Origin of the sequence: Catenulispora sp. GAS73 (assembly GCF_041262085.1) — a bacterium.
Classification (GTDB): Bacteria; Actinomycetota; Actinomycetes; order Streptomycetales; family Catenulisporaceae; genus Catenulispora.
The window spans coordinates 1-111,834 of sequence record NZ_JBGCCM010000039.1 but is presented as its reverse complement, the minus strand read 5'-3'; the positions used below and the strand labels follow the sequence as shown (position 1 = coordinate 111,834).

Genomic DNA, 111,834 nt, shown 5'->3' with positions numbered 1-111,834 from the left:
CCATTACCCGGCCGAACCACCCACACATAAGTCAGAGGCGCCTAAAAAGCTCCTAAAACCCACCAACAAACCGCACCCACCACACCCCGGCCACCAACACCCACACATCAAGCAGGGGCGCCATATTTCCTGACAGATGTGGGCACCAGCCACGGCGAGGTGGTGTCGGCGCCCTGGAAGTACGCGAAGTCGCGATCGAGGCTCGTGCCCGCGCCGTTGGGTACGGCCCGACGATGACGGCGCCGCCGATGCCCGCGACGACCGAGCGCGGTGCGACCGCGCCGAGCCGGATCGCGGCCCGCGGTGTGGTACGGCGTCGGCCACGGTAGGCCGTGCCGTTTCTCCCCATCGGGACCGCGAGCTGCGCGTGGTGTTGCGCGATGTCGGCGGGCCCGGGGCCGAACCAGGCCGAGGCGTGGGCGCCGGGACGCGTTTGACACCGAACCCGGTGGACATGGTGCGAGGCCATCGCGACCGGGAGGTAGGGAGTATGCGAATCCTGACAGGGACCGCCGGATGGGCCGACGCGAGTCTGATACGAAGCGGCTGGTACCCGCCGGGGACGAGGACCGCGGCGGGCCGGCTGCGCTACTACGCCGGCCAGTTCCGCCTCGTCGAGGCTGACGCGCCGTACTATGCGCTGCCGAGCGCGGCGACGGTGACCGGGTGGATCGACGCGGTGCCCGACGGTTTCACCATGGACGTCAAGGCGTACTCGCTGCTCACCGGCCACCGGACCCGCGTCGCGACCCTGCCCGCCGATCTCAGGACCCGCATACGCGGCCCCTGGCTGACCGCGTCGTCGGCCCCGGGCGAACTCGTCACGGAACTCTGGCGCCGATTCCACCAGACGTTCGGGCCGTTGCGGGAAGCCGGAATCCTCGGACTCGTGCTCCTGCAGTTTCCCACGAGCTGTCGGGCGGACCCCGCCGGCTTGTCGTCGGTCCACGCAGCGCTGCGGCACTGTGGATCCCTGCCGGCGGCCGTGGAGTTCCGGCACGCCTCGTGGCTGGCGCCGGAGCAGCGCGAACGGACATGGCAGCTGCTGCGCGACCACGGCGCCGCCTATGTGTGTGCTGACATGTCCCAGTCGCATCCCGGCGCAGTGCCTCCGCTGCTCGCGGTCACCGCCAACCGAGCGGTCATCCGCCTGCACGGCCACAGCGCCGCCTGGTCGCGAGGCGGCAAGGAGGAGCGCTACCGCTACGAATACTCAGCCTCCGAGCTGGCCGCCTGGGCCGAGCGCAGCCGCCGTCTCGGCGAGACCGCCGAGGAGGTCCACGTCGTGGTGAACACGTGCTGCGCGGGCATCGCCCAGCGGGCCGCGGCGACGCTGCGCGATCAGCTCGACCCGGCGGAGGCGGTGTCGGGAGGGCTGCCGAAGCCGGAGGTGACGGAGTGAGCTTGGTCAGCAGGTGGTTCCGATGACGAAGACACGCCAGACTTGGCCGGTGTGGTTCGGGCTTCCGGGTTGCCACCGGTCACGATCCACGGGCCGCGCTCACAGATCCCCGGCCTCGACCCGTACTCCGTACTCCGCACGCCGCGTGGCCGACGCCCGAACTCGGCTTACTGCAGCGGGGGCCCGACATGCTCCGTGTCGTACTTGACTGTGAGCGCCTCGACGCGCGGGTCATTGTCATCGATGACCCCGCCGTTCTCCTGAGCGAGGGCGGCGATCTCGTAGAACAGCCCGTCCGGGCCGGCGGGCGCGAACATGACCAGGAACCTCGCCCGCTCGCGTCCAACCACCAGGGGCGCGTGGACCGTTCCGCGCGGCACCATGACGAGCGTGCCCGGCGTGGCGCTTACCCGCTGGTCGCCGACCTGGAAGTCCATCTGGCCCTGGAGGACATAGAAAAGCTCCTCGCTGCTGTGATGGATATGAACAGGCGGGCCGAAGCCAGGCTCCGCCGTCCCCTCCATCACGGCGATGGAGCCTGAGCCCTGATCGGCGGCGACCTTCCCCATCAGATTGGGGATCATCACGCCGTCACCGGGGATCGGCCGACCCTCGTCGGCGGGCAGGACGATCGCCCCATTAGGCAGGTAGCTCATGAGGTCTTCCCTTCTGGGTAAAAACGCCGGGTGATGTGGCCTCTCTGGGTCTGGGCGGCAGGACGAGTCGCCGGCCCGGACCCAGAGGAGATCTTCAGTGGACTTCCGCGCCGAGGGCGAGGTTGAAGCCGGCGCCGTTTCGCGCCAGACCCATCAGCAGGATGCCGGTCCATTCGAGGACCGAGGCCATCTGGAGTCCGCCCGCGTCGAGGGGCCGCAAGCCGATGCTCTGCAGAAACGCGGCGACTTGTGCCTTCGCCTCGGTGCTGTCGCCTGCGAGGAACGCGTCGAGCGGTGTGTCTTGAGCGAGGACGTGGCCGAAGATCGTGTTCAGCGCTTTCACGACGGACGTGTCCTCGGGAGCGGCAGCGGCGATCTCCTGGGCCGCCGAGTTGCCCGGGGTGGTCGCGAGTCCGCTGGCGTCGGCGTTGAACGGATTGGAGATGTCGACGAGGATCTTGCCGGCGAGTGGCTCACCGTAGTTCGCGACCGCGGAAACCGTGTCGGTGTAGGGGATGGCCACGATGACGATGTCACCGAGCGGTGTCGCGCCGAATGGTGCGGCGGTGGCTCCGTTGCCGATCTGGTCGGCCAGTGCCTGAGCTTTGGCGGTGTCGCGGCTGATGATCTCGATGGTGTGACCGTGCTGGGCCGCTCGGGTGCCGATGGCGGTGGCCATGTTGCCCGAGCCGAGGATGCTGATGGTGGTCATGGTGCGTGTTCCTCCGTCGTGTCTGTGTATGAGTCTGTGTCTGAGTCGGTCGGCCGTTATGTGCGCCCCCGGGCGACGTGATCGCGTACGGCGGGGATCGTCTCGGCGGCGAAGCGTTGGAGTGTGTCCGGGTCGTCGCTGGCCAGGATGAAGATGCTGACACCGTCCTCGATGGTCATCCGGGCTAGTTCTTCCGCGGTCTGCTGGCCCGGGAAGATGTTGAGCAGACGGGTGATGTCGCGGGGGTCGCGGCCCGCGGCTCGTGCGGCGTCGTCGATGATGGCGTTTCCTTCGGGCAGGCCGCCGGGTTCCATGGCGGGCAGCGACGGCAGCCAGCCGTCGGCCTTGCGTCCGACCAGGTCCTGCATTTTCGGCTTCTGGGCGCCGAGCCAGATCGGGATTTTGTGTGCGGGGGCGGGGCCGCGCTCGGCGCCGCGGACCTGGTAGAACTCGCCCTCGACGTCGAGGGTCCCGGGCCCGTCGGCGTCCCAGGTCCCGCGGATCACGTCGATTGCCTCGCCCAGGGCCGTCACGCCCTGTATGGGGGTGAGCCGCCGTCCGCCGGCGGCTTGCACGGCGTCCCAGAAGAAGCCGGCGCCGAGCCCGAGGCTCGTTCGTCCACCGGAGAGCAGGTCGAGGCTGGCGCTCGCGCGGGCGAGCACGGCCGGGGGCTGGCGCAGCGGCAGGTTCAGCACGTTGCCTGCCAGGCCGATGCGCTCGGTCCGCGCGGCCACCCAGCTCAGCAGAGTCCAGGTGTCGAGGAAGTCGGCCTTGTAGGGATGATCCTGGAAGGTGACGAAGTCGAAACCGAGCCGCTCACTGAGCTGCGCCAATTCGACTGGACGGTGCGCTGGGGAGTTGGAGGGTGAGATGAACGTGGCGAAACGCAGAGGATGACCATAGTCAGGCATCGGTGTCTCCTTCAGCAGCGGCGAACTCGCTTGGCGTCAGATCTGGCTGAACCCGCCGTCGACGACCAGGTTCGCGCCGGTGACGAAGCTGGCGTCCGCCGAGGCGAGAAACAGTGCGGCGGACGCGATCTCCTCGCTGGTCCCGAGCCGTCCCAGCGGTATGGCGGAGGTGATCTGCTCCCGGAATTCGGGGCCGACGGTGCTGAAGAGCGCGGTGTCGATCGAGCCGGGACTGACGACGTTGACCCGGATGCCGCGGTCCTTCAGCTCGGCGGCCCAGGTGCGCGCGAGTGAGCGAACGGCCGCCTTGCTCGCCGAGTACACCCCGGCGCCGGGGATGCCCTTGGTCGCGCTGGTCGTGCCGTTCAGGATGATCGACGCGCCGTCGCTCATCAACGGCAGCAGGTACTGAACGGTGAACACAGTGCCTCGGAAGTTGACCCCCACGAGCGCGTCGAACGCATCTGGGGTGATGCTGCCCAGCGGGTCGGACACCGAGCCGAGGCCGGCGCTGGCGAACAGGACGTCGACTCGCCCTTGCTGCTCTCGCACGGTCTCGGCCAAGTGGGCCAGGTCGTGCAGACTTCCCGAGTCCGCCTGCACACCCGTCACGTCGTGGCCGATGGCGGCGACCGCCTCGTCCAGTCTGGCCTTGTCTCGTCCGGTGATGAACACGTGGGCGCCTTCGGCGACGAACAACCTGGCCGTCGCCAACGCCATCCCGGACGTCGCTCCAGTGATCACTGCGACCTTGCCATCCAGTTTGGGCATGGTGACCGTTACCTTTCTGTCGGCCGCCGGGCCGCCCGGTGTGCGAGGCCACCGTCTTCGAGGCATCCGCGGCCGGTCCTGGCAGAACTCTGCGAACGAGGCTGATTTCCCCTTCCGCAACTACATACCCACCGTAGCAGATGCGTGCGCGCGCATCTAGATGGGAGGGCATCCGGTCCTGAGGTATGCTGCCTGGTGTGAAGGCACCCGTGTCGCAGCCGCAGATCATTTCCCCGGACCAGGTCAACGGCTGGTTTGCCCTACTCTTCACGCACGCCACGGTCACCGGGCGGATCGACGCTGTGCTGACGGAGCAGCACAAGATCTCCTTCAGTTCCGTCGAGATCCTGTGCTGGCTCCTGGACACCGAGCCGCAGTCGGTCCGAGCCCTGGCCGGCAAACTTGTGAGCGTCAGCCCCACCAGGGCATCACGGCTGGTCCAGGACCTCATCGACGCGGGACACCTGCAGCGCAACGCCGATCAGGGCGACGGACGGGTATCGCTGATCAGCTTCACCGAGAGCGGACGGCGATTCGCCGAGACGATCAAGCGAACGTTCGAAGGAGCAGTGAAGAAATACTTTGTCGATCCCCTCGATGACGATGACATCGCCGCCATCACCCGGATTTGGGCCAAGCTCGAAAAGCAGTAGGCGGCATCTGGGGAACCGCGACTTGACCTGATCGCTGTACGTCTCCCGGTGGCCGCGTCCGTGGTCCGGCTGCCGGCCGTGTGCCTGGACCTGTCACTGGACGTGGTGGCCGATGGCGCCTACCACGGCAAAGCCCTGCGACACCTACCGGAAACGATCACATTCGCTGATGGGTTCCGGTCGAACCTGTCGGGGCTTCGTCATCGAGGGATGTCGATCAGGACGCGGCCTCGTCCGCCTGCGTCGATGCGGTCGTGGGCTTTGGAGATGTCGGCCAGGGGGTAGCGGTCTCCGATGTCGACAGTGAGGGCGCCGACCGCGGCTGCGGCGGTGAGGTCGCGGGCCGCCTGGCGCTTGGCCTCGGCGGGGAAGTCGTCGCTGCCGAGCAGGCGCAGGGTGACGTTGTTGAACAGCAGGGTCCAGAACGGGATCTCGGTACGGTCGGCGCGGGTGGCGTAGGCGGCGATGGTCGCGCCGTTCGCGGCGACGGCGTCATCGAGGTCTGCGTTGTCGGACAGGGCGACTTCGATGATCCGGTCCACGCCGTTCGGCGCATGGGAGCGGATGGCTGCGGCCGGGTCGCTGCTGTCGAGGGCCACGGCATGGGAGATGACCGTGTCATCGATGCGGTGCGATTCCTCGCTGCGGCGCACGGTACCGATGACAGTGGCGCCGCCCCAGCGGGCGAGCTGTGCGGCCAGTGAGCCGACTCCGCCGAGAACTCCGTTGACCAGGACGAGTCTGCCGTCGACGGGGCCGTCGGCGAACACGGTGCGGTGGGCGGTGATGCCGGGGATCCCCAGGCTCGCGCCCAGGTCGTTGCTCACATGGTCGGGAAGCGGGACGGCGAGGTCGCCGGGGACGACGGTGTACTGGGCGGCGGTACCGAAGGCTCGGTAGGACTGGGCACCGTAGACCCAGACGCGCTGCCCGACCCGGCGGGCGTCCACCCCGTCGCCGACCGCGTCGATGACGCCGGCGGCGTCGCTGTGCGGGATCACCCGCGGATAAGGCATCGCCGACCCGGTCCAGCCCCGACGCTTCTTGGTGTCGCCGGGGTTCACTCCGGAGACGGCGACGCGGACGCGGACCTCGCCGGGGCCGGGTGCGGGGTCGGGAAGTTCGCTGACCTGGAGCACATCGGCAGCCGAACCTTGCTGGTCGTACCAGGCGGCTAGCATGTCGTTCCTCGCTGTTCGGGGGTGCGGCTAGACGGTTGCCCGGCGGTGGTCGGGGTGTCGTCGTCGCCGAGGGCTTCGTGCAGCCAGGCCCGTTCGGCGCGGCTGGTGGCGCGGGCGGTGATCATCATCCCGCGCCGGTAGGGATCGGCGACCTGCTCGGCACGCAGCGGCGTGTCGCCGTCGTAGAAGAAGCTGGCCGGCGCCTCCAGGAACGCCAGGCGGCGGCGCAGCACGGCGTGCCGTTCGGCGACGTCGGGCAGCAGCGACAGGAACGCCAGGATCGTGAACCAGCGGGCGAAGTCGGTGATCTCGTGCTCGGCCGGTTTACGAAGCCGCCGCACCATGTCCTGGCGTCCGGCGTCGGTCAGCGAGAGCACGTACCGGCCACTGCCCCCTTCAGGGGCCGGCGTGCGTTCGATCAGTCCAGCCTTGGTCAGCCGGTTGAGCGCCGGATAGAGGGTGCCGTCGCTGACTGGACGGCTGTAGCCGGTCAGCCGCGAGATACGTTGGCGCAGCTCGTGACCGGGTAGTTGGGCTTCGGCGAGGAATCCGAGGATCGCGAGTTCAAGCACCCTTCAAGGATGCCACATCGATTCGATGTTCGCATCGAATCGATGTGAGGTTTGGCCGAGTGGGCCGCAGCACCTCGTGCCAGACAGTCCACGTCGGCTCAGGCCGGCCCCGAGTTCGCATCAAGCACAGGACGGCGTGGGTCAAGGCCGTGCCGCGGGATCCGACACAACCCGGCGAAACACTGTTCGCAGACGTGGACCGTGCCTGCGCAGCAGGGCGCGGAGCAGGATGAGGTTCAACGGAGCGGTGGCGAGCAGTGCGCACGCCCCGTCGAGCGCCGTCAGCGGATGGCCGCCGCCGAGTCCGTCGGCGAGTTCCCGCATCGAAAGCGCGTACACGTGAAAGACCACCGGGATTCCGTAGCACGCGAACAGGCTCAGCGTCACCGTGCTGCCCACGAGGACGAACCAGGCGTAGCACGTGACCGATCGGCGTTCGGCGGCCGGGATGGACAGGCGCGGATCCTCGCGCCCGGCGCTCCCCGCTCGGCGCAGGCGTCGCGCGGCGACGTAGCCCAGATACGCGGTGGCGTCGTCGAACAATCGCTTGCAGCCCAACAGATCCTGGACCACGAAATAGACGTCGGTGCGCATGTAGAGCTCGAATTGCAGGAGCACGCTCACGACGCCGTTGACGCTGACCGCTTCGAGCACGCGCCCGGCCGGAGAAGCCGGTCCCGCCGCGCCGGCCCCGGCTGCCGCGCACCCGGCGATGAGCAGGTCACAGGCGATGCCTGCCGCGTAGACCTTGACGCGGGCGCGGCGCGGCGCCATCCACAGCCCGGGAACGGCGGTCTGCGCGACGAGGAACGCGAGCCGTGTGCCCCAGCCGAGCCAGGCGTCCACGTCGGCGGCGCGCGCTGCAGCGAGGTGGCAGAACTCGTGCAGAGCGACCATGCTCATCCCGATAGCCGCGATCAACAGTAGGTTGACACCCTGGTCGTGGACGACGAAGAAGTCCGCGGGCCCGGGCAGCGCGTGCGACGCCGCCGCGTAGCAGAACCCGGCGACCGTCACGACCAGCACCGTCAGCCACGCGGGCGCGCTGACCAGCCACCGGACGTGGCCCGCCCGCAGCCGGCGCAGACTCGGCGCCCGGGGCTCGCCGCCGTCGAGCTCGATGCCGTCGACACCCGCGACGAACCCCAGCTCGATCAGGCTTCGGCAGAAGTCGAGGGCGTCGACGTCGCTCCCGTGTGCGGCGTCGGCGGCCTGCTTGGCCTCGCCGACGGTGCGGCCTTGACGGAGCGCGTCGATGAGGGTGACCGCCACGTCGGGAAGGGCGACGAAGTCACCCGTGTCCGAGCGCCCGACGATCCAGTCTTCTCCGTCGCGCCGCGAGGCGAGCGGATGCAGCGACAGCCGGCTGCCGCTGCCGAGGGCCGGACCCGGCTCGACCGTTTCTTCGACCGCTTCTTCGACCGTCATCGGCCCAGCAGCGCGCCGCAGCGTACCGCGCAGTCCGCCTGCGGTTCGGCTTCCAGGTAGTAGTACTGCTCGTAGTCGGTGAGGAAGCGGCACAGCTCCCGGCCCGCCGTCTGCACTTCGAGCCCGGCCAGCAGCCTGATGGTTTCCATGACCAGGTAGTAACCCGAGATCTGCGCGGACGGGGCGAGCACGGCCTGGTGCGTCGCCGGCGCGCCGACGAAGGCGGGGAACTCCGGGCTCCTGCCGTCGATCCGCTGCTTCGCCGCTGTCGTGGCGCGCAGGCAGGAATGGCACGCCGTCTTCCCCGGAATGAAGGCGGCGGTGGAGAACTTGGGCCCGTTGTAGTGTGCGCACAGCCAGGGGACCGCGTGCCCGAAGGCGAACTCGTCCATCCATTCCCTGATGATCACCTGCGGCGTGTCCGCGCACAGGACCACGACGTCGGCGCCCGCGCACTCGCGCGCCAGCGACTGCGGACCGTCGAGCAACGCGTCGGCGCCGGTGATCTCGATGTCGCTGTTGAGCGAGCGCAGGCGCTTGACCGCGGCGTCGACCTTGGCGACACCGATGTCCTGCTCCGTGTAGAGCACCTGACGGTTGAGGTTGGACAGCTCGACCGTGTCGTGGTCCACACAGTGCAGGCGTCCGATGCCGGAGGCGGCCAGGCCCGTCGCGACGGCCGACCCCACGCCGCCCAGCCCCAGGACGACCACCTTGGCCGCCTTGAGCCCGGCCTGCAGGCCATATCCGGTGCTCTCCGGGCGGAAGTCGACGGAGGAGAGAAAGGCCGCACCGCGGCTGTGCCGGTCCAGGTCGCGGTCGGTCAGCTCCGGCGGGACCGGCGCGCCGGTGTCGAACAGCCAGCCGGATCGGAGGAAATAGTCCAGGATCTCGCCGAGCTGCGGGGCCGTGACGTCGGTGCGCGATGCGAGGACTTCGTCGACGATCTGGGCCCGGTCCCTGGTGCCGTCGAGCAGTCCGCACAGTTCCCACAGGGCACCGGACTCCTCGCGCAGCTCAGTGGCCCGGCCGGGCAGGTTGGGCCCGATCCAGACCGCGCCGTCCGGGCGCAGCTCCGGCTCGTGGCCGAACTTGAATGCCAACCCCATGGTTACTCCAGTCCTCGCTGCTCGGTGCGGCAGACGGAAGGTCTCGGCCGCCCCAGGGGCGGTCGAGACCTCGTTGGACGGCCGCCGTTATCAGTTCGGCATCGCCGGAAGATTCGTGCTACGCGTGGTCGTCTCCTGCTTGTCCAGCAGACGGATCTTGATCTTCTCCATCAGGTCACCTCTTCTCGTGGATCACGGCGGCCGGACGGCCCCCGTGATCGCCAAGCCTGGCCACCGCCGCTCGGACTTCGCTCACACATCGCTCACAGCACGGTGGACCGCCGTCATGCCGACCGCGATAATCGCACCGCGGTGATCGCACGGCGGAGCGGAGTGGACGACGATGGGGCTGGAATTCGGGGTGCTGGGCCCGGTGCGGGCCTGGGAGGACGGGGTGCCGCTGGCCGTCCCGGCAGGCAAGCAGCGTCTGCTGCTCGCGGTGCTGCTGGCCCGGGCGAACCGGCCGGTGCCCGCCGGGACGATCGTGCAGACGCTGTGGCCGGGCGACGCCCCGCCGACCAGCCGCGGCAGTCTGCACAACCACGTGATGCGGCTGCGCCGCACGCTCGGCGCGACGGCGGCGGAACGGGTGCGGACCAGTGGCGACGCCTACCTGTTCGAGGCGGCCGAATCAGAGCTCGACCACCTGCGGTTCACGGCGCTGCTGGAGCGTGCCGAGCTGGCATCCGCGCGCGCGGACCGGGCCGAGGCACGCGACCTGCTGCAGGAAGCACTGTCCCGGTGGCGGGGACAGGCTTTCGAGGACTTGGCGACGGAGGGCTGGCTGGCTGACGAGGCCGCCCGGCTGGAGGAGTTGCGCTGGTTGGCGACGGAGAGCTGGATCGACGCGGAGCAGCGGCTGGGCGGGCATACGCGGGTCGTCGCGGATCTGCGGGCCCTGACTCAGACCCATCCGCTGCGCGAACGGTTCCACGCGCAGCTGATGCTCTCACTGCACGCGACCGGTCAGACCGCCGCGGCGCTCAAGGTCTACCAGCAGGCGCGCACGGCGCTGGTGGAGGAGTTGGGCATCGAGCCCGGCGAGGCGCTGCGAGCCGCGCACCGCAGTGTTCTGTCGAGCCGCGAAACCGACCGGGACGGCGACGGCGACACCGGGCGCGACACCGGGCGCGACACCGGGCGCGACACCGGGCCGGGCGGCGGGCGGGGGAGCGGGCGGGGCGGCGCGGCCGGCCAGGAAGTCCCGGACCCGCGAGCCCGAGCCGTCCCCCGGACGCTGCCGGCCGGGATCGGCGATTTCACCGGGCGCGAGGAGCAGGTGGCCCGGCTGCTCGCGCTGGTACCGGACGAGCAGGCCCTGCGACAGACCGACGCCGTCGTCATCTCCTCCATCGGCGGCATGGGCGGGATCGGCAAGACCACCCTCGCCGTGCACGTCGCCCACCTGGTGCGGGAGCGGTTCCCGGACGGTCAGCTGTTCGCGGACCTGCGCGGCATGTCCCGGGACCGGCTCGATCCGCACGACGTGCTCGGTGCCTTCCTGCGCCGCCTCGGCTACGGCGCCGAGGAGGTGCCCGCGGACACCGACGAGCGCGCCGCCTTGTACCGAAGCGCGCTCGCGGACCGCAGGGCCCTGATACTGCTCGACAACGCCCGGGATGTCGCCCAGGTCAGGCCGCTGATTCCGGGCGGTGCCGGAAACCTGGTGCTGCTGACCGTGCGACGCCGGCTGGTCGGCGTGGACGGCGCGGTCCACCTGGACCTCGACGTGCTGGACGAGGCCGGCGCGCACGAGTTGTTCGTCCGCATCGTCGGCGCCGACCGGGTGGCGGCCGAGCCGGAGGCGGTGCGCGAGGTGCTGGCCGTCTGCGCGGGGCTGCCGTTGGCGGTGCGGCTGGCCGGGGTGCGACTGGTGTCTCGCCCGAACTGGCGGGTGGGCGACCTGGCGGAGCGGCTGCGCTCGGCCGAGAGCCGGCTCGACGGCTTCGAGCTGGGCGACCGGGGCCTGCGCGCGGCGTTCGAGAGCGGATACGAGGACCTGGTGGCCGGCGAGTCCGGCGGTGGCTCCGGTGACGGCTCCAGCGACGGCTCCCGTGACGGCTCCGGGCCGCCGCCGACCGCCCGTGCCTTCTGCCTGCTCGGGCTGTGGACCGGCACCGACCTCGGCCTGCCGGCGGCGGCGGCGCTGCTCGGCCTGCCGGCCGGCGCCGCCGAGCGCCTGCTGGAACGCCTCGTCGATCTCAACCTCGTCCAGTCGGCGCGGCCGGGCCGCTACGGCCTGCACGACCTGCTGCGGGTGTACGCGGCCGAGCTCGCCGCCCGGGAGTTGTCCCCGGGCGAGTCGCGAGCGGCCCTGAGTCGGCTGCTGACCTGGTACGCGAAGGCGGCCGACGCCGCGGACGGCATGCTCGCCCCGGACCGGACCCGCCAGCTGATCGAGTCCGTGGCCGGTCTGCCGCCCTTCTTCACCCCCGCCGACCCGGCCGAGGCCGTCGCGTGGTGCCAGCAGGAGCAGGCGAACCTGGTCAGCGCCGTCCGCCTGGCCCGGGACCGCGGTCTGACGACCTTGGCGCGCCAACTGCCGATGGCGCTGTGGACGTTCCTCCAACGGCAGCGGGACATGAAGACCTGGATATCCGTCCTCGATATCGCCCTCGACGTCACGGTCGCCGAAGGCGACCACGTCCAGGAGGCGGCCGTGCGCAACAATCTCGCGATCGCCCTCATCGAGGACGGCCGCCCGGCCTCCGCCCTGGAACACCTCGAAGCCAGCGCACGCATCCGGCGGGAGCACGGCGACCTCGCACGGGCCTACACCACACTCGTGAACCTCGGCATCGCGGCGATGGAGGCCGGCGAGCCCGAGCGCGCCCTGGCCTCCCTGCGCGAGTCGCTGGACCTGTGCGAGCAGACCGGAAACCGCGACGGCGCCGCCGTCGCGCACACGAACATCGGCGAGGTCCTGCGGCGGCTCGGCCGCCCGCGCGAAGCCCTCGCCGAAAGCCTTCTGGCGCGAGGGCTCTACCTCGAACGCGACGCCGACGATCCGCGGCTCGCCGAGGTGCTGATCACTCTCTGCGACACGCACCTGCTGCTCGGGGACGTCGCCACCGCCCGCACCGAGATCGAGGAGGCCGTACGCGTCACCGTGGCGGCCTGCCGTCCGCACGTCCAGGCCCGCGCGCTGCGGCAGTACGGGCATGCGCTTCTCGCCGGCGCGGACCCCGACGGTGCGCGCGCCGCCTGGTCCGAGGCCGCGGACATCTTCACCGAGCTCGACCCGCCCGCCGCCCAGGAGATCAGGCTGCTGATCGAGGGGATCGAGGGGATCGAGGGGCTGACCGAGCGGGCCGCCGGCTGAGCCGGGCGTCGACTTTCGGCGCGGATCATGTCACCGGACACTGATGCCGGCCTGCGCTCGCATGAGACGGGCGGTGGCCCGCTTCCGGCCACCGCCCTCTCAATACCCGCCGCTACTCGCTCTGCCAAGCAAACGTGGCCTCGTCGAACTCCCGCGCCGCCAGGTCCTCGCGCCGGATGAGCCGGTACAGGCGCGACCAGGAAGCTCGCGGTCGTCCAGTACTGGGGCGAGGCGAGCAACGTCAAAGCCCGCACCGACTACCAGCGCGCCCGTGCTGAGAAGTTCGCCGAAGCCGTGGCGAACGGGACGGACCGCTGGACCGCCGCCGGCGACGCCCTGATGCCGGTACTCGCTGCCCACCCCGTCGAGGTCGACAAGCCGCAGCACCACCGCACGCACTTCGGCGTCACGTCTTAAGACGAGTTCGGCAGATGTCCTTGTCGCGGGGCGGGAGGCGGTCGAGGCGCCTCCATCGTCGCCGCGCTGGAGGTCACCACCAGCAGACCCTGATTGAGACCATCCGGCGCAACAACGCCGCGACCTTCACTGCCTTCCTGGACCGCCCTTGGGCGGAGTGCGGTACAGGGCGCAGATGTCCCGGGATGCCGGCGGCCGCGGCGACCACCGCGACGCGCACCAGGTCGTCGTAACGGCGCGGCCGGCCTGAGCGGGCGGCGTCCTTCGGCCCCCCAGCCCGTGCTCGGCGAACCGTCCGCGCCACTTGCGGACCGATCGTTCCGACAAACGAGGTGGTCCCGTTGAGCCAGATCAACGACGCGTTCCAACGCATGATGTCCGGTGCCGCGCGCTTTCGGATGGTCCTCACACCGCAGTGACGCTGAAGACGCTGTGAATCAAGCCTGGCTTGAGCACAAGCGTGTGCGGGATCATCGGGTTGTGCCCCTCTCCTCCGGTGCCGCAGTCGCGACTTGCACGGTGCCTTCGGGAGGCTCACTACGTCGGCAGTTCGCTCCCGGCCTGTTCGCTGACCATGTAGCGTGCGTACCAGTCCGGCCAGTCCGGGTCCTCCGCGCCCGTACGCGCCTCGTGTTCGCCGTGTGCGGCGGCGGCTCGGCGCAGTGCAGCGGCCAGGTCCGGGGCTGAGGAGAACGCGGTTACCGACGGGTCCAGGCGTCCGGGCAACCGGGTCGTGATCTCCTGCAGGAGCCAGCCGTTCCCGTCCGGGTCGCTGAACGACAGGAACGAGCCGTAGCTGCTGCGCTTCGGATCCGGGCCGGACACCCGGGCATCGGTACCGCCGTGGTGGAAGACGCCGCCCGCATCGTGGAACACCCCGCTGGGCTCGGCCCCGCCCCGCTTGAGCTCGTCGTGCGCCGCTTGGATGTCGTCGACGATCAGGTGCAGGCCCTGCGCGGTGCCCGGCGTCTGCGCGGTGACGGACGTGCCGAAGATGACCGACGCCGGCGAGCCGGGCGGGGTCACCTGCACCACCCGGAAGGAGTCGTCGGTGCTGACGTCGGCGTCCAGCCGCCAGCCCAATCCCGTGTAGAAGTCCTTGGCCCGGTCCACGTCCGTGACCGGTAGCACGATGACTTCCAGTTTCATGTCCATCACGTGTGCTCCTCCCGTCTGTAGCCCAGCCTGGTACGAGGCGCCGCCGACCGCATCCGGAAGCGTTCGGGCGGCGGTGGAGCCAGCCGGGACGTAATGTGGAGGAACTGGTCGAATGAGCGCGACGAAGAAGGTTGTCATCGTCACCGGTGCCTCGCAGGGCATCGGTGCGGCTGTCGCAGACGCGTACCGCGAACGGGGCTCACCGGCGGACACGGCGGACACGGCGGACACGTACTGTGTGCTTCCACGTCGCTGGTCGACCGCGCCAACGCGCGCATCCCGCGGCACTCGCCTCGCTGACCAAGGGCGGACTCGTCGCGGTCACCAGGGAACTGGCCATCGAATACGCGGCGCGCGGCATCCGCGCGAACGCCGTCGCGCTCGGCGTCATCCGCACCCCGTTGAACCCCGACGACCCGGGCGGCGAACTCGCCGCACTGCACCCTTTGGGTCGAATGGGTGAGATCGACGACGTCGTCGAAGCGATCATGTATCTGGAGCAGGCCTCGTTCGTCACCGGCGAGATCCTCCACGTCGACGGCGGGCAGAGCGCAGGTTTCTGATACACCCCGGACGCGATTCGTGACAGGCTCATAGGGAGGATCCATGGATGACAGCCCGAACGGCGACGCGACAAGCGCCCAGGGAAGCTGCTGACTCGGTTGGGATCGCGCGGCGTTTCCAGGGTGACCGTCGGCTTGTCGTCGGTCGGACCGCCACCGGTGTTGATGACGAAGCCGACTAGGGACGAAGGACTCTGATCTGCTCGTTCATGGTGAGGTGCCCAAGAGCGGTGGGCGTTAGCGGGGTTCGGCACCCGTGGCCGCGCCGAAAAACAGTACCCTGTGACCGATGCGCCAGAGGCGGCCCGGGGAGGGCCGCCGGGGAGGTGATGCGCGATGGCTACGCAGGATCCGTCTACCGAGGTCCCGGCCGTGGTGCTCTCGGCCGCACAGCGTGTGAACATCGGCGAGTTCCGTCGGGCCTTCGTCAGGGTCAAGAAGGCCAGGTTCAAGCCGGACACGGTCGAGTTCACCTTGTATGAGTTCGCCGAGGGCATCGTCTTCCAGTCCGCGACCGAGCCGGAGCGGGCCAGCGCGTTCGCGTGGCGGGGCGCGGTCCGCGTCTACCTGGCCGGGCTCGTGATCAGCGGAGGTGGGAAACACACTCTCACTTACAGCTACAGCATGGAGATGGAGGGCGGCGGCTCCTTGAAAGTGGGCGGGAAGGTGGAGTTGAGGGGCAAGTACCAGCTCACAGGGCGCGGAAAGCCACCGGACTCGGAACAGGAACTCTACGTGCGGCTGAGCGAGAGCCAGCAGCGGGTCTCGCAGCGCCTGCTGCCGCTCGCGCGAGCCGCGCTGGCGGACGGCAAGAAGGTGCTGTTCGACAAGGTGAAGGTGGGCAACACCGGGCTGTACACCGAGGACGGCCTCATCCCCTGGTCCGCCATAACGTCGGTCAAAGTGGCCGACGGCCACGTAACGGTCAGGGTGGAGGGCCGCGGCCGGCTGCGGCCCGCCCTGAACCTGTCGATGTACGAGCTGCCGAACAGCCCCCTGTTCATGACTCTCGTCAACGACATGATGCAGGCGCGATAACCGGATGGGCCCGGCGCAGGACCGCCACCTCGTGCCGCAGCACGAGCAGCTCGACATCCTTGGCCGCGCTGCTGCGCCCCAACAGCACCAGTCAGGACGCTATCCGGCAGAACAGTAGGTAGACCAGACGCACAGACACGAGCATTACCATCCCGTACCCAGCGCCGCCAGCGTGCAGTATTCACGCAGGTGAGACCCTATAGCAGGGTTCTTGAACCACGCATGTCACACAGCATGAACACTCGTTATGTGGAAAGGCTCGTTCGGCCGTGTGCACGTCGATGCCCGCCGCGTGCCATGCGGTTGCCAGCTCAGCTGTGTCCTCGACGGACAAGTATGCCGAGCCGGGGTGGTGCTCCCGGCTCAGCACGCCCAGGTGGATTCGGTGCCGTGCGCGGTGGCGCTGATATCAGCCTCGCGCGAGACCATGCCCGCCCCCGCATGCCCGCCCCTGCCTCAACCGCGTCCCCGCGCCGCGTCCCGGATCCGGCCTTCGCGGCCGGAGATGCCCTGCACCAGTTGGCGGCCCGCCGCGAAGCGCATGAGGACACACACCCACGTGCGCCACGGCCTGTACGCCTCGGTCAGGCGGGCGATGTCCGCCGCGGTCGGCTGGTCGCCCAGATGGTGCAGTGCCCCCAGGACGGCGTCGGACATCGGTTCTGTGGGCCAGACGTCGGTGACGCTGCAGGTGCGCATGTAGATGCCCTGTGACCAGAAGGCGCCGATGCCCGGGATCGCGCGGGCGGCCGGGATCGCCTGTTCGCCGAGGGACAGGAGGTGTTCGACGTCCAGTAGGGGGGTGGTCAGGGCGGTCTCCGCCATGCGGCGGGCGCGGTCCACCTTGACTGCCGCTACCCCGGGGATGCTCTCCAGGGTGCGCATCTTCTCCGGGCCGGGGATGGCGCCGACGGTTACGCCGTCGATGGTGAAGGTTGCGCCGTGTGCCGCCATGAGCCGGCCCTTCAGGGCCGCGACGGTGTTCTGGTTCACGCGCTGGCTCATGATTGCCCAGTAGGCCAGTTCGTAGGGCGAGGGGAAGTTGACCGGCCGCAGTCCCGGTAGGGCGGCCATGAGGCGGCCCACCTCGGGGTCGCGCTCGCCTACTTCGGGGTAGCCGGTGGCGTCGTGGTCCAGGGAGAAGATGCGCGCTACCTGGCCGGCGACGCGGTCGATGGCCGGCTCGGCGTCCGTCCAGCCGGCGAGTTCGCCGTGGACTTCGTCGTCCCGGTACTGCAGGTGTACCGCGACCGGGGTGTAGGTCTTGTCCGCGATGAAGGCCATGGCCACGCCTCGTTCGGTGCGTGCGGACTGGTTGCGCATCGAGGGCCAGCTGGTCGCGAAGTCCGAGCACAGGTCCCAGGAGAACGGGCCCTGCGGGCGGATGCGGAACGCGGTGGGGGAGTCGACGCTGACGGACATGGAAACCCTTCTTCGGATGGTGCGCTCCGGCCGGGGGAGGGGCCCGGCCGGAGGTCTGATGACGGCCAGCCGGCCGGCTCGCCGCCGCGGCGCGGGTCGGGGCGGATATGCCCCGACACGGGGGAATCAGTCCTGGAACTCCGGGATCACCTTCTCGGCGAACAGTTCCAGGCTGCGCAGGACCTCGTCGATGGGCAGGCCGCCCTGCTGGCCGGTCATGAACAGCGCGACCCACTCCAGGTCCGGGATGTTGTTCACGACCTTCTCCAGGCCCCGCTTGACGTCGTCGGGGTTGCCCAGCAGCGCCACCGGGCCCAGGCCCGAGTGGTCGTCGGGGTCCGGGACGGCGTTCGGGTCCTCGTCGTGGTCCAGGAAGCCGAAGGAGCCGAAGAAGGTGGCGAAGTCGGTGAACATGGACGGCCCGAAGACCTCCACCGCCTTCTCGCGGGTGTCCGCGACGCCGATGATCTTCAGCAGCCCGGTGTGCTCGCCCACCTTGTAGTTCCGGCCGAACTTGGCCGACTCGGCCTGGTACAGCTCGGCCTTGGCCCGGTGGTCGGCCGGGTCCGGGGTGAACATCCACGGCACCATGTCCTCGGCCGCGCAGCGCATGATGGACCGGTCGGACAGGGTGAACGGCTGCCACATCTCCGGGTACGGGTCCTGATACGGGCGCGGGATCACGCAGACCCGCTTGACCACGTCGTTCTCGTCCAGTTCGTCCAGGGCGCCGAAGTCGCGCGTCCACTCCACGGCCGGCCAGTTCTCGATCCCGCCGAACGGGAACGGGATGGAGTAGCCGCCCAGGATGTCGCTCTGGTAGCGCACCGTGGTCTCGGTCCAGCACATCTTCATGATCTTCAGGATCTCGCCGAAGACCTCGAAGTTGCGGTCGTCGGTGCTGCCGCCGTCGCCGTTGGTGGCCCCGGTCTGCCAGCGTTGGCCCAGCACGTTGGCCCAGCGGTTCTGGTAGCCGCGCGCCAGTCCCAGCCGCAGGCGCCCGCGGGTGAACTGGTCCAGCAGGGCCACGTCCTCGGCGGCGCGCACCGGGTCCCAGGCCGGCAGCACCAGGCCCAGCGGGGCCAGCAGGATGCGTTCGGTGCGGGCCGCCAGGTCCGTCAGGATCATCAATGGGTTGACGGAGGCCTCATAGCCCTCGGAGTGGAAGTGGTGCTCGCTGAACATGATCGCGTCGAAGCCGGTCTGGTCGGCCTGCACCGCTATCCGCCGGATCTCGTCCAGCATCGCCTGGTAGGAGTCGGTGTCGCGGCCGATCGGCCGTTTGGCCTTCGCGTTGTCCTCGTCCATGCAGCCCGAGCCCGGGATCTGCGGATTGAGGAAGAGCGAGAACTTCATTGCATCCCCTGTCAGTCGCCATGTGTGAGCCGGATTCGCCCAAGCCGGACGCTTCTGTGCCTCCGAGCAGCGACATTAGGCCCGGCCGCCGGGCGGCACAGGTGCTTCGACCTGGCGGGCATCCGCCATGTCCGGTGTGCGCCGCATCGGCCCGGCTGGTGCCGGTGTTCGGCATTCGCGGCGAGATGGCGCCATGGCGGGCCCGCGCCATCCGGAGTCGTTGAAGGTGCCCCTGGACAGCCCGAACCATGGGTGTGTCCGCGAAGGATCCGAGGAAGGGAGGACTCCGCGATGCGCACCCAGGAGTTCGACGCGGCGCCGGAGATCGTACAGGCCGAGGTGATGCTGTTCGGGATCGTCAAGTACTCCCTGTGGCAGTTCCTGAGGGTCATGCGGCCGGCGGCGAAGCTCACCGGCAAGAACCTGAAGAACGCCCCCGGCTTCATCCAGATCAAGTCCTGGATGCCCAAGCCGCTGACCGTGATCTCGATCAGCTTCTGGCACAGCGCCGAGGCGCTGCAGGCCTACGCCTCAGGCGAGGAGCACCGGGCGATCCAGTCCTGGGCCCGGGCCGGGAACGTCAAGGCCGCCTCCTTCCGCGTGTTCGACGCCCAGAGCCACGGCTACACGCTCGGCGAATGGCTGTCGCAGCCGGCGCAGGAGCGTTCGGAGGCGTCCGTCTGACGGACCCGACCTGACCGGCAAGACCCGACGAACCAGACGAAAGAAAGGTCACTGCGTTGACCACTCCCCCCTCGTACGCCGTGCAGGTGGAGGACCTGCGCAAGAGCTACGACGAAGACACCGAGGTGCTGCGTGGCCTGTCGCTGCAGGTGGAGCCGGGCGAGATCTACGGCTTCCTCGGGCCCAACGGCGCCGGCAAGTCCACGTGCCTGCGCATCTTGTGCGCCCTGCTCAAGCCGACCTCCGGCCGGGCCCTGGTGGCCGGGCACGACGTCGTGGCGCGGCCCTTCGAGGTCCGCGCCCGCATCGGCGCCTCGCTGCAGAACTCCTCGCTGGACCCGCTTTTGACCCCGGTGGAGTTCCTCACGCTGCAGGCCCGGCTGTACGGGCTGTCCAAGGCCGAGGCGGCCCGGCGGGTGGCCGAGGTCGAGGACATCCTGGACCTCGGCGAGGCCGCCGGCCGCCGGATCGGCACCTACTCCGGCGGCATGATGCGCCGCGTCGACATCGCCGCGGCCCTGATCGCCCGGCCCGAGGTGGTGTTCCTGGACGAGCCCACCACCGGGCTGGACCCCGACAGCCGCACCCGCGTGTGGCGCAAGGTCCGGGAACTCAACCGCGAGCACGGCATCACCTTCTTCCTGACCACGCAGTACCTGGAGGAGGCCGACCAGCTCGCGCAGCGGGTCGGGATCCTCAACGAGGGCCGGCTGGCCGCGGAGGACACCCCGAGCGCGCTGAAGAGTTCGCTCGGCACCGACCTCATCATCGTGCGGACCCACGGCCCGGCCGAGGACGCCGGTCCCGGCTCGGCGCCCGAGGCGCTGCGCCGGCTGGCCGGGGTCACCGGCGTGGCCGCGGCCGGCGACCGGATCACCGTGCAGGTCGAGTCCGGCGCCGAGTGGATCGGCCCGGTGGCCGTGGCGCTGGCCCAGCACGGCACCGCCGTCGCGGACATCGCGCTGCGCACCCCCACCCTTGACGACGTCTTCTTCCGGGTCACCGGAAGCCGGTTCGAGCAGGAGGCACTCACCTCATGACCGCCCTGGTCTCCCTCCCGGACGCCGCCGGCGCCACCGGGACGCCCGCCGCCGGCCGCGCCCTGCGCCCGACCCGCGGCGCAGAGCTCTGGCTGGTCGCGGCCCGGGCTGTGAAGGTCGCGCTGCGCAACCCCGAGGCCGTGATCCCGAACCTGTTCATCGGCCTGTTCTTCTTCGCGGTGAACGTCGGGTCGATGCAGCACACCATCGCCAGGACCGCGCACATCGACGCCAAGGCCTTCGAGCTGCCGGTGGCCATCATGTTCGCGGTCACCGGCACCTCCCGGGCCACCCAGGCCGTGGTGGACATCGCGAACGGCTACTTCGACCGCCTGCTGATGACACCGATCCGCCGGACCTCCCTGCTGTTCGGCATGCTGCTGGCCGACTTCCTGATCGCCCTGGGCCTGGCCGTGTGCGTGAGCGGGCTGGCCGTCGCCCTCGGTGTGCGGTTTGCCTCCGGCGTCGGCGGGTTCCTGGTGTTCCTGGTGTTCGCCTCAGCCTGGTCGACGGCCTACTCCGGCTTCGTCTACGCGCTGGCCTTCGCCAGCGGCAGCCCGGAGACGGTGAACTCGGCGGGCTTCATGATCTTCTTTCCGTTCGCGTTCCTGACCACCGCGTTCCTGCCGCGCGATCTGCTGGCCGGCTGGATGTCCTCGATCGCCGAGTACAACCCGGTCACCTACTTCCTGTCCGCACTGCGCTCCCTGATCGTCCAGGGCTGGCACACCAGCACCCTGCTGGGCGGGCTGGCCGCGATCCTCGGCGTCGGCGTGGTCGGGTTCCTGCTGGCGCTCAAGACGCTGGCCGGCCGGATCGCCAAGGGCTGAAGGGCGCGCTCATGGATCTGGAGCTCAAGGGGCGCCGTGCCCTGGTCACCGGGGGCACCCGAGGGATAGGCGCCGCGGTCACCCTCGCGTTGGCCGCCGCCGGTGCGCAGGTCGCGGCCGTGCATCGCAATCCACTGACCGAGCCGGCCGTGGCGGCCCGCTTCGAGGAGGCCGGGGATGTCGTCCTGATGCGGGGCGACGTCAGCAGGCAGCGGGACGCCGAGCTGATCGCGGCCGGCTGCGCCGAGCGGTTCGGCGGCCTGGACATCCTGGTGAACAACGCCGGGGTCATCGGCCACCGGCTGCTGGGCGACCTGGACCTGGCCGAGTGGCGCCGGGTGCTGGACACCAACCTGACCGGGATGTACCTGGTCACGCGCGCCGCGGCGGAGATCCTCGCCGACGGGGGCTCGATCGTCAACGTCGGCTCGGCGGTGGCCACCGTCGGCATGGCGGCCGGCAGCCACTACACCGCGGCCAAGGCCGGGGTGATCGGGCTGACCCGGTCGCTGGCCAAGGAGTTCGGGCCGCGCGGCGTCCGGGTCAACACCGTGACTCCGGGGATCATCGACACCGACCAGGCCGCCGGCCTCACCGCCGAGCAGCGCGTGCACTACGCGGGCCTGGCGAGCCTGAACCGGCTCGGCTCGGCCGCCGAGGTGGCCGACGTGGTGCTGTTCCTGGCCAGCGATCTGGCCCGGTTCGTCTCCGGAGTGACGCTCACCGTGGACGGAGGGATCTGAGATGAGTACCGACACGACATCCGGCGTACGGCCGGACGGGGAATCCGGCTGGCCGGGCGCGGCCGATCCGGGATACGTGCAGCTGCCGGCCGACGGCTTCACCACGGCGCTGGTGATGGACGTCCCCGACGGCCACAGCGCGGAGTTCGAGCAGGCCTGGGAGCAGGCCGCCGGCCAGGTCGCCGATCTGGACGGCAACATCCACCAGGTGCTGCTGCGGCCCACGCACCTGCCGCACACCTACGTCGTCATCAGCAAGTGGCGCGACGAGCAGACCTTCCACGAGTTCGAACGCAGCCGGTCGCAGGACGAGCTGACCGCGACGCTGCGCCGGCTGCGGGAAGGGATCGTCATGTCGACGCCGATCATGGTCCGCCGCATAGAGGGGAGGAAGCCGTGACCACCACCATCAGGGTCATGGTCCACGCGAAAGTGCCGGACCGGGACTTCACCGCGTTCGAGACCGAGTACAAGAAGGTGACCGACCGGGTCAAGGGCACGCCGGGGCACATCCGCGACGAGCTGCTGCGGGCCACCGACGCGTCCGACTCGATCATCCTGCTCTCGGAGTGGGAGAGCCGCGAGAAGTTCCTGGCCTGGGAGGACGCGCCGATCCACCGCCAGACGACCGGGGGCCTGCGGCCCTACTGGAGCGGCGGGATAGCGCGGATCATCTATGAGGTGACCCCCGGTGCCTGAGCCGTACTTCACCGTGGTGCGCGGCCGTCTCGACCCGTTCGAGACGGCCGCGGTGACGGTGGTGCTGGCCGCTCTGGCCCGCCGGAGCCGGTCCGGCCCGCCGTCCGCCTCCGGCGCGTCCGGAGCCGGCGGACCGTGGCGCCCGTCGTCCGCCGGCTATGAGCCGCCGTCTTCCTGGCGGGGGCGGCGATGAGAAGGGTCCTGATAAGCAACCGCGGCGAGATCGCCGTGCGGGTGATCCGGGCCTGCCGGGACGCCGGGCTGACCTCGATCGCGGTCTACGCCGAGCCCGACCTGGACGCCCTGCACGTGCGGCTCGCCGACGAGGCGCACGCCCTCGGCGGCCGCGGTCCCGGCGAGAGCTACCTGGACATCGGCAAGATCCTCGCGGTCGCCAAGGCCGCCGGGGCGGACGCGGTCCACCCCGGATACGGGTTCCTGGCCGAGAACCACGAGTTCGCGTGCGCGACCATCGACGCCGGGCTGACCTGGATCGGACCGCCGCCGCGGGCGATCGTCCGGCTCGGCGACAAGGTCGCCGCCCGCCGGATCGCCCAGGAGGTCGGGGCGCCGATGCTGGCCGGCACCTCCGAGCCGGTCGCCGACGCCGCCGAGGTGGTGGCCTTCGCCCGCGAGCACGGGCTGCCGATCGTCATCAAGGCCGCGCACGGCGGCGGCGGTCGCGGCATGCGCGTGGTCCGCGAGTTGGCGGACGTCGAGGAGGCGTACGGCGCGGCGGTCCGGGAGGCCGTCGCCTCGTTCGGCCGCGGGGAGTGCTTCGTCGAGCGTTACCTGGACCGGGCCCGTCATGTGGAGACCCAGTGCCTGGCCGACGTCCAGGGCAACGTGGTCGTGGTCTCCACCCGGGACTGCTCGCTGCAACGGCGGCACCAGAAACTCGTGGAAGAGGCGCCGGCGCCGTTCCTGAGCCCGGACCAGCGGGACTCGCTGTACGAGGCTTCGAAGAAGATCCTGCGGCACGCCGGATATGTCGGCGCCGGGACCTGTGAGTTCCTGGTCGGCCAGGCCGGCGAGATCTCCTTTCTGGAAGTCAACACCCGGCTTCAGGTCGAGCATCCGGTCAGCGAGGAGGTGACCGGCCTGGACCTGGTTCTGGAACAGTTCCGGATCGCCGACGGCGAGGAGTTGGGCTACGACGATCCGCCGGCCGCCGGGCACTCGCTGGAGTTCCGGATCAACGCCGAGGACCCGGGGCGGGGATTCCTGCCCACGCCCGGGACCGTGACCGCCTGGCGGACCCCGTCCGGCCCCGGCGTGCGGCTCGACGCCGGCTACACCCAGGGCATGACGGTGCCGCCGGTCTTCGACTCACTGCTGGCCAAGCTGATCGTCACCGGCCGGACCCGGGCCGAGGCGCTGCGCCGGGCCCGCCGGGCCCTGGCGGAGTTCGACGTCGGCGGGATGCCGACCGTCCTGCCGTTCCACCGTGCCGTCGTGGAGGATCCGGCGTTCGCGCCGCGGGATCCCGACGAGCCGTTCACCGTACACACCCGCTGGATCGAGAACGAGTTCAGCGGAGTGCCGCCGGCGCCGCAGCCCGCTTCGTCGCCGGAGCCGGAGCCGGCCGAGGGCCGTGAGCCGCTCACGGTCGAGGTGTCCGGCCGCCGGATCGAAGTGGTGGTGCCCGCGTCCCTGCTCGCTCCGGTGGGCGTGGGCGCCGGTGTCGGCGTGAACGGGAACGCCGCCAGACGGCGGGGTACGCCCGCCTCCCGCCATCGTGGCGGGGCGGTCGTGGGACCGGCCGGCGACGCGCTGGTCAGCCAGATGGCCGGCACGGTGGTGAAGGTGTGCGTCGCCGACGGGGAGCAGGTGTCCGCCGGCCAGACCGTGGTGGTCCTGGAAGCCATGAAGATGGAACAGCCCCTCGACGCGCATCAAGACGGCGTCATATCAGGGCTTTCTCTGAAAGTCGGCGACGCGATTTCCTCCGGTGCCTCGGTGTGCGAGATCAAAGCGCGATGATGCCCTCCTGGCGGCGATTCGCCATGGCTTTCAGTCGCCGCCGGGAATCATTGCCGGGAACCCTCGGAAAGGTGAATCCTGAATTCAGGAAAGAATGCCGGCTCACAACGGAAAGGGTGACGACAATGGCCGATTTCGCCGCGGTGACCTGGAGCGTGCGTCCCGGTACGGAGGGCGAAGTGCAGCAGTTGTTCCGGGATTCCGGACGGCCCAGCCACGACGTCCTGGACGCCGAGGGAAACCAGGTGGGCAAGCTGTTGTCCACCGTGGTCTTCATGCACGGCAACCGGGTGGTCCGGGTCCTGGAGTACGAGGGCTCGCTGCCGGACGTCATGCGCCACATGGCCCAGCAGCCCGAGCTGCAGGAGCTGGAGAAGAAGCTCGACGACTACCTGGAGGTGAAGCGGGACACGTCGAGCCCTGAGAAGTTCCGCGAGTACTTCCTGAGCTGCATCATGACCAACGTCATCCACCGGACGCGCGACGATGTCGACGCCTGAGACGCCGGACCCGGGCGCCAGGGTGGCGCTGGTCGTCGGCGGGTACGGCGGCATCGGCAGCGTGGTGAGCCGGAAGCTGGCCGAGGGCGGCCTGCGCGTCGCGCTGGCCGGCCGGTCCGCCGAGAAGGCCGGGAAGTTCGCCGCCGAGCTGGCCGGGGCGGGCCTGGACGCCCACGGCTACGAGGTCGACCTGGCCGACGCGGACTCCGTGCCGGCTCTGGTGACCGCGGTGGCGGCGGACCTGGGCGGCGTGGACGTCCTGGTGAACCTGGCGGCCAGCCCCCTGATGGGGCCGGCCGAGAAGATCACCGAGGCGGACTGGAACCGCACCCTGGAGATCAACCTGACCGGCGCCTTCCGGCTCTCCCAGGCCGTCGGGCGGCACTTCATCGCCACCGGCCGGCCCGGCCGGATCATCCACTTCTCCTCCACCCGCGGCGCGTTCGGCGCCCCGATCGGCTTCGCGGCCTACGGCGCCAGCAAGGCCGGCGTCGACCTGCTGGTCAAGCAGCTGGCGACGGAATGGGCGAGCCACGGCATCACCGTCAACGCCATCGCGCCGGGCTTCGTCCCGACCGGCCTGACGCCCGAGGCCGAGGCCAACGCGGGGTTCCTGAAGATGATGAAGGCCCGCATCCCGCTGGGCCGCTTCGCCCGGCCGGAGGAGGTCGCCTCCGCGGTGTCCTTCCTGGCCAGCCCGGGTGCCTCGTTCGTCACCGGCCAGATCATCTACGTCGACGGCGGCGTGACCGCCAGCTCCTGAAAGGGGTCTCATTCCCATGAGCAGCGATCAACGGGTCGCCTTCGTCGGCCTGGGCGGCATGGGCGGGGGCATGGCCCACCGTCTGCGCGAGGCCGGAGTGCGGCTGGTCGTGCAGAACCGCACCGCGGCCAAGACCATCCCGCTGGTGGACGCCGGTGCGATCGCGGCCGGCACCCCGGCCGGCGCCGCCGCGGACGCCGACGTGGTCTTCGTCAGCGTCGCCGACGAGGAGGCGCTGGACGAGGTGATCTTCGGTCCGCACGGCGTGGCCGCCGGCCTGCGTCCGGGCGGCTACCTGGTGGACACCTCGACCGCCTCCCCGACCTACTCCATCGCGGCGGCCGAGCGGCTCGCCGAGCGGGGGATCCGGTTCGTCGAGGCGCGGATCCTGGGCAACCCGCTGCACGCCCGCAGCGGCGAGCTGCGGATCTTCGCGGCCGGCCGGGACCAGGACGTGGAGGCGGTGCGGCCGCTGCTGGAGATCATCGGCCAGGAGATCCGCAACCTCGGGCCGATCGGCGCCGCCTCGACGTTCAAGCTCGCCTTCAACGTCCTGCTGGGCGCGCAGCTGGCGGCCATCTCCGAGGCGGTGGGCCTGGCCGAGCGCGCGGGCCTGTCGCGCGAGGTGATGCTGCAGACCATCGGCACCAGCGGGCTGGCCTCGCCGGTGCTGGCCTTCCGGTGCGCGCTGGCCCTGAAGGGCCGGTTCGACCCGCCGGCGTTCCGCACCCGGCTGATGCACAAGGACCTGCGCCTGGCGCTGTCCGACGCGCGCAGCCCGATGCCGGTCATCGCCCGGGCCGCGGAGTACTTCGACGCCGCGCTGGAGCGCGGCCTGGGAGAGCTCGACGCGGCGATCGTGCTGGCCCGGGCCGAGCCCGCGGTCCAGGCCGGAGCCGCGCGATGAGCCGGCCGCAGGTGGGGGTCACCCACAACTCGGTCGTCATCGCCGCGCCCCTGCCGCTGGTCTGGGAGATCTCCAACGACCTGTGCCGGTGGACCGAGCTGTTCGACGAGTACCAGAACGTGGAGATCCTCTCCCGGCAGCAGGACACCGTGCGGTTCCGGCTGACGATGCACCCGGACGAGAACGGGACCGTCTGGTCCTGGGTCTCCGAGCGCACGCCGGACCCCGGCACGTTCACGGTCGAGGCCAGCCGGGTGGAGCCGGGCCCCTTCGAGTACATGCGCATCCTGTGGTCCTACCGCACGGTCGAGGCCGGCACCGAGATGACCTGGACCCAGAAGTTCCACATGCGCCCGGACGCGCCGGTGGACGACGCGGCGATGACCGATCGGATCAACACCAACACGCCCATCCAGATGCAACGGTTCAAGGCCGCGATCGAGCACGCGGCCGCCCTCGTCTAAGGAGCGAGACCATGATCACCTCTCTTCGTCGGATCCTCACCTCCGAGGTGGACGGCTCCCAGTGGAGCTTCGACGTCCTGGACGGACGTCCCTACGTCGTGGTGTTCGGCAACATGAAGTGCGCCGAGGACGTCACCCAGATCATCGCCGCCCTGCAGAGCGCCCCGGAGACCGTGGACCTGGACATCGTCCAGGTGGCGCACGTCAGCGGGCTTCCCAAGCCGCTGCAGAAGCTGGCCACCCGGTCGCTGCGCAAGGCCAAGGAGAAGCAGGTCGCCGAGCGCGCGGCCCTGCGCGCCCGCCTGGGCCTGGCCGCCGAGGACGGGGAGAAGCTGCGCTTCGCCCTGGACTGGACCGCCCAGCTCACCGAGCCGGCCGAGTTCACCCACCACCAGAAGGAGGCGGTGACCCTGCTGGTCGACGCCGACGGCACGGTGGCCTCCCGGCTGGAGGGTCCCGAGGTCGGCGCGCGGGTCCGGGCCTGGTACGCCTCTCACGTCAGCGCCTGAGCGCCGGAGCCTCGCCATGTCCGTCGCCACGCGTATCGCAGAGTCCGCCGCCCCGCCCGCCGGGGCCGCCACCGCCGAGGTCGACCCGCGTGCGCTGCGCCAGGCGTGCGGGCAGTTCCTCACCGGGGTCACCGTGGTCACCAGCACCGACGGCGAGTACCCGTTCGGGATGACCGCGAACTCCTTCACCTCGGTGTCGCTGGACCCGCCGATGGTCCTGTTCTGCCCGCACAAGGACGCCAAGATCAGGGAGCTGATCGACCAGTCCGGCTGCTTCGCGATCAACGTCCTGTCCGAGGACCAGGCCGAGCTGTCGCGGCGCTTCACCCACCGGGTGACGGTCTGCTTCGGCGACATCCCGACCCGGATCGGCGTCAGCGGCGCCCCGTTGCTGGACGACGCGCTGACCTATCTGGACTGCCGGGTGGTCCGGGAGATCGCCGCCGGCGACCACACGATCGTGCTCGGGGAGGTGCTGGACGTCGGCCGGACCGAGCCCGGCGCCCGCCCGCTGGCCTTCTTCCGCGGCCAGTACGTCGGCCTGGCCTGAGCCGGGCCCTGCAGGGGGAGTGAACTCGATGACCGCCAAGTCAGTGAACGCGGCGAACCCAGATAACACAGTGAACCCAGATAACACAGTGAACTGCGATGTCGTCATCCTCGGCTCCGGCCTGGCCGGGTCGACGCTGGCCGCCGTCCTGGCCAGGGCCGGGCTCTCGGTGGTGCTGGTCGACGCGGCGAGCCATCCGCGCTTCGCGGTCGGCGAGTCGACCATCCCGCCGCTGATGGCGTGGCTCAAGCTGCTCGCCGTCCGCTACCAGGTCCCGGAGATCAATGCCCTGACCAGCGTGGACAAGTCCACCGAGCAGATCGGCACCTCCTTCGGCGTCAAGCGGCACTTCGGCTTCATGCTGCACCGTCCCGGGCAGGAGCCGGACCCGCGCGAGTCGAACCAGTACGTCATCCCGGACATGCTCACCAGCGCCAGCCACCTGTTCCGGCAGGACTGCGACTACTACATGTTCCAGGTGGCGGCCCAGTACGGCGTCCAGACCCGGCAGAACTGGCGGGCCCGCGATGTCGACCTCGACGACGACGGCGTCACCGTGGTCGGCCACTCCGGGGAGGTGCTGCGGGGCCGCTACCTGGTCGACGCCAGCGGCTTCCGCTCGCCGCTGGCCGAGAAGCTGGACCTGCGCGAGCAGCCGGCCCGGTTCAAGCACCACTCCCGGTCGATGTTCACGCACATGGTCGGCGTCAGGCCCTTCGACGACGTCAGCTGGCACCCGGCCGACCAGCGCCCCAAGGCGCGCTGGCACGAGGGCACCATGCACCACCTGTTCGAGCGCGGCTGGTTCTGGATCATCCCGTTCGACAACTACGGGCCCTCCCGCAACCGCCTGTGCAGCGTCGGCGTGACGCTGGACGAGCGGCTCTATCCGAAGAACCCTGATCTGACCCCGGAGCAGGAGTTCTATTCCCTGCTGGAGCAGTACCCGGCCGTGGCCCGGCAGTTCGAGGGCGCGGCCAAGGCGCGGGAGTGGGTCAGCACCGACCGGCTCCAGTACTCCTCGCGGCAGACCGTCGGCCCGCGCTGGTGCCTGATGTCGCACGCGGCCGGCTTCATCGACCCGTTGTACAGCCGGGGCCTGTGCAACACCTTCGAGCTGCTGAACTCCCTGGCCTGGCGGCTCATCGCGGCCTGCCGGGACGACGACTTCTCCGCCGAGCGCTTCGAGTTCGTGGAGAAGCTCGAACAGGGGCTGCTGGACTACAACGACGACCTGGTCAACTGCTCCTTCATCAGCTTCTCGCACTTCCGGCTCTGGGACGCGGTCTTCCGGGTCTGGGGCCTGATCACCACCCCGAACACCATGCGCATCACCACCGCGCTGGGCCACTACAACCTGCACGACCGCGACGAGTCCTACCTGCTGAAGCTGGAGGACTCCCCGTACACGGGCATGTTCTGGCCGGACAGCCCGCACCTGCAGAAGATCCTCGACGTCATGGTCGAGGTCTGCGAGAAGTACGAGATCGGCGAGCTCTCCGGCGACGAGGCGGCCGACCGGCTGTTCTCGACCGTCGCCGCCTCACCGGTCACCACGCCGTTCGGCTGGGACGACCCGGCCAAGCGGTTCATCTACCCCGGGCCCCGCGACATGATCAAGTATCTGCGCTGGGCCGCCACCTCCGATGTGCCGGAGCTGCGCACCCTGGGCCGCGAGACGGTCCGCGGCATGGTCAGCTCGGCCCTGAAGCGGAAGAAGTTCCTGTAATGTCCCAGCCCGACATGCTCGCCGCGACGGTGCTCGCGGACGTGTCCCTGATCCTCATCGCGGGCTCGGCACTCGGCGCCGCCGCGCGGCGTGTCGGGCAGCCGCGGGTGGTCGGCGAGATCCTGGCCGGTATCGCGCTCGGGCCCAGCGTGCTGGGCCTGCTGCCCGGCCACTGGAGCGACCGCCTGTTCCCGGCCGACGCCCGGCCGATCCTGAACGCCATCGCCCAGCTGGGCCTGGCGCTGTTCATGTTCACCATCGGCTGGGAGTTCGACCTGGAGCAGATGCGGCACCGCGCCACCCGCTTCACCGCGGGCCTGGTGTCGGTGGGCTCGGTCGGGGTCGCCTTCGGCTCCGGCGTGGCGCTGGCCGCGGGGCTGTACGCGGCGCACTCCACCGTGCACGGACACCACATCGCCTTCACCCCGTTCGCGCTCTTCCTCGGCACCGCGATGTCGATCACCGCGTTCCCGGTGTTGGCCCGGGTGCTGCGCGATCGCGGGTGGGTCGGCAGCCGGGTCGGCACGCTGTCGCTGGCCAGCGCGGCCGTCGACGACATCCTGGCCTGGTGCACGCTGGCCGTGGTGGCCGCGCTGGCCGGCTCGCACGACACCTGGCAGTTCGCGCGGATGGCGGCCTGGACCGCGGTGTTCGTGGCCGTGATGGCCCTGGTGGTCCGGCCGGCGCTGCGGCTGCTGGTCTGCCGCACCGTCCGCGACCAGGCCCAGTACCAGCTCTTCGTGCTGCTCGCGGCCGGCATCTTCCTGTCCGGCTACGCCACGACCTGGATCGGGATCCACGCCATCTTCGGGGCGTTCGCGTTCGGCATGGCGATGCCCCGCAAGCCCGAGGCCGATCTGGACGAGCAGCTGCACAAGCCGCTGGAGCTGACCGGCTCGCTGCTGCTGCCGGTGTTCTTCATCGTCACCGGGCTCGGCGTGGACGTCAGGTCCCTGTCGGGACGCGGCGTCCTGGAGCTGGCGGCGGTGGTCGCCGTCGCGGTGGCCGGCAAGCTGGCCGGCACCCTGGCCGCGGCGCGCGTGCTGAACCTGCCGTGGCGCCAGAGCGCGGCCCTGGGCCTGCTGATGAACATGCGCGGGCTGACCGAGCTGATCATCCTGAACGTCGGAGTCAGCCTGGGCGTCCTGGACACCTCGATCTTCACGGCGATGGTGCTCATGGCGCTGACGACCACCGCCATGGCCGTGCCCCTGCTCAAGGGGTTCCGGATCGAGACGGCGGCCGCATCCGACCCCGAACCCGCCCTCGCGCGACCGCGGGCGGCGGCGTTGACGCACTGAACATTCCCTCCGAAGTCCCACAGGGAGGTGGGTCCCATGACCATGACCATCGAGGCGCCCCTGACCGTAGGCCGCGCCCGACCGGTGGCTTCCGGACGGCTGCCGGCCGTCCACCCGTTCTCGCTGCACCACGCCGCCACGCTGCTGCGCCGCTTCCCGGGCAGCCGCGGCGACGTCGAGGTCGACAGCTCGGAGCGGGGCGAGGCGCTCTACACGGCGCTCGCGATCGACCGGCGGCGCTTCGGCCTGCGGGTGTTCCCCGATCCCGTGGGCGTCGGCTACGAGGTGTACGGCGACCAGATGCCGGGCTCCGGCGACCACGAGGAGATCCGCTGGGCGATCGACCGCTGGCTGAGCCTGTCCGACGACCTGACCGGGTTCTACCGGCTGGCGGGTAGGGGCGATCCCCGTTTCGCGGCCGTCGTGGAGGCGGCGCGCGGGCTGCACCGGGTCTGCTACCCGACCCTGGCCGAGGCCGTGGTCTCGCATGTCCTGGCCGCCGACGCCGAGTGGCCGGCGGTGCTGCGGATGAAGCGCCGACTGGTCGCCGAGTACGGCGGCACGGTCGTCTTCAACGGCCACGCGGTCACGACGTTCCCGGAGTTCGCCGACCTGCTTCACATCGAGACGCGGGAGTTCGCCGAGCTTCTCGACGACGGATGCCGCGCCGGTGTTCTGGTCTCGGCGCTGCACGCCATGGTGGCCCTCGGTCCCGAGTGGCTGCGTACCGTCCCCTATGACGAGGCCGAGGAAGCGCTGCTCCGGGTGCGCGGAATCGGCAAGCGCCTCTGCGAGGGCATCCTTGAAGACGGGTTGGGCCGGATGGAAGGGTTGCGTTCCGGAGCCGCCGCGCATCCGGTCGTCGCCAGGTGGTACGGCCGCGGCGCCCGGGACGCGATCCGCGCCTACTACGGCCGGCACATCGGCTACTGGGGCTACTACCTCGTGAACTGTGCGAGCTGAGGCATGACCATCTTGGACCAGGACCTTGACATCCTCGCCGAGGCCCGGCGCCAGGTCCTCGACGAGGGCGCGGGGCTGACCGAGGAGCAGGTGCTGCGGGTGCTGCGGCTCCCCGACGAGGCGTTGCCGGAGCTGCTGCAGCTGGCGCACGAGGTCCGTGAGAAGTGGTGCGGCCCGGAGGTCGAGGTCGAGGGCATCGTCTCCCTCAAGACCGGCGGCTGCCCCGAGGACTGCCACTTCTGCTCCCAGTCCGGCCTGTTCCCCTCCCCGGTCCGCGCGGCCTGGCTGAACATTCCGGAGTTGGTCGAGGCGGCCAAGCAGACCGCGGCCACCGGCGCCACGGAGTTCTGCATCGTCGCGGCCGTCCGCGGCCCCGACGCGCGCCTGATGAAGCAGATGCGCGAGGGCGTGAAGGCGATCCAGGACGCGGTCGACATCCAGGTCGCGGCGTCCCTGGGCATGCTGACCCAGGAGCAGGTCGACGACCTGGCCGACATGGGCGTGCACCGCTACAACCACAACCTGGAGACGGCCCGCTCCCACTTCCCCAACGTGGTCACCACCCACACCTGGCAGGAGCGCTGGGACACCCTGACCATGGTCCGCCAGGCCGGCATGGAAGTCTGCTGCGGCGGCATCGTCGGCATGGGCGAAACCCTGGAGCAGCGCGCCGAGTTCGCCGCCCAGCTGGCCGCCCTGACCCCCGACGAGGTCCCGCTGAACTTCCTCAACCCCCGCCCCGGCACCCCCTTCGGCGACATGGAACCGCTGAGCGCGCAGGAGGCGCTGAAAACCATCGCGGCCTTCCGCCTGGCACTGCCGCGCACCATCCTGCGCTACGCCGGCGGCCGCGAGATCACCCTCGGCGACCTCGGCACCGAACAGGGACTGCTGGGCGGCATCAACGCCGTCATCGTCGGCAACTACCTCACGACGCTCGGGCGCTCGCCCGAGGAGGATCTGACACTGCTGGCGAGGCTGAAAATGCCGATCAAGGATATGTCAAGAATTGTCTGAACGGCTCGGGTTCGCAGACAGCTCCCCATCAATGATGGCGGGAACTGATGTGCTGAAACGCTTTGCGTTGATAAAGTCCGAGGCTTGACGAGTCGTCATGCCGGACGGTGGGCTTCCGTCACGGGGGAGGCCGGGTGGAGCCGATCTGCGCCCTCGCGCTGAAAGCGCGGTCGCCGAACGGTTCCCGGTCTGTGATCGGCGAGTCGCCCGGCTGGTTCCGCGCAGGTGGGTGTGAGGGGGCGCTCCATTGGTGTGGCAATCATCGGATCACGCGGTCGCGCTTTATCGTCTGGCTTGTGCCGACCCGGCGTGGACCGAGGAAGACGTCGGCGAACGGTTAGGCATGAGCCGCGAGGAGACGCGGGCGGCGACCGACGCGCTGGCCGCCCTCGGCCTGTTCTCCCCGTGGGAGGCCACGCCCAGCGGGTATCTGGCCGTCGACCCCGGCGCGGCGTGCGCGCGCCTGCTGGCCACCCAGGACGAGCAGATCGAGGGCTACCGCAAGCACCTGGCCTCGACCAGCCAGGCCCTGCGGCATCTGGTGGCCGACTTCCTGGGTCTGGAGGCGGTCCGGCGCGAATCGGTCTCCATCGAGGTGCTGAACACCCGCGAGCAGCTGGACGCGGCGCTCAACAACCTGACGCTGTTGGTGCGCCGGGAGACCTACGCCCTGCACCCGGCGCCGGTCCCGCCCCAGGACTCCTTCACCCGGAGCCTGAAGCGGATGGAGACGCTGCTCGCCCGCGGGGTGCGCAGCCGGACCATCTACCTGGAGCGTTTCGCCTCCATCCCCTATGTCGCCGAGTACTTCAAAGCCTCCGCGGAGCTCGGCGCCGAGATCCGGCTGCTGCCGCATCTGCCGTTGCGGATGCTGATCTACGACGACACGACCGCGATGCTGCCCATCGACCCGGTCGACAGCTTCGCCGGCGCCCTGCTCATCAAGGATCCGGCACTGGTCACGTCGCTGTCGGCGTTCTTCGAGCACTGCTGGATCGACGCCACGCCGCTGCACGCGGTCTCCGCCGGGCCCGAGGGCGCCGCCGTGTTCGTCTGCACCCCGCAGCAGGCGACCGCGCTGCGCATGATGGCCTCGGGCCTGAAGGACGAGGTGATCGCGCGGCGGCTGGGCATCTCGCCGCGCACCCTGAGCCGGCTCGTCGCCGAGGTGATGGAACGCCTCGAAGTCGGCTCGCGCTTCGAGGCCGGGGTCAAACTCGCCCACCTGGGCTGGTTCCACCGCCCGGCCGCCGATCCCTACTCCGGGGAACCCTGCCCCGACCAGGCCGGCAGCCGCGAACTGCCGCCCGCGGCGATGAACGCCGAACCCGAGCCCGGAAGCGGCCGGTGAGCGCCCCGGCGGCGCCCCCGGGCGGATAAGCCCCCGATAAGCCCCCCGGCACCGGCAGGGCCGGTCCTGCTCGGCAGGACCGGCCCTGCCGGCGTGCCCGCATTCATGAATGCCCGGCGCCGGGGATTTCCCGTAGATGCCTGTTGGCGTCGACATGACATGACGTGCGCACGACAGCCCATCGCATTGACCGGTACCCGCCGGATATCCGAACATGGATTTCATCGGGCGATGGCCCGAATCGCCGGGTAATCCGGATCGCTGAATCATGGAAACCTCGAAACGGCCCGTGACGGGATATCCGTTTCACGGCTGTCCAAAAAATCCTGTGAGCGATGGGGGAAAGCGATGAAGCACGCTCGGAACGGAATCTGCACCGCCCTGATCGCCATCGGGACGGCGTTCGTCGTCTCCGGCGCCGGCGGGCCGTCGGCCGCGCGTCACGGCGCCGCGAGCACGGCCGACAACGACTGGCCGACCGTGGTCCTGGCCAACGACTGGCCGACCGGCGTGAGCAGGCCGGCCAACGACTGGCCGACCGGCGTGAGCGGGCCGGCCGACCACCGGCCGACCGGCGTGAGCGCGCCGGGCAACGACTGGCCCACGCGCTGAGGGCGCTGAACGGCCCGGAAGTCACCAGGGGCGATAGGTCGGGACAGCCGATGACGGTGGGAGAGGGACGATGACGCGGTTCGTGGAGGGATTCGCCTGCGACGACGACGCGACGTTGTACGGCTGGGTCCCCGGCCTGGAATCCCTCGCGCCGTATCCGCAGCGGGACGCCTCGATGCACGAGTTCCTGCTCGGCCCCTACGCCCGGGTCCCGACGTACTACATGGCGGCCGCCCGGCTGGTCGGCGGCACCATCCTGGACCTGGGCTGCGGCGACGGCCGGCTGGCCGTGCGGCTGGCCCGCGAGGGCTTCGCGGTGGTCGGCGTCGACAAGGACGCCGCGATGCTGCACCGGTTGCAGGCCCGGCGCGAACGGCTGCCCTGGGCCATCCGCTGGCGGATCGCGGCCCACCGCGCCGACTTCACCGAGGACGACCTGGCCGGCAGCGGCCGGTTCGCCATGGTGCTGCTGGCCGGGGCCACGTTGGCCGCGGTCCCGCCGCACAGCCGCGCGGCGTTTCTCAAGGGCCTGCGATCGGTCCTGGAACCGGGCGGCTGCCTGGCCTTCGACCACTGCGAACACGATCCGGTCCGGCTGGCGCTGGAACCGGTCCGCAAGTTCAACCTCACCATCGACCGCCGCAACGGTCTGAGCTCGCTGATGTCGGTCACTCAGAGGTTCGCCGACGGGATCGAGCAGATCACCTACGACAGCTCGGTGCTCGGCAGCGACGGGAAAGTGCGGCGGCAGCGCTCGACGACCGCGAAATACGTGATCTCCGACAACGAACTGCGCAGCGCTCTGTCCGCCGCCGGCTGGAGTGTGGAAAGAAATCTCAGGACATCGGTGGCGACAGGCGTCGACAACCGATTCACGGTCTGCTGGCCGCGTGATTGACGAACGCGGCCGCACCCCTAGGAGGGAAACCGCAATGAGTGAACTTCGGGTGGCGTTCATCGGGCTGGGCGGAATGGGCAGCGGGATCGCCATGCGCCTGCTCGACGCCGACGTCCCGCTGACCGTCTACAACCGGACCCGGGCCAAGGCCGTTCCGCTCGGCGACGCCGGCGCGGCCGTCGCCGACACCCCGGCCAAGGCCGCCGCGGCAGCCGACATCGTGCTGCTCAGCCTGGCCGACGAGGACGCCCTGGAAGAGGTCGTCTTCGGACCCGACGGCGTGGCCGCCGGCCTGCGTCCGGGCGGCTACGTCCTGGACACCTCCACCGCCTCCCCGGCCTTCTCCCGCGCGATGGCCACCCGGCTGGCCGCGCAGGAGGTCCGCTTCGTCGAGGCCCGCCTGCTCGGCAACCCGTTGCACGCCCGCGGCGGAGAGCTGCGGGTGTTCACCGCCGGCGACGAGGCCGACGTGGCCACCGTGCGCCCGCTGCTGGAGGTCGTCGGCCAGGAGGTCCGCAACCTCGGCCCGGTCGGCGCCGCCGCGACCTTCAAGCTGGCCTTCAACGTCCTGCTCGGCGCGCAGCTGGCCGCGATGTCCGAGGCCGTCACCTACGCCCAGCAGGCCGGCCTGTCGCGGGAGATCGTGCTGCACGCCATCGGCAACAGCGGCCTGAGCTCGCCGGTCCTGGCCTTCCGCTGCGGCCTGGCGCTGCAGCGCCGGTTCGACCCGCCGGCCTTCCGCACCCGGCTGATGTACAAGGACCTGCGCCTGGCGCTGGAGGACACCGAGCACCCGATGCCGGTCATCGAGAGCGCGATGGCCTACTTCGGCGACGCCGTGGCCGCCGGCTGGGGCGACCTGGACAGCGCCGTGGTGCTGTCCGAGCCCGCGACCGTGGAGGCCGCCGGGCACCCGGCCGAGCACCCGGTCAAGCAGCAGGCCGAGGTCGGCTGATGGCGGGCCAGACCAGCCAGACGCTGATCGTCGCGCGGATGAGCGCCGAGCACGCCGAGCGCGTCGCCGGGATCTTCGCCGAGTCCGACGCCGGAGACCTTCCCGGGATGCTCGGGGTGCGCCGACGCTCCTTGTTCCGCTTCCACGACGTCTACGTGCACCTCATCGAGTCCGACCAGGACGTGCGCCCCGGCCTGGAGCAGGTCCGCGGCGGCCCGCTGTTCCAGGACGTGAACAGCAAGCTGGCGCCGTTCGTCCTGCCCTATGACCCGGCCACCTGGGCCGGGCCGCAGGACGCGATGGCCGAGCGCTTCTACCACTGGCGGGCCCGATGACCGTGACAGAGGGCGTCGCGATCCGCCCCGGGCCGCAGCCGCCCCGGCCGGCCCCCCACTCCACGCCCCGGATGCAGACCACCGCCGAGCAGCTCTCGGCGATGGAGTCGCTGCACCGCATGGCCCGGTCCGGGGACCCCAGGGCGACCGCGGCGCAGCACGCCAAGGGCAAGCTGACCAACCGCGAGCGTCTGGAGCGGCTGCTGGACCCCGGCTCGTTTCACGAGCTGGAGACCCTGCGCCGGCACCAGGCGACGGGATTCGGCATGGAGGCGCGCCGCCCGCACGGCGACGGCGTGGTCGTCGGCTGGGGTGCGATCGAGGGCCGCAAGGTGTTCGTCTACGCCCACGACTTCCGCGTCTTCGGCGGGGCGCTGGGCGCCGCGCACGCCGAGAAGATCCAGAAGATCATGGATCTGGCCGAGTCCACCGGCGCCCCGCTGATCGGGCTCAACGACGGTGCCGGCGCGCGGATCCAGGAGGGCGTCACGGCGCTGGCCGGATACGGCGGCATCTTCCGCCGCAACGTCCGGGCCTCGGGGGTGATCCCGCAGATCAGCGTGATGCTGGGGCCCTGTGCCGGCGGCGCCTCCTACTCGCCGGCGCTGACCGACTTCGTCTTCATGGTCCGCGGCAGCTCCTACATGTTCCTGACCGGGCCGGACGTGGTGCAGGCGGTCACCGGCGAGCAGATCTCGCAGGAGGACCTCGGCGGCGCGGTCGCGCACGGGACCCGCAGCGGGGTCGCGGGCTTCGTGTACCCCGATGAGGAATCGTGCCTGGACGACGTCCGGTACCTGGTGACGCTGCTGCCGTCGAACAACCGGGAGCAGCCTCCGGCGCTGCCCGCCGACGACCCGGCGGACCGCCGGTGCGACCGGCTGACCGAGATCGTCCCGGCGGAGCCCAACCGGCCCTACGACATGCGCGCGGTGATCGGCGAGATCGTCGACGGCGGGGACTTCCTGGAGGTCCACGAGGCCTTCGCGCCCAACATCGTCTGCGCCCTGGCGCGGATCGCCGGCGAGGTCGTCGGGATCGTGGCCAACCAGCCGCAGGTGCTGGCCGGGGCGCTGGACATCGCGGCGTCGGAGAAGGCCGCGCGGTTCGTGCGCACCTGCGACGCCTTCAACATCCCGCTGGTCACCCTGGTCGACGTGCCGGGCTTCCTGCCGGGCGTGGACCAGGAGCACAACGGGGTCATCCGGCACGGCGCGAAGCTTCTGTACGCGTACTGCGAGGCCACCGTGCCCCGGGTGCAGGTGATCCTGCGCAAGGCCTACGGCGGCGCGTACATCGTCATGGACTCGCGGTCGATCGGCTGCGACATGTCGTTCGCCTGGCCCGGCAACGAGATCGCGGTGATGGGCGCCGAGGGCGCCGCGAACGTCATCTTCCGCAAGGAACTCGCCGCCGCCCCGGATCCGCAGACCCTGCGCGGCTGGCTCGTCGCCGACTACACCGACCAGCTCATGCACCCGTATTACGCGGCCGAGCGCGGGCTGGTCGACGAGGTGATCGATCCCCGGGACACCCGCAGGGCGATCGCCGAGAGCCTGCAGGTCCTGCGGTCCAAGTCAGTCCATCTGCCGCAGCGCAAGCACGGTGTCACGCCGCTGTAGGCCCCGCATCGCGGGGCGGAAGGAGCTTCCCATGCCCAGGACCAAGGTCGCCGTCGGCGACGTCCAGTCCAACATCCGCCGCGGCGGCGACGTCCGGACCCTGCTCTCGCCGGCCACGGTGGGCGCCACGACCGGGTTCATGGGCGTGGCGACGATCCGGCCCGGCGAGGCCGTCACCGAGCACTACCACCCCTATTCCGACGAGTTCGTGTACCTGGTGCGCGGCGCCCTGACCGTACGGCTGGACGGCGAGCCGGTGACCCTGGCGGCCGGCGAGTCGCTGCTGGTGGACCGGAACGTCCGCCACCGGCTGGAGAACCACGGCACCGAGGAGGTCTTCATCGTCTTCCACCTGTGCCCGCTGGCGCCCCGGCCGGACCTGGGGCACGTCGACACCGAGCCGCTGCCGAACCCGGAGGCGCCGCACGGCACCGGGCTGAAGGACCGGCCGTGACCGCCGGGCCCGGCCGCCGGGTGGCCCTGACCGGCGTCGGGGTCGTCGCCCCCGGCGGCGTGGGGACCAAGGCGTTCTGGGAGAGCATCACCGCGGGCCGCACGGCGACCCGGCCGATCAGCTTGTTCGACGCCTCCGACTTCCGGTCGCGCATCGCCGCCGAGGTCGACTTCGATCCGGCAGGGCTCGGGCTCGGACCGCGCGAGATCGCCCGGATGGACCGGGCCGGCCAGTTCGCGGTCGTCGCGGCGCGGGAGGCACTGGCGGACGCGGGCCTGACCCCGGGGGCCGGCGCGACCGCCCCGCCGGAGCGGATCGGGGTGGCCATCGGCAGCGCCGTGGGCAACACCACCGCCCTGGAGCGGGAGTTCGTGGTGGTCAGCGACCGCGGCCGGGAGTGGCTGGTGGACCCGGCGTACGCGGTGCCGCACCTGTACCGCCACCTGGTGCCCTCCACGCTGGCCGCCGAGGTGGCCTGGACCGCCGGCGCCGAGGGGCCGGTCGCGGTGGTCTCCACCGGCTGCACCTCGGGCCTGGACGCGGTCGGATACGCGGCGCGCCTGATCGAGGAGGGATCGGCCGACGTGGTCGTCGCCGGCGCCACGGAGGCGCCGATCTCGCCGATCTCCGTGGCCTGCTTCGACGCGATCAAGGCCACCTCGACCAACAACGGCGACCCCGAGCACGCCAGCCGGCCCTTCGACCGGGACCGCGACGGCTTCGTGATCGGCGAGGGCGCGGCGGTGTTCGTGCTGGAATCCCTGGAGCACGCCCGCGCCCGCGGCGCCGAGGTCTACTGCGAGGTCGCCGGATACGCCAGCCGGTCCAACGCCTACCACATGACCGGTCTGCGCCCGGACGGCGCCGAGATGGCCGAGGCGATCACCGCGGCGCTCCAGCACGCCCGGCTCGCCCCCGAGACCGTCGGCTACGTCAACGCCCACGGCTCGGGCACCAAGCAGAACGACCGGCACGAGACCGCCGCGGTCAAACGCTCGCTCGGCGCGCACGCGTATCAGACCCCGATGAGCTCGATCAAGTCCATGGTCGGGCACTCGCTCGGCGCGATCGGCTCGATCGAGGTCGCCGCGTGCGCGCTGACGATCCGGCACGGCCTGATCCCGCCGACGGCGAACCTGCACACCCCCGATCCCGACTGTGACCTGGACTACGTCCCGCTGGTCGCCCGAGAGCAGGACGTCGACGTGGTGCTCTCGGTCGGCAGCGGCTTCGGCGGCTTCCAGTCCGCGGTGGTCCTGGCCAAGAGCGAGGTGCGTTCATGAACGTTCTGACACCCGCACGGCTCGCCGGCCCGGCGGCGTCCGGTGCGGACGGAGCCGTCGGGCCGGCCGGCGTCGCGCCGGTGGTCACCGGGATCGGCGTCGTGGCGCCCACCGGCGCCACGACCGAGGAGTACTGGGCCGCGACCCGGGCCGGTGTCAGCGGCCTGCGCCGCATCGACCGCTTCGACGCGGACCGGTACCCGGTCCGAGCCGCCGGGCTCGTGGCCGGCTTCGACGTGAAGTCCCGCGTGCCCGGCCGGCTGGTGCCGGCCACCGACCGCTGGACCCAGTTGGCGCTCGGGGCCGCGCAGGCGGCGCTCGACGACGCCGGAGTGGACCCGGCCGAGCAGGATCCGTTCGAGATGTCGGTGGTCACCGCCAGCTCCTCGGGCGGCAACGAGTTCGGACAGAGGGAGATCGCCCGGCTGTGGAGCAGCGGGCCGGAGTACGTCAGCGCCTATCAGTCGATCGCGTGGTTCTACGCGGCGACCACCGGCCAGCTCGGCATCCGGCACGGGATGAAGGGGCCGTGCGGCGTCGTGGTGTCCGAGCAGGCCTCCGGCCTGGACGCGATCGGCCAGGCCCGGCGCGAGATGCGCCTGGGGGTGCGGATCGCGGTCACCGGCGGCACCGAGGCGCCGATCGGTCCGTACGCGCTGACCTGCCAGATCGCCTCCGGACTGCTCAGCGGCACCGGCTCGTATCGGCCCTTCGACACCCGCGCCGACGGCTACCTGCCGGGCGAGGGCGGCGCGATCCTCGTGCTCGAACACCCCGACCGGGCGCCCGACGGGGGCTACGGCGTCGTGGCCGGATACGCCGCCGGCTTCGACCCCGCGCCCGGCTCCGGCCGCCCTCCGGCGCTGCGCCGGACCATCGAGGCCGCACTGGCCGACGCCGGGCTGCGGCCGGACGAGGTGGACGTGGTGTTCGCCGACGGAGCCGGGATCGCCGAGCGGGACCGGGCCGAGGCCCGGGCGCTGGAAGCCGTCTTCGGCGCCGGCGGCGTGCCGGTGACCGTGCCGAAGACGACGACCGGCCGGCTCTACGCCGGCGGGGCGTCGCTGGACGTCGCCACGGCGCTGCTGGCCCTGCGCGACCAGACGATCCCGCCCACCATGGGGGTCCGGCCCGATCCGGAGCTCCACCTCGACCTGGTCTGCGCCGCCGAACGGCCCGCCACCCTGCGGACCGCTCTGGTCCTCGCCCGCGGCCACGACGGGTTCACCTCGGCGCTGGTTCTCCGGCGGACCGCGGGCCGCACACCAGGACAGACCCCGGGACAGACACCCGGACGGAACCGAAAGGAGCACGATGATGCGTGAGCTCACGCTGGACGGCCTTCGTACCATGATGCGGTCGTGCGCGGGGGTGGACGAGTTGGTCGACCTGGACTCCGACATCGCCGACCTGAGCTTCGAGGACCTCGGCTACGACTCGCTGGCCCTGCTGGAGATCCAGTCCCGGATCCAGCAGACCTGCGGCGTCAAGGTCCCCGACGACGCCCTGGAACACATGCTGAACCCTGCCGGCACCATCGCCTGGGTCAACAGCCTGATCCTCGCCGCAGCGGCGTAGGGGGGACCGATGACCACCGGCTCCCTGCTGGTCGGGGCCAAGCTGGCGCAGACCAGCGTGCCCCTGATCCGCCACGCCGCGCGCATCGCGCACGGCGACCCGATCACGATCGTCCACGTCCGGGTCCCGCCGCAAGGCTTCACGGGCTGCGACACCTGGTCCGTCACGGGCCTGCGCATGTGGCAGGACGAGTGCGAAAGCGAGATCCGCACGGCCGCCCTGATCATCCTCGACGACTACCCCGGCCCCTGGCGCGTGATGGTCCGCCACGGCGACCCCGCCCGCGAACTCACCGCCCAGGCCGAACAAGAGCGCGCCCGCGCGCTGATCCTCGGCGACTCCGGCAACCGCCGCCGCTTCCGGGGCAAGCCCCTGGCCACCAAGATCAAGTCGCTCACCCCGCGCGAGGTCGTGGTGATCCCCGACCTGTCGACCGTGGCTGAGGGCCCCTTCGCCGATCTGTGGACCGAGCCCAGCGAGCGGCGCTGACCGGCGGCGGTGTCGAACCTGCGGACATGGTGTGGATGTGGCACGGACATGTCGCAGGCGAAGGCGGGAGGCCCGGTTCCGAAAGGGAATCGGGCCTCTCACCTACGAGGACTGACATAACCGTCGCCCCCAGATCTCTGGACCTGGGCTTCGTTCTCGTTCGGGTTGCCAGCGGTAGTGGTTCGACTGGCTCAGGGGAGAATCTGTACCGGGCAGCGCTCGCGCGGTCGAGGTACTCACGGCGTTCCTGGAGACACGCGCCGCGCAGCGCCAGGCCATTTGCGACGCGACACGGCTGCGTACCCAGCGCCGCTGGCGTGCAGTATTCACGCAGGTGAGACCCTATAGCAGGATTTTTGAACCACGCACCCGACGCCGCCGCCCGTGGGTCTCCGAGCCCGAGTCGGCCGGGAGCGCTCAGCTTCCGGCCGGGAAGTTCCCCCAGACCACGGAGGTATGGCCGGCCACGGTGGTCTCGACGCGGAAGGTGTCTTTGCTCGCGTCCCGCATGCCGGTCTTGTGGTTGTACTGGGCGGCGAAGACCTGCTGTACTGCCGGGACCGTCCGGCCGGGCTTGAGGGTCCAGCGGTAGACCAGGAACCCGTCGGCCGGCGCCACGCTGACGGTGAAGTCGTCGGCTGGCGCCGTGCGCCACTCGCCTGTGTGTTGTACGCCGTCGGTCTGCGCGATCCGTATCTCTACCGTCAGTGTGGTCAGCGGCTGCGCCACGTCGATCGTCAGATCGTTCTCAGCCCAGTAGATGATGCTGTGCGGGCCGATGGTTCCGCGGGCCGCGATCGGGCCGTCCGCGGTCTTGGCGGTGGTGGTCGGCTGCCTCGAAGGGGTCGGGGACGTTGGCGCCGGCGGCTTGGCAGTCGACGTGCGGGGCGACGGCGTGGCGCTGGCGGTGTCGCCGGTCGGCGCGACGACGGCGGGAGTCGTGGGCTGCGGCGCCCGTTGCTGCATCACGGCTGCGACAGCGAGACCGCCGAGACCGGTGACGCCCACCACCGTGAGCGTGGCGAGCGAGACCTTGAGCCAGGAGGTCTGCTTCCGCCTGCGGAACGACCGGGCCCGATCGGCCCCGTCAGACAGGGCCATCCCCCGCTGGATCCGGACCAGCATCGCGTCCCGGTCCGGCTGGTGGGCCTCAGCGGTCTCCCGCAGGCGCCTGCGAAGATCGTCCACCGAATCCCTCCTCTGCCAGTTCGCCGGTCGCGCCGGTGCCGAGTAGCCGTCTGAGCTCAGCCATTCCCTTCGATGTCTGGCTCTTCACCGTACCGACAGACGTGCCGAGCGCCTGCGCCGTGTCCTTCTCCGACAGGTCGAAGGCGTGCCGGAGAACCACGCAGGCTCGCTTACGGAAGGGCAACTGCGCCAGCGCCGCCCGGACGTCCAGCCCGGCGGCCACGTCCCGCTCGTCCGTCCGCTCCGAACGGCCCGCTCCCAGCAGCGCGATCCGGCTCCGCTCACGGATCGTCCGGCGAACGCGATTGCGTGCCAGATTCGCCACCACGCCGCGAGCATAGGCGACGGGGTGATCCGCCCGTCGCAGCCGGTCCCACCGATGCCAGAGCGCGAGCAGGGCGTCCGCCGCGAGGTCGTCGGCCGCGTCCGCGTCGCCGGTCAGCAGAAAGGCCAGACGGCTCAGTTCTGCGTAGTGGCGCTCGAAGAAGTCGTGGAACTCCGCCGAGGCATTGTCAACGACCATCTCCGCGGACAGGCCTCTCAGTGGGTCAGTGAAGCTTCAACTACTTGCGGGCGGGCAGCTTAGCAGGAGCAGGTTTCCGCCCTTGGCGAACGGGATGCCCGTTCGGGCGGTCGAAACGTCTGTTCCGCTGTACTCGTGCCTCTCGCAGAGCTTGGATCATCCCGGGTCGGCGAGTCGCCGACCCGGGATGATTGCCGCCCCGCGGAGATCAGCCCCAGGGCTGGTCGACGATCCAGCTCGTGTCGTCGGCCCAGAAGTTGGTGCTGTCCCAGGTGTTGGTGCCGCCGTTGCTTGCTATGTAGGCGGTGTAGGCGTAGTGGCGGATGTACTTGGCCGGATAGTTGACGGACTGTAGGGAGTAGCCGGTGCCGCTGTTTCCCGGTTGCGGGCAGAACGTGGCGTCGGCGGCGAACAGGGTGGTGCCGTCGTTGGGATTGAGGTAGAGCTCGAACGAGGAGTGCCTGAGGTAGCTGCCGGACGAGTTGGCCGATTCGAACGACACGCAGCTGCTGTTGGCCAGGCCGGCACGGACGATCCAGGTGGCGTCGGCTTTGTCGGTGGCCGAGCTGGAGGAGTTGACGGCGGAGATGACGGCTTTGGTGTCGGCGTCATCGTGGCGCAGGTAGTCCGCGGTGCAGCAGGATGTGGTGGCCTGCAGGGAGATCCTCGTGCCCGGTGTGAAGGGACTGGCGGTGCCGGTGGCATATCCGGCCGCTGCGATGTTGGCCTGGACCGCGGCGTCGGTGGCGTCCGAGGGGTAGCCCTTGACCATCGCGCCCTCGTAGAAGGTGCCGGCGCTGTCGTTGTGGTTGGTCTGGCAGCAGTCGCCGCCGCTGCCGAGGATGATGGCACCCTGTTTGCGCATCGGGTTGTATCCGCTCGGCAGTGAGCCGCTGTAGAGCTTCGTCAGGCTCCCGGACTGGGCGTTGGCGCCTTGCAGTGCCATCTGGGTGGTGCCGTTGTTCTTGAGCATCGCGGTGACGAAGTGGCTGGTCTCGGCGACCTGATGGGGATTCCACGCCGTGCTGCCGCCGGTGAACAGGCCGTTTTCCAGGTCGGCCTGCACCCACGGTCCGGTGCCGCCGCAACCGCCGAACCAGCATGACGTGCTGAAGTTGATCGCGTCCATGGCGCCGTTGCCGTCGGCGCGGTGGTCGGTCTCGGTGTTGCCGTAGTCGAAGCAGCAGCCGCCGTTGGCGTGGGTGCCGCTGGTGACCATGTACTCGCCCTCCGGTGAGCTGCCGGTCGGCACGCCCGCGGTGGAGCTGTAGGCGAAGTAGCTGTTGCCGGGGTTGATGTAGAGCGCGTAGGCCTTGTGACCACCGACGGTCAACGATTCGGTGGTCGCGGTGGCCGCCGCGTCGACGCCGCCTGTCCCGCCGGGCCCCTGGTAAACCAGGGTGCTCCCGTTGCCGGTCTGGTCGTAGACGCGGGTGATCGTGCACGCGGTGCCCGCGCAGAACGAGTCCTGTGCCGCGGCGTCGGCCACGCCTCCGGCGGACAGGACCCCGACGTTCTGCAACGCGCCGTCCGAGGTCCGCTGCACCTGGTAGAGCGGGCCGTCGTAGGAGCCGAACAGCGCGCGGGTGGTGCTGTGCGCCGCGACGCACGGCGTGCCGCCGGAGGCGTAGATGTCGCACGGACCGGTGACGGCGGCGTGCGAAACGGAGGCTGCTTCGACGGCGAGGCCGACAGCCAGCATCAGCACTGTGGCCGCGGTCAGTAACGTTCGCCTGACTCGGTCCAGGCGTGATCTCAGAACCATGCGTGCGCTCCTTCTCAGAGGGATGAGATTCGGTGCATCGAACGGATGGCGGTGCGTGTTACCGGTAACACTCCTGTGCCGCAAGGACCTGGGATGGTCCGAACGGGGATGGGTGCGAGATTGCCGCGACGCCCACTATCACCGTCCGGTGATGTTGCGTCAAGGTTTCCGGCAGACGCCTCACCTCAAGCCACACCCTCCGATTTCTAACCCGCCGGTCGCGTTCCCACCGCGACAGCGGGGCTGGTGGTATTGCGATCTGGTGACTGTGGTGGATGACGGCGAGGTGTTGCGGGTCGACGACATGTGGATCGACGTGATCGTCGGCCCGCCCGATCACCGCTATCGACTGCTGGACCTCGACGACTACGGGCAGGCCACGAGCGACGGCCGCCTGAGCCCGTCCGCCGCCGATGGGCTGACGCGGGTCCAGCGGTTCCTCGATCGGCGGCTGAACCGGCGTCACGAGGTCCAGCCGCAGGCCCGCTGAAGTCGTCGGTCACCGGCCGAAGTCCCTGGCGGGATACTCTCTGCTCAGAGCCATACGGGAGGGGTGGATGAGCCAGGCGGCTGGTCGTGGGCCCGATGCGCCGACGCTGGAGTCGGTGGCGGCGCGTGCGGGTGTTTCGCGGGCCACGGTCTCGCGGGTGGTCAACGGTTCGTCGGTGGTGTCGTTGGGGGTGCGTCGGGCGGTCGAGGCGGCCATTGCCGAACTCGGGTACCGGCCCAATCGTGCCGCGCGTTCGCTGGCTACCCGCCGCGCCGGCTCGGTGGCGCTGATCGTCAGCGAGCCTGAGGAGTTGGTGCTGGCTGATCCGTTTCTGAGCTCGATGATCTGGGCGGTCGGGCGGGCGTTGGCCGGGTCGGACTTCGAGATGGTGCTGAAGATGGTCGGCAATGATGCTGAGCGTGCGGGGCTGGATCGCTTCCTGGACGGCGGCACTGTCGACGGTGTCATTCTGGTGTCCTTCCACGACGATCACCCGCCGGTGCGGTCCGTCGCGCAGGCGCGGTTCCCGGCCGTGGTGCTGGGCCGGTCTCTGGCGGCGCGGGATATGGCCTACGTCGACGCGGACAATGCTGGTGGCGCGGCTCGGGCCGTCCGCCATTTGGCGGCCGGCGGTCGCCGTCGGATCGCGACGATCGCCGGCCCCCAGAAGATGGCAGCCGGCTTCGACCGCCTCGACGGCGTCCGGCGGGAGCTCCAGGGCCCGCCTCTGGTGGCTTTCGGCGACTTCACGCTGCAGCGGGGCCAGGCGGCGATGGACGAGTTGCTCGGCCGCGCGCCGGACCTGGACGCCGTCTTCGCCGCCAGCGATCTGATGGCGCTGGGGGCGATCCGGGCGCTGCACGCCTCGGGCCGGGCCGTTCCGGACGACGTCGCCGTGATCGGGTTCGACGACGCGCCGCCGGCGAGGCTGGCCGACCCGTCGCTGACGACGATGCGCCAGCCGCTGAAGGACATGGCCCGGGCGCTGGTCGACGGCCTGCTGACACAGATCGGCGGCGGCGTGGCCGGATCGCCGGTGATGCTGTCCCCGGAGCTGGTGATCCGAGACTCGGCGTGATCAGGCGGCGAACGCCGACTCGGGGGGTGTCAGCAGGCTGTCGCTTCGCCGAGAAGCGAGTTCGCTGTGCGCCGTCGCTCTCGGCGGACACCCGGAGCGACCGGGTGGGGAACACCGAAGGGCGTGGCAGGCTTCTGAAACCCGCCGTCCCACGCGACGGCAGTCGGGAGTTGACACATCGAACCTCAAACGTTCGAACAGATTCCGATCGACCCGAGAACCCCGGCCGCTGCGCATCCCACGCGTACGATGGTCTGTGTGGCCGACCTGGGTCCTGGAGTCGTGCGGTTGTCCCGTCGGGCGCGGTGGGCGGGCCTGGCGGTGTTCACGGTCTTCATCGTGTTCGCCCTCGTGGCGCGGCTGGGGCGTGATCCGATACTCACGCTTGTCGGGGTGCTCGTCGCCTTTCTCGGCGGTGTTCCGTTCTTCCTGAGGGATGCTCGGCGGCTTCTCGCGTACGCGGGTGTGGCGCTCGGGGGAGTGGCGTTGCTCGCCACGGCTGATCCGCGCGATGTCGGCTGGTTCGCGGTCTCCGTGCTCGGGGCGTGGTGTGTGTTGGCCGGCGGGACGTTGGCGGGCGTCGTCCTGTGGGTCGCCGGCGTCGTCCTTTTCGCTGCGGAGTGGGCCGCCGACGTTCACGATCCGGGGTGGGGCGCCTGGACCGCGGGGCTGTCGTTCACCGTGCTCGCGGCGATGCTCGTGCGGCATCAGATAGTGCTGCTTGAGCGGCTGCGGGAGGCGCAGGCCGATCTGGCTGAGCGGTCCCGGGCCGAAGAGCGGGACCGGATCGCGCATGAGCTGCACGACGTGATCGCCCACAGCCTCACGGTGTCGCTGCTGCACGTCGCGAGTGCGCGGCTCTCGGTGGAGCACGATCCGCCGGACGCCGCGCGGGCGCTGGCCGAGGCGGAGCGGCTGGGGCGGCAGAGCCTGGCCGAGGTGCGGATAGTGATGGGCTTGCCGCATTCGGCCGACGGGGTGGCCGCGCCCGTGCCGAACATCGCCGACCTGCCCCGGCTGGTCGAGCAGGTTCGTGACGCCGGGGTCGACGTCTGCCTGACCGTGCACGGCGACATCAGTGTCCTGCCGGCCACCACCGGTGTCACCGTCTACCGGATCGTGCAGGAGGCCTTGACCAACGCCGCGCGGCACGCGCCGCGGATGCCGGTCGCCGTCGGCGTGTCGCTGAACTCTGAGACGCTGCGGGTGCGGGTCGACAGCGCCGGTGCTCCCGGCAACGGATTGGGCAGGGGGCTGCTGACGATGCGGGAGCGCGCGCACGCGGTCGGCGGGACGTGCACCGCCGGCCCGGGTGGCGGCGGCTGGCTCGTCGAGGCGTCCCTGCCGCTCACGACGCTGGACGCGCCGTGATCAGGGTCCTGCTCGTGGACGATCAGGACCTCGTCCGCGCGGGCCTGCGCGGAATTCTGCGCGAGCGGTTCGGCTTCCAGATCGTCGCCGAGTGCGAGGACGGGACCGGTGTGCTGGCCGCGGTGCGGGCCTGTGCGCCGGATGTCGTCGTGATGGACGTCCGGATGCCGGTCCTCGGCGGCATCGCGGCGACCGCTCAGCTGCGGGCCGCCGAGCCGGGGACGCCGGTCCTGGCCCTGACCACGTTCAACGACGACGAGGCCCTGGCCGGAATGCTCCGGGCCGGTGCCGCGGGCTTCGTCCTCAAGCACGTGGCCGCCGAAGAGCTGCAGCGCGCGGTGCGCGTGGTCGCCCAGGGCGGGGCCTGGCTCGACCCGGCGGTGACCGCGCACGTCCTGGAGGTCTATCGTGACGCTCCCGCGCGCGTACCGGAGGGCTCCGCCGAACTCGACCGGCTCACCGGCCGGGAGCGTGACGTCCTGAGGCTGATCGCGCGCGGGCACACCAACGCCGAGATCGCCGCCGATCTCGGCGTCGGCGAGGGAACGGTCAAGACGCACGTCAACCACATCTTCACGAAGCTGAACCTGCGGGACCGGGCAGCCGCGATCATCTTCGCGTTCGATCACCGGCTGGCGGACGATCGGACCTGAGACCCGCCGCCCGCCGCCCGCCGCCTCTACCCACGGGTGGAGGCGGACTTCCATCTCCGGCTTGACGCAATCGCCGCCGAGATCGCGAAGTATGTCCAGAGTGAACCAGTGGCGAGTAGGAAAGCGTGCCCGGGCCGGTTTCGCCTACCCAACCGCCCTTGGCTATCCGAATGTCCCGCGGATCTCGGGCTCTTCTTCTGTTCGCCTGCGGTCCGCGGGCGCTTCGTCAGGTGCTTCCCCAGGTGCTTCGTCGTCCGTCGTCCCATCATCGGCTCTCGGCGGAGCATCCCCTGCGTCCGCGACGCGGCACCAGCCCGCCGATCTGCCGAGGATCGCATGGGGCTGGGTCTCCTCCGCGATGGCCGCTCTCGCGGTGCTCCTCACAGCCCTCAGCTTCGGGTACGGCTTCGAGCGCGATGAACTGTACTTCCGTACTCTGCGTCCGGCCTGGGGCTATGTGGACACCCCGCCCCTGACCCCGCTTCTCGCGCGCCTGGCCGGGCACGTGTCCGGCAGCCCCTGGGCCATGCGGGTGCCGGCGACCGTCTTCGCGGTCGGCTCGGTGCTCGTGGTCGTCCTGATCACCCGCGAGCTCGGCGGCGGCCGCGGTGCCCAGGCCCTGTGTGCCTGGAGCTACGCCTTCGCGGCCACGCCCCTGCTCATGGGGCACGTCCTGCTCACGTCCTCGCTGGACCTGGTGGTCTGGCCGCTGGTCTGCCTGTTCGTGATCAGGGCGCTGATGCGTGAGGAACCGCGGTGGTGGCCGGCGGTCGGAGCGGTCATCGGCGTCAGCACCTACAACAAGCTTCTGGTCTCCCTGCTGATCGTGGCGCTCGCCCTGGGGATGCTGATCACGGGACCGCGGCGCGCGCTGGCCACCCGCTGGCTGGCGATCGGGGCGGGGGTGGCGCTGATCATCGCGGTGCCCAACCTCATCTATCAGGCGACGCACTCCTGGCCCCAGCTGACGATGAGCCGCGCGTTGAGCAAGCACAACGCCGGCAGCGTCCGGATCCTGATGTGGCCCTACTTGTTCCTGCTGCTGGGGCCGCCCCTGGTGCCGGTGTGGGTTGCGGGCCTGGTGACGCTGCGGCGTCGCCAGGTTTGGCGCGCTGTGCGGTTCCTGCCGACGGCCTTCGTGGTCCTGCTGCTGGAGACGTTCGCCGGCGGCGGTCAGCTCTACTACCCCGTCGGACTGCTCGTGGTGGTCTTCGCGGCCGGTTGCGTCCCCACCGCTGAGTTCCTCGCGCGGTCCACGGCGTGGCGACGTACCGCCTGGGTCGCGTTCTGCGTGAACGGCGCCGTGTCCAGCGTGATCGCGCTGCCGCTGATCCCGCTGTCCGTGCTGCACGACACCCCGGTGCCGTCGATCAACCAACTGGCGAAGGACCAGGTCGGATGGCCGGACTACGTGGCGCAGACCGCGGCTGTCTACGCCACCATTCCGGCGTCCGAGGCGGCGCACTCGGTCATCATCACCAGCAACTACGGAGAGGCCGGCGCGATCCTGAACTTCGGCGGCGCCTACGGCCTGCCGCGCCCCTACAGCGGCCACGTCGAGCTCTATTTCGACCGCCGCCCGCCTCAGGACACGACGACCGCGGTCATCGTCGGCGGCCAACTCGACCACGTCAGCACGTACTTCGCCGAATGCACAGTCGTCGCCCACCTGCACAACCGCTATGGCGTCGACAACGAGGAGCGTGGCCAGCCGGTCGCGATCTGCCGCAAGCCCGTCGCGGACTGGGCGACGCTCTGGCCGGCCTTTCAGCACTACGACTGATGGCCTGCGAGAGGGCGAGGAGGGTGGCCGCAATCGGCGCTCGCGCCTTCGGTGCCGTCACTGATCTCCGACAGACGCCGACTCACCTCCGGCGGCAACACGACGTCCAACGACAGCAGGTTCATCTCCAGATGGACCGGGTCCGCGGAGCCCGGAACCGGCACGATGTCCTCGCCGCGCGACAGCAGCCAGGCCAGAGCCAGGCGGCTGACCCCGATGTCCAGTTCGGCCGCCAGGCTTCTCAATGTTCTGAGCAGCGGCGATCGTTCCGGCTGCGCTTCGGTGACCCGTCCGGTGAGCAGGCCGCTGCCGAGCGGCCGGCAGGCGACCACACCGATCCCCAGCTCGCGCGCCAGCGGTAGCAGGTCGTCCTCGACCTGGCGCGCGGCCAGTGAGTACTCGGTGGCCAGCGCCGTGACGGGATGGACGGTGTGCGCGCGGACCAGGTCCGGGCCGGTGGGGTCGAACAGGCCCAGGTAACGGATCTTCCCCGCTTGGACAAGCCCGGCCAGCACCCCGATCTGCTCTTCGAGCGGGGTGGCGGGAGCCGGGACCGCTTCTGGCGCGTGCAGGAAATAGAGGTCGATGTGATCCATGGCCAAATGGCGCAGGGTGTTTTCGCATTCCCGCACCAGGGCTTGCGCGCTCGTCGGTCCCGGCCGGGTGTGAGCCGCTATCAGCGCGTCGGCACGCCGAGCGCCCACTGACCGGCCGACCCGCTGCAATCCCTCGCCCCCGGCGGAGGGGTCGGCGACGTCGAACAGCGTGACTCCCTCGTCCAAGGCCCGGTTGACCACCGCCGCGATCTCGCAGGTATTGTCCCCGGAGCCGAAAGACACGCAGCCCAGACCCAGTCTGGACGTGGTGGGACCCGCCGTTCCCAACCGCACACGGTGCATTGCCGAGCCTTCCAGCCGTCTGGACCTTTGCGGCTTCCACTTTGGGTTACGCGCTGGTAACCTGACAACCCCTCACGTTGTGTAGCGGCGTCTCCATAGAAGCAGAACCTGTTCTAGTGGGACGGCTCATTGCCGGCGGCGGTTCAAAGCTCGGCAGCGCACCCCTTCTGCGGGATCACTGCGGCTACAACTTTCGATACCGCGTCCGACTCCTTCGGCTCCCCAGGCGTGACCTGTGTTCAGATCCGGTGTAGTGCGCCCGAGCGGTCACTAGCGTCATATCTGAATTAGGGCACTTCTGGAAGGAGCACGGTTGTGCACGCCATCAGAAGCTCGCAGCGCTACCAGCCCTTCGTCCCGCTCGTCGTTCCGGACCGCGAGTGGCCCGACCGGGTCCTGACCGGCGCGCCGCGCTGGCTGTCGACCGATCTGCGTGACGGGAACCAGGCGCTGGCCACCCCGATGTCCCCGGCCCGCAAGCTCGCGATGTTCGAGCTTCTGGTCGAGATGGGCTACCGGGAGATCGAGGTCGGATTCCCGGTCGCCTCGCAGGACGACCACGACTTCGTCCGGCTGCTCATCGAACAGGACCTGATCCCCGACGACGTCCGGATCTCGGTGTTGGTGCCGGCCCGCGACGAACTGATCCGGCGGACGGTCGAGGTACTGGACGGGGCCGCGTCCGCCACCGTGAACGTCTACAACGCGACGGCCCCCTTGTTCCGCGAACTCGTCTACGGAATGGACCGGGACGAGTGCCGCAGCCTGGCGGTGCAAGGCGTCCGGTGGATGATGAAGTACGCCGAGCGGAGCTCGGGCGGCGGCCGGATCGGTCTGGAGTACTCGCTGGAGGCGTTCAACGAGACCGAGCACGAGTTCGCGCTGGAGGTCTGCGAAGCCGTCATGGCGGTCTGGCAGCCCGAGGCGGACCGCGAGATCATCCTCAACGTCGCCTCGACGGTCGAGCGCTCGCTGCCGCACGTCTTCGCCGACCAGATCGAGTGGCTGGACCGTCATCTGTCCCATCGGGAGAGCGTCTGCCTGTCCGTCCACCCGCACAACGATCGCGGGACCGGTGTGGCGGCAGCGGAACTCGCGATGCTGGCCGGTGCGCAGCGTGTCGAGGGGTGTCTGTTCGGCGGCGGGGAGCGGGCCGGAAACGTCTGCCTGGTGACCCTCGGTCTGAATCTGCTGACCCACGGCGTGGACCCCGGAATCGACTTCTCCGACCTCGGGAACGTTCGGCGCGTCGTCGAGGACTGCAGCCAGTTGCCCGTGCCGATTCGCCATCCCTATGCGGGCGAACTGGTGTTCACTGCCTTTTCCGGTGCGCACCAGGACGCCATCAAGAAGGGCTTCGACGCTTTGGACCGCGAGGCGGCGCTCAACGGGACCGATCCCGGGGAGTTGCCCTGGCGGATTCCCTACCTGCCCATGGATCCCCGGGACGTGGGTCGCGACTACGAGGCGGTCGTCCGGATCAACAGCCAGTCCGGGAAGGGCGGCGTCGCCTACATCATGGCCACGTGGCACGGACTGCGGCTGCCGCGGGGACTGCAGATCGAGTTCGCGCGGATCGTGCAGGAATCCGCCGAAGCCGCCGGATGTGAGATGACCCCGGATCGGCTCAAGGCGCTGTTCGAGCACGAATACGTGATGAGCGCCGACGGGTGCGCACCGCTTGCTCCGTTCGAGGCTGCCGGGCCTGCCGAGCCGGTACCGATCGCCGTCCGTCTGTACGTCGAGGATTCGACCGCCGACGGCCTGGACACGGCCCTGGCGCGATGGGGCGTCGAGGTATGCGAGGTCGTCCGGACCGGAGCAGTCGAGGGCGGGCCGGAATGCGAAGGCTCGGTCACGGTCTACGCCGAGTACTCCGGGAGCGGCGCGCCGCTGTGGGGCGTCGGGACCGGACCCGACCTGGTCGGTGCCGCACTGGCCGCGGTCCGCGTCGTCCGCCGACGGGGTGCGGGAGCGCCGATCGCCCCCGATGCCGCGGTGCCGGCGTGATGGCCCTGGTCGAACGGCAGGAGCAGCTGGACCTGCTGGACACGTTGCTGCGCGAGGCGTCGGCCGGCAGCGGACGGGCCGCGGTGGTCTGCGGCCCCGTCGGGACCGGGAAGAGCGCGTTGGTCGACGTCTTCGCCGAACGGGCTCAGCAGGCAGGCGCCTCAGTTCTCTCAGCGGTCTGTTCCGCGGAGGAGTCGGTTCTGCGGTGGGGTGTGCTGCGGCAGCTGATGCGCGGGGTGGATCTGGTGAGCGAGGCAGCCGGTCGTCTCGCGCGGTCGGCCTCGGCCGTCGGCGTCGCGCAGACCTGGCTCGCCGAAGAGGTCTGCCGCGCTCTGCTCGACGTCGCCGAGGACACCACGCTGGTCCTGATCCTGGACGACGCCCAGTGCGCCGACCCGGCGTCGGCGCAGTGCTTGTCGGCGCTGGCCCGGCGGGCTCGGAACTCCCGTCTCCTGATTCTCATCGCCGAGCCCGGTCCGCCCGATCCGCCGTCCGAGCTTCAGCTGGAGCTGATGCGGCGGCCCTCCACACACGTGATCCCGGTCGGCCCGCTCAGCGTGCGCGGGGTTCGGGCGCTGGCCGCGACCGTTCCGAACGCCGCAGATCCGGACGGACTCCACGAGCTCAGCGGTGGCAATCCGTTGCTCGTCACCGCCTTGCTCCGGGCCGAGGGCTACGGCAGCGCCGTTCTCGGATGTCTGCGGCGTGGTGATGCCGGTATGCGCGACGTCGCGGCCGGCTTGGCCGTACTGGGTACCACGCGCTGGATCGATCGCCTCCTGGACCGGGACGTGATGGAGACCGGGGCGGCACTGCGGGCTCTGGAACAGGCCGGAGTACTGCACGACGGCTGGTTCCGTGACGATTCGGCGCGGGAAGCCCTCCTGGTCGATCTCGGTTCCGAACAGCGCGTCCACCTGCACAGTCGCGCCGCGGATGTGACGTTCGAGGAAGGGGCCCCGCCAAACGTTGTCGCCGAACATCTGCTGGCGGCGCGCCGTACGCCTGGAGCGTGGGCTGTGCCGGTCCTGGAGTCGGCCGCCGGTTCGGCGCTCGCCGAGGGAAGCACCGAGCTGGCCATCGACCTGCTGAAGCTCGCCTGTCTGGCCTGTGAGGACCAGACGCGGTTGGCCGGGATCCGAACCACGTTGCTGCGCGCGCGGTGGCGGATCGACCCGAGTGCTCCGGCGCCGCACATGGCAGAGCTCACTGACGCCCTCCACCGCGGACACCTGCGGGGCAGCGACGCGTTGGTGCTGACCAAGGCCCTGCTGTGGCACGGCCGGTTCGACACGGCTCGCGAGGTCCTGACCAGTCTGCGGGAGTCCGACGCCCTCGCCGATCCGGACGCCTTGGCCGAGCTGCGCGATATCTACCCGTGGCTGCGGTGTTCCTACACTCCGATCCTGGATCATGTCCCCTCGCCGGGCGACCGGTTGCCGGCTTCCTTGGAACTCGACCCGGGGCGTCGGTGGAAGGCCGCGACGGCACTGGACAGTGTCCTGAGTCGGGGGCCTTCCGAGCCTGTCGTCGCGGAGGCGGAACGGCTCCTGCGCGGTGCGCGCCTGGACGAGATGGGGATGGACACCGTCGAATCGGCGCTGCTGGCCCTCACCTACAGCGAGTGCGCCGATCGTGCCGCACCTTGGTGCGACGGGCTGATCGAGGACGCCACGAACCGCCAGGCGCCGAGCCGGCACGCGCGGTTGCGCACGATCCGCGCCGAGATCAGCTTTCGCCAGGGCGACCTGCTCGTCGCCGAGCGTCACGCCCGATACGCGTTGGACGCCGTCGCGGATGCGGGTTGGGGTGTCACGGTCGGCGGGCTGCTGGCGAACCTGCTGCTCCCGCTCTTGGCGATGGGCCGGGATGACGAGGCGGAGGAGGAACTGGGGAGGGCGGTTCCGCAGGGGATGCTGCAAAGCCGCTATGGCCTGAACTACCTCCAGGCCCGCGGGCGATGCCGGTTGCGGGCGGGGAGCGTGGAATCAGCGGTGCAGGACTTCCAGCTGTGCGGCGACTTGATGACGCGCTGGAACATGGACAGCGCCGGGTTGATCGCGTGGCGCCTGGACCTCGCCGAAGCCAGGCTGGCGATGGGGGATCGGGATGAGGCACGCCGACTGTTGCAGGAACAGCTGAAGCGGTGCGGTCGGACGCTGCGGCGCACGCGGGGGATCACGATGCGGATGCTCGCGGCGACCGTTGACGGGCGGCGCCGGCTGACGCTGCTCCATCAGGCCGCGGATGTGCTGGAGTCCGTCGGCGACCGGTACGAGCTGGCCAGAGCCCTGACAGAGCTGACGGCGGCTTACATCACCCTCGGCGAGCCGCGCCGTGCCTCGGTGATCGGCCGGCGGGCCTGGGGCTTGGCGAAGACCTGCCACGCGCTGCCGCTGATCCGGCGACTGGCGGTCGACGTCGGGCCGGATCTGGAACCCGGGCCCGGGCCCGAGGCCGAGGACGGCTCGCCCGGTTCGGGGGTGCCGTCGCTGACGGAGGCCGAGCGGCGAGTGGTGCAGCTCGCCGGGGCGGCGTACACGAACGCTGAGATCGCCAAGCGGCTGTATGTCACGGTGTCCACGGTCGAGCAGCATCTGACCAGGGCCTATCGCAAACTCAACGTGACGAACCGGGCGGACCTGTCGTCGGTGTTGCAGTCGGTGTGAGGACGATCGGGGTGAGGATCACGCCGTCGGTGACCGCCCCGGTGACCAGGGCGCCGGCGAAGTCGAGGAAGGTGCGTATCAGTGTGAACCACGCCTTGTAGACGGACTCCTTGGCGCTGAAGAGCAGCCGGTCCCAGAAAGTCTCCGGGCGGCTGAGCGCGAAGCCCGCGATCCGCGCCATCCTGCTTTCCGTCAGGACCGGCCGTGCGACCGTTTGGCGGGAAGCAGCCCGCAGTCGACCGCGCGGTTCACGGCGTCCAGTCGTGACACCGCGCCCAGCTTCACGAAGATGTTCCGCAGGTGCCGCTTCACCGTCGGCACCGTGATGTCCAGCCGCTTCGCGATCTGGCTGTTGCTCATCGCCGCGGCCACCAGCCGCAGCAGCTCCAGCTCCCGGCTGGACAGCGGGTCCTGGCCGACCGGGCGGTGCATCAGGGACAGCCCTTCCCGGGAGACCGCCAGCACGATGCGCTCGTCGTCGCCGACGACGCTGCGCAGCGCGCCCACCAGTTCCTGGCGGTTGACGCTCTTCAGCAGGTAGCCGCGGCTGCCCGCGCCGATGAGCCGGCGGAGCACTTCCGGGCCGTCGTACATGCTCAGGATGATGACGCGGGTCGAGGGGGACAGCTGGCCGATGGCCACGACCGTGTCCAGCGCCTCCATGCCCGGCATCTCCACGTCCAGCAACACGACGTCCGGCTGGTTCCGTACCGCCTGCGCCACGGCCTCGTCGCCGGTGGCGGCCTCGCCGACGACCGCTATGTCGTCGTGCGCCTCCAGGATCTCGCGGACGCCGTCGCGGAACAGGGCGTGGTCGTCGGCGATGACGACGGTCGTCACCGGTGTCCGCCCGCCGGTCGGTCGAGGTGGGCCGGCCTCACCCGGCGCGGTCATCGGGCCGGCCCTTCAGCGGCACCCGGAACTCCACCAGCGTGCCGATGCCCAGCCTGGTGTTCACCCGCACGGCGCCGTCCAACAGCTCGGCGCGCTCGACCATCGACTTCAGCCCGACGCCGTGGCGTCCGGCCGGGACCCGCCCGGCGTCGAAGCCACACCCGTCGTCCTCGACCAGCGCCCGCAGAGTGTCGGGGGTTATCTCGATGTCGACGGCGATCACCGAGGCCGAGGCGTAGCGGAGCGCGTTGGCCACGGCTTCGCGGACGATCAGCAGCGTCTCGTCGAGGACCGTGGTCGGTGCCCACGCCTCGTCGCCGTTCACCACCAGGTCGATCTCGACGCCTTCGACGCTCGCGCTGTTCAGGTACGCGCGCAGCGCCTTTTCGAGGTTCTGGACCGGGTCAGGGGCGTGCAGGTCGGAGGCGACGGTGCGCAGGTTCCCCATCGACTCCTGGATGGCACGCTGCGCCGCTTCCACCTTCGCGTTGGCCTTCGTCGGCTGGCTGGTGCGGTACATCTCGTAGAGTTCGAGCTGCCGGTGTGCCACGCTGACGGTGTTGCCGACTCGGTCGTGAAGGTCGCGAGCTATGCGCCGGCGTTCGGCGACCTGGGCTCTGCGGACTTGTTGCAGGAGAAACCCCGTATAGCTGGAGACTGATTCGCGCACCCGAAGGTTCAGGCTCTCCTCAAGGGCCAGTGTCACCAGGACGTACTGGTTGAGCGATTCCGGGCCGGGTTCGATGAGCTGCGCCATGGCCGACAGAGCGGTTTGGAAGAAGGCTGAGGCGGCCTCCAGCGATTCCTTCGGATGGACTCCGTCGCGGGCCCTGGTCACCCCGATGCCCCGGGCGATCAGCCGGTAGTCGTCGGCCACGTGGACGCGGCCCCGGCGCAGGCTGGACACCACGTCGGAGATGATCTGCCCGGCATTGGCCAAAGACTGCTCAAGCGCGTGGGCGTCTCCGGCCACGCTGTTGCCCAAGGAGGCCAGGCGCTCGGCGTAGGTGCTCAGGATCTGTTCCCTGGCCGACTCGATCAGTCGCGCCGCAACCTCGCCCGGGCTGAGCGATGGGCGGCTCTCCTCCCCCATCTTCTCTCCCCGTTATTCACATGAATCAGGCTTGTGTGCGAGCTGTTCGTCACGACCCCGATTCGACGTATCAGAACACGATGAAGGTGCAGACGGAGCGTACCAGCGTTCAGATCTCGCCGGGGTGCTCAGTGCGGCAGACCCCAGATGGTAGCTGCCAACACGATATGCGTCACATGTTGCGTCCACATGAACGCGCGGTAAGGCGATCGCATCCGTCGGCGGTCTCTGGACGTCGGCGAGACGAAGCTCAGACGGCCGACGACGACGGCCCCGATGAGGACCACCCCGGCGCTCCAGACCAGAGGCGCCGACGAGATCCGGGCCGCGCCGCCGAACGACAGGGCCACCACGGCCGCCACCGCGGCGAGCAGCCGACGGGCCGAGCGTTCCCCGACCACGATCGGGAGCGTGCGCCGGCCGGCGATCCGGTCGCCCTCGACGTCGGACAGGTCCTTGGCGATCCCGCCGACGCCGCCCATCCACAGCGACATCGAGACCGCGAAGATCGCGAACGGGGCGCTGATCCCGTGCCCGACGGCCGCGCACCCGCCCAGATAGGTGATCAGGCCCAGAGCGATGCCGCCGAGGGTGCAGCTGATGTAAGTGTTCTTCAGTGGAAACGGCGGACCGGAGTAGCCGTAACCGACGAGCAGGAACAGCGTCGCGCAGAGCCCTTCGGTGAAGCCGAACGACCACGCGCACCCCAGAGCCGCGCAGGCGAGCACGGCCACGACCCGGCTCGCGTACCGCACCGACAGCCGTCCCGACGCGATGGGCCGGGTAGAGCCGTTCGCGATGTCCTCCCGGCGGTCGGCGATCCCGTTGAAGACGTAGATCGCGATCGTCGAGCAACTCCACCCGGCGGCGGCCAGGGCGATCCGTCCGGGGTGGGCCAGGTGCCCGGGGTCGACGAGCAGCGCGCCGGCGAGGAACCGCATCACGAAGACGGCCTGGACCACGGGCCGGGCCTCCGACCAGCAAGCCGCCAGGGGACGTACGTCCATGGTTCTCCCTCTCCGCCGGCTCGGCGGCGGCCGGCCCCGCGGCCGGGCAGCCGTGACTTCGCCGGTCATGGTCAGGCGTGATCCGACGCCGCGCCAAGGGGGGCTGGGGTGTGGTGTGGGGTCGGGGTGTGTCGTGTAGGGGTTCCAGGCTCGATCGCGCGACTCTTACATTCGAGGCGGCCAGCGAAACACAGGTGCGAATGAGCGCTGACCTTGCCGTCCGTTGCCCAACGGGGAGAGGCATGTAAGGAGGGGGACAGCAAATGACGACCGTATTCGGTGCCGACCCGGGTTTCCCCGAGACAATTTCCGTTTTCGTTCCCGCGCAAAGTGCGAAGCCTGTTCACGAAGCTCACGAGAATCACGACGCCCACGAAGAGCGTCTTGTGGCTGTTTACCGATATGCCGTGGATACCGGCGGCATCACGTCCGCCGCGCTCGCCGCGGCCGAGCTCGACATGTCCGCGGGCCAGGCCGAGGAGGCGATCGCGAGTCTGCGGGGCCGTCGCCTGCTCGCGGTCGATCCGGGAGCCGACGGCCTGCTGGTGGCCGTCGATCCCGAGATCGCGGCTCTGCTCCTGGTATCGCCGATGGAGCAAGAGATCTACCGCCGCAAGGAACTCATAGCCCAGATCCAGGAGCGCACCGAGTCCTTCCGCCGGGACTACGCGCGCAAGGCCCGGCCGGCCGCCGAGCCCGCGCCCGTCGAGCGCGTCGCCGACCCCGTCGCGGTCCGTGGATTCCTCAAGCTCGCCGCGGCCTCCTGCGCCGCCGAGATCCTGGTGCTGCAGTCCGGCGACTGGGACGCCGAGGAGTTCGACGACGTCCTGCGGGTCTGCGCGCAGCAGGCCGCGCGCGGCGTCGCGGTCCGTGTCATCTGCCGTCACCGGCACCGCGCCGAACTGCTCACGCGCCGCAAACTCAGGGACCTGACGGAGCTCGGCGCGCAGGTGCGCACGGTCAGCCACGTTCCGCGCGCGGCCGTCGTCTTCGACGGGGCGCAGGCGGTGCTGCTGGACGGCGCCTCGCCCGAGCCCGGTGCGTCCTGCGTGCGGGTGGACGTCGTGGTGCGCTTCCTGCTGGACGTCTTCGAGTACCAGTGGGACGCCGCGACGCCGGTCGACCGTTCGAACCCCGGCTACGCCGAGGCGGCCGACGACCTGCAGCAGTCCATCGCCGCCATGATGGCGCAGGGCCTCACCGACGAGGTCATGGCCCGCAAGCTCGGCATGTCGGTGCGGACCACTCGGCGCCACATCGCCGCGCTGATGCAGGACCTCGGAGCCGTCAGCCGGTTCCAGGCCGGGGCGCGGGCCGTGCGGCGCCGGCTCGTGGAAGCGGTCTGAAGCTCGCTCAGAGGCGCCGTTGAGAGCTCTGCGGCGCAGGTTCATCCAGCGCGCGAAGAAAGCGTCCGATCGCCTCCGATCAGATCTGCGCCGCCGTTCGGGCCGGCCCGACACCGGGATTCTGTATTCCGCACTGCCCGGGAATGGCGGCCACTTGTTGTCAGTACTCTTCGCGCCGATGTCGCTTGACCCTCACGTTGAATGTTGATGCGCTGTCATTGCAGGGGAATGAAGGGGGTGCACCGATGGTGGTTCAGCAGAATTCCGCGTCCGTGGAACCGATAGCCGTCATCGGCATGTCCTGCCGGCTGCCGGGAGCCGCCGATCCGGACGCTTTCTGGGACCTCCTGCGCGACGGCGTGGACGCGGTCACCGAGGCGCCCGAGGACCGGTGGCCGACCGCCCTGGTGCCCGAGTACCGCCGCGGCGGATTCCTCGACGACGTCGCGGGATTCGACGCCGCCTTCTTCGGGATCTCGCCGAACGAGGCCGCGGCCATGGACCCCCAGCAGCGCCTGGCGCTGGAGCTGGCGTGGGAGGCGCTGGAGTACGCGCGGATCGTGCCCGAGACGGTGCGGGACTCGGACGCCTCGGTGTTCATCGGCGCGATCGGGAACGACTACGCGGGGATCCAGGACCGCCTCGGCGTCCAGAGCCCGCATTCTTACACCGGCACGCACCGGACGATCATCGCCAACCGGGTCTCGTACTTCCTCCGGCTGCGCGGCGCCAGCCTGACCGTGGACACCGGACAGTCGTCCTCGCTGGTCGCGGTCCAGATGGCCTGCGAAAGCCTGCGACGCGGCGACACCGGCCTGGCGCTGGCCGGCGGGGTGAACCTCAATCTCGCCGGGCAGACGACCGCGGCGATCGGACGGTTCGGGGCCCTGTCCCCGGACGGCCGGTGCCACGTCTTCGACGAGCGCGCCGACGGCTACGTCCGCGGCGAGGGCGGGGCGCTGGTCGTGCTCAAGCGGCTCGGCGACGCCCGCCGCGACGGCGACCCCGTGCACTGCGTCGTCCTCGGCGCGGCGGTGAACAACGACGGCGGCGGCGCGGGGCTGACGGCACCGAGCCGGCGCGCGCAGCAGGAAGTCATCGAGCTCGCCTGGCAGCGATCCGGCGTCCGGGCCGCGGACGTCCGGTACGTCGAGCTCCACGGGACCGGGACGCCGGTCGGCGACCCGATCGAGGCGGCGGCGCTCGGCGGGGCTCTCGCCGGCCCGCACGGGACCGGGGGCCGGGACCGGCTGCTGGTCGGGTCGGTGAAGACGAACATCGGGCACCTTGAGGGCGCGGCCGGCATCGCCGGACTGGTGAAGGTGGTCCTGAGCCTGCGGCACGGCGCCATCCCGGCGACTGTCGGGTTCGAGAAGCCGAACCCGCGGATTCCCATGGACGACCTCGGCCTGGAGGTCGTCTCGACGACCCGGGCCTGGCCGGGGGGCGATCGGCCGGCCGTCGCGGCCGTCAGCTCCTTCGGCATGGGAGGCACGAACTGCCATCTGGTGCTGGCCCAGGTGCCTGATGAGGCGACGGCACCGGCGACGTCCGCCGTGCTCACGACGCCCACGACGCCCACGATGCCGCCGGCCACCGGTGATCTGCCGTGGATCCTCAGCGGCAAGACCCCCGAGGCGGTTCGAGCCCAGGCAGAACGACTGTCCCAGCGGATCGCCGCGGGCCCTGGTCCCAGCACCGAATCGGTCGGCCGGTCGCTGCTTCGCACGCGCACCGCGTTCGAGCACCGCGCTGTTCTCTTGGGCCCGGACAACGGTGCGAGCCTGGCGGCCCTGGCTTCGGGCAGCCCTGACGAGTCGACGGTCGTGGGCGCGAAGGTGGACGGCCGCTGTGCGTTCGTCTTCCCCGGCCAGGGATCGCAGTGGCCTCAGATGGCTCGAAGCCTGATGGCCGAGTCCGCCGTGTTCCGGGCGGGCATCGAGAGCTGCGCCGAAGCGCTCGCGCCGTTCACCGGGTTCTCCCTGGTCGAGGTGCTGCTGGGAGACGAGGGCGCGCCGGACTTCGACCGGGTCGACGTGGTGCAGCCGGCTCTGTGGGCCGTCATGGTCTCGCTGGCGACGCTGTGGCGATCGCAGGGAGCTGAGCCGGATCTGGTCATCGGCCATTCGCAGGGCGAGATCGCGGCCGCGACCGTGTCCGGTGCCCTGTCACTGTCCGACGGGGCCCGGGTCGTCGCGTTGCGCAGCAAGGCCATCGGGGCGATCGCCGGCGGCGGGGGGATGCTCTCGGTCGCGGCTCCGGTGTCCGTCGTCGAATCCTTCATCGCCGACCACGCTCCGCGGGCGACTGTGGCGGCCGTCAACAGCCCTCGCTCCGTGGTCGTCTCAGGAGCCAACGAAGCACTCGCCGAACTCCAGCGCCGACTGGACGCTGCCGGGTACCGGACCAAGCTGGTCCCGGTCGACTACGCGTCCCACTCGGTCGCGGTCGACGAGCTCCGCGACGAACTGCTCGCCGCGCTCGCGCCGATTCAGCCGGTTTCCACGGACGTCCCGTTCATCTCGACGCTCACCGGCGAACAACTGGACACCGCCGAGCTCGACGCGGACTACTGGTTCCGAAGCCTGCGGCACGGTGTGCGGTTCGCCGACGCCGTGCAGGTCGCGCTCGACCACGGCTGCGGCGTCTTCGTCGAGTGCAGCGCTCATCCGGTGCTGGTCGGGGCGATCGAGGAAACCGTCGAGGCCGCCGAGCGCGAGGCGGTCGCGCTCGGGACGCTGCGCCGGGAACAGGGCTCGCTCGGCCAGTTCCGGCTGGCGCTGGCGCAGGCGTATGTGGCCGGTGTCGCGGTGGACTGGACGAGCTCGGTCGCCGAGACGGGCCCGGCCGCCGAGACTGCCGCGACCTTGATCGACCTGCCGACTTATCCGTTCCAGCGCCGTCGTTTCTGGGTCGGCGAGGCAGCACCCGCGGTGTCGGCGGCCCACGCGTACTCCGGCCCGCTGAAGACCCGCGGCGAGACCAGAGATCTGATTCTCTCCGCGACGGCTTCAGCCCTCGGCCACCAGGACGCCGCGGACCTTCGGCCTGGCTCGACGTTCAAGGACCTGGGCGTCGATTCGGCGATCGCCGTCGAGTTGCGCGGCCGGCTGCGGTCGGCGACCGGCCTGGCCCTCCCGGCCGGGCTGCTGTTCGACTACCCGACGCCCGACCGGCTGGCCGAGCGCCTCCATACCTTGATGCAGGCCGGTGCCGCCGTCCCGGTTCACAGCGATCACGGCCGTCACAGCCCTCCCGCGACCTCGTCGTCGGCTGGCGACGACGCGATAGCGATCGTCGGCATGGGCTGCCGCTACCCCGGCGGTGTGGCCTCGCCCCAGGACCTGTGGGACCTCGTCGTGGAGGGCCGGGACGCGATCACCGAGTTCCCGGCGGATCGGGGCTGGGATTTCGAGGCGTTGTTCGCGACCGGGGCCGGCCCCTCGGGGACCAGCGACACCCGGTTCGGAGGGTTCCTGCACGACGCCCACGGCTTCGACGCCGAGTTCTTCGGCATCAGCCCGCGCGAGGCGACGGCGATGGACCCGCAGCAACGCCTCCTGCTGGAGATCTGCTGGGAGGCGCTGGAACAGGGCGGCATCCGCCACGAGTCGCTGCGGGGCAGCAGCACCGGCGTGTTCGTCGGCGCGATGGCTCCCGACTACGGCCCCCGGCTTCATCAGCCCACCGAGACCGTGGACGGGCACCGGCTGACCGGTACGGCGCTCAGCGTCGCCTCCGGACGTGTCGCCTACACCTTCGGCCTGGAGGGTCCGGCGGTCACCGTCGACACCGCGTGCTCCTCCTCGCTCGTGGCGATCCACTGGGCGGCCCAGGCGCTGCGCCGCGGCGAGTGCACGCTCGCGCTGGCCGGAGGCGTGACGGTGATGGCGACGCCCGGCATGTTCGTGGAGTTCTCGCGGCAGGGCGGACTGTCCGCCGACGGACGGTGCAAGGCGTTCTCCTCCGAGGCGGACGGCACCGGCTGGGCCGAGGGCGCCGGGATGCTTCTGCTGGAACGGCTGGACGACGCCCGCCGCAACGGTCATCCGGTACTGGCCGTGATCCGGGGATCGGCGGTGAACCAGGACGGCCGCAGCAACGGCCTGACCGCGCCGAACGGACCGTCCCAGACCCGGGTCATCCGGGCCGCGCTGGCCGACGCCGGGCTCGGGCCGGCGGACGTGGACGCCGTCGAGGCCCACGGCACGGGGACCAGGCTTGGCGATCCGATCGAGGCCGAAGCCCTGATGGCCGCCTACGGACAGGACCGCGAGCAGCCGCTGTCGGTCGGCTCGGTGAAGGCCAACATCGGGCACACCCAGGCGGCGGCCGGAGTCGCCGGTGTGATCAAGATGGTCATGGCGATGCGGAACGGCCGCTTGCCGGCATCCCTGTACGCCGACCGGCCGACGGCCGAGGTCGAGTGGTCCGGCGCCGGAGTCAGGCTGCTGGCTCAGGCGCAGCAGTGGCCGCAGGTGTCGCGGCCGGTGCGCGCGGGGGTGTCCGGCTTCGGCATCAGCGGCACGAACGCGCATGTCGTGCTGGAGCAGGCGCCCAGCGCCGCGGTCATCGGCGGCGCGACCAGCGTTTCCAACGATCCCCTCGGCGGCGCCGACTCTGTCGCTGTTCCGGCCCGGCCGCTGATCTGGGCCTTCTCTGCGCATTCCGGGCCCTCGCTGCGCGAATACGCAGCCCGCCTTCTCGACCACGCGCTCACAGCCGCGCCCGAAGACCTGGTCGCGGCGGGCACGGCCCTGGCATATCGCTCCGAGTTCGAGCACCGCGCCGTCGTCATCGCTGACGCTCCCGAGGAGCTCTTCTCGGCTCTCGCCGCGATCGCCGACGGCGCGGAGCACCCCGCTGCGACGATCGGCGCCGCAGCTCCCGACGTTCGCCCGATTCTGGTGCTGCCCGGCCAGGGCTCGCAGTGGCCCGGGATGGCCGTCGATCTGCTCGACACCGACGAGGCCTTCAGCGACCACCTCCGGCACTGCGACAAAGCCATCAAAGCGCACACCGGCTGGTCGGTGATAGACATCCTTCGCCAAGCACCCGGTGCACCCGAACTGACCGGTTCCGACGTCGTCCAGCCGGTGCTCTTCGCGGTGATGGTGTCGCTGGCGGCGGCTTGGCGGGCGGTCGGCGTCGAGCCGGCGGCGGTCATCGGTCATTCCCAGGGCGAGATCGCCGCGGCCTGTGTGGCCGGCGTGCTGACGGTCGAGGACGCCGCCAGGATGGTCGCCCTGCGCAGCAAAGCCCTGATGCGGCTCACCGGCACCGGCGGCATGGCCGCCCTCACTCTTCCCGCCGACCGGGTCGAGCCCATGCTGGAGCGCTGGGCCGACCGGCTGTGGATCGCCATCGTCAGCGGCCCGGAGAGCACCGTCGTCGCGGGCGACCTCGACGCCCTCGACGAGTTCGGCGTCGAGTTCGGCGACCAGGTCCGCATCCGCCGAGTCGCCATCGACTACGCGGCCCACACCCCGCACATCGAACAGCTGCGGGACGAACTGCTCGCCATCGGCGCCGGCCTGACGCTCCAGCCGGCCGACGTCGCCTTCTGCTCGGCGCTCACCGCCGACTTCGCCGACTCCTCCGAGCTCGGAGCCGGCTATTGGTTCCAGGGCCTGCGCAACCCGGTGCGCTTCCGGGAGACGACCCTGCGCGTCGCAGAACCCGGATTCCCGGTGTTCATCGAGGCCAGCCCGCATCCGGTCCTCATCGGCCACGTCCAGGATTCCCTGCGTGAGGCGGGGATCCGAGGTGCCGCGGTCGGATCGCTCCGGAAGAAGGACGGAGGCCGCGCTCGGTTCCTGCGGTCGGCTGCCGAGGCCTACGTCCTCGGCGCTCCGGTCGACTGGCGTGAAGTCCTCGGCCCGGTGTCCTCGTCCTCCCGGCGGATCGAGCTTCCCAACCGTCCCTTCGACCGCCGCCGGTACTGGCTCGACGGTGCCGAAGCGGCGTCCGGCCATCCGCTGCTCGGCGCGTTCGCCTCGCTCGCGGAGTCCGACGGCTATCTCGCCGCCGGCCGGCTGTCCCGCGTCGGCGCGCCGTGGCTCGCCGATCACGGCGTCGGCGGCACGGTGCTCCTGCCGGGCACGGCGTTCGTGGACTTCGCGCTGGAAGCCGCCGCGGCCTGTGGCGGCGACCGGGTGGAAGACCTCGTGATCACCGCGCCCGTCCTGCTCCCCGAGACCGCGGCGCTTGAGGTGCAGGTGGCCGTCGGCGCCGCCGACGAGGCCGGCCGGCGCGGCGTCACCGTGTATCTCCGGCCCGCCGACGACTCCGAAGCGACCTGGACCGCGCACGCGAAAGCGACGATCGGGACCGCCGCCACGGATCTGCTCGACGCCCCGCCGGCCGATCTGCCCGGCGATGCCGAGCCGGTCGATCTGGAAGGCGTCTACGAACGTCTCGCAGACCTCGGATACAGCTACGGTCCGGCGTTCCAGGGCCTGGCTAAGGCGTGGCGGGCCGGCGGGGCGACCTGGGTCGAGGTGACGCTGCCGGACCACGTCCGCCACGACGCCGGCCGCTTCACCGTTCACCCCGCGCTCTTGGACGCAGCCCTGCACATCCTCGTGCTAGACGGCCTGGCCGGCGCTGACGACGCCATCGAGACACTTCTGCCGTTCGCATGGACCGGGATCCAGGCGGCGGCGCGCGGAGCCGACGGCATCCGAGCCCGCATCACGCCGATCGGTGAGGACCAGTTCGCGCTCGATCTGTACGACACTTCCGGACAGCTGATCGCAGAGATCGAAAGCCTCGCGTTGCGTCGTGCGCCGCGACTCGGCGGCGACTCTTCCGCCGCACCCGACGCCGCGGTCGATCACGCCCTCGAATGGGTCGCATGGAACGCGAGCCCGGCGGCCGAAGTGCATGCGGCCGATGTGGACGCGACCGCCGGAGGCTGGGGCCTGCTCGGCGACGGCGAGCTCATCGAATCTGTCGAAGCCGCGTTGACCGCCGCCGGAGCGGCGCCCCGGCGTGCCTACGATCTTCCGTCGTTGGGAGAACTGTCGGCCGCCGACGCTCCCCGGTACGTCGTCGTACCCTGTCTCGCCGACGCCGACCCGGACGACGTGCCCTACTCCCTGCGCGAAGCCTTGGACGAACTGCTCGGACACCTCCAGACCTGGATCGGTGACGAGCGTTTCGCAGCCAGCCGTCTCGTGGTCGTCACCCGGGGGAACCTGGCCGGCAGCGCCGCCTGGGGCCTCGTGCGCTCGGCGGAGACCGAGCACCCCGGCCGGTTCGCGCTGGTGGACCTGAACGAGAAGGCGTCCGCGGACTGGCACCGCGTCGCCCGGGCCATCGAGTCCGGTGAGACCCAACTCGCGGTCCGCGACGAAGTGATTTACGTTCCGCGTCTTGTCCGGCGCACCTCGCCACAGACCGGCGACGCTCCGGACCTCGCTCTGACGGGCACCGTCCTGATCACCGGTGGAACCGGCGCGCTGGGCGCGCTCATCGCTGAACACCTTGCCGCCGAGCACGACGTCCGGCATCTGCTACTGGTGTCCCGGCAGGGCCCGAACGCACCGGGAGCCGACGAGCTGAAGGCGCGGCTCACGAACGTCGGAACCGAAGTCACCATCGCCGCCTGCGACGTCTCCGACCGCGACGCCCTGGCCGAACTCCTGACCCGCATCCCCGACAACCGTCCGCTGACCGGAGTCGTCCACACGGCCGCCGTGTTGGAGGACGCCACCGTCGAGGCCCTGTCGACGCACCACGTCGACGCCTCACTCGGCGCGAAGGCCGACGGCGCCTGGCACCTCCACGAGCTGACCCGGAACCTCCCGCTGTCGATGTTCGTGCTCTTCTCCTCCGTCGCCGGCCTGATCGGCACTGCCGGTCAGGGCAACTACGCGGCGGCGAACGCCTTCCTCGACGCGTTGGCCGACCACCGCCGTGCCGCGGGCCTCCCGGCGGTGTCGATCGCGTGGGGGCTGTGGGACACGCCGAGCAGCATGGCCGGGAGCCTGACCGAAGCCGACCTCGCCCGGATGTCCCGCGCCGGCATCGCCCCGATGAGCGTTGAGCGGGGACTGGCCGGATTCCGGGCGGCCCTGGCCGCGACCGATCCGGTCTTCGTCGCAGCTGCCTGGGACATGAGTGCTCTGCGGCAGCGCGCCACGAACGACACGCTCCCGCCGATCCTGCGCGCTCTGGTGCCGGCGACTCGTCGCGTCATGGCGAAGGCCAAGACCTCCGGTACCGCGGCGGCGCGCGCGTCCGACCGGCCCCGCACCGACCTCGCGACCCGCCTGGCGTCGATGAACCGTGAGGACGGGATCAAGGTGGTCGTCGATTTGGTCCGCTCGCACGTCGCGGCCGTCCTGGCGCACAGCGGCCCCGACGACGTGGACATCCGACGATCGCTCAGCGAGATGGGCTTCGACTCCCTGACCGCCGTGGAACTGCGCAACCGGATCGACACCGCGACCGGCCTGCGCTCGGCCGCGACGGTCGCCTTCAACCACCCGACCGTGAGCGCGCTGGCGGAGCACATCCACAGCGTTCTGGCTCCCGAGCCGCCCTCGCCGCAGGACATGCTGCGCGCCGTCCTGGACACCATCCGGCCGAGCCTGCCGGACTCGGACGACGGTGCGCGCGGCGCGGTCGCCGCCCTGCTCCACAGCGCGCTGGCGCAGTGGGACCTCGGCGGCGACCAGCGTCGGCCGGCTCTTCAGGACAAGATCCACTCGGCGTCCGACGACGAGATCTTCGCCCTCATCGACAACGAGATCTGACGTTCCCGGAAAGGCATCTGCCATGGCGACCGAGGAAAAACTCCGCGAGTATCTGAAGCGCGCCACCGTCGACCTCGCGGACGCGCGCAGCCGCCTGGCCGACGCCGACGCGGCGCGGCACGAGCCGGTCGCCATCGTGGGGATGGCGTGCCGGTTCCCCGGCGGGGTCGCCTCACCGGAGGACCTGTGGCAGCTGGTGTCCGACCGGGTGGACGCCATCGGGCCCTTCCCCACCGACCGGGGATGGGACTTGGAAGGGCTCTACGATCCCGATCCCGACGCGCTGGGCAAGTCCTACACCAAGCACGGCGGATTCCTTTACGACGCCGGTGAGTTCGACGCCGGCTTCTTCGAGATGAGTCCGCGGGCCGCCCTGGCGACCGACCCGCAGCACCGGCTGTTCCTGGAGGCCACATGGGAGGCCTTCGAGCGGTCCGGCATCGATCCGGCGGCGCTGCGCGGCAGCCGCACCGGCGTTTTCGCCGGGATCATGTACAACGACTACGCGCTGCGCTACAACGGCCAGGCTCCGCCCGGGCTCGAAGGCGTCGTCATGGTGTCGAACGCGCAGAGCGTCATGTCCGGCCGCGTCGCCTACACCTTCGGCCTGGAAGGACCGGCCGTCTCGCTCGACACGGCCTGCTCCTCCTCGCTGGTGACCATCCACCTCGCGGTCCAGGCGCTGCGCAACGGTGAGTGCGACCTGGCCGTCGCCGGTGCGGCCACCGTGCTCGCGACTCCCGACGCCTATGTCGAGTTCTGCCGACAGCACGCGCTGTCCCCGGACGGCCACTGCCGCGCCTTCTCCGCCGACGCGGCCGGGGCCGCTTGGTCCGAGGGGGTCGGGGTCCTGACACTCGAACGGCTGTCGGACGCGCGGCGCAACGGCCGGCGGATCCTCGCCGTGGTCCGCGGTTCGGCGGTGAACCAGGACGGCCGCAGCAACGGCATGACCGCCCCGAACGGGCCTGCTCAGGAACGGGTGATCCGGCAGGCGCTGGCCGACGCGGGCCTGGAGCCCGGCGACATCGACGTCGTCGAGGCGCACGGAACCGGGACGCAGCTGGGCGACCCGATCGAGGCGCACGCACTGATCGCCGCCTACGGCCGCGGCCGTCCGGCCGACCGGCCGCTGTGGCTGGGCTCGGTGAAATCGAACTTCGGGCACACCCAGGCCGCCGCCGGTGTCGCCGGGGTGATGAAGATGGTGATGGCGATGCGGCACGGGGTGATGCCGGCGACGCTGCACGCCGAGGAGCCGAGCCCGCACGTGGACTGGTCGGCCGGATCCGTCGGCCTGCTGACCGAGGCCAGGCCGTGGCCGCGCGGGGGACGGGTGCGGCGCGCCGGCGTCTCCTCGTTCGGGATCAGCGGCACCAACGCCCACGTCATCGTGGAACAGAGCCCTGACGTCGAACCCGAGGCGGCGGCGCCGGAACCGGAGGCCGGCGAGCGGGCGATCCCGTTCGCCTGGGTGATCAGCGCGCAGAAGGACGGTTCGCTGGCCAAGCAGGCCCGGAGGCTGCACGAGCAGGTGGTCCGGAACGCGGCATGGCGCCCCGCCGACATCGCCGGCTCGCTGGCCCGCGGCAGGGCGAAGTTCAAGCACCGGGCCGTGGTCCTGGGACGCGATCGCGACGCGCTGGTCGCCGGGCTCGACGCGCTCGCCGAAGGCACCACGGCAGCCGAGGTCCATCAGGGGACCGGACGCGATGCCCCGAAGCTGGCTTTCCTGTTCACCGGGCAGGGCGGCCAGCGGCTGGGCATGGGCCGTGAGCTCGCGAAGGCGTTCCCGGTCTTCGCCGAGGCCTTCGACGAGGTCTGCGACGCGCTCGACCGGCACCTGGAGCGGCCGCTGCGCGAAGTGATGTGGGCCGAGCCGGACAGCCCGCAGGCCGCGCTCCTGAACCAGACCGCTTTCACCCAGCCCGCACTTTTCGCTTTCGAGGTGGCCGCCTTCCGGCTGCTGGCGTCGCTCGGCGTTCGGCCGGACCAGGTCGCCGGACACTCCGTCGGTGAATACGCCGCCGCCCACGTCGCCGGCATCTTCTCGCTCAGCGAGGCGGCCCGGCTGATCACCGCGCGCGGCGCGCTGATGCAGGCCCTGGACGCGCCCGGAGCGATGGTCGCCATCCAGGCCACAGCCGAGGAGGTGATTCCGACGCTGGCCGCGGTGCGGGACCGGGTCGGGATCGCCGCGATCAACGGTCCGGCGAGCGTCGTGGTGTCCGGGGACGAGCAAGCCTGCCTGGAGGTCGGCGAGGCCTGGCGGGAGCTCGGGCGCCGCACTCGCCGCCTCGCGGTGAGCCACGCCTTCCACTCGCCGCTGATGGAACCGATGCTCGACGAGTTCGCGGCCGTGCTGAAGGAGACCACGTTCGGCCAGCCGGGCATCGACGTCGCGACCAACCTGGACGGCGACCTGACCTGGACCGATCCCGACTACTGGATCGAGCAGATCCGGAGCGCGGTGCGCTTCCAGCAGACCGTGTCCCGGATCGAGGCCAACGGTGTGGCGACGTATCTGGAAGTCGGGCCGGACTCGGTGCTCTCGCCGATGGCCCACGAGTGCGTGAGCGTCGCCGACGCGGCGGTGATCGCGATGAGCCGGCGTAGCAGGCCCGAGACCGACGCCTTCGCCGAGGCACTGGCTCAGGCGTGGATCGCCGGGGTGCCGGTGGACTGGGCGGCGCTGTACGCCGACGGCGCCGATATCGCCCCCGACCTGCCGGTGTACGCGTTCGAACGCGAGCGGTTCTGGCTCGGGATGCCGTCGCACGGCACCGACATCGCCTCGCTCGGTCAGGGCGGGGTCGACCACGCGCTCCTCGGTGCGGCGGTCGAACTCGGCGACGACGGCGGACTGGTGCTCACCGGACGGCTGAGCGTGGAGGCGTTTCCCTGGCTGGCTGATCACGTGGTCTCCGGCACCGTCGTGGTGCCGGGAACAGCGGTGCTCGACATGCTCCTGGAAGCCGGGGCGCGCGTCGGCAGCGCGACCGTCGAGGAAGTGATGTTCGAGGCGCCGCTGGTGCTGCCGCCGTCCGGCGGCCTGGCCGTCCAGGTCGTGGTCGAGGCCGGCGAGCAGGGGACGGCTCGGGGAGCGAAGGTCTACGCGAGGTCCGGTGACGGGAAGTGGGTGCGCGCCGCTTCAGGTGTCGTCGTACCGGGTACCGGCGCGGAGATCTGCGACTGGGCCGCTGTGTGGCCGCCTCAGGATGCTGCGGAGGTTGACGTCGAGACCGGCTATGACGCGATGTCGCCACTGGGATACGAGTACGGACCGAGCTTCCGCGGAGCCACCAGCGTGTGGTCTCGCGGATCGGAGCTCTTCGCAGAGGTCACACTTCCCGACGGGCTGGACACCGAGGGCTTCGGGGTTCATCCGGCGCTGCTCGACGCGGCGTTCCATCCGCTTCTGCTCACCGGCGACGCCTCCGAGCTGCGACTGCCGTTCGTCTTCCGGGGAGTGCGGCTGTGCGCCGACGGCGCGAAGGCGCTTCGGGTACGGCTTCAGGTCTCCGGTGACGACGTCTCGGTCGAGACCGCCGACGGCACCGGGGGATTGGTCCTCGGGATTGAGTCCCTCAGGGTGCGGGCGATCCCGCGCGACGCCCTGGCTTCGGCGTCCACCGCACAGGTGGTGTTCGGCGTGGAATGGACTGAGGTCCCGGTCGGCGGCGCGTCCACTGCCTCGCAGGAGGCAGAACCGGACTTCGACGTGCTGCACTGCACCGGCGGCGACGGAACGGTACGCGAGCTGACCGATCGAGTGCTGGCCACGCTGCAGGACCGAGCCGGCGGCGAGCGTCGCCTGCTGATCGCGACGCGCGGCGCCGTCGGCCCCGAGGTCACGGATCTTGCCGGGGCGGCGGTCTGGGGCATGGTGCGCTCGGCACAGGCGGAGTACCCGGGCCGATTCCTGCTCGCGGACGTTCCGGACGGCTTCGACGACTGGGCGTCGGTCGCCACCGCCGACGAGCCGCAGGTCCTCGTCCGCGACGGTGTGCTGCGCGCCCCGCGACTGGTTCGGCGCGACCCGGTGGCTGCGGACGTCTCCCAGAGCTCCGACACGCGAACCACTCCGAGCACAGACCTGGACGGCACCGTCCTCATCACCGGCGGCACCGGAGGTCTCGGAGCCCTCGTGGCCGAGCACCTGGTCGTCCGCCATCGGGTCCGTCATCTGGTTCTGCTGTCCCGCCGCGGTCCGGACGCGCCGGGCGCGACCGAACTCCTCGCCCGGTTGGGAGAGCTCGGAGGCTCGGCGGAGATCGTGGCGTGCGACGTGTCCGACCGGGACGCGCTGGCCGCCGTGGTCCGCGCGATTCCTTCGGACCTGCCGCTGGTCGGTGTGGTCCACACCGCCGGAGTACTGCGGGACGCGACGATCGAGGGACTCACGCCCGAGCACTTCGCCACGGTCTTCGGCCCGAAGGCCGACGCGGCCTGGCACCTCCACGAGGCCACCGCCGGGCATCCGTTGGCGATGTTCGTGCTCTTCTCCTCGATAGCCGGCGTGCTGGGCAATCCCGGACAGGCCAACTACGCGGCGGCCAACACCTATCTGGACGGGCTCGCGGCCTACCGCCACGCGCGGGGGCTGCCCGCGGTGTCGATCGCGTGGGGGCTCTGGGACAACGAGTCGAGCATGGCCGGCGGGCTCAGCCAGGCCGACGCCGCGCGGATGGCCCGCTCGGGTATCGCGCCGCTGACCGTGGAGCAGGGCTTGGAGGCCTTCGATCTGGCGCTCGGATCGGCGGAGCCGACGATGGCCGCCGCCCGGTGGAACGAGTCGGGTCTGCGCACCCGGGCGGAGAACGGTTCGCTGCCCGCGGTGCTGCGCGGTCTCGTCAGGCCCCTGCGCCGGGCCGCCGGCGCGGCGTCGTCCGGCGGCGCGGTCCTCGCGGCGAAACTCGACGGGCTCTCGGAGAAGGACGGCCGGCGCTTGGTGACCGACCTGGTCCGCGGACACGTGGCGGCGGCCCTGGCGCACTCCAGCGCCGACGCGGTGGACGTCGGCAAGGGCTTCAGCGAGCTCGGATTCGACTCGCTGACGGCGGTGGACCTGCGCAACCGGCTGGAGGCCGAGACCGGCCTGCGCCTGCCCGCCACCCTCGCCTTCGACCATCCGACCGTCTCGGCCCTGGCCGAGCACCTCCACACCACGCTCGCGCCCGCTCCGCCGACCCCGTCGGACCTGTTGCGCGCGGCTCTGGACTCCGTGGCGCGCGTGCTTCCCGACGACGGGGACCCGGGCGTGCGCGCCGAGCTCGTCACGATCCTGCAGAACACCGTCGCGCGCTGGACGTCCCCGGCGACGTCCGCCGGGGCGGAGCTGGCCCGCTCCGTGGCCGCCAAGGTCGGCGAGGCCTCGGACGAGGAGATCTTCGCCCTCATCGACAACGAGCTGTGACCACCCGCCACCGACGCCGCCGCTGCTGAAAGGTTCGGGCCCCATGGCCACTGAGGACAAACTGCGCGAGTACCTCAAACGCGTCACCGTCGAGCTGACCGACGTCCGCCGCCGCCTCGCCGAGGCCGAGACGGCCCGGCTGGAGCCGATCGCCGTCATCGGCATGTCCTGCCGCTACCCCGGCGGCAGCTCGGTGGAGGAGTACTGGGACCTGCTGCGCTCGGGCCGAAGCGGGGTGAGCGAGGTGCCCGCCTCGCGCTGGGACATCGACGAGTACTACAACCCGGACCGGCGCGCGCCCGGCGCGATGTACACCCGCTACGGCGCGTTCCTGCCGGATATCGCCGGCTGGGACGCGGAGTTCTTCGGAGCCTCGCCGCAGGAGGCGCTGCGGATGGATCCGCATCAGCGGCTGCTGATGGAGCTGATGTGGGAGGGCCTGGAGAACGCCGGGACCGCGCCGTCCCGGCTTCGGGGCAGCCGCACGGCGGTGGCCGTCGGCTACATGGACACCGTGCAGTACGGCCGGCTGGAGACCGAGCGGCACGGCATGCAGGTCACCGCCGATCCCTATTTCGGGCAGGGCGTCTCGGCCAGCGTCGTCGCCGGCCGCCTCGCCTACCACTACGACCTGCGCGGACCGGCGGTCACCATCGACACCGCCTGTTCCTCCTCGCTGGTCGGCGTCCACCTGGCCGCACAAGCCCTGCAGAACGGCGAGTGCGACCTGGCGGTCGCGGCCGGCACCTTCCTGATCATCCAGCCGGACACCTACGTCCAGGCCTGCGCGACCTCGATGCTGGCCGCCGACGACCGGTGCAAAACTTTCGACCGCGGAGCCGACGGCTACGTCATGGGCGAGGGCGGCGGACTCGTCGTCCTGGAGCGGCTCTCCTCGGCGCTCCGCAACGGTCGGCGCATCCGAGCGGTGCTGCGCGGCTCGGCCGTCAACCAGGACGGCCGCAGCAACGGCCTGACGGCGCCGAGCCGCGGCGCGCAGGTGGACGCGATCCGCCGCGCGCTCGCGGCGGCGCGTGTGGAGCCCGACGAAGTCGGCTACGTCGAAGCGCACGGCACCGGGACCACGCTCGGGGACGCCATCGAGCTGTCGGCGCTGCACGACGTGTTCGGCGGACGGCCGAAGGACAAGCCGCTGCGGGTCGGAGCGGTCAAGACGAACATCGGGCACACGCAGTCGGCGGCCGGGGTGGCCGGGCTGATCAAGACAGTGCTCGTGCTGGAGCGCGGCGTTCTGCCGCCGATGCTGAACCTCGAAGAGCCGACGGGCTCGGTTCCCGAGGACGGCACGATCGAGCCGGTCACCTCGGCGACCCCGTGGTCCGACGCGGGCTCGCGGCGGATCGCCGGGGTGAGCTCGTTCGGGTGGTCGGGGACGAACGCCCATCTGGTGCTTGAGGCGGCGCCGGAGCAGGGCGACCCGACTGACGGCGCGGCCGCGGACGAGGCTCAGGCCTCCGGCGGCGGCGGCGCCAAAGGCTCCTACACCCTGCCGATATCCGCTGCTTCCGCGCCGGCCCTGACCGCACAGTTCCGAGCGCTGTCGGCGTGGCTGGCCGAGCGACCCGGGCTGGACCTCGCCGACGTCGCGCACACCCTGACCGTCGGCCGTTCCGAACTGGACTATCGCCGGGCACTGACATGCACGGATCTAGCGGACGCCACCCGGAGACTGGCCGAAGCGGCTTCGGCCCCTTCGAGCGCCGCACGCGCGCACAGCCGCCCGAAAGTGGCCTTCCTGCTCCCGGGAGTCGGCGACCACTACGCGGGTATGGGCCGCGGGTTGTACGACACCGAGCCCGTGTACGCCGCGGCCGTCGACCGATGCGTCGCGATCCTCGACGAACGCTGCGGTGTCGACCTGAAGCCGCTGTTCCTCGGCGACTACGAGGCACCGGCATCGGACGGCTTCCTGTCGGAACCCGCCCCCGGCGGCGACCCGATGCACGAGGCCGAGACGGCACATCCCTTCCTGTTCACCGTCGAATACGCGCTGGCCGAACTCCTCGCGCACCGCGGCGTCACGCCTGACGTCCTGGTCGGCTACAGCCTCGGCGAATACGTCGCCGCCTGTCTGGCCGGGGTCTTCACCCTCGAAGACGCCCTGGTGGTAGTCGTCGAACGGGCCCGCATGATCGCCTCGGCACCGCCCGGGCGCATGCTCGCCGTCGCCGCCGACGAGCAGACGGTGCTCGCCGCGGTCCAGGCCGCGAGCGCCGAGGTGGACGTCGCGGCGATCAACGGACCGTCGATGACCGTGGTCAGCGGTGACGCCGACGGGATCGAGACCCTGACCCGGCACCTGGCCACCGCGCAGATAGCCTGCCGCGCACTCCGATCCGTGCACGCCTTCCACTCCGCGCTCTTGGAACCGGCACGGGAGAAGCTGGCCGCCCTGCTCACGTCGATCCCGTGCCAGCCTCCGACGACCGTGATCATCTCCAATCGCACCGGCCGGGCCCTCAGCGCCGCGGAAGCCGTCTCCGCCGACTACTGGGCCGACCACTTGGTCAGCCCGGTCCGTTTCGCCGACGGCGCGCGCCGCTGCGCCGAACTGGGTGTGGACGCCTACATCGAGCTGGGAGCCGGCCAGACGCTCGGCGGCTTGGTGCGGGAGAACATCCGCGGCGTCGGCGACCCGGGCTCCGTCCCGACGATCGTCGGCACGCTTCCCGTGCTGTGGCAGTCCGACCAGCGCCCCGACGACCAGACCGAGCTGGCCGCGGCCTGCGGTCGCTTGTGGGACGGCGGAGTCCCGGTCGATTGGCGGGCCGCTGGGAGCGCCGGCCAGATCGTCACTCTGCCGACCTATCCCTTTCAACGCACCAGGTTCTGGCCCGAGGGCGAGGCGACGTCCCCGCGACCGGTGTCGGCTCCGTCCTCCACCGAGCCGGCAGACATCTGCTACGTGCAGTCCTGGCGGCAGGACGCCGCCCGGACCGTGCCGACGACCCTCACCCTGCCCGGCCCGCTCGTGATCTTCTCCGACGCCAGCGGGCTCGGCGCAGAACTCGCAGCCCGCGCCGAGGCGGCGGGCACGTACGTCGTCGAGGTCGCGGCGGGCTCGCGGCCCGAAGACCTCCGCGAGGTCTTCGCCGGCCTCGAAGGTCCGATTCACGTCGTCCACATGGGAGGCGGCTACACCGAACTCCTGCTCGTCCTCCAGTCCGCCCGGATATCACGTCTCGTCACCGTGACGCGCGGGGCCGCGGAGATCGTGGGCTGCGACGTCCTGGATCCGGACCGGGCGGCGGTGCACGGACTGGGACGCGTCGCCCGGTACGAGTACGCCGGTCTGACGTGGCAGGGAGTCGACCTCGAAGTCACCAGCACCGCCGACCACCTGGTCCGCGAACTCGCCGACGACCATCCGGCCATGGCCGGATGGCGCAACGGCCGCCGGTGGGTCCAGGACTGGGCGATCGTGCCCACCTCCGATGCCGATGCCGATGCCGATGCCCATACCGACGCCGATGACGGCGCGGAGCCGGTATGGCGCGATGACGGCGTCTACCTCATCACCGGCGGAACCCGCGGGCTCGGCCTCGGGTTGGCGCGACACCTCGTGCGCTCCGGCGTCCGCAGACTCGCGCTGGTCAGCCGGAACCCGCAGAACACTGACATCGCAGACCTGCAGTCCGCGGGCGCGCAGGTGCTCCTGCTCGCGGCCGACGTCGGAGCACCAGACGAGCTCCGAGCCGCCATCGGGCAATGTCGTGCACATTTCGGAGCACTCCACGGCGTCATCCACGCCGCGGGGCGTCCGGCCAGCGGCATGATCCAGCGTCAGACCCCTGAGGAAGCCGAAGCCGTCTTCGCCCCGAAGACCATGGCGATGGGCCCCTTCACCGAGCTCCTCCGATCCGACGATCCGCCGGAACTCCTGGTCCTGTATTCCTCGGCGATCACCGCCCTCGGCGGCATCGGCGAGGGCGACTACTGCGCGGCGAACACCGTGCTCGACGCCTACGGCGCGGCCCTGTCCGCCTTCGCCCCGGACACCAGAGTCCTGACCGTCGCCTGGGGCCCGTGGCTGCACGACGACTGGCAGGTCGCCGCCCTCGAAGGCGTCGGCGGCGGTCTGGCCGACAAGGTCCGGGCGCACCGTCAGCGGTACGGCTTCGAAGAGGAAGCCGGCTGCGCTTTCCTGGACCGCCTCATCCGCACCGGCCACGGCAGCGTCGTGGCCATGCGGCAGCCGATGGCGGACGCGCTGGCCGAATGGTCGGCGATCCTCGACATCGACTCCCTGGTCGGCACCGTCGAAGCGCGGTCGACCGCTGAGCGTTTCCCACGGCCGAGCCTGCGCACCGAATACGCGGCCCCGCGCAGCGAACTGGAACAGACCGTCGCCGAGGTCTGGGGCGCGTTCCTGGGCATCGACCGGGTCGGCATCCACGACCCCTTCTTCGACCTCGGCGGCAACTCCCTGGTGGGCCTGGCGATGGTGCGTGCGCTTGAGGGCGAACTGGAGATCCCCATCCCCCCGGCGACCCTGTTCGAGCACCCGACGGTCGCGGAGTTCGCCGAGGCACTGGACCGGGTCCGCAGCGGAGCCGGACCCGGTGCCACCGACCTGATCGCGATCAGCGCGGATCGGGGCCAGCGCCGCCGGCGCGCCCGACCTGGAACCCGGAGATGAGAAGCGAGATGACCGACACCCTCGATCAGGGCGCCGAGGCGGCCGGGACGGACATCGCCATCGTCGGCATGTCCGGACGGTTCCCCGGTGCCGGCAGCGTCTCAGAGCTCTGGGACGCGATCCGCGCCGGGCGCTCCGGCGTGACCCGCTTCACCGACGGCGAGCTGCTCGCCGCCGGCGTCCCCCGCGCCCTGTTGGCGGACCCGGCCTACGTCAAGGCCGGTGCCGTGATCGACGGCTACGACCTGTTCGACGCGGGCTTCTTCGGCTACGGCCCGAAGGACGCGCAGATCCTGGACCCGCAGCAGCGCCTGTTCCTGGAGCACTCCTGGCACGCGCTGGAGGATGCCGGTTGCGATCCTTCACGCTTCGACGGCGCGATCGGCGTGTTCGGAGGCAGCGCGTTCAGCACCTACCTGCAGAACAACCTCGGCCCCAGCGGGACCGCGGCCGCGCTGGGGGACCTGGTCGTGGGCCTGGCCAACGACAAGGACTCGCTCACGACTCGGGTCGCGCACAACCTCGACCTGACCGGCCCCAGCTACAGTGTGCAGAGTTACTGCTCGACGTCGCTGGTGGCGGTGTGTGCCGCGGCGTCCAGCCTGAGCGCCTTCGAGTGCGACCTGGCACTGGCCGGCGGCGTCAACGTCGCGGTGCCGCAGCGGGTCGGGTACCTCTATCAGCCCGGCGGCATCGCGCCGCCGGACGCCGAGACGCGGGCCTTCGACGCGGCCGGGCTCGGGGCTCCGGTCGGCAGCGGCGTCGGCGTCGTGGCCGTGCGCCGGCTGGAGGACGCGCTGGCCGACGGGGACCGGGTCTACGCGGTCATCCGGGGCTGGGCCGTGAACAACGACGGCGGACGGAAGGTCGGATTCACGGCTCCCGGCGTCCGGGGCCAGGCGGCCGTCATCGCCGAGGCCCTGTCCGTGGCCGGTCTCGCCCCCGCCGACATCGACTACGTCGAGGCGCACGGCACCGGCACCGCCCTCGGCGACGCCTCAGAGATCGCCGCTCTGCAGCAGGTGTTCTCCGGCGAGAGCCTGCTGATCGGCTCGATCAAGACCAACGTCGGGCACCTGGACCGGGCGGCCGGCGTCACCGGGCTGATCAAGGCCGTGCTGGCACTGCGCAGCGGCGAGATCCCGCCGACGCGCAACCTCACCGATCCCAACCCGCAGCTCGCCGCCGGCGCGGCGAAGCTGGACGTGGTGACCCGGCTGACGGACTGGCCGGACCGCGACGGCCGCCCGCGCCGCGCCGGGGTCAGCGCGTTCGGGATCGGCGGGACGAACGCGCACACGGTGCTCGAACAAGCGCCGGTCACGGCGCGGCCCGAGCCCTCGCCGCGTCCGGAGCTGCTGGTCTGGTCCGGCCGCAGCGCCGCGGCGGCCGAGGCGATGACCGAACAGCTCGCCGAGCACCTGGCCTCGCCGGCCGGAGCAGGAGACCGACTCTCCGATATCGCGCACACGCTTCAGTCCGGGCGTCGGGTCTTCGAACATCGCAGGATCCTGGTCGCGTCGTCGATCCACGACGCGGTCACTGGAATCCGCGACGCTCAGGTCCTCGTCCGCGCTGAGACGCGCACCGACCGCGAGGTCGGGTTCCTCATCGCCGGCACGGGAGAGCAGTACCCGGGCATGGCCGCGGATCTGTACGCGGCCGAACCGGTGTTCCGCGAGGCGCTGGAGCAGTGCCGCGCCGTTTTGATCGAACGGCTCGGGGGAGTGGACCCACTTCAGGAGATGCTGTCCGCGCGGGAGTCCGGCGAGGCGGCCGGGCTCGCGCGGATGCTGGGACGCGAAGCCGTCGAAGAGTCACACCGCGACGGTGCGGCCACCGATCGGCTCCAGCCCGCGGTCTTCGCCGTCGAATACGCACTGGCCAGGCTTCTGATGGCCTGGGGCATCCAGCCCTCGGTGATGATCGGCTACAGTCTCGGCGAGTACGTCGCCGCCTGCTTGGCCGGCGTTGTGAGCCTTGGCGACGCGTTGGCTCTGGTTGCCCGCCGGGCGCAGCTCATCAATACCCTGCCGACCGGTTCCATGGCGGCGGTGCCGCTGCCGGTCGCCGATGTCCGGGTCCACCTCGAACGCTCGGAGATCGAGGCGGTGGACGTCGCCGCGGTCAACGGCCGCGAGGTGACGGTCGTCGCCGGCCCGCCGGAGGCGATCGACCGGTTCAGGGCGTTCCTGGAGACCGGGAGCGTGCCGGTCCGGCCGCTGGCCACCAGCCACGCGTTCCACTCGCGGATGCTGGAACCGGTCAAGGACGAGCTGACGGCCTGGATCGGCCAGCACATCCGGCTCTCAGAGCCGCAGATCCCTTACATCTCCGGCGTGACCGGACAGCTCGCGACCGCCGACCAGGTCACCGACCCGGGTTACTGGGCCGAGCACATGTGCCGGCCGGTGCTGTTCGACGAAGGACTCAAGACCCTGATCGCCACCGGCGACCCGGCGCTGCTGGAAATCGGTCCGGGGCCCTCGCTCGGCGCGATGGCCCGTGGGCACCGGGACCTCCCGCGCGACCGGTGGTCGTTGGTGGTGGCCACTCTTCCGTCCGCGGCCGACCCCCGCGAGGCGAGCACTGTGCTCGCCGAGGCCGTCGGACGGTTGTGGCTGGCGGGCGTCCCCATCGATTGGGACGGCTACCAGGCCGGGAGGCCGGTCGCCAAGACGGGCCTGCCGGGATACGCGTTCCAGCGGGAGCGGTACTGGATCGACGCGCCGCGCGAGCAGGAGCCGGCCACGCCCGAGGCACATGTGCGGCTGATGAGACCCGAGTGGATCAGCCAGGCGGCGACCGGCGCGGCAGTCACGCTCGGGCGCTGCCGGGTGCTCGGCGACACCGTCGGGCTGGCGCAGGCCTTGACCGGCGCCGGCGCCGCGGTGGTCGCGGACGGCACCGCCGACACCGTCATCGACCTGCGGTTGCTCACCGAACCCGGCGACGACCCGGTGTCCGCGTTCGCAAAGCTCGCCGATCAGCTCGGCAGCGAGGGCGCCGGTTCGACGACCAGGCTCGTCATCGTCACGCGCGGCGGACAGGCCGTCCTCGGCGAGGATCGGCCGGTGCCCGAACAGGCGGCGGCCGATGCCCTGCCGGTGGTCGCCAACCAGGAGTACCTGAACCTGGAGTGCCGCGCGGTCGACCTCGATCCCCGGGGGAGCGCCGAGGACGTGGCCCAAGCTCTGACCGCGGAGATCAGCCAGTCCTCGCAGGACATCCTGGTCGCCTACCGAGGCGGCCGGCGCTACGTCCGCACCTTCGCGCCGATCGAGTTCAGCGCGGAGCCCGCGCCAGAGCCCGATTCGGCCGACACGGCGAGCGCCGCGACCGCGATCCGATCCGGCGGCACCTACCTGATCACCGGTGGCGTCGGCGACGTGGGCCTGCTCATCGCCGAGCACCTGGCCCGGCAGGGCGCGGCGCGCCTGATCCTGACCAGCCGCTCCGGCCGCGAGCCGGAATCCCTGGCCCGCGTTCGCGATCTCGGGGCCGAGGTCGTCGTCGCGGCGGTCGACGTCACCGACACCGACGCGATGCGCGAGCTGCTGACCACGGCCGGCCGCGTCGACGGCATCATTCACGCCGCCGCGCAGACGGCTCAGGACACGTTCCGGCCCCTCCGCTACGCCGACCCGGCATCAGTGGCGGTCCACTTCGGCGCCAAGGTCCGGGGCGCGCAGGCCCTGGCGGCCATCCTCGCCGAGCTCCCCGAGGACCAGGCTCCTGATTTCTGCCTGCTCTTCTCCTCGACCTCTTCCGTCCTCGGCGGACTGGCCTTCGGCAGCTACGCGGCGGCCAACGCGGCGCTGACGGCGATCGGCCACCGACCCGACTCCGCGTCCACGCGCTGGATCACCGCCTGCTGGGACACCTGGGCGCCGACCCTGGCGCGCCTCGGCGGCCCGGTCGGCGAGACCATGACCCGCCACGCGATGACCGAGCGGCAGGCCCTGGCCGCGTTCGACGCGCTCCTGGCCCCGGACCGGCCCGCGGAACACGCCGCGATCCTCGTCGTCGCCGGCGGCCTGGACGACCGGCTGCCCAGAGTCGCCGCCCCCGCGGACGACCTCGTGCCGCTCCCGCCGCCGACGCCGGTCGGCGAACGCTTCCCCCGCCCCGAGCTGCCCCAGCCCTACAGCCCCCCGATCACCGACACCGAGCGCGCGCTGGCCGAGGTCTGGTCGGACTGCCTCGGCGTCGAACCGGTCGGGACGCGTGACAACTTCTTCGACCTCAGCGGCACCTCGCTGCTGGCGCTGCAGATGCTCACGATGGTCAAGCAACGCTTCGGCGTCACGCTGCCCTCGGTGATCCTGTTCGAGGCGCCGACCGTCCACGACCTGGCCGCGATGCTCGACGAGAAGGGCGCGGCGCTCACCCCCGGCGCGCAGGCGCCCGAGCCCGCCAGGCCGGCGGTGCCGATGGTGCCGGCGGTCCCCGCGGTCCAGCGGACCGGGACGGAGATCGACCACCAGATAGCCGTCGTGGGGATGTCCGGCCGATTCCCCGGTGCGGACGACGTCGCGACCTTCTGGCAGAACATCCGCGACGGTGTGGAGTCCATCAGCTTCTTCGACGAAGCCGAACTTCTCGCCTCCGGCGTCACGCCCGACCTCATCGCCGACGACCACTACGTTCCCGCGCGCCCGGTTCTGGCCGACGTCACCGGCTTCGACGCCGCTTTCTTCGGTCTGAGCCCGCGCATGGCCGCGCTCACCGACCCGCAGCAGCGGCTCTTCCTCGAAGTCTGCTGGGAGGCCCTGGAGAACGCCGGCTACGCCGCACCCGAACACCGGGGCCGCGTCGGTGTCTTCGGCGGCTCCAACATCAGCACCTACCTGCTGCGCATGCCGGAGGAAACCCTGCTCGGCGGCGACGTCAGCACCTACGAGATCATCATGGGCAACGACAAGGACGCCCTCACCACGAACGTCTCCTACCTGTTCGACCTGCGCGGCCCGAGCGTCGCGGTGCAGACGTTCTGCTCGACCTCGCTGGTCGCCGCGCACATGGCGATGCAGAGCCTGCGCACCGGCGAGTGCGACCTGGCCATGGCCGGCGGCGTCTCGATCCGGGTGCCGGACAAGGTCGGCCACATCTTCGGGCCCGGCGGCATGGAATCGCCGGACGGCCACGTACGCACCTTCGACGCGCAGGCGCGCGGCAGCATGTTCGGCGACGGCGCGGCGGTCGTCGTGCTCAAGCGGCTCGCCGACGCGCTGCGCGACGGCGACCACATCTGGTCGGTGATCCGCGGCTCGGCGATGAACAACGACGGTGCGCTCAAGGTCGGGTACACCGCGCCGAGCGTCGTCGGGCAGGCCCGGGTGGTCGCCGACGCGCTGGCCGACGCCGGGATCACCGGCGAGGACGTGAGCTACATCGAGGCGCACGGCACGGCCACCGAACTCGGCGACCCGATCGAGATGGCGGCGCTGACCCGGGCGTTCGGGCCGACGCGGACGCGGCAGTACTGCCCGATCGGCTCGGTCAAGACCAACGTCGGGCACCTGGACCGCGCCGCCGGTGTGACCGGTCTGATCAAGACCTCGCTCGCGCTGCGCGACCGGGTTATCCCGCCGAGCCTGCACTACACCAGCCCCAACCCCGAGATCGACTTCGAGAACAGCCCCTTCTACGTCAACACCGCGCTGAGTCCCTGGCGGACACGGGACGGGCGGCCGGCCATCGCCGGCATCAACTCCCTCGGCATGGGAGGGACGAACGTGCACGTCGTGGTGCAGGAAGCGCCGCGAAGGGACACCGGTCCCGGGGCGGAGCGTGAATCAGGGCGCCGATTCCAGGTGCTGCCGCTGTCGACCCGGAACGCCGCGGCCGCCGACCAGTCGGCCACCCGGCTGGCCGAACACCTCGCCGGTCCCGGCTCCGGCCACGACCTCGCCGACGTCGCCTACACGCTGCAGATCGGCCGCAAGACCTTCGAGCACCGGCGGGTGGCGGTCGCCGAGACCGTGGAGAGCGCCGCGAAGGTCCTGGGCGGGAGCAGCCCCGGCCTGATGAGCCGGGTCGACGCGGTGCGGGGCCGGCAGGTCGCGTTCCTGTTCACCGGAACCGGCGAGCAGTACCCGGGTCTCGTCGCAGAGCTCTACCGCCGGGAACCAGTCTTTCGCGACGAGCTCGACGAGTGTCTGCGGACGCTGCGCGAAGCTCTTCCGAACGTCGACCTCACCGATCTGCTGGCCGGTCCCCGGGTGTCCGGCGGCGGCTTGGCGGCTCTGCTCGGCCGTGACGAATCAGCACCCGATGACCGCACCTCGGCTCTGGAGGACACCGCGGCCCTGCAGCCGGCCCTGTTCGCGGTCGAGTACGCGCTGGCCCGAACCCTGATGGCCTGGGGTGTGCGACCGCGCTTGATGCTCGGCTACAGCCTGGGGGAGTACGTCGCGGCCTGCCTGTCCGGGGTGCTCTCGGTACCGGACGCGCTGGCCCTGGTCATCCACCGCGCCAAGCTCATCGCAGCCCTCCCGCACGGCGCGATGGCGGCGGTCTCGGTGTCCGCGGCGGAGCTCGCGGACCGCTACGACTTGTCGAGCCGGAACCTCGACATCGCCGCGCTCAACGGTTCCGAGATCACCGTGGTGTCCGGGCCCGCGCCGGACGTCGAGGACTTCGTCAGTGAACTGCGAGCGGCCGAGATCGCGTGCCGCACACTGCAGACGACGCACGCGTTCCACAGCCGCATGCTCGACGGCGCCGCCGCCGACCTCACCGCCTGGATCGGCTCGAACGTCACGCTGAACGCTCCGAAGACCCCCTACATCTCCAACGTCACCGGTGAGATCGCGGACGCCGGCCTGGTCTGCGATCCGGCCTATTGGGCGCGGCACATGACCGGCACCGTGCAGTTCGCCGCCGGGATCCAGAACCTGCTCGCCGACCCTGAGCTGGCCATCGTGGAGATCGGCCCCGGCACGTCGCTCGGCGCGCTGATCCGTGGTGCGGGCGGCGACCCGAAGCGCTGGCCGCTCATCGTTGGCACCTTGCCGGCCGCCGCCGACAGCCGGCCCGACGACGCCGTGCTGGCCGACTGCCTGGCCCGGCTGTGGTTGCTGGGTGTCGACGTGGACTGGCCCGCGTTTCACGGCCGCTCCGAGCAGATCGGCGCCTCGGAGCACGCTGACGGCCGGCCCGACGAGCGTCTGCCGGGCCGCGTGCCGCTGCCGACCTACCCGTTCCAGCGCCAGAGGTACTGGATCAGCGGAAGGGGCGGCGGCGAGTCCGAACGGCACCGGGCCGGCGAGTTCACAGCGGGTCAGGCTCCTGATGCGAGCAACCTGTTCGAGGCCGTCGCGAGCCTGCCCAAGCTGCCGGAAGAACAGTGGCTGCACGTACCCGTCTGGCGGCAGACCGCCATGCCCGCGCGGGGTCCGGCACCCGCCTCCCGGCTGGTCTTCACCAGGGACGGTGCCGCCGATGATGTGGCCCGACGCCTCGGGCCCGATGCGGTCATGGTCCGTCCCGGCAGACAGTTCGCCGTCCTGGACGACGGTTTCACGGTTCGACCCGGCAGCCTCGAAGACGCCGTGTCCCTGCTGCGGGCGCTGAAGCAGCCGCTGGACCAAGTCGTCCATCTGTGGAATCTGGAACCGGTGGCGCGGGCCGATGCCGGTGCCCACGGCCTGCACACCCTCGTGGCACTGGCCCGCGCGGCCGGCGAGTTCGGTATGGACAGCTGGTCGCTGGACGTCGGCGTCTCGGGAACGCAGCAGGTCCTGCGCGGCGACGTCACCGATCCGGACGCCGCGACCCTGATGGGCCCCTGCCTGGTCATCCCGCTGGAGTTCCCGAAGGTCACCGCGCGCCTCATCGACGTCGACGAGCCCGCGGACCTGCCCGCCGAGCTCGGCCGCGCCCGGACCGACCGCATCGTCGCGCTGCGCCGGGGCCGCCGCTGGATCCCCGGCTACGAGACCATGGCCGTCGACGAATCAGCCGTCGAGCAGGGCAGCGGCCTGCGCGACGGCGGCGTCTACCTGATCACCGGCGGCCTCGGCGGTGTCGCGCTGGGCCTGGCCGAGCGGCTCGTCCGCGACCGCGAGGCCAAACTCGTCCTGCTCGCCCGGCACGGACTGCCGCCGCGCGAGCAGTGGCACTCCGACACTCTGAACTCCACGGACAGACAGCGCGTTCAGCGCGTCGAGGCGCTTCTCGCCCTCGGCGCCGAGATCGAAGTCGTCACCGGCGACGTGACCAAGCCCGACGACGTCCGCAAGGCCGTCGACACCGCGGTGGAGCGCTTCGGCGCCGTCCACGGCATCCTGCACGCCGCCGGCGTCCCGGGCATGGGCCTGATGCAGTTCAAACACCCCGCCGAGCTCGACCAGGTCACCGCCCCGAAGATCGACGGCGCGCGGGCCATCACCGAAGCGCTCGGGGTCGGCACCGACGGCGAGATCAAGCTCGACTTCGTCGTCTACTTCTCCTCGATCACCTCCGCCACCGGCGGCGGTCCCGGCCAGGTCGACTACTGCGCGGCCAACGCCTTCCTCGACAGCTACGCCGGCGAACTCGCCGCGACCGGCCGCCGGGTGGTCTCGATCGACTGGGGCGAGTGGACCTGGAACGCCTGGGAACAGGGCCTCGACGGATACGACGAGAAGCTCCAGACCTTCTTCCGCGAGAACCGCGCCCGCTTCGGCATCGGCTTCGACGACGGCTGGCGCTCCCTGCAGCGGGCACTGGCCGCCGGCGAACCGCGCGTCGTGGTGTCCACTCAGGACTTCCCGCTGGTCGTCATGGGCAGCGCGCAGTTCACCATCGAGGCCGTCATGCCCTCGCGCCGGCAGTCCGGCGAGCGGTATCCGCGGCCTGAGCTGGTGACGTCCTACCAGGAGCCGTCGGGCGAGGACGAGGCGAAGATCGCCGAGATCTGGCGGGACGCGCTGCGGCTGGAGCTGGTGGGCGTCCAGGACAACTTCTTCGAACTGGGCGGCAACTCGCTGCTCGGCGTCAGCATCGTGGCCGCGATGCGCAAGGAGTTCGGTCTGGCCGAGATGCCCCCGCACATCCTCTACGAGGCGCCGACGGTGGCCGCGCTGGCGCTCGTCGTCGAGTCGGCCGCGGCCGGGACCCCGTCCTGGTCCTCGTCAGGACCCGAAGACGACGGGAACCAGGTCCGCGCCCAGCTGCGCCGGTCCGGGCTCGAAGCCTCGGCTTCCCGCCGGCGTGCCACCGCCGAAGCGAGCGCCGCTGATCCCCGTCCGACGGACAACTAGATGATTGATTCCTGGGGGTACCGGCGCGAAACGGCTGATCAGCGGCGCCTGGCCGCCCCGGCCGCCCACCCACAGCCAAACCAGGATGAGGGAGGTCGTCCGTGTCGCCCATGCTTGCTGCTGAGCCGTTTCGCAAGTTCACATGTCAGCTGCGGTTCCGTATGCCGGAACCCCCAGGAATCAATCATCTAGCCACACCAACGAGAAGAAACGGAGTGACTCATGAGTGGAGCGATCGGCGTCGTGGGCGCCGGGGTCATGGGAGTGGGCGTCGCCCAGAACCTGGCCCAGACCGGACACGAGGTCATCCTCGTCGACACCACCGAGGAGATCCTGGCCGAGGCGCGCTCGACCATCCGGAACAACTGCCGGATGAGCCGGCTGATGGGCGGTCCGGACGTGGACGCGGACGCCGTGCTGGCGAAGATCAGCACCGGGGTCGGCGCGGCGGCCGTGGCCAAGGCCGACATCGTGATCGAGAACGTCACCGAGAACTGGGCCGTCAAGGAGCAGGTCTACCGGGAACTGGATCGAGCCTGCGGGGCGGACACCGTGTTCGTGGTGAACACCTCGGCGATCCCGATCACCCAGGTGGCCTCGATCACCAAGCGGCCGGCGAACGTCATCGGGGTGCACTTCATGAACCCGGTGCCGGCCAAGCCGGCCGTGGAGATGATCCCCGGCGTGCACACCTCCGAGCGGACCGTCGAGCGCACCCGAGACATGCTCACGGCGATGGGCAAGCGCGCCATCCCGGTCAAGGACTCCTGCGGCTTCGTGTCCAACAGGGTCCTGATGCTCACCGTGAACGAGGCCGCCTACCTGGTGCACGAGGGCGTGGCCGACGCCGCCGGCGTCGACGACGTCTTCCGCAGCTGCTTCGGGCACCCGATGGGACCGCTGGAGACCGCCGACCTGATCGGCGTCGACACGATCCTCTACAGCGTCGAGGTGCTCTACGAGAACTATTCGGACAGCAAGTACCGGCCGTGTCCGCTGCTGCGCGAGATGACGGCGGCGGGGCTGCACGGTCGCAAGACCGGCCGCGGCTTCTACGACTACGGCGGTTCGAACCGGACCGTCGCCTGACCTGGCAAGCCGACCGACCCAGCAAGCCGACCGATCCACGAGAGGTACAGAAGATGGCTGAGAACGTGAAGGAGCAGATCCTCGGCTTCCTGGTGAGCCGTTTCCCGGATGTGCGGATCCAGGAGACCGAGGACATATTCCAGCTCGGGTTCGTCAACTCGCTGTTCGCGATGGAGCTGGTGATGTTCATCGAGAAGACCTTCGGCGTCACCATCCCGAACGAGGAGCTGCGCCTGGACAACTTCCGCACCGTGAAGTCGATGGCCGAGCTGGTCGACCGGCGGACGGCGCAGCCCGAGACGGCAGAGGTCTGATATGAGCCCCGCGAGCCCCGTCCTGGAGGCGGTGGAGTCCGGGACCGTTCGCGACCGGGCTGCGGCCCGGGCGTTCGTCGACGAGCACATCACGCCGCGCGCCAACGGATTCGAGCAGGACGGCCGCATCCCGGAGGAGCTGCTGGAGCGGATGGGCGCCGCGGGACTGTGGGCACCCTTCCTGCCGCACTCGTCCGGCGGCGTCGACATGGACATGGTGACGCTCGGCGAGATCCACGAGGAGGTGGGCCGCGGCTGCTCGTCGGTCCGCAGCCTGCTCACCGTGCACACGATGGTTTCCTGGGCGCTGCGGCGCTGGGGTTCGGACCTCCAGCGCGAACGGTGGGAGTCCGAACTGGCCCACGGCACGACGCTGGGCGCCTTCTGCCTGTCCGAGCCGGGTGCCGGCAGCGACGCCGGAGGCATCACGTCCACGGCCGTGCAGGCCGGCGGCGGCTGGACGCTGAACGGCACCAAGAAGTGGATCACCAACGGCCAGCGGGCGGACCTGTACCTGGTGTTCGCGCGCACGGCCGACAGCGTCGGCGCCTTCCTGGTGCCGCGCGACACCCCGGGTGTCCATGTGCAGCCCATCCCCGAGATCCTCGGCACCCGGGCCTCGATGCTCGCCGAGGTCATGTTCGAGGACGTCCGGCTCGGGCCCGAGGCGCTGCTCGGCCCCAGCGGTTTCACCGCCGGCATGCTGCTGACCGGAACCCTGGACCTGGGCCGCTACAGCGTCGCGGCCGGCTCGGTCGGCATCATCCAGGCCTGCCTGGAGGCCTGCGCCGCGTACACCACGCGGCGCGAGGTCGGCGGAACGCCGCTGCGCCATCTGCAGTTGATCCAGGCGAAGGTGTCCGACATGGTCACCGACGTCCGGGCGGCGCGGCTGCTGTGCCAGGAGGCCGGCCGGCTCAAGGACGTCCGCGACTCGGCGACGATCATGGCGACGTGGGTGGCGAAGTACTTCGCCTCCACGCGCGCCGCGGTGCACGCCTCCGAGGCGGTGCAGATCCACGGCGCCAACGGCTGCGGACCGGACTATCCGGTCGCGCGGCTGTACCGGGACTCGAAGGTCATGGAGATCATCGAGGGCAGCAACGAGATCCAGCGCGTGACGATCGCTGGCGAGGCATATCGGGAGATGAAGCTGTGAACGCTGTCAGTGTGGACGAGGGCCAGTCCGGGGCCGCTGTGCTCCCGGCCAAGCCGAAGCGCGGACGCGTCAAGTGCATCGTGTGGGACCTGGACAACACGCTGTGGGACGGGGTCCTCCTGGAGGACTCCGACGTCAAGGTGCGCGACTGGGTCGTCCGGCACATCAAGGAACTGGACGCCAAGGGCGTCCTGCACTCGATCGCCAGCAAGAACGATCACGACACCGCGATGGCCAAGCTGGAGGAGTTCGGGCTCGCGGAGTACTTCCTGTGCCCGCAGATCAACTGGAATCCGAAGTCCACCTCGGTCAAGATCGTCGCCGAGGTTCTGAACCTCGGGCTGGACGCGTTCGCGTTCGTCGACGACCAGGACTTCGAGCGCGACGAGGTCGGCTTCGGGACCCCGGAGGTCATCTGCGTCGACATCCTCGATCTGCCGGAGGCCGTGAACCGGCCGGAGTTCCAGCCCCGGTTCGTCACCGACGAGTCGGCACGGCGCCGGGAGATGTACCAGGGCCAGATCCTCCGCGACGGGCTGGAGAAGGATTTCGTCGGCACCAACGAGGAGTTCCTGGCGGGCCTGGAGATGGCGTTCACCATCGAGTCCGCCAAGGAGGCGGACCTGCAGCGCGCCGAAGAGCTCACGGTGCGCACCAACCAGCTCAACTCCACCGGCCGCACGTACTCCTACGAGGAGCTCGACGCGCTGCGCGGATCGCCGGACCACCTGGTGCTGGTCGCCTCACTGACCGACAAGTACGGCAGCTACGGCAAGATCGGGCTGGCGCTGGTGGAGAAGGGCGAGACGGTCTGGAACCTGCGCATGCTGCTGATGTCCTGCCGGGTGATGTCACGAGGCGTCGGGATGGTGCTGCTCAACCACATCATGCGGCTGGCCGCGCAGTCCGGCGCGAACCTGCGCGCGGACCTGGTCGAGACCGGCCGCAACCGGATGATGCAGATCACGTACGCCTTCGCCGGCTTTCGCGAAGTCGATCGGGACGGCGCGACCGCGATCCTTGAGGCGGACACCGGCGAGCTGCAGCCGCCGCCGGCCTACGTCCGGCTGGAGGTGCTGGCGTGACCGCGACGCCGGTGGTCGGGGACATCTCCCGGTGGATTCCGGTGCGGCCCCGGAACACGGAGCTGGACGCGCTTCCGCTCTTCTGCCTTCCGCACGCCGGCGGCGCGGCCTCGGCGTTCCGCTCCTTCCAGGACAGCGTGCCCGGAGTGGCCGTGCTCCCGCTTCAGCTGCCCGGCCGGGAGAACCGGCTTCGGGAGACTCCGTATCAGGACATGGAATCACTGGCCGCGGCGCTCGCGACGGTCGTGGTGACCGAAGCCGCGGGCCGGCCGTACGCGATCTACGGGCACAGCGTCGGCGCCCTGGTCGCCTTCGAGACCGTGCGGACGATCCGCCGGCGCGGCCGGCAACAGCCGGTCCACCTGTTCGTCAGCGGCTGCTCCGCGCCGTCCAGTCCTCCCGACGACGAACCCGTGGTCGCCGGGATGGCGACCTCCGAGGTGGTGCAGATGTTGCGCCGCCTCGGGGGCACGCCGGAGTGGCTGTTGGCCGACGCCGGTGCGCTGGAGATGATCCTGCCGCCGTTCAGGGCCGATTTCAGTGTGAAGCAGACCTATGACTACCGTCCCGAGCCTCCGCTGACGATCCCGGTCACGGTGCTCGCCAGCACCGACGATCCACGTGCGCCCGTCGTGCTGCAGGAGCAGTGGAACGAGCACACGGTCGGACCGGTCCAGCAGCATGTGCTGACCGGTGGGCACTTCGCGGTCTACGAACAGGCGGCGCTCACCAGAAGCCTCATTTCCGAGGCGTTGGCGTTGTGGACGGCGTACCGGTGAATTCTGGCGGAATGTGATGGCCGAAGTGGTCAGTGCACGCCTATCCCGGGAACCTCTCGGGTAGGGCACGCTGTAGACGGATTTCACGCCGTCAGTAGCCTGACCTCAAGACGAGAGGCCTATTCATGTTCGCTGGCTGGGGCGCGATCGTCGGCCGACTGCGGTGGTTGGTGGTGGTCTTGACCGTCGCCTTCGCCGTCTTCGCCGGGGTGTGGGGGACCGGAGCGTTCGGCAAGCTGTCCGGCAGCGCGACTCTGGACGATCCGAAGAGCGACTCGCAGATCGTCAAGGAGCGCATCGTCACGGACTTCGGGCGGACCGAGAGTGCCGATGTGGTGGGGCTCTACTCCAGCACCACGCTGGCGGCCACGGATCCGGCGTTCCAGAGCGCGGTGACCGCGGTCGAGGCTCGGGTCCGGGCCAATCCCTCGGTCGCCGGCGTGACCTCCTACTACGACACGCACTCGCCGTCGATGCTCTCCACGGACGGGCACTCGACGTTCATCTCGGTCAACCTCGTCGACGGGGTCTCGGACTCGAACGCCAAGAAGGTCCGGCACTCCCTGGCCGCCGACGGCCTCACCACGCTGGTCGGCGGGCAGAAGGTGGTCGACCTGGACGTCGGCAGCAAGGTCGGCGACGGCATCGCGATGGCCGAGAGCATCTCGATGCCGATCCTGACCTTGCTGCTGATCCTGGTGTTCGGCAACCTGGTCGCCGCGCTCATGCCGCCGCTGATCGGCGGCCTGGCGGTGCTCGGCGCGTTCACCGCGATCCGGGTGATCGAGCAGTACACGACGGTGTCGACGTTCGCGATCAGCATCGTCACGATTCTGGGCCTGGGCCTGGCGGTGGACTACGGACTGTTCATCGTCACCAGGTTCCGGGAGGAGCTCGACGCCGGCCAGGAAGTCCGGCCCGCGCTGGCCCGGACCATGGCCACCGCCGGCCGGACCGTCGCAGTGTCGGGGCTGCTCGTCGCGCTCGCGTTGTCCAGTCTGCTGATCTACCCGCAGGTGTTCCTGCGCTCGATGGGCTTCGGCGGTGCGGCGGCGGTGCTGGTCGCGATGATCGCCAGCCTCACCGTGCTGCCGGCGCTGCTGGCGATCCTCGGGCGCCGCGTCGACGCCCTGGCCCTGCCCTGGGCCCGGCGCCGCAAGCTGCGGACCGGATCCGTCGCACCCGCCGATCCCGATTCCGGCCGCTGGGCCAAGATCGCCGGAAGCGTGATGCGGCGCCCGGTCGTCTACCTGGTCGCGGTCCTGGTGGTCCTCGGCGTGCTGGCCGCGCCGGTGCTCAACGTCCACTTCGGCGGCGTCGACGAGCGGATGCTGCCGGCCGGGACGCAGAGCCGCGTGGTCTCCGAGAAGCTGGCCTCGGACTTCCCCGGCGGAGACATCCGGCCGATCAGGGTTCTGATCTCAGGGGTGTCTCCCGACGCCACGAAGCCCTACCAGCAGCAGCTCGCCGCGGTCCCGGGCGTCACCGGCACCTCGGTACAGGTCTCGAACTCCTCGGCCACCCTGCTGCAGGCGACCTTCGCCGGCGACGCGAGCTCGGTGGCCAACCAGGACCTGGTCAAACGGGTCCGGGCACTGCCGGCGCCGTCGGGAGCGACGATCCTGGTCGGCGGCACGACCGCCGGCATCGTGGACCAGTTGCACTCGGTGAGCTCCCGCCTGCTGTGGATGGGCTTGATCGTCGCCGGCCTCACCTTCCTGTTCCTGGCCGTGGCCTTCGGTTCGGTCCTGGTGCCGATCAAGGCGATCCTCATGAACGCGGTCTCGATCGGCGCGGCGTTCGGCGTCGTCACCTGGATCTTCCAGGAAGGACATCTGTCGGGCTTCTTCGACTTCACCCCGACCGGTTATGTCGAGGCCAGCCAGCCGGTCTTGATGATCGCGATTCTGTTCGGGCTGTCGATGGACTACGAGGTCTTCCTGCTCTCCCGGATCCGGGAACGCTGGGACGACCTCGGTGACAACCGCGCCGCGGTGGTCAGCGGCGTGCAGAGCACCGGCAAGATCATCACCACGGCGGCGGCGCTGCTGTGCATCGTGGTGGGCGCCTTCTCGATGGCCGACGTCACCTTCATCAAGATGATCGGCGTCGGCATGTTCGTCGCGCTTCTGGTGGACGCCACCGTGGTGCGTCTGCTCCTGGTCCCGGCCACGATGCGGCTGCTCGGCAGCGCCAACTGGTGGGCGCCGGGCTTCCTGCGCGCGCTGTACGGACGCTACGGCGTGCGGGAGGGCGACGCGCGCAGCGGCGGGCCTGTTCCGGCCAACGCGTCTCAGGAGCCTGCGCGGTAGGCGCCGAGGCTCTTCGGGACAACTCGACACGGCATACGGCGAGGCGGGGGGCCCCCCCCCCGCGGGGGGGCGCCCCCCCCCCCGGGGCCCCCCCCCCCCCCCCTCGCCGTGTCCCCGCGGGCGGCGCACTCGCGCCGCCAGGTCCCCGCGCGCGCCCGCACCCCTGTGACATCTATTCCCCGGCCACTCGCTGGCCACTTGCTGCTGCTAGCGACCCTGATCCGCCGCTGCCTACCGTTACGCCAGGCCCACTGTCAGGGTTCTCCTACCCAAGGGAAGTGACACCGTGCTCGATGCACTCGACCTGGCGAAGCGCTACGGTCCGGTCACAGCTCTGGCCGGCTTCTCGCTCACCGCCGCACCCGGCGAGATCGTCGGCCTGGTCGGCCACAACGGCGCCGGCAAGACCACCTTCGTGGAGATCGTCACGGCTCTGACCCGGCCGGACAGCGGCCGGGTGACCATCGACGGCAAGGTTCCGGCCAAGGCCAAGGGCCTGGTCGGGGTCACGCCGCAGCACTTGGGCCTGTACCCCTCCATCACCGTGCGCGAGCACCTGGAGCTCTTCGGGCGGCTGGCCGGGCTGCGCAAGGTCGCGCTGGCCGAGGCCATCGAAGAGCTCGGTGTCGCCCTGCGGCTCGGCGAGATCATGGACCGGCGGACCGGCGCCCTGTCCGGCGGCCAGCAGCGCCGCACCCAGGCCGCGACCGCGCTGATCAACAAGCCTCCGCTGCTCATGCTCGACGAGCCGACGGCCGGCGCCGACCTGGAGACCCGGCAGGCCATGCTCGACGTCGTCAAGCAGCGCGCCGGCGAGGGCGCCGCCGTCGTCTACACGACCCACTACCTCCCGGAGCTCACCGAGCTCCAAGCGACCATCGCCGTGGCCCGCGAGGGCCGGATCATCGCCCGCGGGACCTACGACGAACTCATCGAGGGCCTGCCGGGCGAAGTGCACGCCTGCTTCGAGGACGACGAGGACGTCCGGATCTCCACGACCGATCCGACGAAGTCCCTCATGGAGCTGCTGGCGGACAGCGAGCAGACGATCACCTCCGTCGAGGTCCGCAACGCCGACCTTGAGGACCTCTACCGATCCCTGGCGGTGGGCAGTGATACCTGAGCGAATCAGTGAGTCGTGGCAGCGCATCGCCGCGATAGCCCGGCACAACACCAGGATCCGGCTCCGGGACCCGGGCCAGGCGATCAGCTACATCGTGATGCCGATGGTCCTGATGGTCGTGCTCAAGCCGCTGTACGTGAAGGCGGTGCAGGGCGGCTCCACACAGGTGGTCACCGGCCTGCTGGTGATGTTCTCGGTGTTCGCGATCGCGGTGGCCGGCAACTCGATCCTGGTCGAGCGCAACTGGCAGACCTGGGACCGGCTGCGGGCCAGCCGGGCCACGGCGACCGAGATGCTGATCGGCAAGATCATCCCGATCTACGTGATCATGACGTTCCAGCAGGCGCTGCTGTTCGTCTACGGGTGCTTCGTCATCGGCCTGCCGGTGCCGAAGGACCTCGGCTACGTCGCGCTGGCCATCCTGGTGTGGGCGTTCGCGCTGCTGGCCGTCGGGGCCGCGCTGGCCACGGTCGCGCGCAGCTCCGGCGAGCTCGGCGTGATCTCCGACGTCGGCGCCCTGGTGCTGAGCTCGATGGGCGGCGCGCTGGTGCCGCTGAGCCTGATGCCGGGCTGGCTCCGGGCCGGGGCTCACGCCTCTCCCGGCTACTGGGCTTTGAAGATGGACCAGGCGGCCGTGGCCAACGACGCGCGCGGCGTGCTGGTGCCGGCGGCGGTGCTGGGCGGGCTCGGACTGCTCGCCGGCGTCTACGCGGTCCGTCGGCTGACCCGCGGCTGGGGCCGCACCCGAATGCTCTGACCATTCATGGACTAGGGGGCAACGTCGAATGGACCTGGACGACTTGGACGGCAGTGCCACAGGGCCGAAAGGCGAGCCGGAGATCGCGATCATCGGCATGGCCGGCCGGTTTCCGGGAGCGGACGACGTGGACGCGCTCTGGCGCAACATCAGTACCGGAGTCGAATCCTTCACCCGCTTCAGCGACGAGGACCTGCTGGCCTCGGGGGAGGACCCCGCGGAGTTCACCGACCCGAACTACGTCCGCCTGCGCCCGATCCTGAACGACGTGCGCGGCTGGGACGCGGCGTTCTTCGGCAGCAGCCCGCGCGAGGCGATGCTCGCCGACCCGCAGCAGCGGATCTTCGCCGAGTGCGCCTGGGAGGTCCTGGAGGCCGCCGGATACGGCGTGCCCGACGGACGCGGCGCGGTCGGCGTCTTCGCCGGGATGAACATCAGCACCTACCTGCTGACCCGGCCGAACGCCTTCCGCATGGGCGTCGAGGTCGCCGGGCTGATGGTCGGCAACGACAAGGACGCCCTGGCCACGGCCGTGTCCTACCGGCTCGACCTGCGCGGTCCGGCTGTGGCGGTCCAGACCTTCTGCTCGACCTCGCTGGTCGCGATCCACCTGGCGTGCGCGAGCGTGCGCCGCGGCGAGTGCGACATCGCCATCGCCGGAGGTGTCTCGATCCGAGTCCCGGACCGCGTCGGCTACATGTACCACGAGGGGAATCAGGCCTCTCCGGACGGCAAGGTCCGGACCTTCGACGCCGCGGCCAAGGGCAGCATGTACGGCGACGGCGCGGCCGTGGTCGCGCTCAAGCGCCTGGACCGCGCCGTCGCCGACCGGGACACCGTCCTGGCGGTGATCCGGGGCTCGCACATCAACAACGACGGCGCGCTGAAGTTCAGCTTCCAGGCGCCGAGCATCGACGGCCAGCGCCGCTGTGCCGCCGCCGCCATCGCGAACTCGGGCGTCGATCCGAACGAGATCTCCTACGTCGAGGCGCACGGCACGGCGACCGAGGTCGGCGACCCGATGGAGGTCGCGGCGCTCACCGGTGCCTTCGGACCGACCGAGCGCAAGCAGTACTGCCTGCTCGGCTCCGTGAAGCCGAACATCGGCCACCTGGACCGGGCCTCCGGGGCCACCGGTCTGATCAAGGTGGTGCAGTCGCTGCGGCACGAACTGATCCCGGGCACCGTCCACTTCAACACCCCGAACCCGGAGATCGACTTCGCCGCGAGCCCGTTCCGGGTGACCCCCGAGCCGACCCCCTGGCCGCGCCGGCCCGACCGGCCCCGCATCGCGGGGCTGAGTTCCCTGGGCACCGGCGGGACGAACGCGCACGCCATCGTCTCCGAGGCGCCCGAACCCGCGCCGCGGCCCGCCCGGCCGCGCCGGTGGCAGGTCGTGCCGGTCTCGGCGCGTTCGGAGGCGGCCGCGGATCAGGCCTGCACCCGCCTGGCCGACCGGCTCGCCGCCGATCCCGGCCTCGACCTCGGCGACGTCGCCTTCACCCTGCAGACCGGCCGCAAGGTCTTCTCGCACCGCCGGCTCGTCGTCACCGACTCCACGACCGAGGCCGCGCGGCTCATCGGGGACCCGTCGGCGCGGCTCGGCCGGGTGGACGCGGTGCTCGGCCGCCGCGTCGGCTTCCTGATCGCCGGCGTCGGCGAGCAGTACCCCGGGATGGTCGCCGAGCTGTACCGGGACGAGCCCGGCTACCGGGCGGACGTCGAGGAGTGCCTCGCGGTCCTCGGGATCGCCGAGGCCGGTCAGCTCTCGGACATCTTCGTCGAGGCGGACGGCACGCGGGCGGACGCCGCGCCGGCGGACGACCTCGCCCGGCTGCTCGGCCGCGTGCCGAGCGAGCCCGGCGAGCCGACGGCCCGGGCGGAGAACGCGCACCTCATCCAACCCGCGGTCTTCGTGGCCGAATACGCGCTGGCCCGCCAGCTGATCCGCTGGGGTGTCGAGCCGAAGATCATGATCGGCTACAGCCTCGGCGAATACGTCGCGGCCTGCCTGTCCGGAGTGCTGTCCCTGTCCGACGCGCTGCGGCTGGTCGCCTTCCGCGCCAAGCTCATCACCTCGCTGCCCGAGGGCGCGATGCTGGCTGTGGGCTGCGACGAGGCGCGCCTGAGGTCCGTGCTCGGCAGCACGCTGGACGATCTGGACGTCGCGATCCGCACCGGCAGCCAGGTGGTGCTGGCCGGCCCCGCCGAGGCCGTGACCGCCGCTGCGACTCTGCTGAACGGCGTCGGGATCGGCAACCGCCGCCTGGACACGACGCACGCCTTTCACTCCCGGATGCTGCTGCCGGTCGCCGAGGAGCTGACCGCGTGGGTCAAGGCCAACGTGACTGTGAACCCGCCGACGATCCCGTACCTGAGCAATGTCACCGGTCGGCCGGTGGACGCCGAAACCCTCGCCGATCCCGGCTATTGGGCCCGGCACATGTGCCAGACCGTCGAATTCGGCGCGGGCCTGGAGGAGATCCTGCGGGAATCCGACGCCGCGATGGTCGAGATCGGCCCCGGCCGCTCGCTCGGCGCGGTGACCCGCGCGCACCACGCCTGCGACCGGAACCAGTGGCCGTTGATCGTCACCTCGCTCCCGGCGTCGGCGGAGAGCCGCGGCACCCACGCCGCACTCACCGACATGATCGGCAACCTCTGGCTGACCGGCGTGCCGATCGACTGGCGGGCCCTGCACGACGGGTGGAAGCCGGGACGAGTCCCGCTTCCGACGTATCCCTTCCAGCGCCAGGACTACTGGCTGGACCCGGACGCCGGCGACATGCTCCGGCCCGGCGGTGCCGACACCCCGGCGTTCGACGAGAACGACCCCAGCAGCGTCCTGACCGGTTTGCCGCTGCTGCCGGAGTCACAGTGGATCAACGTTCCGACCTGGCGCCAGACGACGCCGCGCACGGCTCGCGCCGAAGCCGGGCGCTGGCTGGTCTTCGCCGCCGACGACGGCAGGTCCGACAAGCTCATCGCCGCGCTGGTGTCGTCCGGCGCGCAGGCGCTCGTGGCTCGGCCCGGCTCGGCGTTCGCCACCCGGCCGGACGGCTTCGTCGTGCGGCCCGGCTCGGTCGAGGACATGACCGCCGCGCTCACCGACTTGGCCAAGCGCGGTCTGGCCCCCGACCACGTGCTGCACCTGTGGACCGTCGGAGTGAGCGCCGAGGACGAGCCGGCCGGGGCCGCGCCGGACGCGGGCGGCGCCATCGGCGCGGTCCGCGGCGACGGGATCTTCGGGAACGTGGCCGGAGCCGCTTTCGGCGCCGTCGCCGACGCCGTCCGGGACGTCGCGCTCGACGCGTTCGGCAGCGTCGTCGGCGCCGCGGTCGGTGCCGTCCGGGACACGACTTTCGGTGCACCGGGAGTCGGCGCCCCGCACACCGTCTCCACCCGCTCGTTCCTGAAGCTGGGCCTGCACTCCGTCATCGCCTTCGCCAAGGCCGCCGGCGACGTCGGCCTGCCCGCGTGGACGCTCGACATCGTCACCGACGGCAGCCACCGGGTCCTGCCCGACGACGGCGTGCGGCCGGAGCAGGTCGCCGTGCTCGGGCCCTGCCGTCTGATCCCGGTCGAGTACCCGGGCGTCCGGACCCGCCTCATCGACGTCGAGGGCGGTGCCGTCGGCCGCCCCGCGCTGCGGGCGCTGCTGGCCGAACTCCGCTCCGAACCCGACGACCAGGTCGTCGCGCTGCGCGGGGGCCGCCGCTGGATCCCCGGCTACGAGATCATCGAAGAGTCCTGCATCGCCGACCTGCCCCCGGCCGCCGCGATCCGGCCCGGCGGCACCTACCTGGTAACCGGCGGCCTCGGAGGGATCGGACTGGCCATGGCCGAACGCCTGGCCCGCGACCACCGCGCCAACCTGGTCCTCATGGGCCGCACCCCGGTCCCGCCGCCGGACCAGTGGGGCCAGATCCTCGCCTCCGACGCGACCGCCCCCGAGGTCCGCCGCCGGATCGAGGGCCTGCGCCGCATCGACTCCGTGGTCACGGTCGCGGGCGACGTCGCCCGGCCCGCGGACGTCCGGCGCGCGGTCGACACGGCACTGGCCGAGTTCGGCCGGCTCGACGGGGTGCTGCACTGCGCGGGCGTCCCCGCGGTGGGCATGATGCAGTTCAAGACCGTCGCGGACATCGAGAAGGTGTTGGCGCCCAAGGTGTCCGGCACGCTCGCCCTCGCCGAAGTCCTGAAGACTCTGCCGACCCCCGTCGACTTCGTCGCCCTGTTCTCCTCGACGACCTCCTCCACCGGCGGCGGCGCGGGCCAGGTCGACTACTGCACCGGCAACGCCTTCCTCGACGCCTTCGCCGAGAGCGATCCGCTGCCCGGCACCCTCGTCACTTCCGTGGACTGGGGCGAGTGGATCTGGAACGGCTGGACGACCGGCCTCGACGACTACGACGAGGGCTCGCGGCAGTTCTTCGAGCAGTACCGCCAGACCTTCGGCATCCCCTTCGACGCGGGCTGGGAGACCCTCCAGCGCGTCCTGGCGTCGGGGGAGCGGCACGTCGTCGTCTCCACCCAGGACTTCACACCGATCGTGGCGATGAGCCGCCGATCCTCGATCCAGAGCCACCAGGACACGGTGAAGAAGGCGCGGGACGCCTTCGGCCGCCATCCGCGCCCGGACCTGTCGGCGGCGTACGTCGAACCGCAAACGCCCGCCGAGGAGGCCATCTGCGACGTCTGGGCCGAGGCGCTGGGCCTGGAGCAGGTCGGCGTGCACGACAACTTCTTCGAGCTCGGCGGCAACTCGCTGATCGGCATGGAGATCATCGCGCGGGTCCGCCAGGCGCTGGACGTCGCCACGCTGCCGCCGCACCTGCTCTACCAGGCCCCGACGGTGTCCTCGCTGGCCGCCGCCGCGGCCGCCGGCCACGACCAGGACGAGCAGGACCGGGAAGCCGAGGCCCGCGACCTCTACCGGGCCCGGATCGAACAGCGGCGCAGCAGTCTGCGCAAGGGGAGAGTGTGATGACGGTGTCGACGATCGACGACATGCTGGCGGAGGACGGCCACTACGCCACGGCCGTCGCGCTGGTGGGCATGTCCGGACGGTTCCCCGGCGCGGACAGCACCGACATGCTGTGGCGCAACCTGCGCGACGGGGTCAAGGGTCTGCGAGAGCTGACCGACGACGAACTGCGCGCCGCCGGAGCCACGCCGGGACAGCTCGCCGACCCGCGCTACGTGCGCATCGGCGGTCCGCTCAGCGGCCTCGACATGTTCGACGCCACGGTCTTCGGGATCAACCCGCGTGAGGCCGAGGCGATGGACCCGCAGCACCGGCTTTTCCTGGAGTGCACCTGGGAAGCGCTCGAAGGCGCCGGCTACTGCCCCACCGAGGCGCCGGGCCAGGTCGCGGTGTTCGCAGGATGCGGATTCCCCGACTACATCGTGCAGAACCTCCAGCACCTGCAGACCGAGCCCGGCGGCGTCCTGCTGATCGCGACCGGCAACGAGCGCGACTCTTTGGCCAACTTCGTGTCCTACAAGCTGGGACTTCGCGGACCGGCCGTCACGGTGCAGACGTTCTGCTCGACGTCCATGATCGCCATCCACCTCGCCTGCCAGAGCCTGCTGACGTACGAGTGCGATCTCGCCCTGGCCGGCGGCGCGTTCATCCCCCTGCCGCAGCCCTCCGGCTACCTCTACGAGCAGGGCGGCATCTCCTCGCCGGACGGCGTGGTCCGCAGCTTCGACACCGCCGCCAACGGCACGGTGATGGGCAGCGGGGTCGGCGCGGTCGCCCTCAAGCGGATGAGCGAGGCGGTCGCCGACGGCGACGTCATCCATGCCGTGATCCTGGGATCGGCGGCGAACAACGACGGCCGGGTCCGCGCCGGGTACACCGCCCCGGGCGTCGACGGCCAGGCCGAGGTGATCAAGCTCGCGCAGGGCGTGGCCGGGGTCAAGACCGACACCATCGGCTACGTCGAGTGCCACGCCACGGGCACCGTGCTCGGCGACTCCATCGAACTGGCCGCCATGGCCCGGGTCTTCACCTCCGCGCGCACCACGCCGTGCGTCCTGGGCACGTTGAAGCCGAGCCTGGGCCACCTGGACCGGGCCTCCGGGGTCGCGGCGCTGATCCGGGCCGCGCAAGTGGTCAAGAACGGGGTGCTGCCGGGCACGCCGAACTATCAGAACCCGAACCCCGCGCTGGCGACGGCCGCGGACCAGTTCACGGTGCTCACCCAGGACGCGGCCTGGCCGCAGGGCCCGTATCCGCGGCGGGCCGGAGTCAGCTCGTTCGGCCTCGGCGGGACCAACGCGCACGTCGTGCTGGAGGAACCGCCCGCACGGGAGGCTCGACCCGCTCGTCCCGGCCCGCACCTTCTGACGTTCTCGGCGTTGAACGAGAACGCGCTGACCGAGGTGACCGAGCGCCTGCGGACGTACCTCGAAGCGCATGAGGACGCCGACCTCGCCGACATCGCGTTCACGCTGCAGGTCTCGCGCGGCGGGTTTGCGTTGCGCCGGGCCGTCGTGTGCGACGACCGCCACGACGCGCTTGCGGCGCTGGCCGATTCCGCTCGGTGGATCGACGAGAAGACCCGCCGCCGGAATCCGAAGGTCCGACTCGTCGCGGGCGCGGAGGCGCCGGACGAGTGGTGGCCGCAGGTGCATGCGGCGATCGCCGAGACCGGGGTGCTCCAGCCGTCCGGAGCCGCTGCCGACGGCGGCGCCGAGCGGGTCATGGAGGAGCTCGGCGACTGGCTCACCGCGCTGGGCGTCCGCGTCGTCGCCGACGCCGGTGCCGACGGCGTCGAGGAGATCGTCATCGGTCCGGACCCCGACGCCCACCCCGACCCCGACCGCGCCGGCGCGCCGGCCTCGGCCCGGCAGTGGCTGCTCGCGACCGTGGCCCGGCTGTGGGAGGCCGGAAGCCAGATCAACTGGCCGGGCCTGCACGGTGGCCTCGGTCGTCGTGTGGAGCTGCCCACCTACCCGTTCCAGCGCCGCCGCTACTGGGTCGACGCCTTGCCGGCCGCCGCGACCACCCGGACGACCGGCCGGACGTACGACCGTTCGCAGTGGACGTACCTACCGACCTGGAACCGCCGCCCGGCCTCGCCGGCCGGGCTGGACGAGAAGCTCCGCGAGGCCGGGCCCTGGCTGGTCTTCACCGCGGACTACCGCGGCGAGGCGCTGGTCGAGAGGCTGGCCGCGGCCGGCGCCGACGTGACCGCGGTATCCCCGGGCGAGGACTTCACGCAGGACCCGGCGGGTTTCACCGTCCGTCTGGACGTTCCGGAGGACATGGCGCGGGTTCTCAGTGCCCTGCCGAACCCGCCGCGCGCCGTCGTCCACGGCTTCAGCCTGGGCAGCACGCGGGCGGACGGCGACCTGATGGCCCACTTCGACGCCGAACAGGACCGCGGCTTCTACTCGGTCCTCGGCCTGGCACGCGGCCTGATCGACGAGACCGGCGCCGCGCCTCGCGCCGAAGTCATCCTGCTGACTTCCGGAGCCTGCGGCGTCATCGGCTCGGACCTGCTCCATCCCGAACACTCGACGCTCGCCGCGCTGGCTCCGAGCCTCGCGCAGGAGAATCCGCGGGTGCGCAGCCGGAACATCGACATCGACGATGTCAGTTCCCTGAACGCGATGCTGGCCGCGGCGGTCGGCCCGTACGAAGGACCGGTCGCGGTCCGCGCCGGAGAGGCGTGGCTCCAGGTCTACGAACCCTGCCCGACCGACGAGATCGGGCCCGAGAACCAGTCCATCGCGCAGGGCGACACCGTGCTGATCACCGGTGGGCTCGGCGACGTCGGGCTCGTGCTCTCCCGCCATCTGGCGGACAAGTACGGATGCAAGCTCGTCCTCACCGCTCGCACCACGGTGCCCCCGCGAGAAGAGTGGGAAGCGTTCCTGGAGGAAGTACCCGAAGGCGGAGAACGCACCGCCCGGCACATCCGCAACATCCAGGACCTGGAAGCGCGCGGTGCCGAAGTTCTCGCGATGTCGGCCGACGTCGCCGACGTCCAGCAGATGCGCGCGGTCGTCGAGGCCGCGGTGGAGCGGTTCGGGAAGATCGACGTGGTGCTGCACGGCGCCGGCGTCCAGGACCCGCGGTACTTCGACTACGCGCACCTGATCGAGCGGCCCGCATGCGAGGCGCACATGGCCGCCAAGGTGAAGGGCTTCCAGGTGCTGCAGGAAGTCCTCGGCGACCAGTGTCCCGACCGGCGGATCACGATGTCCTCCGTCGCGACCGTCCTGGGCGGTATGACGCTGGGAGCGTACGCGGCGGCCAACGCGGCGCTCGACGCCTACCTCCGGCTCGCGCGCCGCGACGGTGTCGGCGGACGCTGGATCACCGTGGACTGGGACACGTGGAGCATCGATCCCGACCGGTTGGCCACCCACGGTCCCGGCGTCACCGACTACGCGATGGCCCCCGCGGAGGCCTGCGACGTCTTCGAACGGACCCTCGCCGCCGGCGACCGCCTCGGCCACCTCGTCATCTCGACCGGCTCGCTCGACCACCGGATCGAGCAGTGGGTCACCGGTGATCTGCACGACGCCGACGACGATGACGACCGCGAGCTCCACCCGCGCCCGGACCTCAACACCCCGTACGTCGCGCCGCGTGAAGGTACGGAGAAGACCTTGGCCGACATCTGGTCGAAGGTGCTGGGCATCGAGTCCATCGGCTCGGCCGACAACTTCTTCGAGCTCGGCGGCCACTCGCTGATCGCGATCAATCTGACGACCCGCATCCGCAAGAACCTGGGCGCGGCGATCCCCATCACGGGCCTGCTGGAGAGCCCGACCATCGGCCAGCTCGCGGCCCTGATCGACGGAGCCGGCCATGCCGCGTCCGCCTGAGTACCTTCGGAAGATCCAGGACTTCGCCCGCCGCGAGCTCATCGGTTCCGAGGAACTGCTGGACTCGTTGGCGCCTGCCCCGCTGCCGCTCTACGGACGCTTCGCGGACACGGGCCTGGCGAACTGGTGGATGCCGAAGCGGCACGGCGGTATGGAGCTCAGCTTGGAGGAGAGCGTCCGGATCGTCTCAGAGCTCTCCTATGGCGACGCCGGCGCGGCGTTCACGCTGTTCATCCCGATCCTGACGACGAGCATGGTCGGCTGGTACGCGAGCGAGGAGATCCAGGAGCGCCACCTGGGAAGCCTGATCGCGGAGAACGGCTTCTGCGCGACGCTCGGGAGCGAGCACGAAGCGGGCAGCGAGCTGGCACGGATGTCGACGACGGTCCGGCGCCAGGGGGAGACGCTGATCGTGAACGGTCAGAAGGCGTTCTCCACCAACACCGACTTCGGGCGGTTCCTGGTCGTGATCGCAAGGGTCGAGGACGCGGCTTCGGAGTACCTGGCCGTCCTGATTCCGCGCGATACGCCGGGCATCACCGTCGACAAGCGGTGGGACGTCATCGGCCTGCGGTCGTCCGCGACGTATCAGGTGTCGCTGACGGACTGCCGCGTCCCGGCCGGCAACGCGCTGCGCGGCAACGGCTTGCGGATCCTGGAAGTCGGCCTGAACGCCAGCCGGATACTCATCGCCACCACCGCGTTGGGAATCGCACGGCGGGCCCGCGACCTGTGTATGGACTACGCGAAGACCAAGACGGTGAAGAACGCGCCGCTGGCCGCCAACCCCGTGTTCGCCGCCAAGCTCGGCCAGTTCGAGATGCAGATCGAGGTGATGGCCAACCAGTGCCTGGCGGCCGCCCGCGAGTACGACGCGATCGCCGCGGGCCCCAACGCGGGCGAGGAGTTCCTCCGACAGGGCACGCTCAAGTCGGCGGTCACCACGAAGATGTTCTGCGGTCAGACGGCCTGGCAGCTCGTGTCCACGGCCTCTGAGATGTTCGGCGGTGTCGGCTACACGAACGAGTCGGTGATCGGGAAGCTGCTGCGCGACGCGCGGTACGTGTCTATCGTCGAAGGCGGGGACGACGTGCTGCGCGAGCTGATGTTCAGCCGGTACGTCGTGCCGGTGTCCAAGCGGACGTGAGCCGGCGGATGTGAGTCGGCCGGGGTGAGCCGGCGGGCATGAGCCGGCCGGCGTCACCAGACGGCGAAGGCGTCCGACCACAGGCGAATCAGATTGTCGCTGCCACCGGCGGCGACAATTCTGCTGTCCGGACTGATCGCCACTGATCGGACACCGCTGTTGAGCGATCCGTGAATCTTCAAGGTGCCGAGAATGGACGCGTCGGCCATACGGCACACGCGGATCTGCTGGCCTCCGAACACCGCGAAGGTTCTCGCATTGCGGCTGAACGCCGCGGGGCCCATTGTCAGGCTCACGAAGGCTTGCAGGTTTTGGATCCCGTTCCGGTCGGCCGCATCGCCGACGGTGTGCGAGGTCGCTTGGCCGGAGACCACGTCCCAGGTGACTTTGGTGGCGCCGAGTCCGACGGAAACACCGGTGACGTTTCTACCGTCAGCACTGAAAGTGACGGAATTGAACAGCTGGACTCCTTTGCGGCGAAAGGAGTTGACGACGGCGCCGGAGTGGAGATCCCATATCTTGACGGATCGGCCGCCGGTGGCCAGTCTTCTGCCGTCGGGGCTGAACGCCGCGGCGCCGACGTCGGATCCTCTGCTCGTCAGCGTGGTGGGATCGGCTCCGGTGCCATGCCACAGCCACGCGTGGCCGAACAAGCCGCTGCCGGTGGCCAGACCGGTGCCCGCCAGGGTCATTCCGTCCGGACTGAATGTCAGGTATCTGATGCTCTGCGGCCTCGCGGCGTCCGTGACGAGGGTGGCGGTCATGGCTCCGGTCCCGGCGTTCCACAGCCGGACGGCCTTGTCCTTGCCGCTGCTGGCGATGGTCGCGCCGTCGGGGCTGAAGGCCAGCTCGACGACGCCGCCGGTGTGGGCTGCGAGAGCGCCCCTCAGGGTGCCTGTGGCGACGTTCCATACGCGGATGGTTCCGTCGTTGCCGCCGCTGGCCAAGGTACGGCCGTCGGGGCTGAAGGCCAGTGAGCGCACTGCTTTGGTGTGGCCGGTGAGGATGATGGTGCCGGCGTTTCGCCAGGTGGGCTGCTTCTGCACTGGCTTGGACTCGCGCACCGACTCGGGGTCGGGCTTCGGTTCGGGCTCCGGTTCGGGCTTCAGCTCGGGCATCGGTTCGGGCTTCGGCTGAAAGGCCGCACGCGGTCCAGTCGATGCTCCGCTGTGCTGACCACGAACCACCAGCGCTTCGGTCAGCATCGCCTGTGCTTGCTCGACGGTGGGACGGCTGTCGGGGTCCTTTTCCGTCAGCGCCAGGATCAGCGGCCTGAGCCGGCCGGCGTGCTCTGTGTCCGGCAACGGCTTGGCCAGAATGGCGGTGACGGTTCCCGTAGCCGAGCCCTTGGCGAACGGCGAGTAGCCCTCCGCGGCCTCGAACAGCGTGACGCCGAGGCTGAACAGGTCCGAGGCCGGGTTGTCGGAATCGCCGTCGTAGCGCTCCGGTGCCATGTACGCCGCGGAGCCGATGACGATCCCGGTCTGCGTCAGCGCGGCATCGCGCGTGTTCTTGGCGATCCCGAAGTCCGTGAGCAGCGCACGACCGTCACCGTCCTCGATCATGATGTTGTGCGGCTTCACATCCCGGTGCACGATCCCAACGCGATGCGCCAACCCCAGCGCGGACAGCATCTGCCCGGCCATAGCCGCCACCGCGTCCACCGCCATCGGCCCGGACTTCAACAACCCGGCCAGCGAACCACCCTTCACGAACTGCATCACCGTCCACGGCGAGCCGCCCTCATTGACCACATCGTAAACAGTGACGATGTTGGGATGATCGGCAAGAGCGGCAGCGTTGTGCCCCTCCTTGACGGCGCGCGCCAAGAACTCCGTATGCTCAATCGGGGGAATCCGGTCGAGCGACACCTCTTTGATCGCGACAGTCCGCCCCAGCCGCGTGTCAAGGCCCTCCCAGACCTTTCCCATTCCCCCCGACGCGACCACCCGTACCAAGAGGTAGCGCCCACCACCGATCGACCCCCGCGCCGCCTCACTCACATGATCCCCCTCGGCCGCCGACGAAAGAATCGGGATACTTATCCTATTCCGATGGGCGGCGCCACCCGGCCCGATCCGCTTGGCGATCGCCTCTCGTTTCGCAGGGCTTCGCCAGGCCGAGGTGCGAGTACCCCTACCGACAGCCGATATGCTGGCATTCGGGACGGGGCTGGCGGCGGAGGATAGGAACGATTTGGGCGGCAGGGTACAGCGGACGGACAGAAGGGTTCCTGCACGGGCCGCCGTGCGGGGGCACGCGTCCAATGAGAGCCGTCTCAGCAGTCGCCGCACACGCCCCGGGTCTGATCCGGGTGGAAAGCCCTGGCGCGAAGTGGAACTGTTGTTTCTGCCGGGGTTGGACGAGGTCGTGCGCGAGGAGATTGCCGACCGGCTGCCAGACGCCAGGCACGTATCCGCAGTGTCCGGCCGCGACGACTCACTGAAGTTCTCACTTCGCGGTTCGCTGGCGCCTTTGCTCGGCCTGCGGACAGTCGTCGCGCCCTTCGTGGTCCTGCGTTTTCCCGTCCCGCGGCCCAAGTCGTTGTCCAGCCCAGAGTACTTCCCAGTGATCACGGAGGCTGTGCAAGAGGTGGTGCGCCTCAACCGGACGCGCCCGCCAGTCTCGTTCCGCATCGACGCCGCGGGCCGCGATTCGCCGGTGATGCGGGCCTTCGCCGATCGGGTCGCCCATGCGACAGGGCTGCGACACGACGAAGAGGATGGCGAGTGCGTGCTCCGTGTCAGACGCGCCCCCGACTCCGATGCGTGGGACGTGCTTGTCCGGCTGTCGACGCTGCCGCTGTCCGCGAGACCTTGGCGCGTGGAGGGCTACGACGCTGCGGTCAACGCCACGGTGGCGGCGGCTATGATCCGTCTTTCCCGCCCTCGGCCAGGCGATCGGGTCGCCAACCTGATGTGTGGATCCGGCACGATCCTCATCGAGCGCATGCTGGCCGGACCGGCCGCGACAGCGGTGGGCGTCGACGTGTTCGAGCCGGCGGTGCGGGCAGCCGAGGCGAATGCCGTCGCGGCGGGGGTCGCCGGGCGGATCGAACTGTTGGTCGGCGACATCATGGGTTCAGGCTGGCAGGAGCACGGCCCCTTCGACTGCCTGTACGCCGATCCGCCGTGGGGCGACAAATCGGGCCGCCACAGTGACAATGAGCAATTGCACGCCGCGCTTCTCGACCGGGCGGCTGCGGCTGCCCGGCCAGGCGCCCGGCTCGTGGTACTCACCCATGAGATCAACATCATGGAACGCTGTCTGCGTCGGGCCGCTGATCTGTGGGCGCTGGAATCCCAGACCAGGGTCTTCCAAAAGGGTCATCACCCGAGGATCGGTCACGTCCGCGCTGGTGGTGTATGGGGTGGCCAGCGGGTGATCCTGTGTTGTTGTTAGGCGATCAGGGCTGCCGGTTCTGCATCCGGTTCGGG

The 111,834-nt window shown here is 70.7% G+C and carries 77 protein-coding genes and 2 pseudogenes; 59 read left to right on the top strand and 20 right to left on the bottom strand.

The genetic code is table 11. The annotated features are described in order from the left end of the window. Window positions 1–490: 490 nt before the first annotated feature. Window positions 491–1,402, top strand: coding sequence for a DUF72 domain-containing protein (locus tag ABH935_RS41570; protein WP_370383491.1), 912 nt, complete (start codon window positions 491–493; stop codon window positions 1,400–1,402). 167 nt (window positions 1,403–1,569) lie between these two features. Here ABH935_RS41570 and ABH935_RS41565 read toward each other — a convergent pair whose 3' ends face one another. From ABH935_RS41565 to ABH935_RS41550, 4 genes are all read right to left on the bottom strand, one after another. Further along, on the bottom strand, window positions 1,570–2,058 hold the full coding sequence (locus tag ABH935_RS41565; protein WP_370383490.1) for a cupin domain-containing protein: 489 nt from the start codon (window positions 2,056–2,058) through the stop codon (window positions 1,570–1,572). 94 nt (window positions 2,059–2,152) lie between these two features. Beyond that, window positions 2,153–2,770, bottom strand: coding sequence for an NADPH-dependent F420 reductase (locus tag ABH935_RS41560; protein WP_370383489.1), 618 nt, complete (start codon window positions 2,768–2,770; stop codon window positions 2,153–2,155). A gap of 56 nt (window positions 2,771–2,826) precedes the next feature. Next, on the bottom strand, window positions 2,827–3,681 hold the full coding sequence (locus ABH935_RS41555; protein ID WP_370383488.1) for an LLM class flavin-dependent oxidoreductase: 855 nt from the start codon (window positions 3,679–3,681) through the stop codon (window positions 2,827–2,829). Window positions 3,682–3,717: 36 nt separating this feature from the next. Beyond that, window positions 3,718–4,452 carry an SDR family oxidoreductase gene (locus ABH935_RS41550; protein WP_370383487.1) on the bottom strand — a complete coding sequence of 245 codons (735 nt, stop codon included), beginning with the start codon at window positions 4,450–4,452 and terminating at the stop codon, window positions 3,718–3,720. Between the two features lie 197 nt (window positions 4,453–4,649). Between ABH935_RS41550 and ABH935_RS41545 the strand changes: the two genes are divergently transcribed. Beyond that, on the top strand, window positions 4,650–5,105 hold the full coding sequence (locus tag ABH935_RS41545; protein WP_370383486.1) for a MarR family winged helix-turn-helix transcriptional regulator: 456 nt from the start codon (window positions 4,650–4,652) through the stop codon (window positions 5,103–5,105). Between the two features lie 200 nt (window positions 5,106–5,305). Here the strand turns inward: ABH935_RS41545 and ABH935_RS41540 are convergent, their stop codons facing one another. From ABH935_RS41540 to ABH935_RS41525, 4 genes are all read right to left on the bottom strand, one after another. Then, on the bottom strand, window positions 5,306–6,286 hold the full coding sequence (locus tag ABH935_RS41540) for an NADPH:quinone reductase (protein WP_370383485.1): 981 nt from the start codon (window positions 6,284–6,286) through the stop codon (window positions 5,306–5,308). After that, window positions 6,280–6,858, bottom strand: coding sequence for a PadR family transcriptional regulator (locus ABH935_RS41535; RefSeq protein ID WP_370383484.1), 579 nt, complete (start codon window positions 6,856–6,858; stop codon window positions 6,280–6,282). The genes ABH935_RS41540 and ABH935_RS41535 overlap by 7 nt, the downstream gene beginning before the upstream one ends. 141 nt (window positions 6,859–6,999) lie before the next feature. After that, a complete protein-coding gene (locus ABH935_RS41530) occupies window positions 7,000–8,286 on the bottom strand; it encodes a hypothetical protein (protein WP_370383483.1) in 1,287 nt (428 codons plus the stop codon). Beyond that, the gene (locus tag ABH935_RS41525) at window positions 8,283–9,395 is read right to left on the bottom strand and encodes a ThiF family adenylyltransferase (protein ID WP_370383482.1); all 1,113 of its coding nucleotides are present in this window, start codon (window positions 9,393–9,395) and stop codon (window positions 8,283–8,285) included. The genes ABH935_RS41530 and ABH935_RS41525 overlap by 4 nt, the downstream gene beginning before the upstream one ends. Before the next feature lie 343 nt (window positions 9,396–9,738). On the opposite strand from ABH935_RS41525, the gene ABH935_RS41520 reads away from it, so the two are divergent. Both ABH935_RS41520 and ABH935_RS41515 read left to right on the top strand, forming a co-directional pair. Further along, window positions 9,739–12,717 (top strand): BTAD domain-containing putative transcriptional regulator, encoded by a 2,979-nt coding sequence (locus ABH935_RS41520; RefSeq protein ID WP_370383481.1) that lies wholly within the window; start codon window positions 9,739–9,741, stop codon window positions 12,715–12,717. Window positions 12,718–13,011: 294 nt separating this feature from the next. Then, window positions 13,012–13,134, top strand: a complete 123-nt coding sequence (locus ABH935_RS41515) for a hypothetical protein (RefSeq protein ID WP_370383480.1) — start codon at window positions 13,012–13,014, stop codon at window positions 13,132–13,134. A gap of 537 nt (window positions 13,135–13,671) precedes the next feature. Here the strand turns inward: ABH935_RS41515 and ABH935_RS41510 are convergent. After that, complete coding sequence (locus tag ABH935_RS41510) at window positions 13,672–14,289, bottom strand: VOC family protein (RefSeq protein WP_370383493.1); 618 nt, start codon at window positions 14,287–14,289, stop codon at window positions 13,672–13,674. A gap of 228 nt (window positions 14,290–14,517) precedes the next feature. Here ABH935_RS41510 and ABH935_RS41505 point away from each other — a divergent pair. Continuing rightward, window positions 14,518–14,855 (top strand): annotated as a pseudogene (locus ABH935_RS41505) (SDR family NAD(P)-dependent oxidoreductase); the annotation flags it as partial. Window positions 14,856–15,191: 336 nt separating this feature from the next. Beyond that, a complete protein-coding gene (locus ABH935_RS41500) occupies window positions 15,192–15,893 on the top strand; it encodes a DUF6585 family protein (RefSeq protein ID WP_370383479.1) in 702 nt (233 codons plus the stop codon). A 456-nt stretch (window positions 15,894–16,349) separates the two neighbouring features. On the opposite strand, the gene ABH935_RS41495 is transcribed toward ABH935_RS41500, so the two are convergent. Together ABH935_RS41495 and ABH935_RS41490 are read right to left on the bottom strand one after the other, a co-directional pair. Continuing rightward, window positions 16,350–17,315: a DNA-3-methyladenine glycosylase gene (locus ABH935_RS41495; protein ID WP_370383478.1), complete on the bottom strand. Its 966-nt coding sequence runs from the start codon at window positions 17,313–17,315 to the stop codon at window positions 16,350–16,352. A 126-nt stretch (window positions 17,316–17,441) separates the two neighbouring features. Continuing rightward, window positions 17,442–18,671 (bottom strand): LLM class flavin-dependent oxidoreductase, encoded by a 1,230-nt coding sequence (locus ABH935_RS41490; protein WP_370383477.1) that lies wholly within the window; start codon window positions 18,669–18,671, stop codon window positions 17,442–17,444. 291 nt (window positions 18,672–18,962) lie between these two features. Here ABH935_RS41490 and ABH935_RS41485 point away from each other — a divergent pair, with 291 nt between their 5' ends. From ABH935_RS41485 to ABH935_RS41345, 29 genes are all read left to right on the top strand, one after another. Next, the gene (locus ABH935_RS41485; protein ID WP_370383476.1) at window positions 18,963–19,355 is read left to right on the top strand and encodes an antibiotic biosynthesis monooxygenase; all 393 of its coding nucleotides are present in this window, start codon (window positions 18,963–18,965) and stop codon (window positions 19,353–19,355) included. 56 nt (window positions 19,356–19,411) lie between these two features. Continuing rightward, window positions 19,412–20,395, top strand: coding sequence for an ATP-binding cassette domain-containing protein (locus tag ABH935_RS41480; protein ID WP_370383475.1), 984 nt, complete (start codon window positions 19,412–19,414; stop codon window positions 20,393–20,395). Next, the gene (locus ABH935_RS41475; RefSeq protein WP_370383474.1) at window positions 20,392–21,225 is read left to right on the top strand and encodes an ABC transporter permease; all 834 of its coding nucleotides are present in this window, start codon (window positions 20,392–20,394) and stop codon (window positions 21,223–21,225) included. The genes ABH935_RS41480 and ABH935_RS41475 overlap by 4 nt, the downstream gene beginning before the upstream one ends. Window positions 21,226–21,236: 11 nt before the next feature. Then, window positions 21,237–21,968 carry an SDR family NAD(P)-dependent oxidoreductase gene (locus ABH935_RS41470; RefSeq protein WP_370383473.1) on the top strand — a complete coding sequence of 244 codons (732 nt, stop codon included), beginning with the start codon at window positions 21,237–21,239 and terminating at the stop codon, window positions 21,966–21,968. 1 nt (window position 21,969) lies between these two features. Continuing rightward, window positions 21,970–22,368: an antibiotic biosynthesis monooxygenase gene (locus ABH935_RS41465; RefSeq protein WP_370383472.1), complete on the top strand. Its 399-nt coding sequence runs from the start codon at window positions 21,970–21,972 to the stop codon at window positions 22,366–22,368. Beyond that, window positions 22,365–22,667 carry an antibiotic biosynthesis monooxygenase gene (locus ABH935_RS41460; protein WP_370383471.1) on the top strand — a complete coding sequence of 101 codons (303 nt, stop codon included), beginning with the start codon at window positions 22,365–22,367 and terminating at the stop codon, window positions 22,665–22,667. The genes ABH935_RS41465 and ABH935_RS41460 overlap by 4 nt, the downstream gene beginning before the upstream one ends. Continuing rightward, window positions 22,660–22,860, top strand: a complete 201-nt coding sequence (locus tag ABH935_RS41455; RefSeq protein WP_370383470.1) for an acyl-CoA carboxylase epsilon subunit — start codon at window positions 22,660–22,662, stop codon at window positions 22,858–22,860. Before ABH935_RS41460 ends, ABH935_RS41455 begins: the two co-directional genes overlap by 8 nt. Next, window positions 22,857–24,650, top strand: coding sequence for a biotin carboxylase N-terminal domain-containing protein (locus ABH935_RS41450; RefSeq protein ID WP_370383469.1), 1,794 nt, complete (start codon window positions 22,857–22,859; stop codon window positions 24,648–24,650). Before ABH935_RS41455 ends, ABH935_RS41450 begins: the two co-directional genes overlap by 4 nt. A 125-nt stretch (window positions 24,651–24,775) precedes the next feature. Next, window positions 24,776–25,150: a SchA/CurD-like domain-containing protein gene (locus tag ABH935_RS41445; protein ID WP_370383468.1), complete on the top strand. Its 375-nt coding sequence runs from the start codon at window positions 24,776–24,778 to the stop codon at window positions 25,148–25,150. Further along, window positions 25,137–25,913 carry an SDR family NAD(P)-dependent oxidoreductase gene (locus ABH935_RS41440; protein ID WP_370383467.1) on the top strand — a complete coding sequence of 259 codons (777 nt, stop codon included), beginning with the start codon at window positions 25,137–25,139 and terminating at the stop codon, window positions 25,911–25,913. Before ABH935_RS41445 ends, ABH935_RS41440 begins: the two co-directional genes overlap by 14 nt. A gap of 16 nt (window positions 25,914–25,929) precedes the next feature. Then, entirely contained in the window at window positions 25,930–26,820 is an 891-nt protein-coding gene (locus ABH935_RS41435; protein WP_370383466.1) for an NAD(P)-dependent oxidoreductase, read from the top strand. Beyond that, on the top strand, window positions 26,817–27,284 hold the full coding sequence (locus ABH935_RS41430; protein ID WP_370383465.1) for an SRPBCC family protein: 468 nt from the start codon (window positions 26,817–26,819) through the stop codon (window positions 27,282–27,284). The genes ABH935_RS41435 and ABH935_RS41430 overlap by 4 nt, the downstream gene beginning before the upstream one ends. Before the next feature lie 11 nt (window positions 27,285–27,295). Next, complete coding sequence (locus ABH935_RS41425) at window positions 27,296–27,793, top strand: hypothetical protein (protein ID WP_370383464.1); 498 nt, start codon at window positions 27,296–27,298, stop codon at window positions 27,791–27,793. Between the two features lie 16 nt (window positions 27,794–27,809). Next, window positions 27,810–28,343: a flavin reductase family protein gene (locus tag ABH935_RS41420; protein ID WP_370383463.1), complete on the top strand. Its 534-nt coding sequence runs from the start codon at window positions 27,810–27,812 to the stop codon at window positions 28,341–28,343. A gap of 28 nt (window positions 28,344–28,371) precedes the next feature. Further along, the gene (locus ABH935_RS41415; protein ID WP_370383462.1) at window positions 28,372–30,072 is read left to right on the top strand and encodes a tryptophan 7-halogenase; all 1,701 of its coding nucleotides are present in this window, start codon (window positions 28,372–28,374) and stop codon (window positions 30,070–30,072) included. Further along, window positions 30,072–31,373 carry a cation:proton antiporter gene (locus tag ABH935_RS41410; protein ID WP_370383461.1) on the top strand — a complete coding sequence of 434 codons (1,302 nt, stop codon included), beginning with the start codon at window positions 30,072–30,074 and terminating at the stop codon, window positions 31,371–31,373. Before ABH935_RS41415 ends, ABH935_RS41410 begins: the two co-directional genes overlap by 1 nt. Before the next feature lie 36 nt (window positions 31,374–31,409). Then, entirely contained in the window at window positions 31,410–32,336 is a 927-nt protein-coding gene (locus tag ABH935_RS41405) for a hypothetical protein (protein ID WP_370383460.1), read from the top strand. A gap of 3 nt (window positions 32,337–32,339) precedes the next feature. After that, window positions 32,340–33,353, top strand: a complete 1,014-nt coding sequence (gene bioB / locus ABH935_RS41400; protein ID WP_370383459.1) for a biotin synthase BioB — start codon at window positions 32,340–32,342, stop codon at window positions 33,351–33,353. 343 nt (window positions 33,354–33,696) lie between these two features. Continuing rightward, on the top strand, window positions 33,697–34,704 hold the full coding sequence (locus tag ABH935_RS41395; protein WP_370383458.1) for a LuxR C-terminal-related transcriptional regulator: 1,008 nt from the start codon (window positions 33,697–33,699) through the stop codon (window positions 34,702–34,704). Window positions 34,705–35,052: 348 nt separating this feature from the next. Beyond that, window positions 35,053–35,316 carry a hypothetical protein gene (locus tag ABH935_RS41390; protein ID WP_370383457.1) on the top strand — a complete coding sequence of 88 codons (264 nt, stop codon included), beginning with the start codon at window positions 35,053–35,055 and terminating at the stop codon, window positions 35,314–35,316. Window positions 35,317–35,386: 70 nt separating this feature from the next. After that, window positions 35,387–36,214 carry a class I SAM-dependent methyltransferase gene (locus tag ABH935_RS41385; protein WP_370383456.1) on the top strand — a complete coding sequence of 276 codons (828 nt, stop codon included), beginning with the start codon at window positions 35,387–35,389 and terminating at the stop codon, window positions 36,212–36,214. Between the two features lie 34 nt (window positions 36,215–36,248). Continuing rightward, window positions 36,249–37,169: an NAD(P)-dependent oxidoreductase gene (locus tag ABH935_RS41380; RefSeq protein WP_370383455.1), complete on the top strand. Its 921-nt coding sequence runs from the start codon at window positions 36,249–36,251 to the stop codon at window positions 37,167–37,169. Next, a complete protein-coding gene (locus tag ABH935_RS41375; protein WP_370383454.1) occupies window positions 37,169–37,504 on the top strand; it encodes a TcmI family type II polyketide cyclase in 336 nt (111 codons plus the stop codon). The genes ABH935_RS41380 and ABH935_RS41375 overlap by 1 nt, the downstream gene beginning before the upstream one ends. A gap of 71 nt (window positions 37,505–37,575) precedes the next feature. Further along, complete coding sequence (locus ABH935_RS41370; RefSeq protein WP_370383492.1) at window positions 37,576–39,126, top strand: acyl-CoA carboxylase subunit beta; 1,551 nt, start codon at window positions 37,576–37,578, stop codon at window positions 39,124–39,126. Window positions 39,127–39,157: 31 nt separating this feature from the next. After that, a complete protein-coding gene (locus ABH935_RS41365) occupies window positions 39,158–39,580 on the top strand; it encodes a cupin domain-containing protein (RefSeq protein ID WP_370383453.1) in 423 nt (140 codons plus the stop codon). Then, the gene (locus ABH935_RS41360) at window positions 39,577–40,863 is read left to right on the top strand and encodes a beta-ketoacyl synthase (RefSeq protein ID WP_370383452.1); all 1,287 of its coding nucleotides are present in this window, start codon (window positions 39,577–39,579) and stop codon (window positions 40,861–40,863) included. Before ABH935_RS41365 ends, ABH935_RS41360 begins: the two co-directional genes overlap by 4 nt. Further along, window positions 40,860–42,188: a ketosynthase chain-length factor gene (locus tag ABH935_RS41355; RefSeq protein WP_370383451.1), complete on the top strand. Its 1,329-nt coding sequence runs from the start codon at window positions 40,860–40,862 to the stop codon at window positions 42,186–42,188. Before ABH935_RS41360 ends, ABH935_RS41355 begins: the two co-directional genes overlap by 4 nt. Next, on the top strand, window positions 42,181–42,441 hold the full coding sequence (locus ABH935_RS41350; RefSeq protein WP_370383450.1) for an acyl carrier protein: 261 nt from the start codon (window positions 42,181–42,183) through the stop codon (window positions 42,439–42,441). Before ABH935_RS41355 ends, ABH935_RS41350 begins: the two co-directional genes overlap by 8 nt. 9 nt (window positions 42,442–42,450) lie before the next feature. Beyond that, window positions 42,451–42,930: a universal stress protein gene (locus ABH935_RS41345; RefSeq protein WP_370383449.1), complete on the top strand. Its 480-nt coding sequence runs from the start codon at window positions 42,451–42,453 to the stop codon at window positions 42,928–42,930. Between the two features lie 417 nt (window positions 42,931–43,347). On the opposite strand, the gene ABH935_RS41340 is transcribed toward ABH935_RS41345, so the two are convergent. The 3 genes from ABH935_RS41340 to ABH935_RS41330 all read right to left on the bottom strand — a co-directional run bounded on the left by ABH935_RS41340 (window position 43,348) and on the right by ABH935_RS41330 (window position 46,406). Further along, window positions 43,348–44,118: a hypothetical protein gene (locus ABH935_RS41340; protein ID WP_370383448.1), complete on the bottom strand. Its 771-nt coding sequence runs from the start codon at window positions 44,116–44,118 to the stop codon at window positions 43,348–43,350. Then, window positions 44,081–44,641 (bottom strand): SigE family RNA polymerase sigma factor, encoded by a 561-nt coding sequence (locus ABH935_RS41335; protein ID WP_370383447.1) that lies wholly within the window; start codon window positions 44,639–44,641, stop codon window positions 44,081–44,083. Before ABH935_RS41335 ends, ABH935_RS41340 begins: the two co-directional genes overlap by 38 nt. Before the next feature lie 208 nt (window positions 44,642–44,849). Further along, a complete protein-coding gene (locus ABH935_RS41330; protein ID WP_370383446.1) occupies window positions 44,850–46,406 on the bottom strand; it encodes an alpha-L-arabinofuranosidase B in 1,557 nt (518 codons plus the stop codon). Between ABH935_RS41330 and ABH935_RS41325 the strand changes: the two genes are divergently transcribed. From ABH935_RS41325 to ABH935_RS41305, 5 genes are all read left to right on the top strand, one after another. Next, window positions 46,405–46,896, top strand: a complete 492-nt coding sequence (locus ABH935_RS41325) for a DUF402 domain-containing protein (protein WP_370383445.1) — start codon at window positions 46,405–46,407, stop codon at window positions 46,894–46,896. The two genes, ABH935_RS41330 and ABH935_RS41325, sit on opposite strands and share 2 nt — an antisense overlap. Before the next feature lie 67 nt (window positions 46,897–46,963). Next, window positions 46,964–47,974 carry a LacI family DNA-binding transcriptional regulator gene (locus ABH935_RS41320; RefSeq protein WP_370383444.1) on the top strand — a complete coding sequence of 337 codons (1,011 nt, stop codon included), beginning with the start codon at window positions 46,964–46,966 and terminating at the stop codon, window positions 47,972–47,974. Window positions 47,975–48,232: 258 nt separating this feature from the next. Further along, window positions 48,233–49,345 carry a sensor histidine kinase gene (locus tag ABH935_RS41315; RefSeq protein WP_370383443.1) on the top strand — a complete coding sequence of 371 codons (1,113 nt, stop codon included), beginning with the start codon at window positions 48,233–48,235 and terminating at the stop codon, window positions 49,343–49,345. A gap of 14 nt (window positions 49,346–49,359) precedes the next feature. Beyond that, window positions 49,360–49,998 (top strand): response regulator, encoded by a 639-nt coding sequence (locus ABH935_RS41310; RefSeq protein WP_370383442.1) that lies wholly within the window; start codon window positions 49,360–49,362, stop codon window positions 49,996–49,998. Between the two features lie 358 nt (window positions 49,999–50,356). Continuing rightward, window positions 50,357–51,781 (top strand): glycosyltransferase family 39 protein, encoded by a 1,425-nt coding sequence (locus ABH935_RS41305; RefSeq protein WP_370383441.1) that lies wholly within the window; start codon window positions 50,357–50,359, stop codon window positions 51,779–51,781. On the opposite strand, the gene ABH935_RS41300 is transcribed toward ABH935_RS41305, so the two are convergent. Continuing rightward, entirely contained in the window at window positions 51,772–52,680 is a 909-nt protein-coding gene (locus tag ABH935_RS41300) for an aldo/keto reductase (protein ID WP_370383440.1), read from the bottom strand. The genes ABH935_RS41305 and ABH935_RS41300 overlap by 10 nt on opposite strands. Window positions 52,681–52,995: 315 nt before the next feature. On the opposite strand from ABH935_RS41300, the gene ABH935_RS41295 reads away from it, so the two are divergent. Together ABH935_RS41295 and ABH935_RS41290 are read left to right on the top strand one after the other, a co-directional pair. Beyond that, window positions 52,996–54,690 (top strand): 2-isopropylmalate synthase, encoded by a 1,695-nt coding sequence (locus ABH935_RS41295; RefSeq protein WP_370383439.1) that lies wholly within the window; start codon window positions 52,996–52,998, stop codon window positions 54,688–54,690. Further along, a complete protein-coding gene (locus ABH935_RS41290; RefSeq protein WP_370383438.1) occupies window positions 54,690–57,359 on the top strand; it encodes an AAA family ATPase in 2,670 nt (889 codons plus the stop codon). Before ABH935_RS41295 ends, ABH935_RS41290 begins: the two co-directional genes overlap by 1 nt. Here ABH935_RS41290 and ABH935_RS41285 read toward each other — a convergent pair. The 4 genes from ABH935_RS41285 to ABH935_RS41270 all read right to left on the bottom strand — a co-directional run bounded on the left by ABH935_RS41285 (window position 57,310) and on the right by ABH935_RS41270 (window position 60,353). Continuing rightward, window positions 57,310–57,540, bottom strand: a complete 231-nt coding sequence (locus ABH935_RS41285; protein WP_370383437.1) for a 4'-phosphopantetheinyl transferase superfamily protein — start codon at window positions 57,538–57,540, stop codon at window positions 57,310–57,312. The genes ABH935_RS41290 and ABH935_RS41285 overlap by 50 nt on opposite strands. A gap of 11 nt (window positions 57,541–57,551) precedes the next feature. After that, a complete protein-coding gene (locus ABH935_RS41280; protein WP_370383436.1) occupies window positions 57,552–58,199 on the bottom strand; it encodes a response regulator in 648 nt (215 codons plus the stop codon). A gap of 37 nt (window positions 58,200–58,236) precedes the next feature. After that, complete coding sequence (locus ABH935_RS41275; RefSeq protein WP_370383435.1) at window positions 58,237–59,346, bottom strand: sensor histidine kinase; 1,110 nt, start codon at window positions 59,344–59,346, stop codon at window positions 58,237–58,239. A gap of 128 nt (window positions 59,347–59,474) precedes the next feature. After that, window positions 59,475–60,353: a UbiA family prenyltransferase gene (locus ABH935_RS41270; RefSeq protein ID WP_370383434.1), complete on the bottom strand. Its 879-nt coding sequence runs from the start codon at window positions 60,351–60,353 to the stop codon at window positions 59,475–59,477. A gap of 386 nt (window positions 60,354–60,739) precedes the next feature. Between ABH935_RS41270 and ABH935_RS41265 the strand changes: the two genes are divergently transcribed. From ABH935_RS41265 to ABH935_RS41190, 16 genes and pseudogenes are all read left to right on the top strand, one after another. Beyond that, a complete protein-coding gene (locus ABH935_RS41265) occupies window positions 60,740–61,699 on the top strand; it encodes a hypothetical protein (RefSeq protein WP_370383433.1) in 960 nt (319 codons plus the stop codon). Between the two features lie 245 nt (window positions 61,700–61,944). After that, window positions 61,945–70,461, top strand: a complete 8,517-nt coding sequence (locus ABH935_RS41260; RefSeq protein ID WP_370383432.1) for an SDR family NAD(P)-dependent oxidoreductase — start codon at window positions 61,945–61,947, stop codon at window positions 70,459–70,461. Between the two features lie 40 nt (window positions 70,462–70,501). Further along, window positions 70,502–75,877: pseudogene (locus ABH935_RS41255) on the top strand (SDR family NAD(P)-dependent oxidoreductase); the annotation flags it as partial. A gap of 43 nt (window positions 75,878–75,920) precedes the next feature. Continuing rightward, complete coding sequence (locus ABH935_RS41250; RefSeq protein ID WP_370383431.1) at window positions 75,921–80,537, top strand: SDR family NAD(P)-dependent oxidoreductase; 4,617 nt, start codon at window positions 75,921–75,923, stop codon at window positions 80,535–80,537. Between the two features lie 8 nt (window positions 80,538–80,545). Beyond that, on the top strand, window positions 80,546–89,785 hold the full coding sequence (locus ABH935_RS41245; protein WP_370383430.1) for an SDR family NAD(P)-dependent oxidoreductase: 9,240 nt from the start codon (window positions 80,546–80,548) through the stop codon (window positions 89,783–89,785). Window positions 89,786–90,007: 222 nt separating this feature from the next. Beyond that, window positions 90,008–90,874, top strand: coding sequence for a 3-hydroxyacyl-CoA dehydrogenase family protein (locus tag ABH935_RS41240; RefSeq protein WP_370383429.1), 867 nt, complete (start codon window positions 90,008–90,010; stop codon window positions 90,872–90,874). 53 nt (window positions 90,875–90,927) lie between these two features. After that, the gene (locus ABH935_RS41235) at window positions 90,928–91,188 is read left to right on the top strand and encodes an acyl carrier protein (protein WP_370383428.1); all 261 of its coding nucleotides are present in this window, start codon (window positions 90,928–90,930) and stop codon (window positions 91,186–91,188) included. A 1-nt stretch (window position 91,189) separates the two neighbouring features. Further along, window positions 91,190–92,347 carry an acyl-CoA dehydrogenase family protein gene (locus ABH935_RS41230; RefSeq protein ID WP_370383427.1) on the top strand — a complete coding sequence of 386 codons (1,158 nt, stop codon included), beginning with the start codon at window positions 91,190–91,192 and terminating at the stop codon, window positions 92,345–92,347. Then, window positions 92,344–93,432: an HAD-IIIC family phosphatase gene (locus tag ABH935_RS41225; RefSeq protein WP_370383426.1), complete on the top strand. Its 1,089-nt coding sequence runs from the start codon at window positions 92,344–92,346 to the stop codon at window positions 93,430–93,432. Before ABH935_RS41230 ends, ABH935_RS41225 begins: the two co-directional genes overlap by 4 nt. Beyond that, window positions 93,429–94,211 (top strand): thioesterase II family protein, encoded by a 783-nt coding sequence (locus ABH935_RS41220; protein ID WP_370383425.1) that lies wholly within the window; start codon window positions 93,429–93,431, stop codon window positions 94,209–94,211. The genes ABH935_RS41225 and ABH935_RS41220 overlap by 4 nt, the downstream gene beginning before the upstream one ends. Window positions 94,212–94,336: 125 nt before the next feature. After that, window positions 94,337–96,523, top strand: a complete 2,187-nt coding sequence (locus ABH935_RS41215; protein WP_370383424.1) for an MMPL family transporter — start codon at window positions 94,337–94,339, stop codon at window positions 96,521–96,523. Window positions 96,524–96,809: 286 nt separating this feature from the next. After that, window positions 96,810–97,646 (top strand): ABC transporter ATP-binding protein, encoded by an 837-nt coding sequence (locus ABH935_RS41210; RefSeq protein WP_370383423.1) that lies wholly within the window; start codon window positions 96,810–96,812, stop codon window positions 97,644–97,646. Beyond that, on the top strand, window positions 97,636–98,403 hold the full coding sequence (locus ABH935_RS41205; protein WP_370383422.1) for an ABC transporter permease: 768 nt from the start codon (window positions 97,636–97,638) through the stop codon (window positions 98,401–98,403). The genes ABH935_RS41210 and ABH935_RS41205 overlap by 11 nt, the downstream gene beginning before the upstream one ends. Window positions 98,404–98,431: 28 nt before the next feature. Next, window positions 98,432–103,390: an SDR family NAD(P)-dependent oxidoreductase gene (locus tag ABH935_RS41200; RefSeq protein ID WP_370383421.1), complete on the top strand. Its 4,959-nt coding sequence runs from the start codon at window positions 98,432–98,434 to the stop codon at window positions 103,388–103,390. Beyond that, complete coding sequence (locus ABH935_RS41195) at window positions 103,390–107,250, top strand: SDR family NAD(P)-dependent oxidoreductase (RefSeq protein WP_370383420.1); 3,861 nt, start codon at window positions 103,390–103,392, stop codon at window positions 107,248–107,250. The genes ABH935_RS41200 and ABH935_RS41195 overlap by 1 nt, the downstream gene beginning before the upstream one ends. Then, on the top strand, window positions 107,234–108,397 hold the full coding sequence (locus tag ABH935_RS41190; protein ID WP_370383419.1) for an acyl-CoA dehydrogenase family protein: 1,164 nt from the start codon (window positions 107,234–107,236) through the stop codon (window positions 108,395–108,397). Before ABH935_RS41195 ends, ABH935_RS41190 begins: the two co-directional genes overlap by 17 nt. Window positions 108,398–108,450: 53 nt before the next feature. On the opposite strand, the gene ABH935_RS41185 is transcribed toward ABH935_RS41190, so the two are convergent. Then, the gene (locus ABH935_RS41185) at window positions 108,451–110,400 is read right to left on the bottom strand and encodes a WD40 repeat domain-containing serine/threonine protein kinase (protein ID WP_370383418.1); all 1,950 of its coding nucleotides are present in this window, start codon (window positions 110,398–110,400) and stop codon (window positions 108,451–108,453) included. 331 nt (window positions 110,401–110,731) lie between these two features. Between ABH935_RS41185 and ABH935_RS41180 the strand changes: the two genes are divergently transcribed. Further along, the gene (locus ABH935_RS41180; RefSeq protein ID WP_370383417.1) at window positions 110,732–111,799 is read left to right on the top strand and encodes a methyltransferase; all 1,068 of its coding nucleotides are present in this window, start codon (window positions 110,732–110,734) and stop codon (window positions 111,797–111,799) included. Window positions 111,800–111,834: the final 35 nt, after the last annotated feature.

Bases quoted from the DNA above. Each gene is read 5' to 3' on its own strand.
- ABH935_RS41570 (WP_370383491.1), top strand. From the start codon at position 491: ATGCGAATCCTGACAGGGACCGCCGGATGGGCCGACGCGAGTCTGATA.
- ABH935_RS41565 (WP_370383490.1), bottom strand. From the start codon at position 2,058: ATGAGCTACCTGCCTAATGGGGCGATCGTCCTGCCCGCCGACGAGGGT.
- ABH935_RS41560 (WP_370383489.1), bottom strand. From the start codon at position 2,770: ATGACCACCATCAGCATCCTCGGCTCGGGCAACATGGCCACCGCCATC.
- ABH935_RS41555 (WP_370383488.1), bottom strand. From the start codon at position 3,681: ATGCCTGACTATGGTCATCCTCTGCGTTTCGCCACGTTCATCTCACCC.
- ABH935_RS41550 (WP_370383487.1), bottom strand. From the start codon at position 4,452: ATGCCCAAACTGGATGGCAAGGTCGCAGTGATCACTGGAGCGACGTCC.
- ABH935_RS41540 (WP_370383485.1), bottom strand. From the start codon at position 6,286: ATGCTAGCCGCCTGGTACGACCAGCAAGGTTCGGCTGCCGATGTGCTC.
- ABH935_RS41530 (WP_370383483.1), bottom strand. From the start codon at position 8,286: ATGACGGTCGAAGAAGCGGTCGAAGAAACGGTCGAGCCGGGTCCGGCC.
- ABH935_RS41525 (WP_370383482.1), bottom strand. From the start codon at position 9,395: ATGGGGTTGGCATTCAAGTTCGGCCACGAGCCGGAGCTGCGCCCGGAC.
- ABH935_RS41520 (WP_370383481.1), top strand. From the start codon at position 9,739: ATGGGGCTGGAATTCGGGGTGCTGGGCCCGGTGCGGGCCTGGGAGGAC.
- ABH935_RS41510 (WP_370383493.1), bottom strand. From the start codon at position 14,289: ATGGACATGAAACTGGAAGTCATCGTGCTACCGGTCACGGACGTGGAC.
- ABH935_RS41500 (WP_370383479.1), top strand. From the start codon at position 15,192: ATGGCTACGCAGGATCCGTCTACCGAGGTCCCGGCCGTGGTGCTCTCG.
- ABH935_RS41495 (WP_370383478.1), bottom strand. From the start codon at position 17,315: ATGTCCGTCAGCGTCGACTCCCCCACCGCGTTCCGCATCCGCCCGCAG.
- ABH935_RS41490 (WP_370383477.1), bottom strand. From the start codon at position 18,671: ATGAAGTTCTCGCTCTTCCTCAATCCGCAGATCCCGGGCTCGGGCTGC.
- ABH935_RS41485 (WP_370383476.1), top strand. From the start codon at position 18,963: ATGCGCACCCAGGAGTTCGACGCGGCGCCGGAGATCGTACAGGCCGAG.
- ABH935_RS41475 (WP_370383474.1), top strand. From the start codon at position 20,392: ATGACCGCCCTGGTCTCCCTCCCGGACGCCGCCGGCGCCACCGGGACG.
- ABH935_RS41470 (WP_370383473.1), top strand. From the start codon at position 21,237: ATGGATCTGGAGCTCAAGGGGCGCCGTGCCCTGGTCACCGGGGGCACC.
- ABH935_RS41465 (WP_370383472.1), top strand. From the start codon at position 21,970: ATGAGTACCGACACGACATCCGGCGTACGGCCGGACGGGGAATCCGGC.
- ABH935_RS41450 (WP_370383469.1), top strand. From the start codon at position 22,857: ATGAGAAGGGTCCTGATAAGCAACCGCGGCGAGATCGCCGTGCGGGTG.
- ABH935_RS41445 (WP_370383468.1), top strand. From the start codon at position 24,776: ATGGCCGATTTCGCCGCGGTGACCTGGAGCGTGCGTCCCGGTACGGAG.
- ABH935_RS41440 (WP_370383467.1), top strand. From the start codon at position 25,137: ATGTCGACGCCTGAGACGCCGGACCCGGGCGCCAGGGTGGCGCTGGTC.
- ABH935_RS41435 (WP_370383466.1), top strand. From the start codon at position 25,930: ATGAGCAGCGATCAACGGGTCGCCTTCGTCGGCCTGGGCGGCATGGGC.
- ABH935_RS41430 (WP_370383465.1), top strand. From the start codon at position 26,817: ATGAGCCGGCCGCAGGTGGGGGTCACCCACAACTCGGTCGTCATCGCC.
- ABH935_RS41425 (WP_370383464.1), top strand. From the start codon at position 27,296: ATGATCACCTCTCTTCGTCGGATCCTCACCTCCGAGGTGGACGGCTCC.
- ABH935_RS41420 (WP_370383463.1), top strand. From the start codon at position 27,810: ATGTCCGTCGCCACGCGTATCGCAGAGTCCGCCGCCCCGCCCGCCGGG.
- ABH935_RS41415 (WP_370383462.1), top strand. From the start codon at position 28,372: ATGACCGCCAAGTCAGTGAACGCGGCGAACCCAGATAACACAGTGAAC.
- ABH935_RS41410 (WP_370383461.1), top strand. From the start codon at position 30,072: ATGTCCCAGCCCGACATGCTCGCCGCGACGGTGCTCGCGGACGTGTCC.
- ABH935_RS41405 (WP_370383460.1), top strand. From the start codon at position 31,410: ATGACCATGACCATCGAGGCGCCCCTGACCGTAGGCCGCGCCCGACCG.
- bioB (WP_370383459.1), top strand. From the start codon at position 32,340: ATGACCATCTTGGACCAGGACCTTGACATCCTCGCCGAGGCCCGGCGC.
- ABH935_RS41395 (WP_370383458.1), top strand. From the start codon at position 33,697: ATGAGCCGCGAGGAGACGCGGGCGGCGACCGACGCGCTGGCCGCCCTC.
- ABH935_RS41390 (WP_370383457.1), top strand. From the start codon at position 35,053: ATGAAGCACGCTCGGAACGGAATCTGCACCGCCCTGATCGCCATCGGG.
- ABH935_RS41385 (WP_370383456.1), top strand. From the start codon at position 35,387: ATGACGCGGTTCGTGGAGGGATTCGCCTGCGACGACGACGCGACGTTG.
- ABH935_RS41380 (WP_370383455.1), top strand. From the start codon at position 36,249: ATGAGTGAACTTCGGGTGGCGTTCATCGGGCTGGGCGGAATGGGCAGC.
- ABH935_RS41375 (WP_370383454.1), top strand. From the start codon at position 37,169: ATGGCGGGCCAGACCAGCCAGACGCTGATCGTCGCGCGGATGAGCGCC.
- ABH935_RS41370 (WP_370383492.1), top strand. From the start codon at position 37,576: ATGCAGACCACCGCCGAGCAGCTCTCGGCGATGGAGTCGCTGCACCGC.
- ABH935_RS41365 (WP_370383453.1), top strand. From the start codon at position 39,158: ATGCCCAGGACCAAGGTCGCCGTCGGCGACGTCCAGTCCAACATCCGC.
- ABH935_RS41355 (WP_370383451.1), top strand. From the start codon at position 40,860: ATGAACGTTCTGACACCCGCACGGCTCGCCGGCCCGGCGGCGTCCGGT.
- ABH935_RS41350 (WP_370383450.1), top strand. From the start codon at position 42,181: ATGCGTGAGCTCACGCTGGACGGCCTTCGTACCATGATGCGGTCGTGC.
- ABH935_RS41345 (WP_370383449.1), top strand. From the start codon at position 42,451: ATGACCACCGGCTCCCTGCTGGTCGGGGCCAAGCTGGCGCAGACCAGC.
- ABH935_RS41335 (WP_370383447.1), bottom strand. From the start codon at position 44,641: ATGGTCGTTGACAATGCCTCGGCGGAGTTCCACGACTTCTTCGAGCGC.
- ABH935_RS41325 (WP_370383445.1), top strand. From the start codon at position 46,405: ATGCGTGCGCTCCTTCTCAGAGGGATGAGATTCGGTGCATCGAACGGA.
- ABH935_RS41330 (WP_370383446.1), bottom strand. From the start codon at position 46,406: ATGGTTCTGAGATCACGCCTGGACCGAGTCAGGCGAACGTTACTGACC.
- ABH935_RS41320 (WP_370383444.1), top strand. From the start codon at position 46,964: ATGAGCCAGGCGGCTGGTCGTGGGCCCGATGCGCCGACGCTGGAGTCG.
- ABH935_RS41305 (WP_370383441.1), top strand. From the start codon at position 50,357: ATGGCCGCTCTCGCGGTGCTCCTCACAGCCCTCAGCTTCGGGTACGGC.
- ABH935_RS41300 (WP_370383440.1), bottom strand. From the start codon at position 52,680: ATGCACCGTGTGCGGTTGGGAACGGCGGGTCCCACCACGTCCAGACTG.
- ABH935_RS41290 (WP_370383438.1), top strand. From the start codon at position 54,690: ATGGCCCTGGTCGAACGGCAGGAGCAGCTGGACCTGCTGGACACGTTG.
- ABH935_RS41285 (WP_370383437.1), bottom strand. From the start codon at position 57,540: ATGGCGCGGATCGCGGGCTTCGCGCTCAGCCGCCCGGAGACTTTCTGG.
- ABH935_RS41275 (WP_370383435.1), bottom strand. From the start codon at position 59,346: ATGGGGGAGGAGAGCCGCCCATCGCTCAGCCCGGGCGAGGTTGCGGCG.
- ABH935_RS41270 (WP_370383434.1), bottom strand. From the start codon at position 60,353: ATGGACGTACGTCCCCTGGCGGCTTGCTGGTCGGAGGCCCGGCCCGTG.
- ABH935_RS41260 (WP_370383432.1), top strand. From the start codon at position 61,945: ATGGTGGTTCAGCAGAATTCCGCGTCCGTGGAACCGATAGCCGTCATC.
- ABH935_RS41250 (WP_370383431.1), top strand. From the start codon at position 75,921: ATGGCCACTGAGGACAAACTGCGCGAGTACCTCAAACGCGTCACCGTC.
- ABH935_RS41245 (WP_370383430.1), top strand. From the start codon at position 80,546: ATGACCGACACCCTCGATCAGGGCGCCGAGGCGGCCGGGACGGACATC.
- ABH935_RS41240 (WP_370383429.1), top strand. From the start codon at position 90,008: ATGAGTGGAGCGATCGGCGTCGTGGGCGCCGGGGTCATGGGAGTGGGC.
- ABH935_RS41235 (WP_370383428.1), top strand. From the start codon at position 90,928: ATGGCTGAGAACGTGAAGGAGCAGATCCTCGGCTTCCTGGTGAGCCGT.
- ABH935_RS41230 (WP_370383427.1), top strand. From the start codon at position 91,190: ATGAGCCCCGCGAGCCCCGTCCTGGAGGCGGTGGAGTCCGGGACCGTT.
- ABH935_RS41215 (WP_370383424.1), top strand. From the start codon at position 94,337: ATGTTCGCTGGCTGGGGCGCGATCGTCGGCCGACTGCGGTGGTTGGTG.
- ABH935_RS41200 (WP_370383421.1), top strand. From the start codon at position 98,432: ATGGACCTGGACGACTTGGACGGCAGTGCCACAGGGCCGAAAGGCGAG.
- ABH935_RS41195 (WP_370383420.1), top strand. From the start codon at position 103,390: ATGACGGTGTCGACGATCGACGACATGCTGGCGGAGGACGGCCACTAC.
- ABH935_RS41190 (WP_370383419.1), top strand. From the start codon at position 107,234: ATGCCGCGTCCGCCTGAGTACCTTCGGAAGATCCAGGACTTCGCCCGC.